The sequence below is a fragment of the Candidatus Borrelia fainii genome (assembly GCF_027925085.1).
Classification (GTDB): domain Bacteria; phylum Spirochaetota; class Spirochaetia; order Borreliales; family Borreliaceae; genus Borrelia; species Borrelia turicatae.
In genome coordinates this window covers 865,068-951,861 of the sequence record NZ_AP027070.1, presented here as the reverse complement: position 1 = coordinate 951,861, position 86,794 = coordinate 865,068, and the positions used below count along the sequence as shown (strand labels likewise).

Sequence of the window (86,794 nt, the reverse complement as noted above, 5' to 3'; positions counted from 1 at the left end):
TATTTAATTGTTAATAGTATAAAATATAATATTATTACATCCTTCCCCATTTCATACAATACAAACAAGTAAAAACCATTTTTTATTCTTTAATAACATGTTACAATTTTTTACACACACAATGAAAAATTTAATACTTATATCACTACACTTGTTTATAATACATGCCCATGCATGGGGTGAAAAATTTAATAATGAAAATATAAAACCACTACAAATAGGTATTATTCAACACAATTATATAAATTTAACTCCTTATAATCAACATTACAAATATTACGCTTTCATTGGAATAACCATGACTTACAATGAATGGATTGATTTCAATATCATCCCCATTAACTTTTATCCCCAAAATTCAACTTCATTCTCAAATGTCTATTTTACTCTATCTATTTCTTTTTATATATTGAAATATCAAATACATATATATTCTTTCATTATCAATATCTTAGTAGGTACTCAATTACCTATATCTCTTAGGACTTCTATTATTACTGGTGGAAATAATATCTCTGCTTTTCTTTTCCCGGCATTGCCTTTTGTCTCTCTTAAACTTAATATTCCAATTACTAATTTATTCTCTATCCTCTCTATATTTTCTTCTTCTCTACGTGAGTATTTTTTAGTCGATATAGCTATTACCTTTCCTATCTAATTATAACAATACTTAGTCATTTTTAATAAACATTTCCTTTATACAAAACTTAAGAATATTTACTCTTCTACATTAAGTTTTTTAAACCCTTCTGGAATAAGCACAATATCAATACCTGAATTTAATGATTTCTTAATCGCATGCTCCAAACTAAAATTATTTACAATTGCCCCCATATCATACGCATCTGTCATGATAATACTAAAGATATTCAGATTATGTCTTATAATATCCACAATATCTTTGGACATACTACTTACATCTGCGGAAATATTAGGAACAAGTACATGTCCAAGCATAATAAATTTTGCTTTCTTTCCAAAAAGAAATGGTATAAAATTATTTACCATTAAAAAATTTTTACTATAAGGTAATAAGGCCAAATCTTTATGGGTATCTACTTTTGTGCCTCCAAGTCCAGGAAAGTGCTTAACTACAGCAAAAACACCTTCCCTTTGTATCCCATCAATAAATGCCTCTACCATAAGACCAATATTATAAGATGAAGAGACCCAAAAGTTCTGCTACCTAAGGGGTTATTTGTAGCAAATTTAGCATCTGCTACAGGTGCCATATTTACATTCTTAACCTTTTGTGGTACTTACTGTTACCTTGTTACAAAGTAACAGCAAGTAAATATATTAAAAACTATACTTATTTTTATTTTAAATTTTATAATCAATACTTCTTAGTAAAAGCAAGTTCAAAAACTAAACCAGAATTTTCGTTGAAATTTATCTCAAATTGAGGCTTAAATCCTCCCAAGGATATACCCAATTTTTCTCGAAGTTTCCTATTATAACTAGACGCATATGTAAAGGGAATTATTATTTCAACAATTCGTGTCACAAACAAAGTAATTCCACCTAAAGACATCAAAGATAATGCAATCGTTGGTGTATTAATACCTTTATATTGAGAAAGAGAATACATACCACCACTAATCAAACCGAAACCCAACATATCAAATCCTAAAATCAGTAATCCACCAGTAAGATCTCCTTGCACGAATGAACCTATACCAAAACCCACAAAAAAATTCAATAGAAAAGGCACTAAAGTATTTTGTTTATGAATTTCATAAAATAACAATTTGCTATCCATATTGCCTTTTGCAGTTACAGCATCAGAAGCCATCTCATCATAACTTTGAGCAAAACTAACAACAATACAAACAAAAAATAACATTAAAATTAATACTTGTTTCATAAAACCCTACCTTCCAAAAAAATGCTCAATATCTTCATCATATCCCTTATTATATAACATATAATAAGTCAATAATTCTCTTACCATGCTACACTCATTTGTCATAAGATATTTACAACAAAACCTCTATTCATTAAATCCTTTATTGCTTACTCCCCTTTTTTTTATTTTTTCTCTCTCTTCTAGTTTTTTCCTCTATCGAATATCTCTTGCAACAAATCACAAATCTCTCTTCCTTTATTTTCAACCTCTATAACTGCAGCATTACTATTTTTACTATTGATCAGTGAATTAAATATATTGTAAAATCTTTCTGCTGTCATTTCTTCTTTCGGCAAGTGATAAGTTGTCAAAACAAGAATCTTGTGCGATGCACAATTTAACATGTCACTATATTCATATATTTTTTGAGTAAGATTTACAAGTTCTTCCATAGTAGAATACTTATTAAAAGTATCGCGATTTCTCCGATCACTAAAATTTCCCCGTAAGGGCATTAAAGTATTAGATGACATTCTGCCTAACATAGTCAATAACTCTTTAATAACAAACCTATATCGTCTTTTATCTTCTAAAGATATACTAACAGACTTGGAAACACTACGAGGAGGATACATTGTATATATTGCAAATGCTAAAGAATAAATAAGCTCAGGATTATAACGCATAGATGTATAAATACTTTCTGTACTGAAACGATAGTACCATTCTCCTATGTCAAATATCTTATCCAAGATCAAGGGAGGGAAACCTGCATTTGTAGGATCATAAAGAAAAGGTTCATCACGCTTAATCATAAATACAGATCCAAAGTTATAAAACGCTCTTCTTGCTTCATAAAATTGTTTCAAAGCTTCCTCTTTTGTTGTTGCTTTTTCTGAAAGTTCAATTAAAGATCCCTTTAAATTTATTGGAGCAATTATGTCTTTTTGTTCACCTAAAGGAGGGATAACATCAGGAGAAGGAGGGATAACATCAGGAGAAGGAGGGATAACATCAGGAGAAGGAGGGATAACATCAGGAGAAGGAGGAATAACATCAGGAGAAGGAGGGATAACATCAGGAGAAGGAGGAATAACATCAGGAGAAGGAGGGGTTGGTTTTTTGATCTCAATTACCATTTTATTTGACCTAGCTTCAAACAATTTTGGAGCTAAACTTTCTTCTTCTCTTATTTTTGCATTGTAATCACAACTTATTACAAACACAATAAAAAACATCATACTTACTCTTACCATTAAATCTCTCCTTCTTTGTAATTTATTACAACTTTTAACTATTATTATTCAGCATATCATCAACATTAAGAACCAATCTTTGTTTCTATCTTATAAGCAAACCCCTACTTATCAAGTCCGATAAATAATTACTTATTCTATATATATATATATATTACCACACAATTAACCAATATTATATAATATTTTATATAATATTTAGGAATTTCTTAGTAGAGACAGTAATTTGTATTTCATTACAATTGTTACAATTGTAAGTATTTCATCACGAGTAGTTAAGGGTATATTAAGATAAGGTATATCAAGCATTTTTTTAGAAAAAATTTCATCGATTACCTCATACATACCAAAACCTCATTTAAAGACAAGGTAAACAACAATTAACATATTATAAAAAGCGCTATTAAATAATGCCTATTGTAATAGAATATGTTACTATAATCATAATACTACAAATAAAGGCAAATATTAAATTAAAAATACTAATGAAGAGGAAAATATGCTAAAAGGGTATATATTAAATATGACAAATCTAAGAAACGCTATTAATGAAATGATATTTTCTCATTCAGGATTTAGAAAGATATTTGCAAAATCAAAAAATGAAAATTCAATAGAATATGAAATAAATGATGACGACAAAATATTAGTTGCTCTTATAACCTTTACAATATCAAATTATTTTAAAGATAAACAAAAAAAATATATCAATGTTGGATTAGATTCAAGAACAACTGGAAATATAATCTCAAAGATAATAATTAAGACCTTAATTTTAAACAACAACAGTGTAAATTTTTTTGGAATACTCCCAATACCAGAAATCTTAGCTTATACAAAAGAAAATCAAAATTCAAAAGGATTTATATACATTTCTGCAAGTCATAATCCTACAGGATATAATGGCATTAAAATTGGATTAAATGATGGAGGCGTGCTAAATTCAAATGAAACAAAGAAAATAATATGTCAGATCAGATCCAACATTGAAAATGAAACTTTAATAAACAATCTAATAACAAACTTACAAAAGTTTAATACCAATGCTCTGCACTTAAAAACATATGAAGAAATTATCACTTCACAAGCTAGACATAAAACACAATCTTATAACTCATATAAGTCATTAATGCAGCAAATAATATATTCAGACACACACAATCAAAAAAATATTGACATACTAAAAAAAACTATCAAAAAAGAACCTATAGGAATCATAGGAGAGATGAATGGGAGTTCTCGCATTAACTCAATTGATAGGGAAATGATTGAATCTTTGGGAATAAAATTAGAACTTCATAACACAGAAATTGGTATCTTTAAGCATGGAATGACTCCCGAAGGGACATCTTTAAACATGTGCAAACAAATATTAGAGCAAAAATTTAAGAATGACAATTCTTTCAAGTTAGGATATGTCCCTGATTGTGATGGAGATAGAGGCAATCTGGTTGCAATTTTAAAAAAAGAACAAGCAAGTATCATTACACCACAAAAAATATTTGCACTCTCAGTACTCTCAGAGCTTAGCTATCTTTACCATATGGGAATTAAAGATAATTTAGCTGTCGTAGTTAATGATGCAACCTCACTAAACATTGAAAAAATAGCATCTCTATTTAACACAAAAGTTTATAGAGTGGAGGTTGGTGAAGCCAACTTAATAGAAATGGCTGACCTTTTACGGAATAAAGGATTAATAGTAAAAATTTTGGGAGAAGGATCAAATGGGGGCAATATTATATACCCTTCAAAAGTAAGAGACCCACTAACAACTCTCTTTAGCATTATAAAATTGCTTACAATCAAAAATCTTTACAAGATATGGTGCTCAATATCTAATAATTCATATAATGAACACTACACTCTTGAGGATATATTAAAGACAATCAATTTTTATAGCAATGTAGAAGTATCATCAGAAAAAGCCATGCTTAAAATAAAAGTAGAAAATCAAGAAATACTAAAAACCAATTACGAAAAATTATTAGAAAAAGAATTTAACAACAATAATACCCTGTTACAAAAATTACCAATACATAATTATGAAATTATAAATTATGAGGGTATCAAACAAAATCTCTCCAGAACAGGTGACTCATCAGGGGGGCTTAAAGTTTTATTTAAAAACAACAAACATGAAATAATTGCTAGTTTATGGTTCCGTGGCTCAAAAACAGAACCAATATTTAGAGTATTAAGTGAGGTCATATCTAAACATAATGATTTACTATATCCCCTTTTAGATTTTCATACAGATTTAATATACTTGGCTAACTCTTTAACCTAATTAACATACATGAATTATGACACAAAATTCAAACAAATTGATTTATTATGGTTAATTATGCAGTATAACCTATGTACTTAGATTATTTTTTAAAATTTTCTCTATATTTCTCCTCACCCCATTCCACGTCTTTGATATACCCATTAAATTTTTAGCATTTTTTATAACTTCTACTGCAACTTTTCTAGTTTTACTTGTACCTTCAAATATTATTTCATCAATATAACCCTTTTTAGCTTTAAAAAATTTTCTTCTCTCTCTAATTGGTATTAAAAATTGATTTAAAACCTCAAAAAGCCTCTCTTTAATTTCAACATCTCCAATTTTACCCTGTCTATATCTAGTTTTAAACTCACAAAGCTCATCAATATTACTATTAAAAAAGTCATGATAAATAAAAACAGGGTTACCATCAACTTCTCCTGGTATATCTGCTCTTACTCTTTTTGGATCTGTAAACATAGACATAACTTTCTTACGCAATGATTTTTCATCATCACTTAAAAATATCGCATTACCAAGACTTTTACTCATCTTAACCTTGCCATAAATTCCCACAAGAGCCTGAGAATCTGTAAAGACAGCTTCAGGGATTGGAAAAAAATCTCCATAAAGATAATTAAATTTCCTAGCAAGTTCTCTTGTAAGTTCAATATGAGCCTCATTATCACGTCCAACTGGAACTAAATTAGCCTTTGTCATCAAAATATCCGCACTCATAAGAACAGGATAACCCAAAAGTCCATAAGGAAGTTCAGATAGCCCAGCAGCAATACTCATATCCTTTATACTAGGAATCCTTTGTAAACGATTAACCATCACAATCATTGACAGTATTAAATTTAACTCTAAAAGCTCAGGTATAGCTGATTGCAAATAGATATTAACTTTTTCAGGATTAATCCCACAAGCCAGATAATCCAAAACCATTTCTCTAACATTAACAGATATTTCATTAATGCTTTTTAAATCTGGTTTTGTAGTAAGAGTATGCAAATCCGCTATAATAATATAAGTTTCATATTTCTCCTGATACTTTAATCTATTAACAATAGACCCGATATAATGCCCTAAATGAAGAGAACCTGTAGGTCTATCTCCTGTAAGCATAACTTTTCTCTGCAAATTTAACTCTCCTTATTATCAACACTTAAGATCTTTGAACCACTTAAAAACACAGAAAAAGGTTTTAAACACTCTATATTATCTACTATTACTTTTATAATCACTGTAAAAGGATAGGCTATTAAAAGTCCCACAATACCCCAAAGCCATCCCCAAAAGAAAAGAAAACAAAGCAGCAAAAAAGGAGAAAGATCAAGCCTATGTCCTTGCATCTTAGGCTCAAGAATATTCCCAATCAACATTTGAACAAATGTATTATACATAAATATATAGAAAACCAAATTTAAATTGGGATAAAACTGTACCAAAGCAGCTATCATAATAAAAAAAACTGCCAAAATTGAACCTATACTTGGAATAAAATTAAAAACAAATGTAAGCACGGCCCATACACGAGGAAAATCTTGTCCAAACAACTTTAAACCTATAAACACTAAAAACCCTGTAAGACAACTAACAAAGAGCTTTATTCCCAGATACTTACTAATCTGATTATTTATTGTATTTAAAGCCTCAATAAATATACTCGAAACAGATTGTTTAAAAGCATTTTTAACCTTTATATCAAAAATGTGTATTTCTGATAGTAAAAAATACAACAATAAAAATAACACAACTAAACTGCTTGCAAATCCAATAATCTCATTAGACATACGAGTTAAAAAAGGATAAATATATTTAGAAAAATCTATATTGCTAATAATAGCACTATCTAACTTATATTTTTCAAGAATATCTACCATAATAAAAATCAACTGCTTCTGATAATAAGGTAATTGATTAATTAATATAGTAACACTATAATAAACAAAACTAAAAACCAAATAAGAAAATGAAAAAAGAACAAAAAAAATTACAAAAACTATTAAAACTCTTGGGATCTTTAGTTTTTTAAGAAAAGTATAAATGGGATATACCAAAAATCCAAGAACCACCGCAATAGCTAAAGGTTTAAATATTGTTTGTGCTATTTTTAAAATAGCAATTAACATTACAATCAAAGCTACAACATAAAACACAGACTGTAATTTAACAAACTTTAACCTATCAGTTGGTTTTAGCTCTAAAGACATCTCACTTCTCCTTCAATATACCTTAATCATTATCATTATGAAAAATACTTAAAAACAGAGTCAATACCCACTCACGAACATTTGTCAAAATTTAAAATCAATTCATATATTTAAATGAATCTTTTCCATTATCCAATTATATAACTTAGTTCCCTTACTATAATTAGCTTCGGCTAAATCCCCTACTCTCTTCTCTTTAACTAGCCTCTTAGCATTTTCATCATTTCCATGATAAACCGTCAACGTATTTTTATAATGATTTAAGCTGTTATTCAAAATTTCAAAGGCTGGAATATCATTAAAACCATCTGCAATATAAAACATATTTTCAAAAGGAATCTCTCTTCTACCTTTAGGAATCCTCCTATTAATTTTATCATAAGATCCCTTGTTTAACTCGAAAATTACCCGGGTTTTTATTGTATGATCTACGAAATAACATACGCTACTTAAAACAACATTTTCTGAAAATTTATTATCTAAACTTTGATAAAAAGGCATAAGGTATGTGTCTATAAATTCACAAGCCCAAACCTTAGTAACATAAGGAGCAATACTACTGCCCAAAATCATCTGCCTAAAACCACTTGAAACAATATAAATATTTATCACAATATCTGATTTCTTTAAACTTAGATTTATTTCATCGATTTCTTTAAACAAAGAAAGAACTCCTTCAAAAAATCTTAATTTTAAGCCCAATTTAAATAATGTTTTATTATTTAAACCTTTAAAAATACCTTCCTTGACATATGTTAAAAAATGTGACAAATATATCATTTCATTAGCAATGATATTACAATGATTTTTGTTATAAGTAATAGATAAATTTTCAACTTCATCCCAAAATAAACTAGCATCAACATTATACTCATCAAAAAGTACCTGTTGCATATTACCATAAATTAAAGTATTATCAAAATCAAATATCAAAGCTATAATTTTTTCTTTTTTACCCATAAACAAAAAATAAATTTAAATTAACACTAAATTATATTACAATATATAAATATATTGAATAAAAATGATTATGATAGATATAAATAGTATAAATCAAATAAAAGATATTTTCTCTAAAGTATTAGATGTAAGTTTAATTAGCATTCTAGTTTATTATATCTATAAAAATGTCATTAATTCTTATTCTGTAAATTTACTTAAAGGAATGATCATCATTACATCCATTGGTATCGTGTCTTATTATTTTAACTTATATACAATAAATTGGCTATTAACTTACATAGCAAACATACTGCCAATTGCAATGCTTATACTATTTCATCAAGAAATAAAAAAAATAATTATGCAAATTGGAAATTTTAATTTATCTTTTAAACTTGCAAACAATAAAGAAGAAACTACCAAAACTATTGTTGAGATAATAAAAGCAGTTAAGCATTTATCAAAAAATAAATCTGGTAGCTTAATCTGCATAGAAAAAAAAATACAATTAGATCAAATAATAAATAAAGGCATAAAATTAGATTCCATTGTATCTAATGAAATACTAATATCAATTTTTGATTATGAAACACCTTTACATGATGGAGCAGTCATAATTAGCAATAACAAAATAGTTTACGCTGGCTCTTTTTTACCATTATCTAATATCGAATCTATCAGCAAAACCTTTGGAACAAGACACAGAGCAGGGCTTGGAATTTCTGAAAATTCAGATGCAATAACAATAATAACATCTGAAGAAACTGGTTCTATTTCACTCACACAAAACGGAAAATTAGAATATAATTTAAGCTTAAATGAAATCAAAAAAAAATTAAATCTTGCATTAATAGAATGAATAATGATTATAACTAAAAAATTTATAAATATAATAAAATTATTATTTGAAGATTGGCAAAATAAAGCTATTTCTATCCTAATAGCCATTATTATGTTCACAACATCTTACTTTAATAGTATAGAATCAATCGCAATAGAAAAAAAATTTAATATTTTATTAGAAGATGAAGTTACATTAGGTAAAATACCTGATTTTAATAAAATATTACTTACAGTCAAAATCAATAAAAAAGACTTAAAATATTTAGACCTTGACCGAATAACCTTATTAGTGGAAGCTAATAACATAAAAAAAGCCGGGGAATATGAACTGCCAATAAAGATCAAAAACTTTAATCCCATACCTATTGTTGAATATAAGCTTTCAAAAAATAAAATTACACTAAGCCTTGATAAAAAAATCTCAAAATTAGTCAAAGTTGAGCCCAAATTTAAATTACTTGAAAAAGAGGGTAAAGGGGAATATTTCATTGCCAAATATAATATAGTACCTGAAAAATTAAAAATACATGGTCCTGAAAAAGTAATCAAGACAATAAACTCAATCAAAACAAAAATAAAAGAATTCGATACAAATACTGTATTTATTTCAGAACATCTGGAAGTAATTTCCCCAACCCCACTAATAACGCTTGACAAAAATCACGTAATACTCAATATTACACTAGGTAAAAAATACATACATACAACAATAAAAAACCCAAATTTAATTTTCAATAACCTAAAAAATGGACTGGAAATAAAAAATAAAGAAAAAATCTTAGATCCAGAAAATGAGATGTTTATTAAGATAAGAAGCGGACTTTCAGAAAACATAATTAAAATGCATATAGCTAACAAAAATATTAGTTTCAATCTCGATTTAAGTCAAATTGAAACTCCTGGAATTTATGATATTAACACAGATATAATACTTAAAAATAACACTCATGGCATAGAAGTATATGAATATGAACCCAAAACAATAAATATTGAAGTAATCTCAACAGAGCAATAAAATGACGAAATCAATAGGATGTGATATAATAAAAGTTACAAGACTTAATAGTTTTTTACAAAATAGAAAAAAATTAGAAAGATTTTTTACACAAAGAGAAATTGAAAATTCAGAAATGAAAGGAAAAGGGGTTTTAGAAAGTCTAGCTGGTAAGTTTTCAGCAAAGGAATCATTAATCAAAGCGTTAAGCCCACTAATAAATATCAAAATAAAATATTCACTTAAAGATATTGAAATTATAAGCTTACCAAAAGGTAACATAATATTCCAATTACACAATGATATTAAAACTTTGATTAACCAAATGAATCTAAAATTATACCTGACAATCTCACATGAAAGGGAGTACGCTATTGCGTTTGTAATAGTAGAGAATTAATTTATGAAAAAAATATCATATTTGACCAAATACGAAATTGAATGTCCTTTATGCAAACACAAATTTAGGAAAGAAGAACTATTAACAGGAAGTAGCAGATTAATAGCTGGGGATTTAAAAGTTGATTTAAAAAGAGAGTATATAAAAAATGAAAAATATGGCAACATTTATCCCAGGATATATTCAATAACAGTATGTCCCAATTGTTATCTGGCCGCATTCCCAAATGAGTTCAAAGCAATATCACTTATTAACAATAATATAAAACAAACTCTAATCATCCATACTGATGAACGTAAAGAAATAAAATCAATTTTCGAAGACAATCTAAATTTTAATGAACCAAGAAGACTTCAAGAAGGAGCTGCTAGCTATATCCTTGCAATAATGTGTTATGAACATCTAGATAAAACTCATAATCCAACTTTTAATCAAGCAAAATGTGCAATAAGATCAGCCTGGATCTTTGAAGATCTAGAAAAAGAATATCCAAATCAAAACTATAACTATTTGCAAAAAATATTTTATCATAAAGCAGCATATCTTTATAAATTAACAATCGAAAAAGAGCAAAATAACTTAGAACCAATTAACGCCGAAATAGTATTTGGTCCTGATACAGATAAAAATTATGGATATGACAGTGTTTTATACCTATCAAGTTTACTAGAATACTTTTATGGTAATAGAGAAGATAAACAATACAGATACAATCAATTAGTTACCATAAAAACTCTACTATCTAAAATAACCGGGATGGGAAAATCATCAAAAGAAAAACCTTCAATACTTTTAGATAAAATAAAAGAAGTTTATTTTAAAATATCAAACGAAATAAAAACTTTTAAATAAATGAAAAAAGTACTTGCAGAAATAACATATGACGGTTCACTATATTATGGATTTCAAATCCAACCAAAAAAACCAACAATTCAAGGAGAAATTGAAAAAGTATTAGAGAAAATAAGTAAAACAAAGATTAAAATTCATTCAGCAGGCAGAACAGATAAAGGAGTTCATGCAAGAGGACAAATAATATCTTTTTATATAAAAATAAATATTAAGCTTAAAAATCTAAAGACAGCAATAAACTCCCTATTAAAGGACGATATTAGAATAATAAAATTAAAATACGTAGAAAATAAATTTCAACCTAGATTTGATGCCAAGGGAAGAAAATATAGCTATTACATACTCAACAATGAAAACCACTATCCTTGGGAAGGATATAAGGCTTATTATGTAAAGAAAAAATTAAATATTAATAGATTAAATGAAATGGCTGAAATGCTAATTGGAATACACGATTTTACTACCTTTTCATGCATACGAGACCAAACAAACTCAAAATTGAAAGAAATTTATTCTGCTAGATTTAAGAAAAAAAATAAATTTATAATCTTTGAAATAATAGGCTCCTCATTTCTATGGAAAATGGTAAGATCAATAGTAGGAGCAATGATCGATATAGAGATAAAAAATGAACCTGTTGATACTTTCAAAAAAATTTTAAACTCAAAAAATAGAAAACTTACAAGAAAAACAGCACCTGCTAAAGCTTTATTTTTAGATAAGGTTTTTTATGAATAAAAGCAAATTGCTTAAAAAATTGATACTTCTTAAAATACTTAAAAACAATATATCGGAAAATATTTATAGCAAACAAGAAGAATTTGAGAAACTCAAAAACCAAATAATCAAAGCTAGAAACATAAAAATTTTAAAACACATAGAACAAAAAGATATAAAAGAAAATAATAGATTAATAAAATCAACAGGATACAAAATAAATAAAAATGACAAAAAAGGTTTATTAATAATATATATAGATAAAAAATATCTAAATCAAAATGCAAAAATAATAGTAAAAAAATGGTGTGAAAGTATTAAAATATTAAATTACAAAATAATAGATAATCCTAACACTCTAACCTTAGAGATTAACAAACAACAACCTAAAGCAATTCTTGCATGTGAAGAAGTAGCATTATTTTTAAACCAACACTTAAGAATTCAAATTGTAAGAGGATTTGAATTAAATTTTAAAGGAATTCCAATAGTATTTACATATCTTCCTACAAATCAAGTAACAAATCCAGAACTCAAGAAAGAAATCTGGCAAGACTTAAAAATCATAAAAGGTATAATAAAATATGGATAAAAGCTCAAAACATAATTTTTACTATGAAATTGCGTTTAATATTCCTGTAAATAAACTTTTTTTTTATAAGTACAACTTAAAATTAGAAACAGGAATAAGAATAATAACAAATTTTAATGGAAAAGACACAATTGGAATAATAATTAAAAGATATGCTAAGGAAGAACTTAAGGAAAATTTCACGTTTGAAATAAAAGATATAATAAAAGTCATTGACGAGAATGCAATAATAATAGAACATAACATCAATCTTGCACACTGGATTAGTCAAAAAACATTTTCTGGATTTGGAGAAACTTTATTTTGTGGGTTACCTAAAATTTCAACTTCAAATAAAGAAATTAAAAATAATGATAATGAAGATTTAAGCTATAAACTACCCATTCAATTAAATGAAGAACAAAATAATATTTATAAAGAAATTATTGAATCAAACATACAAAATACATTTTACTTATTTGGTGTTCCTGGATCTGGAAAAACAGAAATATTTATCAAACTATGCGAACACTACTTAGAACAAAAAAAACAAATAATTTTCTTAATTCCCGAAATTTCTCTAGGTTATCAAATAATTAAAAGGATCAAATCAAATCTAAGCACAAATAAAGTCTATGAATATAACTCAAAAATATCAAATTCAACAAAAATCTTAATATGGAATAAAGTCAAAAATGGAGAAAATTTAATTATAATTGGTGTTAAGAGCGCATTAATGTTGCCATTTAAGAATTTAGGGTTAATAATAATGGACGAAGAACATGAGTGCACATATAAATCTGAAAATACTCCAAGATTTCATTCAAGACACATAGGATTTTTTCTACAAAGCACATTTAATGCCAAATTTGTAATGGGAAGCGCAACACCATCACTTGAAGCATATCTTGCTATGGAAAATAATCAGATAAAAAAAATGATTTTAAAAAATAAATTTTTTGAAAGAACATTCAAAGAACTTAAAATAATAGACATGAAAAAAGAACGCCAAATAATATCTTCAGAATTACTTTACAGCATACAAAAAAGTTTAATTGATAAAAGACAAACATTAATATTTATCAATAAAAGAGGATATTCAAAAACACTTGAATGCAAAATCTGTGGATATATAATTTACTGTCCACATTGTTCCTTCAATTTAATTTACCATAAAAGCGAAAATAAGCTCATCTGTCATTACTGCAATTACAAAACAAACATAATAAACAATTGTCCTAATTGCAACTCACAAGACATCATATACAAAACATACGGGATTCAATTTATTGAAAGAGAATTAAAAAATTTTCTTCCGAATGCAAGAATAGCAAGAACAGACTCCGATCTTAATAAAAAAGAAATTATTCAATCAATAAATGCATTTGAAAATGGACAATTAGATATCTTAATTGGAACACAAATCATTGCAAAAGGTTTTAATTTTAAACAGATCAAAACACTAGGTATCATTAATGCAGATATTGGAATAGGTTTACCTGATTTTAGAAGCAGTGAAAAAATTTTTGCAATAATTTCACAAGTACTAGGCAGAGCTGCAAGATTCCAAAATGATAACACAATTATTATTCAAACAAAAAATCCTAATTATTATCCTATAAAATACGCATATGAAGGTAAATATGAAGAATTTTATAAAGAAGAAATAAAAATTCGAAAAGAATTAAATTATCCTCCTTTTAAAAAAATTATTAGAATAGTAGTTAGAAGCAAAAAACAAGAAGCTGCTAGACATAAATGTTTAGAATTTTTTGAAATATCTAAAGAGTTATTAAATGATAAAATCGAATATCTTGGCCCATCAAAAGCACCAATGGAAAAAATATCCAAATACTATAGGTATAACATAATATATTTATCAAAATCATTCAATTTACTTGAAAAGTTAATACGTTACACAAAAGAAAAAATAAAATTAACAAGAGATACGTACATTGAAATAGATTATTACCCAATTTCATTGCTTTAAAAAAAATCTGAACTCTCTTGCCCAAGAGTCTTTAAGAAAGATGAGAGAACATAAAGAGCTTTATCATTATGTCCTCCTTCAGGAATAATAAGGTCAGCATATTCCTTAGTAGGTTCTATAAACCTATAATATCCTGCCCTAGTAGTATTTAAATACTGTTCAATAACAGATTCCAATGTACGCCCCCTTTTAGACATATCTCGTTCAAGTCTCCTAATAAATCTAATATCATTAGGCGTATCAATATATATCTTTAAATCTATCAAATTACGCACTCTCTCTTCAACAAAAATCATAATACCTTCAACAATAACAACAGGGGTTGGAACTATTTCAACGGTTTCATCTTTCCTTTTATGATTAATAAAATCATAAAGAGGCATATGAATTAACTTATTTTCTTTTAGTTTCTTTAAGTGCTTATAAAATAAATTATTATCAAAAGCATCTGGATGATCAAAATTAACATCTAAAAACTCATATTCATAATCACCGACACTTTTATAATAATTATCTTGCGATATAAGAACAAATTCAGGAATAACTTCACTAATTTTATTAACAACTGTAGTTTTCCCACTCCCAGATCCACCTGTTATTCCGATAATTTTAACCATTAACCTCTTCTTTAGAACTAGGCACTTTAGGCATATTTTTTAAAGTTCCTGCAACAAATATATTATTAAAGCCTAATCCTTTTAAAATTTTCTTAGCCTCAATAGATTTGTTAAAACTTTTACCATAAATTATTATTTGAGTTTCAACATTACCTAACTTATCTTTTTTAGCAAACAAATCCTTAAAAGGAATATTGATTGATTTTGTATAATGAGATTTATTATATTCTTTAGGAGATCTAATATCTAATATTATTGCACCATTTTTAATTTTTTCCAGTAAAACTAAGTTAGTTCTTTTCATCTTTAAAACAATAAAGAACCAAATATAAAAAAAGAGAAAAACTATCAAGCATATAAGCTTTATATAACTAACAATCATATCTTTTATAAAACAATAATATCAAAAAAAAAGAAATAAATACAATAAAATTGAATTGTTTTTTAGTAAAATTAATATAAAATTCAAGTAAAGCAACGATTTTATGCTAAAGAGTAAGTAACAGAAAAATGAAAAAAAAAAGGAATAAATGGACTAGAATAAAACAAAAAATTAAGTTCATTATATTAAAAATACTAAGGAAACAGCTAAAGAATATCCTCAAAGATCCAAAATTAATACTGATTAGCACATTGCAAATAACAACTGGTTCACTCTTAATGGCCATATCCACTAACATTTTATACATACCACACGGACTTTTAAGTGGTGGAATTGCAGGAATTGCACTTATGCTGCATTACCTCTTAAACTTTAATCTAGGGCTTACAATGTTCATATTAAACATTCCTTTATTCATTATTGGAATCAAATTCTTAAATATAACATTTGTAATTCAAAGCTGGATCGCAATGGCTTTATACTCACTCATAGTCAATTATTCACAATTTTTACAATACAAAATGCAAATAAACGATATGATACTTGTATCAATTTTAGCAGGTCTAATATCAGGTCTTGGACTTGGTCTAATATTTAAAGCAAAGGGATCATCAGGTGGTACAGACATTCTCTCCATGATAATTAAAGAAAAATATTCAATTAGCATTGGAACTACAAATTTTCTCTTTAACTTTGCAGTATTACTAATTGCAACAGCCTTTTTCAATATTGAAATTGCCCTTTACACCTTAATTGCTTCATTTGTCACAGCTATAATGACGGATAAGACAAGTACAGGATTTGGTAATCAAAAAGCAATCCTTATTATCTCAGATAAAGGAAAAGAAATATCTTATTTGCTTACCAATAAATTAAAAGTAGCAGCTACACTACTTAAGGGAAAAGGCGCTTGGGCTGGAAACGATAAAACTATAGTTTTCATAGTAGTTCCTACAATGCGTATGTCCAGAATTAAATATATTTCTCAAAAAGTTGACCCTAACTGCTTTATTACAGTACTCAACACAAATGAAATAACTGGCGGAAAAAAAATTATTGAATCCCCAATTACAAATAAATACGATACTACAATTTAAAACTTATCTAAAAACACAATAAAATCATTAACAAGCATACTTAACGTCTCTTTATCATAAAATATCGATAAAAAATCAATGAATCTTTGTGGAAATGCTGAAATAAATTTTTTCAAAAAACCTTCTTTAATATTAATTTCAAGTTTGAAAGCATGAAGCATCAAAGACATTTCTTTAAATTCTTTATCCAATCTAGCATAAATACTATCTCCTAATATTGGATGATTTAAATGCTTCATATGAACTCTTAATTGATGAGTACGTCCTGTTTTAGGCTTTAAAGCTACCAAGGAATAATTACCTATACTAGTCAATACTCTATACTCAGTTAATGCCCTCTTTCCCTTATTATCATGCACGCTAAATCTTTTTCTATCATGTCTATCTCTATCTATAAAAGTCTCAATAATACCAGAATCAATTTTAAAATTACCTTTAACAACTGCAATATAAACTTTCTTAACAAACCTTTCCTTAAACTGTCTAGATAAAAAATTTAAAACTTTCAAATTTTTAGCACAAATCATCACACCAGACGTTTCTTTATCTAAGCGATGTACAATTCCGGGTCTAATTTTATCCTCCTTAAAACTATTTCTTAATCCTGAGATATGGTACAAGAGAAAATTTACAACAGTATTCTCCAAGTTAGATATACCAGGATGACTTAAAATACCTTGGGGTTTATCCACAACAATGACATCTATATCTTCATAAAGAATACTAATAGGCAAATTTAAAGGTTTTAAATATTTCCTTAAATTAATTTCTTCATTAAACTCTATTAATATTCTATCATCCACAAAAACGGGCCTTGATAATTTTATTGCAACAAAAACACCATCATGATATTTAAAAGCTTTTATCTCTCTTTTCTTAATTTGACTTCTAGTAAAAAGACACAAATCTTTAGACAAATAAATATCCAGTCTTTGAGAATCTTTTCTTATAATAAACTCTTTTCGAAATTTTTTCATCTAATAACTAAAACAATCAATCAAGGCAATTATTAAAGATATTGCTAACCCAGCTGAAGCTGAAATCATAAATTTTTTCAAAGTTTCATCTTTTGAAAGCTTAAAATCACTTGAAAAAGGATATGGAAAATTTTTTCCATCCATATTATTAAAATAATAAGATAAATCAAAACAATACAAACCTACAAATAACGCTATAGGAAAAGCGCCAACACTTATTGCTGAGAACCTAAATAATTTCTTACCCCAATTAGAATTAATAGTTTTTTCTATGTTTAAATCTTTATTTTCTTGAACATTTTCATAAAAAAAATCATAATTAGATTCAAGCTTCACAAAAATTTCACTACCAAAATCAATATTATTTTCGCTGGAGGAAATTTTATCTCGCAGCGAAAATTTATAATTTAAATATTTCAACTCAAATCTAGAATGATCCAAAGAATTTGAATAAAGAATAGAAACATTAAAAAGCAAGAGCAAAAATCTAATCATCAATACTTTGATTTTCCAATTCTAACTTTAATGTTAAAGTAACTTCATCAACAAGCTCAGAAACACCAAAATATTGAATAGGTCCTGGGAAAACATATAAATTATTTACTGCCCATTCTTCACGATTCTTCACAAACTCATTAAAAGGTGCTCCTTTCAAATCAACAAGGGCCTTCTTAATAACGGGTTTAGCAACCCCATATCTCTCTTCCATATTCATCATCATTGTTAAAGGTACTCCACCTGCAAGCCATTCAGTAGCATTTTTATTTAAGTTCTTAACACTAGACATATAACCTGTTAAGCCATTTAAAACAAGTATTGCAGCATTATATCCCAAACTATAACAATAATCACTATCAAAATTTGAAGGAGCAACACTTCTACCCTCATAGCCAAAAAAATGATCAATAGGAACAAATTTACCACTATATTCACCAAGCTTTCTCAACTCTTCTAATCTAACACTAACCATTGCCATAAATAGTTTCTCAGTAGGAACTCTTGATACATTAAAGTTACCATGGGGATCTCTCTCTAAAACAGAATTTACAAGTTCAATTTGAATAAACAAAGGCAAAGATACATACACTTCTCTCATATATCCACTAAGCTTAGAAATAAAAATTTTTCGTATATCCTCAACATCTAATCCCTTAAACTCACTTTCATTACTATCAAATATACTGCACAACTCAATCATCAAAGATTTAACTTCGGGAATGAATTCAATAACACCTTCAGGTACTATAACAACACCAAAATCATATCCTTTCAAAGAACGTTTTACTATAACAGAAGTTATATCTCTTACAATCTCCGATAAAGTTTTCTTCTTTGCTAAAATTTCTTCAGATATAATGCAAATATTAGGATGCGTCTTTAATGCACACTCAAGGGCAACATGAGATGCACTTCTTCCCATAAGCTTCACAAAATGCCAATATTTCCTAGTTGACATAGCATCACGACATAAATTGCCTATCATTTCAGAATAAGTCTTAGTAGCAGAATCAAATCCAAATGAAATTTGAATATGTGCATTCCTCAAATCAGCATCAATTGTTTTTGGGACACCAATAACTTGAATATCATGATGTTTTTTCTTAAAAAACTCTGCCAATAAAGCTGCATTGGTATTTGAATCATCTCCACCAATAACAATAAGAGCATTAAGATTATTTTTAAGAACAACTGACAAAACCTGTTCATATTGAGTATCGGTCTCTATTTTAGTTCGACCAGAAGATACAATATCAAATCCTCCTGTATTTCTATAAGAATCTATTAAATCTTGTGTAATCTCAATTTTTTTATCCTCTAATAAACCTGCAGGTCCACCTTTGAACCCAAAAATCTTTGAATTCGAATTAGATTTTTTTATCGCATCAAAAATGCCAGCAACAACATTATGTCCCCCAGGAGCAGGTCCACCAGAGAGAATTACTCCTACATTTAAAACCCTTTTAAAATCCACATTTGAAGAACCTTGGATAAAATTTACAACTGGAAGTCCATAAGTATTTCTAAAAATTTCTCTTAAAGCATCTCTATCTCCAAGGGCTTCTGTTTTTTCACCAAAAACCATACTAATATTTTGAAAATCATTTTCCAAAATTTTCGGCAGTTTTGGAATATATTTATATCTTTCTTTTTGAAAAACTGACATCATATATCTTCTCCTTTCAAGATGTATCTAATTATATGTATCTAATTATTATTAAATAAATAGTAAAATAATTAACCATGAATATCTACATATGATTTAAAAATAAAGTAGCATCACCATAAGAGAAAAATTTATAATTCATTTTTACAGCTTCCCTGTAAGCACTAAATACAAAATCCTTACCACCAAATGAAGAGACTAACATTAAAAGAGTTGATTCTGGTGTATGAAAATTTGTAAAAAGCATATCAACAAACTTGAATTTATACCCCTTCCCTGGATAAATAAAAAGATTAGTTTTTTGTTCACCTCTTACAAAACCTTTTTGCTTATCATAAGCAGATTCTAATGCTCTAAGAGTAGTAGTTCCAATAGCCAAAATCTTCTTACCTAAAACCTTTGCCTCCTCAAGTCTAAGCGCTACAGAATTTTTTATTGAAAAACTTTCAAAATGCATTTTATGCTCCTCTATTGTCTTAGTTCTTACAGGAATAAAAGTACCAAGCCCAACATGAAGTGTAATAAAATCGTATTCAATATTATTTTCATCCAATTTAGAAAAAAGTTCCTCACTAAAATGTAACCCCGCTGTAGCTGATGCTGATGAACCAATATATTTTGAATAAATCGTTCGATAACGCTCCTCATCCTCTCTATCATAGTTTCTCTTAATATAAGGTGGCAAAGGAATAAGTCCATGTTCTTCAAAATAAGATTCATTCACACGCTTATTAAATTTAATTATAAATTCATTACCTGTTCTTGAAATTATTTGAGCCAATAAACCTTGAGGAAATATATAAACTTTGCCAATATTCTGTTTTTTAGCCTTAGAAATTAAAGATGTAAATTTATCCCCTGCCAATCTATCTAGAATCAAAAACTCAATACTACCTCCATGCTCCGTTTTGGCATATATTCTCGATTTTCTAACTCTTGAATCATTAAACACCAAAAAAGTATTGCTATTAATATACTTAAAAATATCATTTATTGAATCATTATGATAAATTTTCTGATTCCCAGAATCTAGAACCATTAATCTTGACAAGCCTCTTTTCTCACTTGGATACTGTGCTATTAACTTACATGGTAGATCAAAATAAAATTCTTTAGTATCCATTTTCTCCACTATTTAAGTCATCATGATTATTTTTATTCAAATTTAGATGAAAATATGCAAAATCAGTAGCCTTGCGTCCTCTGCTAGTCCTCTCAATTAGACCCTTTAAAATAAGATAGGGTTCGTAAAAATCCTCAAGAGAATCTGCTGTCTCACCAACAGAAATTGCTAAAGTTTCAACACCAACAGGTCCACCTTTAAATTTCAGTATTAAACTCCTTAAAATATTTCTATCTTGTTCATCAAGTCCTTTATGATCAATTTTTAACATTTCAAGTCCAGAACTCACAATACTCTCTGTAATCAAACCATAACCACCAACTTGTGCAAAATCTCTCATCCGTCTCAAAAGCCTATTTGCTACACGAGGCGTTCCTCTTGAACTTTTTGCAAGAAGCCAGGCAGCTTTATCCTCCAACTTAACATTTAAAATAATCGAATTTCTCTGTATTATCTTCACAAGTTCATCTTCATTATAAAGATCAAATCTAAATACAATTCCAAACCTCGAATAAAGTGGTGGTGCCACTTTCCCCGGCTTTGTAGTAGCGCCAATTAAAGTGAATTTAGGAATTGGCATTCTTAAAGTCCTTGCAGAAGGACCTTCTCCAATTATCCAATCTATCTTATAATCTTCCATTGCAATATAAAGCATCTCTTCTATTACAGGTTTAAGCCTATGTATCTCATCAATAAATAAAATACTCTTATCATCAAGCGTCGTTAAAATACCAACAATATCTTTTGGTTTATCAAGAGCTGGAGCTGAAGTTATCTTAATTGTAGTATTCATTTCAAAAGCAATAATACTAGCCAGAGTGGTCTTCCCAAGCCCTGGAAGACCACTTAAAAAAACATGATCAAGCGCCTCATTTCTATCTCTAGATGCCTTTATAAAAATATTTAAATTTTCTTTAATATGAGATTGCCTTACAAAATCTTTAAGGGATTTTGGTCTAAGTTCACTCTCATTTTTATCATACAAAAAATTCTTGTCAGAACTTAAAAATTTAGCGCCACTTCCAAAATCCATCTAATCACCCTCTTTTAATAAACACTCACTATAAGCCCCTAAAAATCCAAAATCTAACCTGAAAGCTTTTTTAAAATTTCTCTAAACAAAAATTGTTCTTGATCAACTTCTCTTAACATTGAAAACTCATCAATAAGCATAATTTCCTTAATAGCAGCTGTAACCAATTTTCTATCAAAACCCATATTAACAATTGATTGTTCAAGCTCCTTAAATTTCAATACACATGAACTTGTCTCACTAACTTTAATAAGTTTCCCCCTAAGTTTTAAAAAGATTTTGCCAGCCATTTTAGTCCCAATACCCTTGACATTAGAAATAAGCTTAACATCCTCCCTCTCAACTGCATCTCTAAATTCATCGTATTTTATTCCAGATAATATCCTTAAAGCCGCTTTTGGAGCTATTCCATCAACACTAATAAGTTTTTCAAAAACTTCTCTTTCTGACACATTTAAAAAACCAAAAAGTCTAATTTCACCCTCTCGAAGATAAAGATAAGTTAATATTTCAACATCTTCTAACAACCCCAATTTTGCCTTACAAAAAGAACTAACTAAAATCTCAAACTCAAAGGAAAGTGCTACAATTATAATACTAGACTCTCTTTTTTCTACAATTTTACCACAAATTTTATTGATCATAGACTTAAACTATAATACATAAAAACTCAAGCTTACCTTATTTATATCCAAATTATTTATTATATCTCTCATTTTTTTCATTAAATTTCACAAAATATGATAATTACCATAACAAATTATAAGCGCTAATGCATAACTACTATGATCACTAGTAAAAATAAAATCGGGTTTCATCCCAAGTAAAATACGAATAACATATTTTACTTGTACTTTTTCAATTCTACAAAACCCAGAAATTGAATTCTTGACCTGCATTGGAGTATATTCATAAAAATCTAAATTTTTCAAAGAAAAAGTTAAAATAATAGCTCTTTCTGCTTCAAACACACTTATAGCCGCTTTTTTATTTTTAGCAAAATAAATATTCTCAATACTTGCAATATCAGGTTTAAAATTATCAATAATAAGAATAATTTCATCAGAAATTAATTTTAACCTATCCTTCAAAGACATAAAAGGAGGAGTTATGACAGTTCTATCTTGAACATACATGCACCTACTACCTTTCTTATTTAAACTTCCCCATCCAATATTTGTAAGTCCAGGATCGATACCTAATATTCTCATAATTAACTTTCAGAAAAAATTTAATGATAAACTAATTAATCTCATCAATAATTTCTAAATTATGCACAACTTCTTGAACATCATCAAAATCTTCTAATTTTTCAATAAGAGCAAGGACTCTATCCATCTGTTCTTTATTTAAAGAAAGCTTGTTTCCAGGAATAAGAGCAATTTCTGCTATATCTTCCTCAAACTTAGTTCTCAAAATAGATGAAATAGCTTCAAAATTTTCAGCACTTGTTATTACTTCTATTTGAGTCCCTTCACTATAAATATCTTCTGCACCAGCTTCTAATGCAAGCTCCATTATTTCATTTTCAGAATATTTATCTAAACTATAAGAAATTAATCCTTTTTTGTGAAAAATATAAGATACAGAACCTGGAGCCCCAAGAGAACCACCGCTCTTTGAGAGCACACTCCGTACCTCACTTGCCGTTCTATTTTTATTATCAGTTAAGCACTTAATTATTAAAGCTACACCATGGGGCGCATAAGCCTCATAAGTAAGCTCAAAATATTCAGTGCCTGTATGCTCTCCAATGCCCTTCTTTATTGCCTTTTCAATATTATCCTTAGGCATATTAGAAACTCTGGCTTTACTAACAGCAAGTCGCAATCTAGAATTAGATTCAATATCACCTCCTCCAATCTTGGCTGCAATGCTTATCTCACGAATTAGTTTAGTAAAAATCTTATTTCTCTTAGCATCAAGAGAACCTTTTTTTCTCTTTATAGTTGACCACTTACTATGACCAGACATTCAAACCTCCACCAACTTTTCTAACTTTTCTAAAATATCAAACTTATTATGCCTAATTAGATGTGCCTTAATTGTATTGAACATCAACATAAGAACCGTCACAGGACCGATTCCACCTACTACAGGGGTAATAAACTTAACTTTTTCTTTAACTGATTCAAAATCAACATCTCCTATAAGAACATTATTACCATCAATCTCTACTCTAGAAATACCAATATCAATAACATAAGGATGTCTATCAATCATACTAGCATTTATTAATTTAGGTTTTCCAACAGCAGAAATAATAATATCTGATTGTCTTACATACATATCTAAATTAGTACTTTTACTATGACAAGTAATTACAGTAGCATCATAGGGTTTAGAAGAAAGTAAGATAGAAATAGGCCTTCCAACAAGAGAACTTCTTCCAATCACAACAACAGTCTTACCAGAAAGTTTTATCCCCTTATCAAATAAAACTTTTAAAACAGCAAAAGCTGTACAAGGAATAAATCCTTTCCTATCACCCGTAATTAACTTGCCCAAATTAATAGCAGAAAGTCCATCTACATCCTTAGTACTCATTATACTGTTTAAAACCATATTTACATCTATTTCACTAGTAAGGGGTAACTGAACAATAATTCCATCAGTATATTCATTTATATTTTCAGCCTTGATCAACGTCAAAATATTATCTTGTTCTAAATTACCAGATAACTTAATAACATTAAAATTAATACCAATTTCTCTAGATACTCTTTCCTTAACAGCAACATAAAGTTTACTTGCAGGGTTATCATTTGCCAAAATCACTTTTAAAGAAACTTTATCCACTAAATCATGATGAATTAAAAACTCTTTAAGTAATAAATAATATTGATTTACAAAAAATTTACCATCAAAAACATTGCTCAACTCAAATCCCTCACCAATTTAGATCAAAACATTATATATTATACTATACTTGATTGTAAGTATAAATAAAAACAGATTCTCACAAAAATTAATTGTAATAAAACATATTTTCCAATATAATAACTTTTAAATAAAGAGTTTTTGAAATATGGAGAATAATGAAAAAGAAGTTTTTAGTTGGTCTCATCTTACTGTTTTTACTACATGCAAATGTAAAGAGAATTGAAGCATATTCAATTGATAGAAACGGAAATTCTATTATAGAAGTAGATTTAAGCTTAGGAATTCCCCTTTTCTACCATAGTTTATCAAAAGTCTTTTCTTCAAATCTATATCCAGGAGGAATTGGGGCACTTAAATATAAATATCACATCCTAAGCAACTTAGCTATAGGGTTTGAGCTTAGATACATGTTCAATTTTGATATTAACCATTCATTTAACCTATTAAATCCTGATTCGGGCATAGGTAAAACATTTAGTACAGTGCCTATCACATTCCTAACAGCCTATGTCTTTGACATAGGTGAGATCTTTCAAATACCCATATTTTCAAATATAGGACTTTCTTTAAGCTCTTATGGAGATAAGAGTGATAATATCTCAAATTTAAGAACTTTTGATACAATGCCTGTAATATCTATTGGTTCTGGAATCTTATGGAATTTCAACTACCAATGGGCTTTAGGAATTACAACTTCATGGTGGACAATGTTTGAATTTGGAAATATGGCTAAAACCGGACATTTTTTACTAATATCACTCTCAGTAATAGTGAATATCAATAAATTGTAGGTAAATATGGATAAAAAAGGTTACAAAAAATTCATGATAATAATATTAATAATGTTATTTTTATCATGTTCAAGTGAATCTATCTTTGCTCAGCTTAGTAAGTTACAAAAAATAAATAGTAATAATAATATTTTAGACACCTCAAGTCCAAGTGGCATCTCATTAGTCAATGATACTCTTTATGTTGCAGCCATGCATTTATTTAAAAAATCAAATGGCAATGTTGAAAGAGTAAATTTTAGCAATTTTTATGAATTTGTAATTGACCTTGTAAATATATCAGGCAAAACATATTTATTAGTTCAAAATAAAAATGGACAACTAGAACTCTACTCTCTTGAAAGTAATAATTGGAAACTTCTATTTCAAAAAAATCTAATCCCAATTAAATTCCTAAAGTCCATAGGGACAAGTGGTATTACTTCTGCTTTTATCCTAGCATTAGAAAAAAATGGAAATCAAACTATTCTAGATATAAATGGAAATAATCAAACTCCCAACAACACAACTAACAATGATAAATTTTATCAAATTTCAAATGACCAGCTGTCTATTACAGGAAAATTTGCAAAAATTTGGAAACTAAACAGTGGCGGAACTATAAATGTTAAAACAACAAATGAAATAATGGCAATAATAGAAACAAGCATCCGTGGCTCCAAAGAAACTTTGGTGTTTACCGGAAGAAATCATGATACATCAAATCAAAAATTCAAAATATACTCAAGCACAAATAATTACCAAGATCCAATATTCAATCGAGATGGCATAGGAGAATTTATTGCATACTTTGCAAGAGAAGTTGATGGAATAATACTTATTGGCAGTAATAATGGATTTGTAGAACTTGTAAGAAATAAAAACACATTTGATCTGCAACCACCTTCACAATCTGTATTACCAGGTTCTTATCATAGTTCACAACTAAGTAAAACAAGACTTAATGATATTATACCAACATCAAATAAAACAATTTACATACTAACCCAAGGAAAAGGATTATGGAAAATTGAAAATAAAAAGCTAATTAAAGAATAAACGATGAAAATTCATTACAAAATTTGAATACCGAGCTTTATTAGTTTTTTCATGAAAATATTTTTTAACTTTAATACCTAAATTAATATTTAATTTAGATCTAAAATACAAATAATTTATACTATTCGTATCAAAAATTTGTCCCTCATCATTCATAACTTTAATTTGCAAATTCAATAAGTTTTTAACAAATAATATGTCCCTGGTAACCACCATACTATTTTTATCAATTAATTCTAAAATCAAAGAATCAACATCACTTGCAATTTTAACAGAAGTATTTTTTGACATCTCTAAATTTAAATGCCTGTTTGCAACCAAAATAAGCCTCGCATTTCTATTTGAAACAAAATTTTGTAAAAATTTTATTACTTGTAAATTACAAGAATCAGCATCAACAAAAATTTTATTTAACAAATTTATAATCCACTATCCTTAATACTAAAAAAGACAAAATATGGGATTTCTTAACAGGTCCAAATATTCTAGAATCATTTAAAATTTTCAAATTCTCATTTAAGAGAAAAAATTCATTTTTCTTTAAAGCAAAACACTTAATTACTTCATTAAACTTAAAAAAATCATTTAATCTATAATTACTCATAAAATTACCATTCAAATAATAAGAATTATCATCTATCCTATGAACCAAGATATCAAAACCCTTAACATAAACTAGATCTCCATGAGTAGCAACTATTTTTGCAATTTTATAACTTCTTGTATTAAAAATTTTGTTAAAAAAAAATAAATCCCTGAAAAAATTTAAAACAAAATTTCTCCTTAAATTTGAATCTTCATAAAGCACAATATCATTCACTTTCAAAGGAACAAAAAAAGATCGCATATATTTTGAAATAAAAATTAAACTATCATTCTTTGTAATTGAAGGCAACATTTCATCACCTTGAAAAATAAAAATTTGTAAGACAAATTTTGTAAAAAAATAATTTAATACCAAAAACAACAGAATAATTTTAAGAAAATTTTGTCTTCTCTTTTTTCTTAAAAGTCTTTGTTCAAAAGTTAAATATGCTGCCATATTTAAATCAAACCTATTCTAGAAAAAGGGAAATACATGAAAAAAACTCTACCAAGAATTTTATTTTTATTTATAACACCAAAAAATCTACCATCATAAGACTTATCTCTATTATCCCCAATAGGCAATACATACCCATAAGGCACATATATTCCATAATCCCTCATTATTGCCTTTTCCATATAATAATCAACATATGGCATGAAAGCTACCAAATAACGGTATTCCAATCTTTCAATTTCAAATCTATCAACTTCCCTAATATTAAAAAATGAAAAATCAGATATATTCTCTAAATCAACACTCAATTGATTTAATGCATTAAACATAGCAAGGTTATCATAAACCCTATAGTCCGAATCTTCTATAAGCTTCTTAATAGCAAAATTATATCCTAATGAAGCTTTATAAAAATTTTCTTCTATAAAACTTTCTTCGCCTTCTTTCTTAACAAACACTCTCCCATTTCGAAATCTTACAAGCTTACCATCTGCAAATAACGCTCTTTTAACAAGGAATCTAACACTAGGATTTCCATTTTCATCCCTATCAAGATCAACAAAACTAAAAGACAACATATAAAGTAATCTATGCAAAATATCAAAAAAAAGTCCCTTTGATTCATATTCTACATTTTCAAAAATCACAATATCTGCTTCATTTGGTTCTTTTATTCCATTTATTTTACATACTCCTGGCAAAAGTTCAGGTCCATAAGAAAATTTATCCACAAATAATAAATCTCCAATTTGAAGAGTATCTTCCATTGATCCTGATGGAATCCTATATGCTTGTAAAAAATATTGATTTATTCCCAAAACAAAAATCGAAGCACCTAAAAGTTCAAGTAAAAAATTAAGCATAAAGCCTCGTCTTTTAGCTTTAAGTTTATAAAAATACTTCCTTTTTTTCCTGTAAGTTAAATATTTTTCAATAATTTTCACTAAAAAGTTAGCAAACTTATCTAATTTTTCTAAATACATACACTTATCCTCAAAAACAAATTATACATAAAATCAATAATTATCAATATCTTCATAATCACAAAGTTTTATTAAAAAGAACAAAATCTAAAAAAAACATAAATAACTATATTTGTGTTTTCTTTAACTAATATAGAAAAATACATGTAATAAAATACATGTAATATTGAATTTCTTTTCATACTTTTTTATAATCATTATATATGCTCAAAGAGAATGATGGCCTTGATATTAATGATGAGTTACTTACAGTAAAGTTAAAGCCAATATTAGGAATAAGCCCAAAAATCTATGTTTTATTTACAATAATTATCCTACCTTTAATATTAGTATTTAGTTTAATCATAAATACCAAATTAAACAATCCTGGAGCATACTTAAAGATAAAAACCAATGTCAATAATGCATATGTTTACTTAGACGAAAAATATATTGGAAGAACCCCACTAAAAAAATACATAAATTCTACTAAAGGAACCTTAAAAATTCAAAGGCTTGGATTTGATACCTATGAAAAAAAAATTGATATACAAAATAAATTTTTCACAAGCTATCAATTCAACATTGATTTAAAACTAAAAAATCCTAATAAGATTATTGCACAAAGACAAAAAGAACTCTCAGTTATGACAAAAATTAAAAACAATAACGACAATATACAATTAATCCCCGTATTCTCATTAATTATAAACGACTTACAGAACAGCCCAGAGCATATAAAGAAATTTTTTAAAACATCCATTCCACATATACATTCAAATACAATGTTTAAAGATTTTCTCATAGCATACAAAAATATTTATTCAATAAACAATAATAACAGTAAAGAAATATGGAAATCTCTACAACAAAACTTTAATTTGGAAAATAGGGCAATAATTTGGTTTTTTGAAAATTTAGATAACGAACAACAAAAACAAATATCCAACGAAACATGGTTTAAAACACTAATAGAAAAACTAAAAAATGAAAATAAAGTATTAAACTTTGAAACTAAAAATATAAATTTACATCTAAAGAATTTTAAAAAGATAGCTCCACAAAATATTGAAAGTATCCAAAATTACAAATTATATTCACAAAATCTAACACTCAAGACTACATATAAATTAAAAGAATTTTTAATCCAGAACAGAAATGTAACTAAAACCGAATATCAAAAATTTTTAAATGAAAATCCAAAATGGTCACTAAATAATAAAGATAATTTAATAAAAGAAGAACTTGTAGATGAAAGTTACCTCAAAACCTTTAAACAAATGCCTTCAAATGAAGATATTACTAACATATCTTATCATGCAGCAATAGAATATACTAAATGGTATTCTTCAAATTTACCTAAAGGATTTAAAGCAAGACTTCCTATATCTCAAGAATGGGAAATATATCAAAAAGAAGTACCAAAATCTATAGAAAGTTTAAATACAAATGAAATATCTAAAAAAGTTGGCTTTTGGAATTTAATGCAAAACCAAAAAATCAATGACTCCATATTATTTCAAGACGAAAATGATATATACTATGAAAATTCAAATTTTAATTCACTAATCACTGAAATTAGAACATACAATTATAATAACAACTCAACACTTAAACCTTCAACTCAAGCTTCATTCCTAAAACATTGGTGTTCACCAAACATTGGATTTAGACTAGTTATTGAAAAGGAATAGGTGTGAGTATATTATTGCTCGAAAACAAAAAAGCAAGATTCAATTACTTCATTGAAGATAAAATAAACTGTGGAATCATCTTAAAAGGAACTGAGGTTAAATCCATTAAATTAAAAAAATTTTCATTTAATGATAGCTTTGCCAGCATTAAAAAAGATGAAATATGGCTTGAAAATTTACATATAGCAAAATATAAAGAAGGTAATATCTTTAATCACGAAGAAATAAGACGCAGAAAACTTCTTTTAACAAAAAAAGAAATACAAAAACTAAAAAAATTTAAAGAAAAAGAAGGATATACATTAGTTCCTATCTCAATTTATCTTAAGAATTCATTGATAAAAGTAGAACTTGGGGTATGTAAAGGAAAAAAATTATTTGATAAACGAGAAATATTAAAACAAAAAAGCATAAAAAAAGATTTAAATCGTGAGATCAAACAATATAGATGAATTAAATACAATTTATAAATCATATAACAATCTTAAAGCGCAAATAAAAATCACTTACTTAAAAAGTACACATTAACAAAAAATTAAAAATTAGAAAAACGAAATACATTTTTGATAGGTAATGAAAAACAAATATTACCAAAATTTTCATAAAGTGAGTAATTGTAATATATTAATTATTCATTTTTTATTTTGATTTTTATAATCAATACCTCTTAGTGAAAGAGATTTCAAGCATTAACCTAGCATCTTCACTAAAATTCATATCAACTTCTGGTTGCAATCCTCCCAATGTTATTCCCAAATTCTCTTGAAGTTTTCTATTATAACTAGAAGCATATGTAAAAGGAAGTATAGTTTCAATAATTCGTGTTAAAACTAGAGTAGCTCCCCCCCTATTGCCACTAAAGATAAAGCAAACACTGTTGGTTTTTCATTTTTTTATAATGAGATTCAATTATAGAATATCCACCATAACTCAATAAACCAATACTTACAGCATAAAAGCCTAAACTCAGTAATCCACCAGTAATATCGCCTTGTACTAAAGATCCTATCCCAAAACCTAAAAAAAGATTCAATAAAAAAAGGCACTACAGGATTTTTTTATAAGATTCATAAAGTAACATCTTTTCCACATTGTCACCACTACCCACAATTTCATCATGATTTTGGGCAAAACTAACAAGAGCACAAAAACAAACCAACATTAAAATCAATATTTTTTTCATAAAATACCTCCCAAATATAAACTGCTCAATGTTTGCAGTATATATTGCATCATATACTTCATTACATACTTATTATCTGTTTATCATATACTTATTAATTAAATTGTTCAATCTTTAATTTCGATACGAATCATTTAAACTTAACTTTCTTAATAATACTGTTTGAAATTCTCTTACCCACAGAAATGCGTGATTTAATCATAAAATCATCAATGCCAATCATTTTAACAATATCTTTACTAGTAGAAAATTCTACAAATTCTGGATTTAAAGCAAAATCTATAAATTCATCTCCATCATTTAAAAATTCATAAACCTTGTCTGTGATAAACTTATCTATCTTAAACCTCTTAACATAATAAAAATTATCAACTTTATTTAGATAAATTATAGAAAATACTTGATCTTTAGAATTATTGATATCATACACTAAAATATTCACATTATTCTTATCAATGAATGTTTTATCTTCAATATTTTTTAAAACATAAGAATTTTTCTTAAATATCAATATTTTATCATAATAGCTAGCATTACCAATAAATTCACCATCAATAAGACTAGTCCCAACAAAACCTGACTTTAAGTTCAAATAAACCTTCATATTCTTAGTAGCTATTTCTTTAACATTTTTTGACTTAATAAGGGATATTTCCGTTTTTCTACTATAAACTTTGGAATATTTTGCAAGCAGAGTATCAATAAAATTTATTGAAAAACCTCTAATTGATTTAATATTACTCTCTACACTTTTTAATTCTTTACTTAAAGTTCGAATATGTTTGTTATTTTTATCAATATCAAACATACTGATCTTTCTAATAGGAATTTTAAGTAAATTTTCAATATCATCTAAAACAATCTCTCTATACAAAAAACTATCTTTATATTTTAAAATTTCACTAAGAACAATATTAATAACATCGGATTCTTTAGAAATAGTCTCAAGAATTTTATAAATCTTCTTTTCAATAAACATTTGTTCCAGAGTCTTAGAAAATATTTTTTCAAGTATTTTATTTCTCTCCAATTCAAGTTCCATTTTTAAAACTTTTTGCAAATGCTCAGCATGAAACTTGATAATATCTGTAACAGTATAGATAACAGGATATCTATCACTCAATAAAAGCAAATTAACAGAAATAGAAACTTGACAATTTGTATAATGATACAATTTTTCAATAACTTCACTTGCATAAACTCCTCTTGGCAGGGTTAATTCAATCTCCACATTTTCGGTAGTAAAATCATTAATACTTGAAACTTTAATATAATTTTTCCGAATAGCTCTTTCAATTGAAGCTATCAAACTCTCAGTAGTCTCTCCAAATGGCAATTCTTTTATTAAAATGGCCTTATTATCATCTGTAGGTTCAATCCTTGCACGAACCAAAACTTTTCCATTTCCATCAGCATACTCATTAACATCAACTATTCCACCAGTTGGAAAATCAGGATAAATTTCATAAGACTCTCCAAGCAACTCACTTTTAACAGCACTTAAAATCTCATTAAAATTATGAGGAAGAATTTTAGCAGACATGCCAACAGCTATTCCTTCACTTCCCTGAATAAGTATTACAGGAATCTTAGCAGGAAAAATTAAAGGTTCATCATTGCGACCATCATAAGAAGGTTCATAAGAGGTTATTTCCTTGCTATAAAGCACCTCAAACGCTAAAGGGGTTAATCGACATTCAATATAACGCGATGCAGAAGCAGGATCTCCTGTTAAAAGATTACCAAAATTTCCTTGCTTTTCAATAAATAAATCCTTATTTGCCATATTAACAAGTGCTTCATAAATTGAAGTATCACCATGGGGATGATATTTCATTGTATTTCCAACAACATTCGCAACTTTATGAAAATTGCCATCATTCATCTCAAAAAGAGAATGTATGATTCGTCTCTGCACAGGCTTAAATCCATCAATAACACTAGCAATTGCACGATCTTTAATAACATAAGATGAATACTGTAAAAAATTATCCTTAAGTAATGTTTTAATATCCATTAAATTAAATTCTCCATAATAAAATTTCGCCTCTCTGGAGTATTTGGTCCCATATAAAACCCTAAGTTCTCTTTTATTTCCTTAATATTGACAAGATCTACTTTTGTAAGTCTAATATTAGAAACATCAATAAAACTCCTAAACTCACTTGGAGAAATTTCTCCAAGTCCTTTAAATCTTGTAATTTCAGGATTTTTAAGTTCACGAATAGCTTTTTGCTTCTCTTCTTCAAAATAACAGTAAATAGTAGAACTTTTATTCCTTACTCTAAAGAGTGGTGTCTCTAAAATATACATATGTCCATTCAAAACTAAATCTTCAAAATAAGTTAAGAAAAATGTTAAAAGCAAATTTCTAATATGAAAACCATCAAAATCTGCATCTGTAGCAATGACTATTTTATTATATCTCAAATTTTCAATTGATTCTTCAATACCAAGAGCCACCATCATATTATATAGTTCTTCATTTTTATATATTTCAGACTTATTTTTTTCAAACATGTTTTGTGGCTTCCCACGAAGAGAAAATATAGCCTGTGTATATACATCTCTACAAGACACCATTGACCCTGTTGCAGAATCTCCTTCTGTTAAGAAGATCATAGTCGAATCAGAATGCATACTCTTTTCATTAAAATGAAATTTACAATCTTTAAGTTTAGGAATTTTAAAAGATATTTTCTTTGCTCTCTCTTTTGCCTCTTTGCGTACACTACTTAATTCTTTTCTAAGACGCTCATTATCAATAACTTTATTTTCAATTGCCTTTGCAAGGGTCTTATCCTTATAAAGAATTTCCAAAATTATCCTTTGTACTTCTTTAGCAACACTGCTTCTAGTTTCAATATTACCAAGCTTATTTTTAGTCTGACTTTCAAATATTGGGTCTCTTATCTTAACTGAAAGTGTAGCTATAAGTCCTTCTCTAATATCAGTCGATGAATATGTTTTTTTTAGAAAATCATTAATGGCTCTAGCAAAACCTTCTCTAAATCCTGTTTGATGGGTACCTCCATCACTAGTATATTGTCCATTTACAAACGAAAAATATGTCTCACCATAATTATTTGTATGAGAGAAGGCAAATTCTAAAGTCTTACTGGAATAATAAACAAAATCATAAAGTAAGTCTTCACCTTTAATCTCAGCATTTATAAAATCAAGAAGTCCATTATCAGATTGAAAAATTTGATAATTATAATTAATTTTTAAACCTTTATTTAAACAAGCATAATGAAAGAATCTTCTTCGTAAAAAATCTTCACTATATTTATATTTACCAAAAATCTCTCTATCAGCTAAAAATTCAATATAAGTGCCATTTTGCTCATTCGACTTGCCTTCTGTAGTATTAATTAAATTCCCTTTTGAAAAAATTGCCTCAAAGAAATTTCCATCTCTTATTGACCTTACTAAAAACTTTGAGCTTAAAGCATTAACCGCTTTAGTTCCAACTCCATTAAGTCCTACAGAAAATTGGAAAACATCATCATTATACTTAGCACCAGTATTAATAACAGAAACACTCTCTACAACTTTTCCAAGAGGAATTCCACGACCATAATCTCTTACACTAATGATATCATTTTCTTTTTTTATTAAAATTTCTTTGCCATGACCCATAATAAATTCATCAATTGAATTATCAATAATCTCTTTAACTAAAATATAAATACCATCATCAATATTAGAACCATCTCCCAATCTCCCAATATACATTCCAGATCGTAACCTAATATGCTCAAGGGAAGATAAGGTAACAATCTTACTTTCATCATAACTATTTGTCTTCATTTAAATTCCTATCAACATTATATTGAACTTTCATCTTTCCTAATTTTTTAATTATCTTATCTTTAACAATAATATGAAGTCGCGCCTTATCATCATCTGTCAAATTAGAAACATCTATTAAAGAATGAACATGTACATATACGGATAATCCTGAATTCAATATCAAATTTTTAACAAAAACCTTATGTGTATTAAACAAAGTCACAGGAATAATTGGAGAATTTGTTCTTAAAGCCAGATTAACAGAACCTCTTTTAAAATCTCTTGTCCTACCACCTCGATTTCTAGTTCCTTCAGGAAAAATTCCAATAGCGCCACCTTCTTGAATAACTTTAGCTGCTTTCCTTTGAGTAATAGCAGAAGATTTTATACTATTCCTATTTATAAAAATAGATCCCATAGAAATTAATAGAAAATTAATTAACGGAATTTTTAAAAGGGATTTCTTAGCAACTATCACAAAAGGTTTCATAAAGACATAAATTAAAAAAAGTGGATCCATTGAAGCAATATGATTTGCCATAATGACTACACCATCCTCAGGCAAAGAACAATCATCATCTTTTGTAAGAATAACTTTAATTCCAGCAAACCACAAACTGATCTTAATAACAAATCTAACTAATATAAAACTAAATTTTATAAAATAATTTTCAAACCTAAAAATCTTAAAAATTAAAAATACTGGAAATAAAACAGTAAAAACCAAAACGAAGAAAAAAAAATTAATATAAGTAACAATACTTCTTAATATTTTCATAAAATTTAACCTAATTTTTCTATCCTTTCAAGTTTCAATTTCTGCCCCTTTACCAAACTTAATTCATCTTTTAAAATTTTAATAGGATTAAGGAGAATTGTAGAAAACTTTTGTTTCTGGACTATTCTCTCACTATACTCAATAATAAAGGCTTCACTTATCTTATTTTCATCCATGCTAATTTCATACTCAAGCACCAAATTATTATTTAGACTAAAAACATTAAAAATTCCATAATAAATGTTATCTCCAACAATATAAGTAAGATTAGGATAAGAAAAATCATAAATGATATCCTTACACACATAATTACCACTTGGAATAAACAAAGAATTTTTAGCATCCTCGACTAAAACAGAATCATTAAATCGCTTAAAAACACCTGAGAATCCATATTTATCATAAGCATCTGTTCCAGTATCAATTTTTATCTCAATATTATCAATATCAATAATTTTAATCCAAAAATTATATACTATTAAATCTGAAAAAATAGACTTGGTACTGATATTAAGAATATTATAAGCAGGTCTTGAGATATACTCAATGTGTGCAATTTCTTGAGAATTGTTTTTAAAAATACTAATTTCATTAAGATGCCTATTAAATGATAAAAATAAAGCATCCTCAAAATTTGACTTCCTTAAACGTTGATGTGAATTACTATCATACCAAACACCATATAAAAATTTATAAACTTCTTCTTTGGGTAAATTTTTTAAAGTTTTATATACATCATTATCTATCCACCTGACTTTCTCACTAGCAGATAAAGGATAATATTTACCTTGCAATTGAGAATACTCATACTTTTCTATTTTACTTACTATCATATCCTCACCCTGCTTCTCATACCTTTCCAAAGAAATAGAATAACTCTCCCTTGACTTTTTATCATCATAAGCTGAAGATCTATCATACTTATTTATAATAATACTTCCATTCACCTTATCAAAAAATATAGGTCTATACGAGGCCACATCATTAGCAACTGATCTTTGAAAGATATACAAAACAGAATCTTCATCCAAAAAACCTTGGATTACTATATCAAAATTATAATCACCAGTAATATCTTCAAGATACATATTGTAAGAATTTTTAGAATCAATATTTACTTGGGTTTTAAAAAGAACGACTGCTTCATGACTCTTTGGATCAAAACCAATAATAAATAAATAAGTTTTAAGATCTGCAAAATTTTGTGCTAAAACCACTTGTTCAAAATAAACATCCAAATTTAAATTCTCCTGATGAACTGACAAAATTTTGTAACCCTTAAGGTCAATCAAAGAACCAAAGACATCTTCTCCAGTATCTCCACTTAAATCTGTATCGGAATAACTTATTTCACTATTTTTTTTCATCTCTTTATTAAAGATAATAAAATCTTTACTGCTTTCAACACAAGAGAACAAAGTCACAAAAAGAAATATAATCCATTTTTTTAAACACATATTACATGATTTTTATCTATACCAACAACAACTTAAATGTCTAAACATACTAATTGCTGGTCTTTAAACTAAAATCCTGTAAAGAAAAGAATGCTTCATTAAAATTTTCCTTAAAATTATTTTTATTCAAAATATAATCCAACACTAACTTATTATTTGCCTGATAAAGGATATCAAGCATACGATCTTCTTTAATTAAATTATCAGAATTAACAGAATCATTAACACTTGAACTGAAAGAAAATAAATAAACTCGCTGATCTGCTAAAAAGGGCTTAGACCACTGACCTTCTTTCAAATCAAAGATAACATCATAAAAATTTTTACTATTGCTAAAAACTGACAGTTCCCTTAAAGTACTAGGATAAATATTCATATTATACGCAAGATTAACAACATCTTCTTTCAATACCAAATTATGTTTTTTAAAAACTTGTTGCGGTCCATCCAAATTAACTTCAGTTAGAATATCATTAAGCTTTTTTTCAAGAAAAGTCTCAATAAAACTAGGTTCATAAGTTTCTATATAGTTTCTAACAGAACTAATATCATGCTCTGAATTTTTATCAAAATCACCAATATTGCTCAATGCTTTGTATATATCATATCCATTTCCATTTTTAGATTTAATAGGACTAGTAAATTCATTCACCTTCAAAGAAAAAATTACAGCAAGATCTTCCTTTTTCTCAAGGATAAGATCCAAATCAAAATAATACTTCTTAGAAGATGCAATACCTTTAAAATTAGTAACATCTTCGGAATAAAGTTTAGCAACTTCTTCAAAAGGCATACCTTTAGACAATTTCTCATAAGCAACACCAGCATCGCTTAAATTTTTAAAACGAATAGAAACAATATCTAAACTCTTAAATAATTTTTGATTCTGCTCAGCATAAGAAATCAACTCATCTTTTGGAAAATCCTGGTATGAGAGTGAAACATATGCAATATTGCGTCTAATTTCATTCATACTTTTAATAGCATTAAGAAGAGAACCTGGCAATATGAAGCTGCTGCTTAACAAAACCTGTATGTTTGAAGAGAGTAAATTGTCTACTGTTTCATTATGAATCTTAAACTTCTGATAATCAGAAACCTTATTGTATCTCTTGGGACTAAAATTACCACTAGAGTCTAAGTACACAGAAGAATTCATTAAATTCTTATTCAAAATATTTTTTGAAACATAGAAACTATTAGTCTTTGCTAAATCAATAAAGGCAATATCTTCAACATATTTCATAAAAGCCAAGTTCCAAATAAAATATTCTATATCAAGACTATTGTTTTTTTTCAATTTAGAATAAAAATTTGAGTAAGATTTAACATATTGAGCAAATTTATTGTCTTTTTCATAATAAAGTGGTTGTCCCTTGTAAGATCCAAATTTTAAACTAGATGAATCAGTAGTATCAAATAAACCTGGCATTAAGGGTGCAATAATAAACCCAAATACAATTAAGATAAGTGCTAAAAGCCCCCATATTCCAACTTTTTTATCATTAAAACCAACTTTGGATATAACTTCTTTTGCTTGATTTACTCTCTTACGCATAAAAACAACCTTTGTAATTTAAATAAAATAACATTTTAGATATTAAAATAGCATAATTAACATATTATTTCAATTAAAATATTTATATCAAAAAGCATTTTTGGTATCATAAATGTACGTAAAATGTTTTTGGAAATTGAAGAGGATCCCTACAACTTAATAATGAAAAATATGGTAAAAGACAATGTGTATGAATAATGAATTTAATATCAAAATAAATCAAGAAGAGTTTAATAGGCTTACCAAAATAATTTATAATAATTTCGGTATTAATCTTAACGACAAAAAAAAATTGTTAATTGAAAGTCGATTATCATCAATAATTAGAGCAAAAAATTTGAACAATTTTACAGAATATATTAATTACTTAAAAAAACAAAACAATCAAATATCTTTAATAGAACTAGTGGATAAAATATCAACAAATCACACTTATTTTTTTAGAGAACCTAACCATTTTGAATTTCTTGAGAAGAAATTGTTACCCAAAATGCTTAAACAAATGGCTCAATCAAGAGAAGAAGAAATTAGAATATGGTCAGCTGGATGCTCAAGTGGAGAAGAAGCATACACAATTGCAATGATATTAAATGAATACATAAACAACAACAAAATTCACTGCAAAGCAAAAATATTAGCAACAGATATTTCCATTACTGTTCTTAATGAAGCTAAAATGGGAATTTATTTTGAAGATCGGGTAAAAACACTCCCCAATCATCTAAAAATCAAATATTTAAATAAGCTTACAAATAACAAATTCGAAGTCAAAGATATACTAAAAAAAATGATTCAATTTAAAAAGTTGAATCTAATGAATGAAATTTTCCCATTCAAGAAAAAATTTGATTTAATCTTTTGCAGAAATGTAATGATTTATTTTGATGAAAAAACTAGAAATAAACTTGCTGAAAAATTTACTCAACATTTAAAAGATGACTCTTATTTGCTCATTGGTCATTCAGAAACAATTAGAGAAAATAAAAATTTAAAATACATCATGCCAGCAACATATAAAAAAATTAACTAAGTAAAACAAGTGAAAATTGTTTTATTCATAACTTAAATCATATCTTTTTAAGTCAGATTTACTTTTTCTCCCACTTTAACAAAATAAAGTAACTCACCTATTGTTGCAACATGATCCCCTACTCTTTCTAAAAAACTATTTAAAAATAATATATTTAAAAGATAATCTAAATTCTCCGGATCATTTTTCATCGCATCAATTACAATCGTTTTTTGCTTTGAAAATAATTTATCTATAATGTTATCATACTTTACTATTTTAAGTATTTTAACAAAATCTCCATCAAAATACGCATCAAAAATATTCGCAAGCATATCTTTTGCTGTGTCTGCCATCTCCCTTAAAGGCTTTTGATAAATATCAACCGAAGAAAAATCACCTACATTAGATTCTAAAAGAAGTACGACCTTTACAATTTTAGTAGAATGATCCGCAATACGCTCAAGAGAACTGATTATTTTAATAATTGCCAAAATCTCTCTAAGTTCAGTAGCAACAGGATGTTCAGTAGCAATTATTCGTCCACATAAATCCTCAATATCATATTGATAATCATCTATCATTTTCTCATCCTCATTGATAATCTTTTTAGCCAAATTTTTGTCTCTAGATTCCAAAGCTATTAATGAGTTTTCTATGATTTTAAGAACACACTCCTTCATATCCCAAAGATAATCTTTAATAACTTCAAGTTGTTTAGTAAGTCTACGTCTAATCATACCAAATTCTCCTAAAAAAACCGTTTTAAAAATAAAAATCTCAATTTAGAAAGCTCATAATAACTACTAAAAGGATAACTATCAATAACTCTCTTATAATAACTAATAGACTTTATAAAATCTTTATATTTGCTCTCAGTCTCATATAGTTTGCCCAATAAATAGTTATATCTATCTGGAAACCTTGAATTTAAATACTTTGAATAGTATAGAAAACTTAAATTCAAAAAAAATTCATATTCGCCATTCATTAACAAAAATTCAAGAATATCAAGATAAGTATTCTCATCAAAATCAATATTATTTTCTACTAAAAATCTAACATCTCTTAATACATTTTCCACCTTACTTAATTTAATTCCAAGCTCAATCAGATTTAAAAAAATTTTATTAAAGTATATATCTCTTAAACTCAAGTAATTTAAGTAAGAATTCAGATAATCTCCACTCTTATAATAAAGCTCGGCTTTTAATAAAGTATATTCACTATCATCAAAATCATATTTATTAAGTAATGCAATTGCTCCTTTATAGTCATTAATATAAGATAAATTTAAAGCTCTCTTCATAATGTCTCTCAAGTTTAAATTATTATTACTCTTATCAGTTTTAATAACCTTATCTAAACTTAAATTATATTCGGGATTCATTTCATTCAATTTGGAAGATTCTTCCCTCTTAGCAATTTTTAAAATCACATTTTTAGTAAAATCCCTAGAATCCTTAACATTTTGATATTTAAAAGTCAATATAATAATCCCAACATTCTTTGAAGTTTGAAAAGTAAACATAGCTCCATTTTGATAGGATTCTGCTAAAAGTCTGATGAAAGCATTATTTTTAACATTTTTAATATAAATCCAAGTAGCATCTTTAAAAAAAAAATTAAATTTTGAATTAGTATTTACCAAAAATTCTTGCTTCTCGCTACTAAAATCAAGCTCATAAGTACTATATCGATTTTCAAAAGCTAAAGAAGGTATAATGTTAATAATAAAAAATAAAAAACTACAATAAATAAAACATTCTTTACTCACTTATAATTTTCCAAAATTTTATCAACTAATGATTCATTTTCTTTCTCTAAATCAATATTAAACAAATTATCTGACTTTACCCAAAGACTCTTAAGAAGCTCTTCACTAATTGACTGATGATGCATTACACTATCTCCTAACTTACCATCAGGAAGATTAGGCTTGGGAAAGAAAAAATCATCCATATTTAGACTAGAATTTAAATCAAAATAAAAATCTTCTATATTAAGTAATTTTAATTTTTGATTTAAATGTTCTTCTGTATTACTGCGAGTCTTCTCAATCATTCTATATGAATAAAAATAAGTAAGAAAAGAAACAATAATCGATAAAAATATCAAAATTAAAAAATATTTTTGAAAATGAAATTTTTTCTCTCTCATAATAAATTCCCTAATATACTTAACAAATTATATATTAAATATTACGCTTTCTCCATTATCACTAGTAACACCGATTAAATTTTTACTTCCTTGAGCAACATACATATTATGAGTTATTATAAATAATTGAACTCTTTGACCAAGTTCTTTTAAAAGTACTGATAGTTTATTACTATTTTCAAAATCAAGAAAAGCATCTATTTCATCAAGAATACAAAATGAAGCAGGGGAATAATAATACAAAGCAAATAAAAATGCTATGCTAATTAAAGAATGTTCACCCCCAGAAAGCATTTTATTTCCCTTTGCTAATTTATCTTTAAAGTCTATTTTGATTTCTATCTCACCTGAATCCTTACTATAAAAAAGACTCCCATTGCCCTTAAACATTCGATTAAAAAAATAAACAAAATGATTATTAATCTCATTAAAAGCATCATTAAATCTTTTATCAATTTCCCTTTTTATTTTTTTTCTCAGCTTATTTAAAGATTCCTTAGTTGAATTTAAATCATTTATTTGTAAACTTATTCTCTCAACCTTTTCTTTTATTTCATTATATTCTCTTTCAACATTAAAAAAAATATAATTATTATGTTCAATCATATTAATTTCTTTTTGTAAAGCATCTATTTTGCTCATATCTTCTGTAAATTCAAATTTTTCTAAATTTTTATTAACAAGATTAAAATCTTTTATCTCATCTGCAATATCTAAACTAGAATTAAATAAAATGTCATATTCTGCCTGTTTTTTCATATATTCATAATAAGATGAATTTTTAAAAGCATCTAACAAATTTAAAGAATTAATCTTATTACTAGCAACTAATTCACTACCCTTAGCTTCACTTAAAAATTTATCCAAATTAACATTAATATCACTTCTTTCCAAACTTAATTCATCTAATTTTAAGTTCAAATTATTAAGTCTTTCTCTAAGTTCATCCCTAGTTTCAAATAAAAATTTTAAATTACTATCTATCAATTTAATCTCATCTTCATTCTTAAGCCTAGAAAGCTCTGTATATTCAATTTCTCCTAATATCTCGTTTAATTTTGCCGTTTTATTCGACACAAGCCCCTCAATAGTAGTGATTTCCTTTGCAAGACTAGTCTTAGAATTATTTTTTGCAAGCAAAAATTTCCTTAAATCAATATTCTGCTCAAAAATAGGTTCAATTTTTTCCTTTAATAAATTCAAAAGCTTATCTTCTTTGACTATATACTTAAGTAAATTTTCCCTAATCTCTTTAATATATTTTATACTTAAAGTATCCTCAAAAAATTTTAAAGAATTCAAAATATTTTTCTTTAGCAGTTCAAATTCTTCTATGTTACTCTCCTTAGAAATTGATAAAACTAAATCAACAAGTTCAAAAAAACTTCTAGTATACCTATTTATTTCATCAGTAACAGTGAAAAAATCTTTCTTCTTAGATTGAAGTGAATTATTTAAATCCATTAACTCTTCATTTATGCCCAACTTTACCGATTCAATTTGCATTTTATTGCTCATAAAAATATCTGCCAAGTTCAATTTTCCTTTTCTGTCATGTTCTAATTTTTGAACCTTGATCTCTATTTCAAGCAATTTGGATTTTAAAGTTTCAATTTCTTTCTTAATTACCTCAATGTTCTTAATAACATTTTTTTCTCTAAAAGAATAAAACTCTAATTTTTCCCTAACACTTTCAATAGAAAAGCTATTTAAAGATAAAATCTTATCTATATCCTTAATATCCAATTTGCTCTTAAGTTCATTTAACTCAAAATTAATATTAAAGAGTTTTTTTAATCTTAAATTCTTCTCCAATATCTCTAAATCAGTTTTTAATTTTTGATACTTACCCTTAAGAAAAAAATCATTTTTGATCTTCTCATATTTTTCATTCAATTCATCTCTTAAAGTCCAAAGAGAATTCAAATTTTCTTTGGACTTTTCCAATCTCTTATATGCCTGTTCTTCTTCAACTCTAAGCATATCTATTCCACTCGCCTCTTCTATTAAAGATTTCAAATTAACATTTCCACTTGAAGAAATTTTTTCAATTTTACCTTGATTAATAAACATATAAGGTGAATTCTTTAGCCTTAACTTATTGATAAGACTTTCATAACTTTTAAGATTTAAAGTATCATTATTCAAAAAATATTCACTTGTACCATCTTTATAAAGCCTTCTTCTAATGTAAAATCTATCTCTAAAATCACTCACAGATAAATCTTCATTATTAAAAAAAAGAGTTATTTCAGCAAAGTTAGATTCTCCAGACTTAGCAGCAGAAATCAAATCTGTTATATATTTAACTCTTAAAACACTTAAATTATCTTCCCCTATACAAAAACGAATTGCATCTAACAAATTACTTTTCCCACAACCATTAGGCCCAACAATAAAATTTAAACTACTATTTAATTTTAATTCCTGCATTTTAACAAAAGATTTAAAACCTAAAAGTCCTATTTTTTCTAAAAACAAAGTCACTCCCAATTAAAATATAAATAAAATTAATTTACTAAGAATAATTCCATATTATAATAAATAGTGATGATTTGTGGAATTGATGAAGTTGGACGAGGTTGTATCTTTGGACCTGTTTTAAGTGCAGCTGTTATTTTTAAAGGAAATCCCAAATTTTTAAATGCACTAGATGATTCAAAAAAACTTAACAAAGCAAAAAGAGAATACTTATCATCATTAATACTCGAAAATTCATATTATGCATTTGCAGAAGTACCTAATGACATTATTGATAAAATCAATATTCATCATGCTTCGCTCCTTGCAATGCAGATTGCATATGAAAAATTAAACACAGACTGTGATTTAGTACTTGTGGACGGAAAATTTATGCCAAAAATAAAAGCTAAAAAAATCCAAGCAATAATTAAAGGAGATTCTATAATTAATGAGATAAAAGCAGCATCAATCATTGCAAAAGTACAAAGAGACAAATTGATGGATGAATACGATAAAATTTATCCTCTATATGCACTTAAAAAAAACAAAGGATATCCAACAAAAGAACATAAAGATGCAATAAAAAAATATGGAATTTTAAGACTTCACAGAAGAAGCTTTCAACTCATTTAAATAAAATTTTAATTATTCTCATCTCTAGATTTGTCTGAAAAACGATAATTCCTGCCAAAACTAAGATTACCGTTTTTCCTCCTTTCTCTGTGTCGATCAAAATCATTATGATATTCCCCTTTTGTAACCGAATTCTTAGAAATTTTTTTCTTAACCACAGAAATAGCTCTTAATAAATTTGACTCAAATTCTTCAATATTTTCTTCATAAACAAAAACTGAATGTCTCTCAAAATCTCCATTAACATTTCTCTTACTCTCTACAATATTCAAAAAATAATCGCCCTTTCTATTTTCTTTGACATTAAAAAAATAAGTTCTATCAGAATTTGTAAATAACTTATCAGAATATACTTCCCCTCTCTCGCCCATTAAGTCCTCCACACAAAAAGTCTTTATATTATATCAACCCACACAAAAGTTAACATAATTGTACTTACTAAATAAAAAAAATACTAGCCAAAATTAATAATAAAATTAATTGACATAAAGTATACTTTTTTTATAAAATCAACTCTGTTCTTTATGCGTCCTTCGTATAATGGTTAATTACCTTAGCCTTCCAAGCTAATGATGTCGGTTCGATTCCGATAGGACGCTTTTTAAATAATACTTTAAACAAATGTGTATTCTAATGCATAACATCTAACGCATAACAATATTGGAGATGGCGGGAATTGAACCCGCGTCCTAAAAATAATATCATAAATATCTACAAGCTTAGCTAGTGTTTTTTTAAAAAGTAACAAGGTTTGGAAAAACTAGCAAACCGCCAAATTACTCTCAAGTTTAAAAGTCCCTAAAAATCAACTTGAAATATTTTTAAGCAAGCTTTGATGTCTTGAAAGAGTATAAGCTGAACCTCAAAGCAAAATTCAACAAAACTCTCTGCTAATTTAAGCAGCCATTACAAAATTTGAACTTGTAAAGTTATTATTTTTTGCATTTATTAAAAAAGTTTTAAGAGATTCCCTCTGCTTGCAATTTACGCTACTAAAGTTTTTAGTCAAATCCAAAACATCCCCTGATCATACTTTAAAGAAAAAGTATAACATAAATGCACCTAAAAGGCAAAACAATCCTATTTGCAAAACAACATCTAAAAGCTTATAATGGTCCTAATATATTCAACATATATTAATAAAAATAAAATAATAAATGATGCAAGGAGTCCTTTTGAATAACGAAATTTTATGGTTCATTATGTTAATCTGTACTTATTCAATTTTAATTATTATATACAAATTTTTTGGAAAAAAAGGATTGTTTGCATGGGTAACATCATCTGTCATTATCGCAAATATTCAAGTTTTAAAGCAAATCACAATATTTGGATTTAATGCAACACTTGGTAATATCATTTATGCTTCATCATATGTTGCAACAGATATTTTATCAGAATTTTATGGTCGAAAAATTTCAAAAAAAGCAGTTTATATTGGATTTATAAGTTTCATAATTTTTGCATTCATCACAAATATTCAACTTTATTTCTCAACAAGTAGTTCTGATATATATTTAAAAAACCTAGAAAGCATTTTTTCTTCAATTCCAATTCTATTAATTGCATCAATTATCGCATACATCATATCTCAATTAAATGACATATACCTATACCAATTTATTAAAAATAAATTCCCAAAATTCTTATTTATAAGAAGCAACGGCTCAACATTAGTAAGCGAGCTAATAGATACAATAATCTTTGTAAGTATTGCAACATATTTTAATATATTCCCAAAAGAAGCTTATTTAGATATAGTAATTTCCACATATTTCATTAAAGGATTTGCAGGCATACTAGGAACTCCTTTCATTTACATTGCAAAATGTGTATATCAAAACAAAAAAAATTCAATATAACAGCAATATTCCTTTAACTATTGCCTATCAATCTATGTTATAATTAATGATATGATGGATATGATTTTATGGACTACCTTACTAGTATTTGTATACCTACAATTAACATTATTATACTATCTATTTGGAAAATCGGGTCTTTTTTGTTTTAACATCATTATGACAATACTTTCAAATCTCATTATATTGAAAAAAGTATTTATATTCGAACAGCAAATAAGCCTAGTAGGAATAATATTTCTATCAATTCTTTGCTCATTAAACCTAATTACAGAAAAATACAATGATAAATTAGCAATAGAGTCAACAACATTAAACATGTTTATACATATAACTTTTGTAATAATGATTCATTTTACATTATATTTTCAACAAAATGAATTTGATACTTCTAATATACATTTAAAAGTATTGTTTAACAATGCTTCCTATACTGCAATAATTTTCACTGGAACATACATTATATTTTTATGTAATTATGTTAACATAAAAATATATTCTACATTACAAAAGAACAACATAACCAATAAATTGATAAATCATAATTTGTCAAGATTATGTTCCTCATGTATAGCTTATATATTAGCTAACATCTCAATGCATGTAATAATACAATTATATCCTGGCAATAATATCAACATGGTAGAAAGCTCATGGATTTTTACTATCACAATCATGATAATTGATACTTTTATCTATTATTTTTTAAATGCTTTGAAAGTCAGAAAAACTTAAATTTTTCAATAGCTTGATACAATTTTTCTATAATAATCAAGTTTTAAAACCAATTTTTCATCTTCATTCAACAAATATTTAATAAAACTTTTCCTTAAACAACTAATCAATGAATAAAAGAATATTAAAATGACTACAAAAAGATTATAACTTTGAGTAAACCCATACATTGGAATTTTTAAATACAAATCAGCATTTTATAAGACTGTATTACTAAATCCTGTTAATTCTGTTCCAAAAAATATTGCCATTTTAATATCAATTGGAAAATCCTCAAAAAATACAGCCTTATTATCTAACGATGTAGTTACTATTTCATATCCATTACCCTTAAGATTATCAAATGCAGACCTAACATATTTATATTTAATTATATCTATCCATTTTGAAGCTCCAAAAACAATCCCTGAATTTAAAGTATATTTATTATTGATCTCAACAATATGAATATTACTAAGTCCCAAAATTTCAATCGTACGCATCGTTATACTTGCATTTTGAGGCTGAAAAATACCTTCAAGTGCAAGTGTCAAATAATTTGTGCGATTACTTAACACTTAATCTATTCTCTCTAGCCTTTTTTACGTGATAAACTCAAATAAAACTCCTATTCTCTTCAAGAGACCATTACTCACAAAATACAATTTTATATAAAAAATAATAAAATCCAATTCAAATGTTAAAAAACAATTTATTTTTTATATAATATAAAAATGGAAGTAAAGATAGAAGAATCTTGGAAAAAAATGTTAAAAAGCGAATTTTGCAAAAGCTATTTCAAAAGACTTGTAAATTTCATAAAAAACGAATATAAAACTAAAAAGGGCAAAATATTTCCACCCCCAAAATTAATATTTAATGCATTTGATTCTTTACCATTTAAAGATATAAAAATAGTAATACTTGGACAAGATCCGTATCATGGCAAAGGACAAGCCAATGGTTTAGCCTTTTCTGTTAATTTAAATATTAAAATACCTCCATCACTACAAAATATTTTTAAAGAAATAGAGAGAAGTTTAAAAATTAAAACTATTCCAAATGGAGATCTAACACGATGGGCAACACAAGGCGTATTTTTACTAAATTCAATATTAACAGTAGAAGAAGGACGTCCATCATCTCACAAGGACATTGGCTGGGAAATTTTTACAAATGAAGTAATAAAAATTATTTCAAAAAATCTAAATAATGTTGTGTTTATGTTATGGGGTAATTTTGCAAGAGGAAAAAAAGAATTAATAGATGCATCAAAACATTTAATTCTTGAAACAAGCCACCCCTCCCCTTATTCTGCACATAACGGTTTTTTAGGTTCAAATCATTTTAGTCAAACTTTAAAATATCTAAAAGAACACAATAAAATTTCAATAGACTTTCAATAGAATAATTTGCCCAATATTTGATTTTCAATAGCCTATCAGACAAGTTATTCTAACTTAAATATTATTTTTATTATTTTTCTTTCTTTAAAAGATCTTCATTGACAACATCTTCATTTTGATTTGTATCATCATTCCAAAAAGTTGAACTTTTTTCATTTGTCTTAACGTCCTTTAACAAACTGTTATCAACTCTTTTGGTATTAATAAAAGACAATGCTATCACAAAAATAAAGAAAAGCATAATAAAAAATGTTGTAATCCTTATCGCAATATTTGAAGATTTTGCTCCAAAAATAGAAGAACTACCACCTCCAAATACGCCTCCAATACTATCACCTTGTTCATCTTGAAATAAGACTAACAAAACAATCATAAATGAAGTAATAATAAAAAAGACAAAGATTAAAAATCTAAATAATTCCAAAATAAACCCCTCTATTTAGCCACTTTATTAACTATATTCAAAAATGAATCGGCCTTTAAAGATGCACCACCAATCAATGCTCCATCAATGTCACTCTCACCCATAAGGCCTTCCACATTATTAATGTTAACAGAACCACCATACTGAATAATAATGTTATTTGCCGCTGTAGCTGAATACAATGATTCAATCTCATGCCTAATTGCTCTGTGAACTTCTTGAGCCTCTTCTTTTGTTGCTGTCTTCCCAGTTCCAATTGCCCATACAGGTTCATAAGCTAAAATTATTCGTTTAAGATCAAATTCAGACACAGAAATTAATCCTTTTCTAATCTGATTTAAAACAACATCCAAAGTTTTATTATTTTCTCTCTCCTCAAGAGTTTCCCCAATACAAAAAATCAAATATTTAAATGGATGTTTAAGTCCTGCAAGAATTTTTTTATTTACTACTTCATCAGTATCCCCAAGATAAGTTCTACATTCAGAATGCCCAAGTATTACGTAATCGACCCCAAATTCCAAAAGCATAGAAGGCGAAATTTCACTTGTTCTTGCTCCACTATCCTCATAAGACATATTTTGAGCACCAAGAAGAACATTACTTCCTCTAGTAACTTCACAAACTTTACAAAGAGATGTAAATGTGGGTGTTATCATAACCACAATATCATCCTTAATATTTTTAACTCCGTCTACAATTTGTTTAGCAACACCTGCAGCTTCCACACTTGTATAGTGCATTTTCCAGTTTCCCGCTAAAAATATCTTTCTCATTTTACTTCTCCAACACTTTTATACCTGGTAAAATTTTTCCCTCAAGATATTCAAGAGAAGCGCCACCCCCTGTTGAAACATGAGTTATCTTTTCAGATAAATTAAATTTATTCACAGCAGCCACTGAATCTCCTCCACCAACAACCGTAATTCCAGAACAACTTGCAACATATTCTGCAACCTTTGCTGTACCTTTAGAAAAAGCATTAAATTCAAAGACCCCAAGAGGCCCATTCCAAATCACAGTTTTCGCACTAACAAGAACTTCTTCAATTTTTCTTAAAGTTTTTTCACCAATATCCATACCAATCTTATCATTAGGGATATTAACAGAATCAACATACTCGGGAATAGAATATTCCATAAATTCACTTGCAACAACATGATCAAGTGGTAAAATAACTTTTACATCTAATTCTTTTGCCTTTTTCAAAAAAGATGAAGCCACATCAATATATTCATTCTCTAAAAGAGACTTTCCAATAGAATACCCTTCTACCTTTAAAAAGGTATATGCCATTCCACCACCAATTACCATTACATTTGATTTTGGCAAAAGAGATTCCAGTACTGCAATTTTTGAAGAAACTTTTGAACCGCCAATTATTGCAACAAATGGACTTTCAGGATTTCTTAAAATTTTGCCCAAAAATTCATCTTCTTTTTCCATTAAAAACCCACCAACAGCTGGTAAATAAGTTGCAAGTCCTGCTGTAGAAGCATGTGCCCTATGAGCAGTTCCAAAAGCATCATTTACAAAAATATCACCATTTTGAGATAATTTTTTTACAAAAGCATCACAATTGTCTTCTTCTTCCTTATAAAATCTTAAATTCTCAAGTAAAACAATATCTCCATTTTTCATACAAGAAACAGTGGTTGCTACTTCATCACCGATGCAATCAGGTAGCATCTTAACATCTTGTCCTAATAGTTCTGACAACCTTTTAGCAACAGGCATAAGAGAATATTTAAGATTTTTCTCTCCCTTTGGCCTACCCAAATGACTCATAAGAATAACTTTGGCTCCTTGAGACTTAAGATACTCTATTGTAGGTAATGCAGCCCTAATTCTGGTATCATCAGTAATGTTTTCTTCTTTTAAGGGAACATTAAAATCACATCTTACTAAAGCACGCTTACCTGAAAAGTCACAATCCTTTATCGTTTTTATTGACATTTATAACTACCTCAAGATCATTTTTTTCTTATTCCACTAACTTTTGTGCAAGGTCAACTACTCTTGTAGAATACCCAAATTCATTGTCATACCATGAGAGTACCTTTACAAAACCATTTAATAACACCATTGTTTCAAGACCATCAACTATTGAAGAATGAGAATTTCCTTTAATATCTGAAGATACTATTGGATCTTCTGTATATCCTAAAATACCACTAAGTTCTCTAGACGCTGATGCTTTCTTAAACACAGAATTGATCTCTTCTTTTGTAACATCTTTTTTCTTAAGTTGCACTGTAAAATCAACAATAGAACCTGTTGGAACAGGAACTCTCATAGAAGTGCCATTAAGTTTACCCTTAAGTTCAGGTAAAACAAGTCCAACAGCCTTAGCAGCACCTGTTGAAGTAGGAATAATTGAAAGAGCTCCAGCTCGTGCTCGTCTAAGATCAGCATGTGGCAAATCAAGGATTTTTTGATCATTTGTATAAGCATGAACAGTAGTCATAAGACCTTGTTCAATCCCAAAAGTTTCATGCAAAACCTTTGCAAGAGGTGCAAGACAGTTTGTTGTGCATGAAGCATTAGAAACAGCTTTCAAATCAGAAGTAATTTCATGATCATTTACACCAAGTACAATTGTCTTAATCTCATCCTTAGCAGGTACTGTCAAAATTACTTTTTTAGCACCGGCATGCTCAACATGATCAAGATACCCACCTCTATCAGTTGTTGCTGATGAAAACACACCTGTTGATTCAATTACAACATCAACTCCAAGTTTGCCCCAAGGAAGGTTTTTTGGATCGCGTTCAGCAATAATCTTGATTTCTTTTCCATCTACTATAATTGCTCCATCTCTTGCCTCTACTTTTTTATTATATATTCCAAAAGTTGAATCATATTTTAAAAGATGAGCAAGTGTTTTAGGATCTGTTAAGTCATTTATTGCAATAACTTCAATTCCTCTCTCAAAAGCAATTTTAAAAACATTTCTACCTATACGCCCAAAGCCATTAATAGCTAACTTCATACAACTCCTCCATCTATTTTGTATTATCTACTAGAATTATTAAATCATAAATTAATTAACCACAAGTGTCAAACTATTTTTTTATAAAAACTGTATATCCTTCCTGAATATAATCTCTTAAAAGAGTAGGTGCTTTTAAAATCCCTCTGGAAATGTAATCACCAATTTCTTCAATAAAAATTTCACCTAAAATATCTGACTTACTATAACTAATAAAACTAGAACTATCACTAGTATACTTTAAAGCCCCTTCTTTAAGAACTAAAAAAACATCACCTTTTTTCACATCATTCACATGTCCAAGATTAACAAGAACATCATCTCTCTTAATCTGAAGAATCTCTCCCTTTTTAGGTAAATAATCATTAAAATCTCTAGAAAAAGAACTTAAAATATCACTTAAATAAAGAACTCCTCCCGAATTATAGTTAAAAGTCTTAACTTTAACACCCGTCTTACCTGAAAAAATATCTACTCTTAAATTAGCCGAATTTTTAAAAACATCTACATCAAGATCGAACATCAAAAATAAATCAAGATTATTATTCCTTGCATAAGAAAATTCTTCAGAAAAACTACTTACCAAATAATCTTTTGCTTTATTATAATCGAATCTATAATTAACTACTTCTATATTTAAATTACGATCAAGTATTCTCTCAGCATATTTTAAAATTAAATCATTTGCACCAAAAATCTTGTTCTCATTTTGAGTAAAAATACCTACTCTATAAACTGTTTGATTATTATAAAGCCTATTTAAATCACCAATAGTCTTATAACCATATTTAAAAAATAAAGAACTTTTAATATCAAATGCAACCACATCATAAAAATCTGAAATTTTAGTATCTATAACCTTCTTATGCTCTATTAAATAATATAGTTCCTCATAAGCCATTACATCTAATTTCATAAATTTATAAATTTTAGCAAGTAAAAACCTAGCACTATCATTATCAGGGTAAATATCAATAGCATTCTTTACATTAAATACTGCTCTATCTAAGTTTAAATTTTTAAAAGCCTTAAATCCCTCATTTTCATATTTTTTAGAAATTCCTATATTAGTACCATTATTTTTTTGAAACGAGCTCCTAAAATTAGATACAAAAAAACTTTCTTCAAGAGCTATATCATAAAATTCTAAGTCCTTTTTAATACTCTTAGCTTTCTCAAAGTTTAAAACGGCTTTATCAACTATTTCAAGCTTCAAATAAGAATAACCAAGTAAATAATAAAGTTCATCAGAATTTTGATCAACAAGTATTGCCTTTTGAAGAAAATCGGTTGCATCTTCATATTTAGACTGATATAAATAAACAAGGGCAAGTAAACGGTAAGCATCAACAAGTCCAAAATCTCTATAAGTAGTTCTTACTAACATTAAGTAATTTTGAGCATATTTCTCAGCAACTCCTAAACTATTAGTCTTAATAGAAAATTCTGCCACCCTTTTATGAAAATCTGGCAAAGAAGTAAAATTACCCCTTACTTTGTTTATTAAATGCTGCGCCTTATCATTCATATTCAATTTTTCATAAATGCTCATAAGACGTTCAAATGCATTATAATTTGTCTGATTATACTCAAGAATAGATAGATAATAATTAGCAGCTGCAATAAGCAACCCTTCTTCCTCAAAAATTGAAGCAAGTCCCACTAAAGCATCAATATTATTTTTTTGCTTTGATAAAACTTCCGAATAAAATTTTTTAGCCTGTGCTGTTCCATTATTTTTAAGCAATATATTTGCATAAAGAATCTTATATTCAGTATCACCATTTGACATTTTATAGGCTTTCTCTATAAAAAACTGAGCCTGATTATATATCTTCAATAGATAATAAATTTCTGCAATAAACTTATATGCCTCATAATAATTAGGATTAATCTTTACAGCCTCAAGAAGTTCGTCAATAGCATCATAATACTTTTTCATAAGATAATATGTTTGCGCATTTTGATAATATTTGATTGCGGTTGTAGTCTCACCTATTAAACTCCCAAAATTTAAATTAAAAATTAAAAGCATTGTCAAAAATCTCTTCAAATTCATAAACCTTCCTTCTGGGAAATTTTTATTACTTTAATATTTCTTTGATGCATATTTTTAATGGTAAATGTTAAATTATTATATTCTATTTTCTCATTTTTCAAAGGAATCCTTCCAAATAGATCATAAACAAATCCCCCAAGCGTATCAAAATCTCCATCTGGAAGACTTAATCCAAGTTTTTCATTTAAATCTTCAATCAAAACTCTAGCAGTACAAAGATAACTCCCATCATCAAGAGGTACTATTTCATCAAGCTCATTATCAAACTCATCTTGAATATCTCCTACAATCTCTTCAAGAATATCTTCAAGAGTTACAAGACCTGCAACTCCCCCATATTCATCAACTACAATAGCAATATGAATATGATTTTCCTGGAACTCTTTTAAAAGTGAATCAATCTTCTTACTCTCAGGAACAAACATAACCTTTCGCATAATATCTCTTAGATCTATTTCATAAAAATCTCTCTTCCACATATGCAAAAGTATATCTTTTGTATGAATTATCCCAATAATATCATCTATTGTTTCTCTATAAACGGGAAATCTTGAATGATTACTAGATGTTACAACTTTTAAAAGTTCATCTTTACTCCCAGAATAATCAATAAAAATCACACTTATTCTTGGAATCATAATTTCTTTAACAATTGTTTCCTTTAGAGAATTAAAATTTTTAAGCAAAGATGTTTCAAATTTTGACTTTTCCTCAATATTCTTACAATCAGCATCTCTTATTTTTTTATTTTTAAAACTCAAAAATTTGAACATCAAAATACCCTTCTGGTTTCTCTTAAAAGTTTCTCCTGAATAACTAACATCTCTTCATTTTGGAAATCATTTGTTTTGTGAGTATATCCTATTAAATGTAAAATACCATGTATAGTATTCCTTTGAAGCTCATCGTACAACTCAACATTAAACTCCAAAGAACTAAACTCTAAATATTCAAGAGATATTATAAGATCACCTTGTATTTTATGCTCTATTTGTCCACTCTCTTTAAGATAATTAAAAGAGAGAACATCAGTAGGCTCGGATTTTTGTCTAAATTGACTATTTAACTTTTGAATGTACTCATTATTACACAAGATAATAGAAAGTTCATATTCTTTAATACAAAGAAAATCTAGAACAGATAAAATAAAATCATAATAAGCATCCCAATGTTTAAACTCAACACCTTCTGCCCATAAGTTTAACTCTTCTTTTATCAATTCCCTATATCCTAGAATAATTATAACTTAAAAAATATTATATAAACAGACAAGATTTTAATTTTTTATTAAAATTCTCTACACATGCTAAACCTTAAATAAATCTTTAATTGCATCTTCAAAAGAATCTTTTTGAATAAAACCAACAGAAACTCTTGGCTTTTCTCCAACAGGAACAAAAATAATAGTAGGAAGACTTTGAACACCAAGCGCCATAGAAATTTCCTGTTCTTTATCAGTATTGATTTTATAAAAATCAATCCTATCTCCATATTCTTTTGAAAGTTCATCATAAATCGGAGTAAGCATTTTACATGGACCACACCAATCAGCATAAAAATCAATTATTGCAGGTTTTTTCCCTTTAAAACCCCACTCTTTATTATTTTTATAATCAAAAACCTTATCAATAAATTCTTGCTTAGTTAAACTAATTGCCATATTTTCTCCTAAATCAATCGATTTTTCATTATAACATAAATACAATATAATTAATAAAGGATTACATATAGAAATGAACTTAATATTAATAAATTCAGATGAACTTAAAAACGGATTAATACTCAATGATTCAAGAGTAAAACACATTAATGAGATATTAAAACTTAAAAATAATGAAACATTTAAATTTGGTATTATTGGAGAAGAACACATTTACTCATGCGTATATCAAAAAGATGTAAAACTTTTTTTTAAAGAAAATCATAAAATAGCAAAGTCAAACAAACTAAAAAAGTTAAAAGTAATAATTGGTTTAGTGCGACCAATTGCAGCAAAAAGAATAATCACACATCTTGGAAGCATCGGAATATCTAAACTGATTTTTTTTAATGCTTTCCTTAGCGAAAAATCTTATTCATGTTCCAAACTCTTTAAAGAAAGGGAATATGAAAAATATCTAATAGAAGGTGCCATGCAAGGTGGAATCACCTACATACCAAAAGTCAAAATTTTTAATAATCTAAGAGAAGTTTTAAAGAATACAGAATATGAGGAATCTAATACCACAAAAATACTACTTGAAAGAAAAAGCAAAAATAAATTAGTTGACTTAAATATAAAAACAAAAAATACGGTTGTTATTATTGGACCAGAGAGAGGATTTATAACAAAAGAAATAAACTTAATTAAAGAATATAATTTTAATGCCTATAACATTTCATCAAATATTTTAAGAACAGAAACGGCTACAATCGTAGCATCCGCTATTATTACATCAAAAATGAATGATAAATAATATTTTTAATACCTTCAATATGAATCAAATAAATAAGCATACTATCAATTTTTTCACTTTTAAATTCACTTTAAAAGTGAAAAAAAAATACAAATAGAGCAAATAAACTCAGTTTACTACTGTTTGATTCACAAGCCTATCATAAATATAAAGTTCAATTATCGAACCTTTTAATGCCTCATAAGGCAATTTAATAAGTCCCCCCTTAGATCTAAAAGAATAAAGCAAAGAACTGCTTCCACTAGGATCCTTGATCTTAACCATCATATCCACACTAGATGGGTATATATCCAATTTATAAGTCAAAAACCCAAAAACACCTGTATCATTACTCCTTGGTTCATTAATAGTAATTGTTAATTTATCTAAATTTTCAATTTTACTACCGGGAGATAAAGATTGAAAAATAACGCTTCCAAAATCACTGCCGCTTGACAAATTCACATCAAAATCAATTTCATCATTTAAAAGAGAAATAATAACATCTTTATAATAAAGACCAATATAATTTTTTACATATTTAATAGGGGGTTTTTCTTGCCCCTTGCTTACTAAAAATTGAAGATCAATTAAGCTTGAAATCTTAGTACCTGGAGATGGTTCTTGACGGATTATTGTCCCCTTTGGAAGAGTACTCTCAATTTCAATAGGTTTTAACAAATGATAAAACATCCTGTTATTATTAATTGAATTGGCTTTTAAATTAATAAGCACATCATCAATATTTTTTCCAATAAAACTATCAACTTTATTGATCACAGCCCCTTTACTAATAAAGATCTTAACCTTACTATCAAGTCTTAAGACAGTACCTGCCTTAGGATTTTGATCTATTACCTTTCCCTTATCAAGAGAAGTTGATGAAAATTTAAGTTCAACATAAGGAATAAGTTCTTTATTTTGAAGCTCATTAATTGCATCTTCAAGATAAAATTCAATAAGATTTGGAACAACAACAATGTCATTACTTTTTAAAAAAATAAAAAATATTGCACACGAAATAATTAAGGAACTAAAAATAGTAAGTATCAAACCCTTAGCTACATGTTTGGGCAAAGTGAGAACTTTGCTATCAAAATTTTCATTATATTCACACAAATTATTATTACTATTTAAATTTTCATCATATAAAAAATTTTTATTATGCGGTGGTATATTATCACTCAATACTATATCATCTCCTTATAGTTTAAGATTTAAGAAAAAATTTTACCTATTAAATCCCTATTTCCATTATAAAAAGACTTATAATCTACAACCTTTCTCCCAGTCATTTGAACCTCTAATAACAATAAAATTCCATCTTTTGTCTTCACCAAAATACCTTTACTAGGATCAAATGAAACAATTTTTCCTATTACCTGATCACTATAATCAGTAGTCTTTATAAAGTCAGCTCTATGAAAAATAATTTCACCTTTATCAAGCTTAGCTCTTGCAAGTGGCCAAGGATTGCAAGCATTAATCTTATTCTTAATTTCAAAAGCACTCAAATCAAAATTAAGCATTCTATGTTGCTTATTAAAAAAAGAACAATATGTTGCCTGGCTTGAATCTTGAACAATGCCAATATGTCCTTTGTTCAGTTTACTTAAAGCTTCCAAAACAAGATTAAAGCTGTTTAAAGAAACATATTTAAAAATATCAGCACTTGTATTAAAGCTCTTTATTTCAAATTGACTTTGTGCTAAAATATTGCCACTATCCATCTCCAAAGCCATTTTTTGAACAGTAATCCCTCCAATAGAATCACCATTTAAAATAGCAGTTTGAATGGGGGAAGGTCCTCTATATTTTGGTAAAAGAGAAGGATGAACATTAATACAACCCATTGGGAAAATATCTAAAAATTCTTGTCTAAATATTTTTCCATAAGAGAAAACTAACATAAGATCAGGTTTTAATTTCTTAACCATTTCTATTACATCAAAATTAAGTACAACGGGATCTAAAACAACAATATTTCTATTAATAGCCTCAACTTTAATGTCATTAACTTTTAAAAAGAGACCACGACCACTAGGCTTATCAGGAGCAGTTAGAACACCAACTACATTATAATGGTCTGAGACTTTCTTTAAAACCTCTAAAGCAATATTGTCAGAACTTGCAAAAAAAATCCTCAAGTTTTAATAAATCTCCTTTTTTTCATATAAGACTTCAACAATTTATTCCTAAGTTTATCCTCATAATAATCAATAAAAAGTACACCTTTTAAATGATCCATTTCGTGCTGAACAATTCTGGCTAACAAACCTGAACTTTCAATTTTAAAAAATTCACCATTTTCATCATAAGCCTCAACTATAATAGATTTGGGCCTCAAGAGATCATAATAAACTCCAGGAATACTCAAACAACCTTCTTTATAAAGAACAAGTTCAAAAGAAGTTTCCGTTATCAAAGGATTAATAAAAATTAAAGGTTTTGACATTGCATTTTTTCTGACCACAAAAATAGATAAATCAAGACCTACTTGAGGTGCCGCTAGCCCAATACCATTTTTAGCATCCATCAAATTTACCATTTTAAAAGCAATATTTCTAAGCTCATTATCAATATTTAAAACCGATTTTGCCTTTACTCGCAATAGATCATTGGGATAAAAAAATATTTTCATAAAACCCTCAAAAAAAATTCAAACTATAACTTTATTTGTCCAAAAAGTTTCCATTCCTCATTTTCTGCTTCTGAAAAATAAATACTACCTTTCTTAGACTTAGGAAAAGCGTAAAGCTTACCTTCACTTTCATCCTTAAATACTAAAAATTCCTTAAGCTCTATTTTTGAAGAAAGAAGTTTTTTGTCTTGCCCATTCATTTTTAATCTCCAATGACCGTCCAATGTTTTATAAAAAAAAACTTTGTCATCAAGAGTATTAATTTCATAGTTATTCTTTTTATGAAAAATATCATCTAATTTAGAAACCCCCAAAGCATAATTTAAAAACTCCTGATTACACTGAACAGTATCCCTAATAGAACCAATATACGCGGTCTTAATTTGCTCACTTTGTGAATCAACAAAAAATAAGGTGGGACTTTTTTTTAAATTAATCTCACCAAAAATTTCATTATTCATATCAATAATTAAAAAAACATTATTTTTAGCAATAGCCTTAAGAAGCCTATCATCTTCAAACGACTTTAAAAAATCTCTTACCAAATTGCCTTTAATATCTTTTCCAACCAATATTAAAACATTTTTATGTAAATTTCGGGCCTCATCCATAGCATCTTTATAAGAATCGTGAAAAATAATATCCGATGACAGCGAAAATAAATGTACAAAACAAAAAGCAATAAATATTACAAATAAACTTACAAATCTCATATCTTACTAGTTAATATCTCTAAAAATTTCAGCTCATCACCACTAAGATATTCTTTCAAACTAGAATATATAAATTCATGATAACTATTAATATAGTCTAATTCATCTTTTGAAAGCATTTCAGTAACTATTAATTCTTTTTCAAAAGGTACAAGAGTTAAATTTTCAAACTCCAAAAAAGTTCCAAATTCATTTGAATAACTTTGCTTCACAAAAACTAAATTTTCAGTTCTAATTCCATATTCAGAATCTCGATATAGCCCAGGCTCAATTGAAGCAATTTCAGAACCTTTAAAAGAATAAGTAGACAAAGGACTAATAGAAACAGGAAGTTCGTGAACATTAAGAAAAAAGCCTACCCCATGACCTGTTCCATGAGCAAAATTCAATCCTTGTTTTAGCAAAGGAAATCGAGCAATACCATCAAGAGAAGAACCTAAAGTCCCAAATGGAAATTTTAAAGACGCAAGAGCAATAAAAGACTTAAGGACTAAAGTATAATCTTCTCTCTCTTTACAAGATGCTTCTCCAATTAAAATAGTTCTTGTAACGTCTGTTGTACCAAGTTCAAGGTAAGAACCTCCAGAATCTATTAAAAGCAATCCATTTCCATCAAGATTTTTAGCTCCTTTTTTAGGTCGATAATGAGGCAAAGCCGCATTTTCTTTAAATCCAACTATCGAATCAAAACTAGAACTAAAAAATTCATCTCTTGATGTCCTAAAATTTAACAACATATTTGCAACATCAACCTCATCTAACCTAGAAAGCTCATCTTTACTTAAACTTTTAAATTTATACAAAAATTTAATCAAACTCACAGCATCAATAATATGAGCCTCTTTCATCTTACTAATCTCATAATCTGATTTTATCGCCTTAAGTTCATTCACAATACTCTCTCCAAGTAGTGCATTTGGTTTACCAATAGATTCCAATATTTTAACATTACTTTCAACTGGTATAAAAAATTTCCCTTCATGATTAATCTCTGCTAAAAACGAATAAAAATTACTATAATCTTCAATCTCAAAACCTTCGACCTCAAACTTTTCTCTTAACTCAAAATCAAGTTTATCAATATTAACAAAAAGAACATTCTTATATCTCTCACTTCTAGCAATAAACAAAAAAGCATAAAATAAAGCCGATGATTCAATATCCAAACCTCTTAAATTTAAAAGCCAAGCTATTTCATCCAAAGAACTTATAACACAAAAATCAATTGCCTTTTCTTCTAATTTTACATTAACTTTATCAAGCTTATCCGCTCTTTTATCGATTTTTTGAGTTTCACTCAACTCAAATATCTTATTGCTTTCTAAAACGGGTCTATCCTGCCAAATTTTAGAAACTAAATCTTCATGTAAGATCTCAATATCTGTATGTCTACAATTTTGAACCAAATCATTATAAAATTTTATATTAACATCTTCAGAATAAATCCCAAGCCTTAAGCCTTTAAGATTTGCATTTATGTAACCAAAAATATCCGGACACCCTTTAACTCCAAGCTTTATCAATTTAAACTCGGTTCCTTCAAGCTCACTCGATGCTTGTAAAAAATACCTACCATCTGTAAAAAGCACTGCCTCTGTTTCTGTAACAATTACTATCCCAGCACTTCCTGTAAATCCTGTAATAAATTCACGAACATTAAATCTAACATGAGAATATTCACTCATATGTGGATCATAACTTGCTATTAAATACGCATCGATTTCACTCTTCATCATCAAATTTCTCAAAGAAAATATTTTTGTATTAATTTCCATAAAAGCAAGCTCCTTAGACTTTTACAAAGTAACTTTTATTTTATTATAACAAATAAAGAAATTTTTTAAAATTGAATTATTTGTTATAATAAAATCCAACGGTAAAATCAAAGGACAAAAATATGAAAGATGTTAAGGTTGTTATTTCTGATCTTGATGGCACACTTCTACTCTCAAATAGCCAAATAGGGGCTTTTAGTGAAATTATAATAAAAAAACTAACAAAAGAAAACAAAAAGTTTATTATTGCAACAGGAAGAAGTAAAAATGAAATAATTTCTCTTACAGAACACTTAAACTCACATGTTTCATTTTTTATAACATTAAATGGAGCAAGAGTCTACAATAATCAATGGCAATTAATAAGTAGTTATGATTTGTCCTCTGAAATTGTAAATGAGATTTTAAACCTCAGAGAGAACAAATACAAAGATATACCCCATTTTTTACAAAAATCTGAAGATATAGATGAAAGGCTTTACGCTGATAACATAACTAAAAATGCTATCAATAATATATTTAAAAAACATAAATTGTTAAGGAAACATAAATATATAGAACATGAACTAAAAGATATAAGTATAAAATATCATGAGATCAACAGTTTTACAGAAATTAAAAATTTTAACAATATAGCAAAAATATTATTACTGCATGATGAAGAAACACAATTAATAAAATACGAAGCAACAATTTTAGAAAAATACAGAAGAGAAATAAATGCTTATTTATCAACACCACACTCACTTGAAATTGTTAATAACAAAGTTTCAAAGGGAAGTGCATTAAAAGACATTCTTAAAAGCATTCATATTAATTTAAATGAAGCAATTGCATTCGGAGATGGGTTTAATGATGTTGACATGTTGGAAAATGTAAACAAAGGATTATTAATGGGTAATGCAAATTATAGACTAAAGAAAATGTTATCGTATTTAGAAATAATAGGTACCAATGATAATGAAGCTGTTGCACATTACATTAATGACAACATTTTAGAAGAACCTGTACAGCATAGGACATAATATGAAAACAGACTTAATAAAATATGCAGAGCTCATTATCTTAAAAGGGATTAACTTACAAAAGAATCAATGTGTACTTATTACAGGTTCAATTGAAAATTATGAATTTTTAAAAATTCTAGCACAAAAAGCTTATGAGTATGGAGCAAAATATGTAGAATTAAATATTGAAGACAATGACATTTTAAAAACCAGATTAAAATCATCACCAGAAGATTTCTTAGAGTTTATTCCGGATTTCAAGCATAAATTTTTTGAAGAAATGATAAATGAAAAATGGGCAAAGATACGAATTGATAACACAGAAAATTTAGACACATTAAAAGATAATGACAGTAAAAAAATATTAAAATATTTTAAAGCACTAAATATAGCTTCAAAAAAAGTTTCAAGTGCAATAATGAATAACGAATTAGCATGGTGCGTAATTTGTGCTCCAAGTCCAAAATGGGCTGCAAAAGTTTTAAATAAACCTGAGAGTCAAGAAACATTAGAAGAATTTTTTAAAATTCAAAAAAAAATCATGTTACTCGACTCAAAAGATCCAATAAAGGCCTGGGAAGACCATGGAAAAAAACTACATCAAAGATGTAAAATCCTAAATAAACTTAAATTAGAAAAAATAATTTTTAAAAGCAAGAAAACAAATCTAGAAATATACCTTCTAGAAAGTTCTATTTGGACAGGAGGAAGTGAAAAAATAAGAGGAATGGATATTGAATTTAATGCAAACATGCCTACTGAAGAGGTCTTTACAACCCCCAATTACAAAAAAACAAATGGCATCATGTATGTAACCCGTCCAATAACGGTACTTGGGAACTTAATAACTGGAATATGGCTAGAATTTAGAGATGGAAAAGTAATTAACTTTGGATGTGACAATGAACAATCAAGAAACATATTAAAAAGACATATGGAAACTGACATTCAAGCACAATATATAGGAGAAGTCGCATTAGTAGACTGTAACTCTCCAATATATCAAAGTGGTTTAACGTTTTACAATATACTATACGATGAAAATGCAAGTTGCCATATTGCACTAGGCAATGCATATCCCTCTTGTTTAAGCAACGGACAAGAACTAAAGACTGATGCTGAAAAATTAGATTATGGCTGTAATGTCTCTTTAATCCATACAGACTTTATGATTGGTAGTAATGACATAAACGTTATTGGCATTGACAAATCAAGCAAAGAACATACAATAATACAAAATGGACAATTCGTAATATAAAACGGAGTAATCAAATAATGATAAAAGAGTTATTCACAAATGACCTTTTCTTGTCTTGTTTCGTTTCAGGCATTGTTGCACAAATGATTAAATATATTATTCAAGCAATGAAGACAAAAAAATTTAAAATAAATCCAAAATACCTTTTAAAAAGCATTTTCTTGGAAACAGGAGGAATGCCCAGCAGTCACTCTTCAACAGTAACAGCTCTTGCAACATCAATATTAATAACAGAAGGAATAAATACTAACTTTATCATCGCTCTGGCTTTTGCTTTAATAACAATAAGAGATTCATTCGGAGTTAGATATATGGCAGGGGTTCAAGCAGAATATCTAAACGCTTTGTCAGAACAATTAAAAATGAAAATCAAAATTGAACCTTTAAAAATCAAAGTGGTTAAAGGACACAAAAAAAAGGAAGTATTTACAGGAATACTTATTGGCATAATTTCCGCATGGGTAATATGTTGCCGAATAATATAAATAACAGATTATAAAGGAAAAAATGAAACTGCCAAAATTTTTACATATACTGTTAATACTATTACTAATCTCTTGCAACATGTCAAAATTTGGAGATTATAAACCAATATATTTCAAAGGAGAAGAAGATTTAAAAACTGCAAATGACTACATAACCTCATTAGGATATAAAACAATATCTGAATATACAACAAAAGTAAATATATTAGACTTCCCCAATTTCAAAGAGATAACAATAGATAAATTAATTCACCTTAATGACTATGATCTTCGAAAAGATCTATTTTTAAAAAAATTATCTAATCTCTTTAATATAGAAAAGAAAAAAATACTCTATGTAGAATCAGCATTCACCAGTAGCGATCTTAAAAAATTAAAGCAAGATCAAAAGATTGAAGCAGAAATACACTCACTTAACTACAAAACTAAAATTAAATATTTCTCAATCATAACATTCATAACAATTATAATACTTTTATTACTATTAAACATCAAATATGCACCCTTTATAATCCTTTTTCTAATAAGTTCATGTACTATATTCATATTTAGCGATGAAATACTATATTTTTATCCTTTAACTATACTCTCTTACCTATTATTTACATTAATTGATAATTTTAATAAAAATTACAATAAAATATATCTAAGGGATATTAGCTTTACAGTATTAATTAAGAAAATTAAAATTCCAATATTTTTATTTTTATTTATAGTATTTTATTTTATTGTTATCATTAATTTTTTCACAACCAATCTCGAAGCACTTCTGATTATTTTTGTATCAATATCAACACTTTGTATTTTTTTAATATTCACTTGGATAAAAACTGAAAGCAATCTCAAACACACATTTTTATCCTTAATTGAAATAAAAGAACAAAAACGAGAAACAAAAATACTAAAATTCAAGATCCTCATACATATAATGTTATTCATAGCGTCATTAATGCCATTTTTTTATGCACAAAATATACTTAATGCTTATAATAATTTAAATTACCTTTACAGTAAAAAATTGAACTATTTTGACTATTTAAACCCCGACAACATTTACTTAATGGTGGGACATAATGAAGAAATTCCAAATATTGTGGGTTATATGTATCACATATTTTACCAAAATGAGCTTAAATATAAAATCACATCTCAATATGGCAAAGTAAACACACATGTAAAAGAGGACTATTTTGAAATAGAAAACAACAAAATAACCATTAACCCAAAAACTGTATACAAAGTAGACAAAGAATTTATATCCAAAAACCTTAATAAAGAACTCCCAAAATTATTCTTAGATAATGGAAATCCAATCTTAATATATAAAGAAACACCTGCTAATATTGCAATCAATAAGGATAATTTTACAACTTTGTTCACTCTCTCATTGCCATTTTTCTTATTGCTATTTCTATTTAAAGCAATAAGATTTACAATTCTTTTAAATATGAGTGAAAAAAGCTATAGAAAATATGTTAAAGGAAATATTTGATGTCTAACTCAAAAACGCTAAAAATAAAAAAACAGTATAAAGTAAATATAGATGAAATTCAAATGCCTGAATGTGTTTTAATTCCACTAGAAACAGAAAATGCAAACTCCACAATATATATCATTGAAAATCAAAGAATCACAGAAGGACAAATATTATCAAAAAATAAAAATGCGGAACTATACACATATTCCCCAATATCTGGAACAATAGAAAAAATATATACAGCTAATCTTCCAGGTAAACACCAATTAAAATCAGCATTAATCAGATTTCACGGAAGAATCAAAAACGAACAAGAACTCTCAGTTGAGGAAGAATCAAGAGAAAAAACACTAGAAAAGTTAATTCGACTAGGAATTCCCTGGTTTAATGAACATTCACTATTTAAATATGTAAGTAAATGCAAAAAAATAGATAAAATGCTTTTCTTAATCAATGGTAAAGATCCATTCACAAATATCTCAGAAATATTAATAAAAGAAAAATTAGACGAAATTATTTATGGTTTTGAAACAATCGACAAAATATTTAAATTCAAAGAAATATTAATAGTACTTAGCAATTATCACTTAAAAAAAGAACTTGAAAAGTTAAATATCTTTCAAGACAAAAGATTAACGATCAAATTAATTCCCAATATTTCATATCCATATTCAAATCATGAAGTAATCATGCACTTTTTATACAATGAAGAGAGTACAAAAAACAATATAAATCCAAATAAAAACATACTCTTAACTAACGTCGAAGATCTTTATAATGTATATAATACGCTCAAAACAAACTCCCCATATAAAGAAAAGTTTATAACCATAAACGGCAATAAAAAAATACAAAGTAAAATAATCAAAGTAAAAATTGGAACGTCTATTCAACAAATAATAAATGAAGATATTGATACAAAAAAATATGACATATTTATAAACAACCCCGCAAATAAGATAAAAATAAATAATCTAAATATACCTATAACAAGAGATATATATAGCATTACAATATTAAAAAAAGAATCAATATTGAGTAAAATAAAACTCTTAAAAACACCTAGTTTTTCACCACGATATATGGAAGAGATTATTTTATCAAAGATTAAGGGCAAAAATAAAATTTCTAATAAACAATTACAATATCTGCAATATACTGAAACTGAAACAGAAGATGAAATAAACAAAGTAAAAAAAGAAATAAAGGAAAATATTTTAAATTCGAACCTCAACAATGAACCAATATACACTGAGAACAACTTAAAAGATATCTATTTAACTATTATCTTAGCCTTAATACCTAGTTTAATATTCTCTTTTACAAACAACATAAAATTTTTAATTGATACTTTAATATTAACAATGATAAGCTTGTGCTTACATATTCCAATAATGCTAAAATCCAAACATAAATATCTCTCGTTCTTTATATATACCTCATTAATTATCAATATAATCTTACCTTTAAATTTCTCTATCATATTAAAAATAATGACATTACTTTTTACATTTTTAGTATTTTTTTATTTCTCAAAGCTTTCCAAATTTCTTGTAAACCCCATATTAATATCGTTTATATTTTTATTACTAAACTTTCCATCAAGTTTTAAGCATACATATTCTAAAAAACTCTCAGAACAAGAAGATATAATTCCTACCTGGAATAAAATAATGAAGCAAAGTTCAAACATTCAAAATTTAGCAAACCTAAAAAAATTTAAAAGATATGAAAACAAGCACATTGATATGATTGAAAAATTCATAAATGACAATATATTGTCTAATCTAAATATAATGATACCAAGATTTCACATTGAAAACTTGTTAGGATTACAAAACGAAAAATATTTATCACCCATTCTGATTTATATTGGTTTCTCATTTATTCTTGGAAAATTTATCATAAATAAATTAATACCACTATCTTTTTATATAAGTCTGCTACTAATTGCTTATATTTTCAAAAGTCTTGATCTTTACACTTATATAAGTTTTGATATGCTGACTCTAATAATGTCACCAATTCCAATGATTTTAATATTTACAATGGGCACAGAATTGCAAATAGCCCCCCCCTTTAAATTTGAACAAATACTCTATGGGACTACATTATCTTTAGCATATTTTATAACATTAAGCTATATTCCACTTGAAACTTTAGCAGTTGTAATATCCATTTTTATCCTACAGATAAGTTCAATATTAATAAAAAGATATAGCTTAACATTTCAAATTAAAAAAATATTGCATCATTTAAACATGAATCAAGTCAAAACAATAAAATATAAAAATGAAAATGGAGAAGAAATTATATAAATTATGAAAAATAGTTTAATAACGTATTTATTAGTAAATAATCTATTACTAATACACTTTATCGGAATTGAAGACATAAAAATCAAAGATAATCAGACATTATCAAAAAAGTATTTGGTCGTTATAATAACTTCTTTATTAATTTATTCAAGTCTTTTTTATGTTTATAAATTATTCTTAGAACATAACTTATTATATATAATACCAATTATATATATAACATTGATCTATATACTAACGATAATATTCAAAATATTAAATAATATCTTAATTGTTTACAACAACAAATCAAAATATTCAAACGACTTTCTGCTATCCAATACTAGTTTAATTGCAATAACATTCTTTTCCTTAGATAAAAGTCATAACTTTTTAGAAGGCATTAAAATACTCATTTTGTCTTCACTCAGCATCTTAATAGCTCTTATATTAATAACCTTAACAAAGAAAAGTTTTGAAAAAAAATTAACATCAAAAATATTAACCAATGAAACAATGTATTTTTTTATAATGTTCATTTTATCTTTAATTCCAAATATAATTATGTTAATAAATAATATCGAGGGTTTATAATGAGAGAAAAAATAAATGAACTTTTGGAACAAATTGAAAATGTATGGAGGAAACTTTGACAGCAATAAGATCAAGGTAAAAATTAAAGAATATGAAGAACAAATAAATGATGAAAATTTCTGGAATGATAATAAAAAAGCACAAGAGATCCTTAAAAATCAAAATATTTTAAAAGCCAAAATTGAACCTTGGGAAGACTTGATATGTAAACTTAAAAACGTAAGAGAACTCTGCGAAATTGTAGAAAGCGAAGAAGACACAGTGCTACTCGAACAAGATATTAATAAACTAAAAGAACAGTATAAGCATCTCCTAACATTATCTTATTTTAAAGAAGATATTGACATCAATAATGCGTTCTTGACAATACACTCAGGAGCAGGTGGAACAGAAGCTTGTGATTGGGTTAGCATGCTATATAGAATATACCTAAGATATTCTGAAAGACATGGATATAAAACAGAACTCATAGACTTACTTGAAGCTGAGGGGGGCATTAAATCTGTTACAATTGAAATAAAAGGAGAATATGCTTACGGATTTTTAAAAAGTGAAGTAGGAATACATCGTCTTGTAAGAATTTCTCCTTTTGATGCTGCAAAAAAAAGACACACATCTTTTGCATCTGTTTTCATTGATCCTGTAATTGATGATAAAATTGAAATAACAATTAAACCAGAAGATATTAGAGTTGATACATATAGAGCCTCAGGAGCAGGAGGGCAACATGTCAATAAAACATCATCTGCTGTTAGAATTACGCACCTTCAAACGGGCATAGTAACTCAATCTCAAACTGATAGAAGTCAACATAGAAATAAAGATCTAGCAATGAGAGTATTAAAATCTAAACTTTATGAACACTACAAAATACTAGAGCAACAAAAAAATAAATCTAAACAAAAGGAGAAAAAAGATATATCTTGGGGCAATCAAATAAGGTCTTATATCTTTCAACCCTATACTTTAGTAAAAGATCACAGAACAAAATTTGAAAATCCAAATATCATCTCTGTTATGGATGGAAACATTGATAACTTTATAGAAGAATATCTTAAATGGAAAAATCTAAGTTAATCATAATATTATTTTTAATCTTAACATTAAAACTAGCATATCCTCAAAGTAACATTGAGTATGGTTTTTCTTATATCATCAACACACAAGATGAAAATAAAAATCTTCAAGAAGGCATTGAGCAAACACTAGATAAAATTTATAAGACAATCAATGAACATATTGTCAATAACAATGATAAAGATTTCATCAAACGCATTTACATAAATCAAAATATAGTGAATAAAGAACGAGAGATCAGTAAACTAAAAGAAGATATGGACAAAAAAAAGCTACAAAATGCAATAAGTTCCAGAGAAGAAAATAAAATAGAAATCAAGATAAATGAACTTAAAAAAGACATTGAAAATATTAAAATTAAACAAAAAGAATTTGAAGAGTACCTTATAAATTTAAAAAAAATGAAAACAAAATACATAAAACATAAAGAAAAAATACATCCATCAAATTTAAACACAGAATTTTTAATAAGCCAAGAGCTATTTTTTGTCAATTACATACATCTTAAAAAAATAGAAAAATATTATCTAGTTGAAATTAGCAATATCACTCCTCAAGGAATCAAGGTTAAAAAAGAAATTTTTCACCTATCATCATCCGTTGATGATATTGCAAACAAAATAGCAGAGCTTAGTTTTGAAGAAATATTAGGAAGAGAATTTATTAAGATTAAGATCAATGTCATCAATAATTTAGATGCCAAAATATATATAAACGAACAATTTGTATCAAAAGGAATATATAACAATGATATATGGGATATTTCTAAACTTCCAAACAAAGAAATTATCATTAACATCATAAGTACAACTTACAAACCCCATACAGTAAAGCAAAAAGTAAAAAGTGGAGATACAATTATCTTAAATATTAACTTACAAAAAGCAAATTCTAGAAAAATACCAATTACAAGTAATGTAACATCCAAAGTATTTAAAAAAGGAATATTCATAGGAGAAACTCCAATTGAAATTGAAGAACCTGAGGGTATAGAATCTATTTTACTGCAAGCTAAAGGATACAAAAACATGTTCAAAATGATAAGCAAAGAAGATAAAGAAATTAATATTGAAATGCTAAAAGACAATAAAAATGAGCTTATTATAAAAAGAGATCAATTCTATATAAACCTCGGGATCTTCACATTAAACTTAATAGGTACTGCCTTTGCCATAACAAAATACAATGAATCATCAGAACTTTATAATATCGCTTTAAAGAATATTATTAGACGTAAAATAACACTTCAGGATCTATACAACGTAAAATCAGAACAAATGATTACAACATTTTTACTTGGTACAGGAATTACACTTTCTGTTGGCAGTTTTATACCATTAATAATTCATCTGGTACAATATATTCAAGAAGCAAGCAAAGGTGAATAAATTATTGTAAAATTATTTAGTAAACAATAAAAAAATAGGAGAATGAGAATTTTGGGTATTTTCGACAAGATAAAAAATTTATTTAAAAACAAAGAAAAAACACAAATATTTGAAAATATAGAAGATATTCTCTTGGAAGCAGATATTAAAAATGATATAGTAATTGAAATAATAGAAAATATAAAAAAACTTAAGATCAAAGATGAAGAAGAAACACTCTTAAAACTAAAAGACTTTCTTAAAAGTTACATAAACCAACAATCTCTCAACTTGGAGAGTAAAAGATTAAACATCTTATTGATAATTGGGGTAAACGGAGTTGGCAAAACCTCAAGCATCATAAAGCTTGCAAATAAATTTAAAAATGAAGGTAAAAACGTATTAATAGCTGCAGCAGACACATTTAGAGCAGCAGCAATTGAACAAATTAAAATACAAAGCGAAAAAATTGGAATTACAGTCATATCTCAAAATCAAGGAAGCGACGCAGCAGCAGTAATATTTGACAGTATTTCAAGTGCAAAGACCAAAAATTATGATATATTAATAATTGACACAGCAGGAAGACTTCAAAACAAAGAAAATCTAATCAAAGAACTCCAAAAAATGGATAATGTAATTAAAAAGCAAATGATCAAAATAGATGTTAACTATAAAAAGATACTAGTAATAGACTCTATCTCTGGAAAGAATATAAACAATCAAACAGAAATATTTAACAAAGCAATAGAAATTGATGGAATAATAGCCACAAAATTTGACTCATCATCTAGAGCAGGTGGAATAATAAATATCTCAAAATTATTTAAGAAACCAATATACTTTTTCACATTTGGAGAACAAGTAGAACATATTAAAGAATTTAACACTGATGACTACTTAAATAAAGTATTATGACAAAAAATATAGTAATATTATTCTTAATATTTATAATACCAAGTGCATATGGGCAAAATTATTTTATATCCGATGTATTTTTTAATAAATATCAAGAAATATATGAAATTCCACAAACAGGATTCTACATTGAATACATAAAGATTAATGAAATTGAAAAATTTAGTCTCTTTAAAGACCTACAATTGATAAAGTACAAAACACAGGAAACAATAAAAGATGATAAAAAAAAACTAACATTCTATAATGAAAAAGATATCAAAACAAAAGAAGAAATTTATGACAATTTGAATAATAAAATAAAAGAAATAAAATATAGTCCTAAAGGAATAATTCTTGAATCTGTAGATTATTTTTATAAAAACAATGATTTAATTTATAAAAAAATCAAAATTTTAAATCAAAAGCCAAAAACACTACACTACATGAAAGATTCTAATGGTAAGCTTTTAAAAATAACGGGGTCAGATTCTCAAGTTTGGAATTACGGAATCAATGGAGAGATAAAATCCACATACTTTGACATAAAAAAATCCAAAACAAAAGTAATTCAATATGACAATCAAAAAAGACATTTAGAAAGCATAATATTAGACAATAACAAAATCAAATCTAGAGAAAAAAATCAATATTTAGACGATAATGAAGTAATCAATACCGAAGAAAAAGAAGAAGGCAACATAAAAATTATATCAAAATATAAAGGTCCCAACTTAATCAAAAAAGAAATATACAAAAACAATGAAATAACAAAGATCAGTGATTTTGAATATAATGAATCTGGAAACGTTATAGTTGAAAATATAACTGTAAAAGAAAACAAAAAAGAACATAACACTAAAACAAAATATGAATATAATTCTGATAATAGATTAACGTCAAAAACAATTTACGAGAATAACTTAATATTATTAAAAACTGACTATTTTAATGATCATGAATACGAACAAGAAATATACTACAATGGAAATCCTATCTTTAAAGTAAGATATAAAAATGACGAAATTATTGAAGAAATAAATAAAAATATTAATAGAGATAAAAATGAGATTAAATAAATTCTTATTGAAAAGATTGATTTTAGATGAACAAAACAGTTTATCACTCACAATTGTAATAATTTTAAGCATAGTACTTGGACAAATCATTATCATTATTACAATATCAATAATGAATGGTTTTCAAAATGACTTTTTCACAAGCATATCTACTTTAGAGAGTGGCAATTTAAAAATTGAAAGCCAATTAAATGATCAAGAACTTAATGCTCTTAAAAGGATTAAAGAAATAATTCAAATAAATAAAATCTATGAAACACAAGGCATTGGAATTGAAAACTATTACTATCCAAGTATCTTGAATATCATTGCACTTGACACAAAAGACATCATAGAAGATAAAAATTTTATCCTACTAACAGGGCTTACACAATCTGAACTTCAACTTAACGATGATGAAATCATAATAGGAGATGTGCTCTCATATAACTTAGGCCTACTTGAAGGCGACATAATAGGATTAATATTAAGTGATGAAATAAAAAATTTACAAACACTAAAAAACGAAGTAAAATACTTTAAAATAAAAGCCATTTTTAAGAGTAATTATGCCAAAATAAATGAATCCACAATATTTATGAATATTAATTATTTTTACAAAAAACAAATTATAAAAGATTCAGATATTAAATATCAAATAAAAACACAAAATTTATATCCTAGCAAAAACTTAATAAACAAAATAAAAAATATTAATCCCAACATCCAATTTAAACCATGGAACGAATATAATAAAGAATTTTATAAAGCACTAAAAATAGAAAGGAATACAATGTTAATCATTTTAACAAGCATATTTCTTGTCATTGCCGTTAACACATATTATTTACAAAAAAGAATTATAATCAATAAAAGCAAATCAATTTCAATAATCTTATCCTTAGGGCTTAAATCACAAAAAATCAGGGATATTTTCTTAATTCATTCAGTAATAATCTGCATACTCGGTGGAATTATTGGATTAATTGCGGGCATTATAATATCTTCAAATATCAATGAAATTTTAAATGTAATTGATATTTTAATAAACAGCCTAATTAATACTATAAATTATATATTAAAATTAAAACTAAAAAATATAGAAATCAAAATAGTTAAAAATATAATTACACCTAAAATATTTTTAAGTGATTTAATGTTCACACTATTTTTTGCTTGCTTGTTTACCATATGCACAAGTCTAAAGGTAACAAAAAAGATCAAATATGTTGATAAAATAAACGGAGCCTCATAAATGAAAAATATTATATGTATAACAGAAATACATAAAACATACACTAAAAACAAAATAAAAATAAAAGTATTAGAAAATTTAAATTTAAATGTAAAAGATGGGGACTTTATTTCAATTCAAGGCAAAAGCGGATGTGGAAAATCTACACTTTTTAACATCATATCAGGAATTGATAAAATGGATTCAGGCGATATAATTTCATGTGGAATATCTTTAAAGGATGCAAATGAAAAAACACTAAGTTTATATAAAAACAAAAAAATAGGTCTTGTATTTCAAAATCACAATTTAATTGATGAGTTTAGTGTACTTGAAAATATTATTTTACCTAAAATAATTGAGGGAAAAGATAACTTAGAAACAATAAATAGAAAAGCTTTAAACTTAATGAAAATATTAGAAATAGATACAAGAGGAGATCACTACCCTTCAGAGCTCTCAGGAGGAGAAGCACAAAGAGCTGCAATTGCACGAGCTTTAATAAATGAACCAAACATAATTTTATGCGATGAACCTACTGGTAACTTGGATATTAACACCGCAAAAACAGTAGAATCTTTATTAATAAACACAGCTAAAACATTTCACAAAACACTAATTTTAGTCAGTCACAATCCAGAATTTTCAAATAAAGCAGATATAAAATATGAACTTAAAGAAAAAACATTAAAGAGAATATGATGCGTCCAAATATCAAAGAACTCACAAAAATAGCATACATAATATTTATAAATTCAAAAAATAAAAAAGCCTTGATTGGTTCTGGAATATCTTTAAGTTTAGTCATGATCCCTTTAATTATTGTCTACTACATGTCAAACAATATAATGAATTCTACAATAGAAAAATACATTGAAAATGAAGGATTTTCCGTACAAATTGAATATAATGAAATTGAAAAAGATACATACCTTAGATCTAAACTAGAAAAATTAAAAAAAGAATACCAACATGATGAACTAAGATATTTTTTTGAAAAAAGAACCTACGGAATAATCGGAAATAATAAAAAACAAGGTATATTAATAAGAGCGGTAGAAAACCAATTTATTGATGAAAATAAGCATATAAAATTAATAGACGGTAAAAAGAATTTCAATAAAAATGAAATATTGATATCAAAACAAATTAAAGACAGACTTAATTTAAAAATCAACGAATCTATTTACATAGTAGTACCAAATAATAAGCATCAAAAGATATTTCCCAAAGCAAAAAAGTTTAATATATCCGGAATCATTGAAACGGGTTTAAGGGAAATTGATGAAAATTTAGTTTTCGTTTCACTACAAGATTCAAATATCATGTCGGAAAAATTTTCTAAAAGAATAATTGGAATTTCTATCAAACCCAATACCAAAGAAAAAACTGATAATTTAAAGAAAAATATTCAAAAAGAATTCCAAGAATACAAAATAAAAACATTTTATGAGCTTTATTTAAACAAATATACAAACTTAGATACCAGTAAAAAACTCTTAATATTTATTATGGCATTTATTGTAATATTTGCAAGTATTAATATATCCTCATCCCTTTGTATGCTAATACTTGAAAATAAAAAGAAAATTGCAATATTTAAATCAATTGGAATGAGTAATTTAAGTCTCAAATTAATATTTATATTAATAGCACTTGTTATAAGCTCAATATCTTGCATAATAGGAATAATCATTGGAAATTACATAACCATTAATATCGAACATCCAATTAATATAATAGATATTATTATTAATACAATTTTAAAAATATTTGGCACTGATAATACAGAAATTTTAAACTCTGATTATTATATCTCTGAATTTAATATCAAAATAAGCCATAAATTTAACTTAATTATTCTTTTATCTTACACACTAATTAGTATTGCAACAACGCTTATTCCTCTAAATATTATTTCAAAGTTTAAAGAAAAAGAAATTTTATAGATAAATCAATATTTTTATACATAAAAATACTATCTTATAAATACATTCATAATCTTAATAAAGGACAACTCTTCTTTAATATTTGGATAAATCTCTTTTGGGAAAATAGTCTTTAACGAAAAACTTTGCCTAGAGTAAGGCTTAAGAAAAGAATTAGCTTCAGAAATTAACTTCCGTTGCAGCGACCTAATAATCTGACTATCCTTAGAAACATAAGCCACTTCAATTTCCAAATCCTTAATATTATCTTTTGAATCATTGTAAACCTCTATTAAAGAATTAGCCTCATAAATTCCAAAAGATTCATTAAAATAACTTCCAAGATATTTAAAATTTAATATTGAAGAACTTGTTTCTAAATTAACACTGGACAAATTATCAACTTCACTAAAAAATTCAACTAAACGTATATCAAGAACCATTTTTTTAGGATGTCCATTAATCTCTTTGGGAATATTGTATATAAAATCAATTGGAGCATATACACCTTTACTCCATCTATTAGGAAAATCACTTGTCTTTTCAAAAACCTTACTTAAAATAGATCTTCCTAAATCATCATAAACAGTAACACCATAATAAATCCTTTTAATAGGCTCTTTAGCTGAAACAACTCCTGCTTTCAGCTGATAAACATGTGCATCTTCAAAAACTAACACCTTAGCATCTTCAACCTCAACACGATATAAAACATAAGGATCTGCATCAAGATTAACAGATTCAACCACTAAATCAGACGCCCTTGTAATTGAAGGTAATCCTTGAAAAGTGGTCCTATGAACATCTTTTACTTCATCAAGCTCTTCATAGCCACTAATAACGGGATGCATTATTGCATATGTAATAAATGCAATAATAGCTATTAATACAAAACTTAATAATAATATTAATACTCGATGTTTTAACCTTTCAGCTTCATCATAATCTTTTAAGTTAATCCCACTAACTATTCCAAATTCTCGAGCCTGTAAACTTATATGCATCAATTTTTTATTTATATTTTTACTATCTATTCTTTTTACAAGTCTCTTATAAAAATTAAAAAATGAAGCAAAAATAGATTTACTATGAAGAGAATACAAATATATAGTCTCAAGTTCTCTTAAAGAATCAATCAGTTCTCCCATTTCCTCTAATCGCAAAGCTCTATCATATATCTTAGAAAAATGCATTTCAATATTTTCAATATCAGCATCAGAGATATCTGCTCGTTCAATAATATCCTTTATATTGTTTTCTTTTAAAATCTTATTTTTATACTTAGACAGTTTAGATAAATAAATCTTAATTCTTTCCTCAGAAGTTTTACTCATTATCTTCTAATTCATCAACTTTTTTTAAGAGCCAATAAGCAATATTTTTAGCAGTATCTTTTGTAATAGAAATCCCAACAAAAGAATTTATTAAAATTATCTTCTCTTTAGAACCCTTAAACTCTCCCGAAATCTCTTCCAAGACACCCTCTTTAGTCTTAGTATAAACAATTTCTTCAGGAATTTCTGTAGATTCAAAGACAAGATCACAAAAAATCTCTCCAGTATTAGTTACACTACCATAAATATTATTAATAGGTACTAATTTATAATCCTCTGCTTTTTCAAATCTATAAATTATTTCTTTCATAAAACGAATTATAACATAAACATATCTTTAAAATATAAAAGCTTAAAATTAAACATAATGATAAAATACAGACATCAAAGCACAAATTAACTTAACAAAAAAATATAAGAAATTTTATATGTCAAAATAAAATAAAAAATAATGGTATAATTTTTAAAATAAAAATTCTTATATAAAAATAAAGAGTACTAAACAAATGGATCTTAATCTTATACAAGATACAAATGAAAAAGTCAAAATCCTAAGGAAAGACTTCCCTATTTTAAACAAAACTATTAATGACAAAAAAATCATTTATTTTGACAATGCCGCAACTTCTCAAAAACCACAAAGTGTGATTTCATCTATAGTTGAATACTACACAAATTATAATGCAAATGTGTACAGAAGCGGACATGAACTTGCAATACAATGCAGCTTAAAAGTAGAAAAAATAAGAAAAATTGTTAAAAAATTTATCAATGCAGAGTCTTATAAAAACATAATATTTAATTCCGGCACTACAGATGGAATAAACACAGTAGTAAATTCATTAATCTTTTCAAAACTTTTAAAAAAAAATGACGAAATCATTACAACAACGCTTGAACACAATAGTAATCTGCTTCCTTGGATAAATATTGCCAAATTTTTAAAATTAAAAATTAAACTTGCAAAATTTAATGAAATGGGAATAATTCAACCAGCACAAATAAAAAACTTAATTACAGATAAAACAAGAATTATTGCTATATCTAGCATAAACAATATATTAGGAACTATACAAGATTTAGAAACAATTGGAAAGCTTGCCAGAGATAATAAAATTATTTTATTCATAGACGCAGCTCAAATGGCGCCACATATGAATATAGATGTAAAAAAAATAGATTGTGATTTTTTAGTATTCTCAGGACACAAAATGCTTGCTCCAACAGGCATTGGGGTCTTATATATATCAGATAAAATTATAGATAAACTCAACAGTTCCAAATTAGGAGGTAATACCATAGAAGATATTTTCATAGAAAATGGAAAGCTTAACTTTAAAAATCTTGAACCTCCAAATAAATTTGAATCGGGTACACCAAATATTGCAGGAATTATTGGTCTTGGTAAAGCAATAGAATATATTAATAACATCTCAATGGAATTTATTCAAAAACATGATAGAGCACTGATTGAATATTGTGTTACAAAATTAAAAGAAATTGATGAGGTTGAATTCATTCTCAATAAAGATATCAAACGGAAATCAATAATATCATTTACAGTAAAAGATATTCACTCACACGACATCGAGACATATCTTGATACAATGGGAATTGCAATTAGATCTGGGAAAACCTGCGCTTATCTTGCATTTTTTTCAGAAAATATCAAAAAAGACCATTTACTAAGAATAAGCTTTTACTTATACAATACAAAAGAAGAAATTGATACTTTCATATCTTGCTTAAAGAGAACAATAAAAGCATTTTATTAAATTTATCTTTAAAAAAGCTCACAAAAGCTATTAATCATCTTACATAAAGATTACAACACTCAATAACATAAAAAACAATATGTACAAAATTTACTCATTACATAAAACTTAAATTAAATCAATATAAAATTATTATTGATTTAATCAAGCAAACCTCTTAAAATTGAAACATGTTTTCAGAAGAAACAAAAAAAGAACTAATAAGATTTAGCAAAATAAAAAAGTATTATTTTAAAACAGATAAAAACCAAAGTTCAGTATATCATCAATCTAAGTGCGGTGACCAAATAACTTTTAAAATCAATGAAAACAATGAAAAAATTAGATTAAAATACAACGCATATGGATGCATAATTTTTCTCTCAAGCGCTTATATCTTAACTAAATTATGTGATAACAAACCTAGAAAAGAAATACTAAAGATTATAACAAAAACAATCAATAAAAATTTTGAAAATTTAGAAGAAATTGATAAAAGCCTTAAAAATTTTGAAAATTTCTTATATACAAATAGAAAAGATTGCTTCATGCTACCATACAAAGCTCTAAAAGAGATCTTGAATACCATTAAATAACTTTTAATTTAAGGAGAATTATATGAAAATATACTCTCACTCATCAATAGGATATGAAGGAGAACTTATTGAAATTGAAGTAGATATTAAAAAAGGAATATCAGGAATTGATATTGTTGGACTAGCTGGAAGTGAAATTAAAGAATCAAGAGAAAGGGTAAAATCAGCTATCAAAAATTCAGAATTTACATTTCCAAAAGACAGGATATTAATCAATCTAGCACCAGCCGGTATCAAAAAAATCGGTACAGCAATTGATCTTTCAATCGCAATAAGCATTATAACTATAAAAGAAAATCAAAACAATAACTTAGAAGTTTTAATATTAGGTGAATTACAATTAGACGGACAAATAAGAGCAATTAAAGGAGTATTGCCTGCCATTTCACTTGCAAAAAAAAGAGGCATCAAATGTATAATCATACCTTTTGACAATTTAGAAGAATCTCTTTTAATAGAAAATCTAAACATTTGGGGAGTAAAAACTTTAAAAGAAGCTCTAGAAATAATAAATAATCTTAACAATAATATATTTCCAGCAAAACCCACAATTAACTTTAAAACAGAATACAATGAAGAAAAATTTGAATACGATTTTAAAAATATCAAAGGACAACATAGAACCAAAAGAGCACTCGAAATCGCAGTCGCTGGAGGTCATAACATCATGATATTTGGCCCTCCTGGAAGTGGAAAAACTCTCAGCATCAAATGTGTACAGTCAATCTTACCTCCACTTACAAATAAAGAAATCATTGAAACAAACAGAATCTGGTCAGTTGCAGGTAAATTAATAGATACAAAAATAATAAGACAAAGACCATTTAGACAACCCCATCAAACTGCAAGTAAAGAAGGAATAATTGGTGGAGGTTCTAATGCACTTCCTGGTGAAGTATCACTTGCTCATAATGGAATTTTATTCTTAGATGAAGCTTTGGAATTCCAAAAATCAATACTACAATCACTTCGAGAACCAATAGAAGATAAAATGATATCAATAGTAAGAGCAAGTTCAAAATCATTCAAATATCCTGCAAATTTTCAGTTAATGATTGCCACAAACCCCTGTCCTTGTGGCAACCTTGGAAAAAATGATACAGAATGTTTTTGCTCACAACAAGAAGTTTCAAACTACTGGAAAAAACTTGGAGCAGCAATGCTTGATAGAATTGATATTAGGGTACCAGTTAAACCGGTAGACAATGCAAAATTATTCCAAGAAGATAATGAAAGCTCGAGTGAAATAAAACAGAGGATAATAAAGGCAAGGAACATACAAAGTAAAAGATACGCAAATATTGAAAATATTCACAAGAATTCTGATCTTAAACCAGAGCATATTGCTATATTTTGTGAATTAGATAAAATACTAAGAGAAGAAATGATTTATATATTAAATAAACTCAATATATCATCAAGAGCAACTCATTCAATCTTAAAAATAGCAAGAACAATTGCAGATTTAAAAGAAGAAAACCATATCTTAAGGGAATCATTACTAGAAGCAATTGAACATAGAAAACATGGAGAAAGATTACTAGAAGAGTAAAAAAGCCCCAATTGGGGCAAAATTAAAACTCTATTTTATCAATATAACTTTTTAGTTGAGTAGCAGAAATTTTAAATTTTTCAAGTTCTCTATCACTTATTTTAAAATCAAGAACCTCTTTTACACCATCTTTACAAACGATAGAAGGTGCTCCAATATAAATATCCTTAACAAAATTACCATATTGCCCATTAATATATGAAGATATCGGCAAAATAAGGTTTTGGTCACTAATTATTGCATTGACAATTTTTTTAATACCAAGCCCAATAGCATAATAAGTTGCACCTTTAAGTTTAATCACCTCATAAGCAGCATTAACAACGTTTTTGTGAATCTCATCAAGTTCTGCATCACTTATTTTTCCCTCAGCAAGATATTCTGATAAAGACTTCATAGCTATTTTAGACTCATCCCAAGTAGCAAAAGAACTATCTCCATGCTCACCCATAATATATGAATGTATATTTTGAGTATTAACATTAAAACGCTCAGCTAAAAAATATCTAAGTCTTGAAGTATCAAGCGTTGTCCCTGTACCAATAACCTTATGAGTTGGAAAATTGGAATATTTCATTGTCACATAAGTCATAATATCAACAGGATTACTTGCAATTACAAAAATACCTTTAAATCCATTTGAAACAACACTTGTTACAATTTCTTTAAAGATTTTAGTATTTTTGCCAACCAAGTCAAGTCTTGTCTCACCTGGTTTTTGATTAAGACCTGCTGTAATTACAACAATATCAGCATCAGAACAATCATCATAATTGCCAAATTTTATTTTAATATTTTTTTCTAAGAACATCTGACCATGGTTTAAATCCATGACTTCACCCTTAGCCTTGTCATGAGCTAAATCAATAATTACAAGCTCATGAACAAGTGAGTTATCTATTGTCAAAGCATAAGCAAAGCTTGAGCCAACACCACCAGCTCCAACAAGAACAACCTTATTACGTTTAAGCATAAACTATCTCCATTAAAATTATTTAATAACAGTTTATAACACTTTAAAACAATTTAATAACATTTTATAAAATGAAATATCTTATAACTTGATTATTAAATCATACCAAATATAAACAATTAATATCTCTGCACTAAAAATTTAACTGTTTAAGCATAAGATTAATTATCATCTGACTTAAGAATAGCAAGAAATGCACCTTGTGGTATCTCAATATTTCCTATCATCTTAAGTCGCTTCTTCCCCTCCTTTTGCTTTTCTAAAAGCTTTCTTTTTCGAGTAATATCACCTCCATAACATTTAGCAGTAACATCTTTCCTAACAGGTGAAATTGTTTCACGCGCAATAATGTTTGAACCAATAGCTCCTTGAATTGCTATTTTAAATTGTTGTCTTGCAATCTCATCTTTTAATTTTTTACAAATACTTAAAGCCTTTGTTCTAGCACCATCCTTAAAGATTAACTGAGACAATGCATCAACTCTATCCCCATTAACTAAAATATCCAACTTAACTAAATCTGTTTCCTCATATCCTAATAGTACATAGTCAAAAGAAGCATATCCACGACTTACAGATTTAATCTTATCGTAGAAATCAAAAAGTATCTCAGCAAGTGGCATCTTATAAATAACTTCAACACGTTTTGTATCAAGATAAATCAAATTTTCTTGCACACCTCTTTTAAGTAAACAAACACTCATAACATTTCCCAAAAATTCAGTAGGAACAATAATATTTGCTCTAATATAAGGCTCAAGGGCAACTTCAATGTTTTCATTTCCAGGAAATTGTTCAGGACTCTCAATGAAATAGGAATTCCCTTTTTTGGGAATAATTTTATAACGCACCGATGGCGATGTTAATATCACATTAAGATCAAATTCACGTTCAATTCTTTCCTGAATTACCTCTAAATGTAAAAGTCCCAAAAATCCACATTTAAATCCATGCCCAAGAGCAACTGAGGCATCTTTTTCAAAAGTAAGTGACGCATCATTTAATTTAAGTCTATCCATTGCCTTTAAAAGATCATCATACTGATTAGCATCAACTGGATAAATAGAAGAAAACACAACAGGTTTAACTTCTTTAAACCCTTCAAGAGGTGCACTTGCTGGATTATCAACAAGAGTGATAGTGTCTCCTATCTTAACATCTGATATATTTTTTATTCCCGCAATAAAATAACCAACATCACCCGCTTCCAAAATATCTTTTCTTTCAAGAATTATTCTAAAAATTCCAATCTCTTCTACCAAATATTCCCTATCTGCATACATCAGTTTAATCTTGTCACCAGTTTTAATTTGTCCTTCAAAAATTCTAAAATGCACAATAACACCACGATAAGAATCATAATGTGAATCAAAAATTAAAGCCTTTAATGGAGTCTTAACACTCCCTTTGGGAGAGGGAACATATTTACAAATAGCCTCAAGCAACTCATCAATTCCTATTCCATTCTTAGCCGATATGGGAACAGCAATATTTGAATCTAATCCTAAATCATGCTCTATTTGCTCTTTTACAAAATCAATATTAGCACTTGGTAGATCTATTTTGTTAATAACAGGAATAATTTCAAGATTATGTTCAAATGCCATATAAAAGTTTGAAACAGTTTGAGCCTCTATTCCCTGACTCGCATCAACAAGCAAAAGGGCTCCCTCACAAGATGAAATTGCTCTTGAAACTTCATAAGAAAAATCAACATGCCCTGGAGTATCTACAAAATTAAGTTCATAAGTATTGCCATCACTACACTTATAATCAATAGTAACTGCTTGACTCTTAATTGTAATACCCCGTTCTCTTTCAATATCCATACTATCAAGAATTTGACTTTTAAATTCACGATCTGAGACTATCTTGGCTTTTTGTATAAATCTATCTGCTAAAGTTGATTTACCATGATCAATATGTGCAATAATACAAAAATTTTTTTTATAAGAACTAATTTTAAAACCTCCCCTAAATTAAAATAAAATATTTAGGAATATTATACTAATATACATTTTTATTAAGCAAAAAATTCCTGATATGAATTTTTGATTTTAAAACATAAGGCGAAAATTTAGGAGCAAGATCAACAATCAACTTCCAAGTATCTATAGATCTTAACGTGTGTTTATGATCATCATAACCATAAGTAGCATAAGCAATGGTATACACTATTTCCCAAAAATCTGTAGACTCAAAACTAGTCTTAACATCAGTATATTCATTTATTTTTTGAACAAAAGACCTTAAATTTTTAAACTCATAAAGCGGTTCATAATAACTAACGCAGTCATACATTTTAGTCAAAATACCAATCGCAGCTACAAGTCCATGGGTAATTGCAAGTTCATAAGCACCAATCTTTAAATATACTTTTGATAATGCCTGATGGGTATCGATAATACTATATCTATTAAATCTATAAAGATTAAAAGTAAAATCTAAACCAGAAGTCCCCCTTACCTGTTTTAAATAAGAATGTAAATAAAACGACATATCAAATTTATTACCTGTAGTATTTTCATATTTTTGAACGAGATAGTGATAATTATAATAATCATCACTACTTGAGAATTTACTTAAAATTTCATTCAAGTAATCAATCATATCAACATAATTACCTTCAACCTCAGCAATCTTTGCCAAAGAAAAAAGTATATTTTTTTCAAAAGATTTATCTAATAAATAATCTTTATCTTCCAAAGCCTTTTGAAGATGTAATTTTTCAAACACAACATTACCAATCATGCTATAAGCAATGGATAAATAATAATTAGCTTCTGGATATACTCCTTTTCTAAGCAAAGCTTCCTGCAAATAATTAATTGCACTAGTAAGATTAGATTTAACAAATCCTTCCTTAGAATAAATAAATTGTCGTCCCTTTTCAAGTAAAATCCAATACGGAAATTCTTTCACACCTGATGAATTTAAATTGAAGATAAAACTGAAAACAAAAAGGAGCAAAAAAGGTTTTAGCATATCTATAAATATATTAAATTTTCTCACAAATTGCGAGAAAATTTAATGCCTAATTCTTCAAATTTAAACAAATTTAAATATCATCAAGAATACCATCACAAAAAGAGCAACAGATTCTATGAGACCTAAAACCAAAAGATTTGTCGCAAATCCCTTGCC

Annotated in this window: 89 protein-coding genes, 1 tRNA gene, 1 other RNA gene and 2 pseudogenes (1 of these 93 running past the window's edge); 37 read left to right on the top strand and 56 right to left on the bottom strand. The window is 27.1% G+C overall.

Annotated features, from left to right (window positions below; translation table 11 throughout):
- The first annotated feature begins 121 nt into the window (after positions 1-121).
- Complete coding sequence (locus QMG63_RS04460; protein ID WP_281860611.1) at positions 122-658, top strand: hypothetical protein; 537 nt, start codon at positions 122-124, stop codon at positions 656-658.
- A gap of 59 nt (positions 659-717) precedes the next feature.
- On the opposite strand, the pseudogene QMG63_RS04455 reads toward QMG63_RS04460, so the two are convergent.
- From QMG63_RS04455 to QMG63_RS04440, 4 genes and pseudogenes are all read right to left on the bottom strand, one after another.
- Positions 718-1,241, bottom strand: a pseudogene (locus tag QMG63_RS04455) (glycoside hydrolase family 3 N-terminal domain-containing protein); the annotation flags it as partial.
- Positions 1,242-1,336: 95 nt separating this feature from the next.
- Positions 1,337-1,867, bottom strand: a complete 531-nt coding sequence (locus tag QMG63_RS04450; protein WP_281860613.1) for a P13 family porin — start codon at positions 1,865-1,867, stop codon at positions 1,337-1,339.
- 182 nt (positions 1,868-2,049) lie between these two features.
- Positions 2,050-3,105 carry a hypothetical protein gene (locus tag QMG63_RS04445; protein WP_281860615.1) on the bottom strand — a complete coding sequence of 352 codons (1,056 nt, stop codon included), beginning with the start codon at positions 3,103-3,105 and terminating at the stop codon, positions 2,050-2,052.
- Between the two features lie 198 nt (positions 3,106-3,303).
- Complete coding sequence (locus QMG63_RS04440) at positions 3,304-3,450, bottom strand: hypothetical protein (protein WP_281860617.1); 147 nt, start codon at positions 3,448-3,450, stop codon at positions 3,304-3,306.
- A 154-nt stretch (positions 3,451-3,604) separates the two neighbouring features.
- Here QMG63_RS04440 and QMG63_RS04435 point away from each other — a divergent pair, with 154 nt between their 5' ends.
- Positions 3,605-5,395, top strand: a complete 1,791-nt coding sequence (locus tag QMG63_RS04435) for a phosphoglucomutase (protein WP_281860618.1) — start codon at positions 3,605-3,607, stop codon at positions 5,393-5,395.
- 69 nt (positions 5,396-5,464) lie between these two features.
- Here the strand turns inward: QMG63_RS04435 and trpS are convergent, their stop codons facing one another.
- The 3 genes from trpS to QMG63_RS04420 form a co-directional block, all read right to left on the bottom strand.
- Complete coding sequence (gene trpS / locus QMG63_RS04430; RefSeq protein WP_281860619.1) at positions 5,465-6,520, bottom strand: tryptophan--tRNA ligase; 1,056 nt, start codon at positions 6,518-6,520, stop codon at positions 5,465-5,467.
- A 2-nt stretch (positions 6,521-6,522) separates the two neighbouring features.
- The gene (locus QMG63_RS04425; protein WP_281860621.1) at positions 6,523-7,593 is read right to left on the bottom strand and encodes an AI-2E family transporter; all 1,071 of its coding nucleotides are present in this window, start codon (positions 7,591-7,593) and stop codon (positions 6,523-6,525) included.
- 102 nt (positions 7,594-7,695) lie between these two features.
- A complete protein-coding gene (locus tag QMG63_RS04420) occupies positions 7,696-8,553 on the bottom strand; it encodes a hypothetical protein (RefSeq protein ID WP_281860623.1) in 858 nt (285 codons plus the stop codon).
- Between the two features lie 70 nt (positions 8,554-8,623).
- On the opposite strand from QMG63_RS04420, the gene cdaA reads away from it, so the two are divergent.
- The 7 genes from cdaA to priA are packed head-to-tail and all read left to right on the top strand — an operon-like array spanning position 8,624 to position 14,902.
- Positions 8,624-9,394: a diadenylate cyclase CdaA gene (gene cdaA, locus QMG63_RS04415; protein WP_281862027.1), complete on the top strand. Its 771-nt coding sequence runs from the start codon at positions 8,624-8,626 to the stop codon at positions 9,392-9,394.
- Between the two features lie 3 nt (positions 9,395-9,397).
- A complete protein-coding gene (locus tag QMG63_RS04410; protein ID WP_281862026.1) occupies positions 9,398-10,393 on the top strand; it encodes a YbbR-like domain-containing protein in 996 nt (331 codons plus the stop codon).
- A 1-nt stretch (position 10,394) separates the two neighbouring features.
- The gene (acpS, locus tag QMG63_RS04405; protein ID WP_281862024.1) at positions 10,395-10,772 is read left to right on the top strand and encodes a holo-ACP synthase; all 378 of its coding nucleotides are present in this window, start codon (positions 10,395-10,397) and stop codon (positions 10,770-10,772) included.
- Between the two features lie 3 nt (positions 10,773-10,775).
- Positions 10,776-11,624 (top strand): DUF2225 domain-containing protein, encoded by an 849-nt coding sequence (locus QMG63_RS04400; RefSeq protein WP_281862022.1) that lies wholly within the window; start codon positions 10,776-10,778, stop codon positions 11,622-11,624.
- Positions 11,625-12,362, top strand: coding sequence for a tRNA pseudouridine(38-40) synthase TruA (gene truA, locus QMG63_RS04395; protein ID WP_281862021.1), 738 nt, complete (start codon positions 11,625-11,627; stop codon positions 12,360-12,362).
- Positions 12,355-12,933 (top strand): uracil-DNA glycosylase family protein, encoded by a 579-nt coding sequence (locus tag QMG63_RS04390; protein WP_281862019.1) that lies wholly within the window; start codon positions 12,355-12,357, stop codon positions 12,931-12,933. Before truA ends, QMG63_RS04390 begins: the two co-directional genes overlap by 8 nt.
- On the top strand, positions 12,926-14,902 hold the full coding sequence (gene priA, locus QMG63_RS04385; protein WP_281862017.1) for a replication restart helicase PriA: 1,977 nt from the start codon (positions 12,926-12,928) through the stop codon (positions 14,900-14,902). The genes QMG63_RS04390 and priA overlap by 8 nt, the downstream gene beginning before the upstream one ends.
- On the opposite strand, the gene udk is transcribed toward priA, so the two are convergent.
- Together udk and QMG63_RS04375 are read right to left on the bottom strand one after the other, a co-directional pair.
- Entirely contained in the window at positions 14,899-15,519 is a 621-nt protein-coding gene (gene udk / locus QMG63_RS04380; RefSeq protein WP_281862015.1) for a uridine kinase, read from the bottom strand. The genes priA and udk overlap by 4 nt on opposite strands.
- On the bottom strand, positions 15,512-15,901 hold the full coding sequence (locus QMG63_RS04375) for a rhodanese-like domain-containing protein (RefSeq protein ID WP_425592807.1): 390 nt from the start codon (positions 15,899-15,901) through the stop codon (positions 15,512-15,514). The genes udk and QMG63_RS04375 overlap by 8 nt, the downstream gene beginning before the upstream one ends.
- A 128-nt stretch (positions 15,902-16,029) precedes the next feature.
- Between QMG63_RS04375 and QMG63_RS04370 the strand changes: the two genes are divergently transcribed.
- Positions 16,030-16,998: a YitT family protein gene (locus tag QMG63_RS04370; protein ID WP_281862012.1), complete on the top strand. Its 969-nt coding sequence runs from the start codon at positions 16,030-16,032 to the stop codon at positions 16,996-16,998.
- On the opposite strand, the gene QMG63_RS04365 is transcribed toward QMG63_RS04370, so the two are convergent.
- The 9 genes from QMG63_RS04365 to QMG63_RS04325 all read right to left on the bottom strand — a co-directional run bounded on the left by QMG63_RS04365 (position 16,995) and on the right by QMG63_RS04325 (position 25,175).
- Complete coding sequence (locus QMG63_RS04365; RefSeq protein WP_281862010.1) at positions 16,995-17,975, bottom strand: RluA family pseudouridine synthase; 981 nt, start codon at positions 17,973-17,975, stop codon at positions 16,995-16,997. The genes QMG63_RS04370 and QMG63_RS04365 overlap by 4 nt on opposite strands.
- Positions 17,976-18,458: a hypothetical protein gene (locus tag QMG63_RS04360; protein WP_281862008.1), complete on the bottom strand. Its 483-nt coding sequence runs from the start codon at positions 18,456-18,458 to the stop codon at positions 17,976-17,978.
- Positions 18,459-18,462: 4 nt separating this feature from the next.
- Positions 18,463-20,142, bottom strand: coding sequence for a diphosphate--fructose-6-phosphate 1-phosphotransferase (locus tag QMG63_RS04355; RefSeq protein ID WP_281862006.1), 1,680 nt, complete (start codon positions 20,140-20,142; stop codon positions 18,463-18,465).
- 82 nt (positions 20,143-20,224) lie between these two features.
- Positions 20,225-21,262: a tRNA preQ1(34) S-adenosylmethionine ribosyltransferase-isomerase QueA gene (gene queA, locus QMG63_RS04350; RefSeq protein WP_281862004.1), complete on the bottom strand. Its 1,038-nt coding sequence runs from the start codon at positions 21,260-21,262 to the stop codon at positions 20,225-20,227.
- Positions 21,252-22,295, bottom strand: coding sequence for a Holliday junction branch migration DNA helicase RuvB (gene ruvB, locus QMG63_RS04345; protein WP_281862002.1), 1,044 nt, complete (start codon positions 22,293-22,295; stop codon positions 21,252-21,254). The genes queA and ruvB overlap by 11 nt, the downstream gene beginning before the upstream one ends.
- Positions 22,296-22,348: 53 nt before the next feature.
- Complete coding sequence (gene ruvA, locus QMG63_RS04340; protein WP_281862001.1) at positions 22,349-22,939, bottom strand: Holliday junction branch migration protein RuvA; 591 nt, start codon at positions 22,937-22,939, stop codon at positions 22,349-22,351.
- Between the two features lie 87 nt (positions 22,940-23,026).
- Entirely contained in the window at positions 23,027-23,506 is a 480-nt protein-coding gene (locus QMG63_RS04335; protein WP_281862000.1) for a crossover junction endodeoxyribonuclease RuvC, read from the bottom strand.
- 31 nt (positions 23,507-23,537) lie between these two features.
- Positions 23,538-24,269 carry a YebC/PmpR family DNA-binding transcriptional regulator gene (locus QMG63_RS04330; RefSeq protein ID WP_281861998.1) on the bottom strand — a complete coding sequence of 244 codons (732 nt, stop codon included), beginning with the start codon at positions 24,267-24,269 and terminating at the stop codon, positions 23,538-23,540.
- Positions 24,270-25,175 (bottom strand): bifunctional 5,10-methylenetetrahydrofolate dehydrogenase/5,10-methenyltetrahydrofolate cyclohydrolase, encoded by a 906-nt coding sequence (locus QMG63_RS04325; protein WP_281861996.1) that lies wholly within the window; start codon positions 25,173-25,175, stop codon positions 24,270-24,272.
- A gap of 158 nt (positions 25,176-25,333) precedes the next feature.
- Here QMG63_RS04325 and QMG63_RS04320 point away from each other — a divergent pair, with 158 nt between their 5' ends.
- On the top strand, positions 25,334-25,969 hold the full coding sequence (locus tag QMG63_RS04320) for a BB0027 family outer member beta-barrel protein (protein ID WP_281861995.1): 636 nt from the start codon (positions 25,334-25,336) through the stop codon (positions 25,967-25,969).
- A 6-nt stretch (positions 25,970-25,975) separates the two neighbouring features.
- Entirely contained in the window at positions 25,976-27,007 is a 1,032-nt protein-coding gene (gene bamB / locus QMG63_RS04315) for an outer membrane protein assembly factor BamB (RefSeq protein ID WP_281861992.1), read from the top strand.
- On the opposite strand, the gene QMG63_RS04310 is transcribed toward bamB, so the two are convergent.
- The 3 genes from QMG63_RS04310 to lepB (QMG63_RS04300) are packed head-to-tail and all read right to left on the bottom strand — an operon-like array spanning position 26,993 to position 29,032.
- The gene (locus tag QMG63_RS04310) at positions 26,993-27,424 is read right to left on the bottom strand and encodes a DUF188 domain-containing protein (protein ID WP_281861991.1); all 432 of its coding nucleotides are present in this window, start codon (positions 27,422-27,424) and stop codon (positions 26,993-26,995) included. The two genes, bamB and QMG63_RS04310, sit on opposite strands and share 15 nt — an antisense overlap.
- The gene (gene lepB, locus QMG63_RS04305) at positions 27,414-28,049 is read right to left on the bottom strand and encodes a signal peptidase I (protein ID WP_281861989.1); all 636 of its coding nucleotides are present in this window, start codon (positions 28,047-28,049) and stop codon (positions 27,414-27,416) included. Before lepB (QMG63_RS04305) ends, QMG63_RS04310 begins: the two co-directional genes overlap by 11 nt.
- Positions 28,050-28,051: 2 nt before the next feature.
- Positions 28,052-29,032, bottom strand: coding sequence for a signal peptidase I (gene lepB, locus QMG63_RS04300; RefSeq protein WP_281861988.1), 981 nt, complete (start codon positions 29,030-29,032; stop codon positions 28,052-28,054).
- A 203-nt stretch (positions 29,033-29,235) separates the two neighbouring features.
- Here lepB (QMG63_RS04300) and QMG63_RS04295 point away from each other — a divergent pair, with 203 nt between their 5' ends.
- Both QMG63_RS04295 and smpB read left to right on the top strand, forming a co-directional pair.
- On the top strand, positions 29,236-30,705 hold the full coding sequence (locus QMG63_RS04295; protein WP_281861985.1) for a PEGA domain-containing protein: 1,470 nt from the start codon (positions 29,236-29,238) through the stop codon (positions 30,703-30,705).
- A gap of 2 nt (positions 30,706-30,707) precedes the next feature.
- Entirely contained in the window at positions 30,708-31,157 is a 450-nt protein-coding gene (gene smpB, locus QMG63_RS04290; protein ID WP_425592806.1) for an SsrA-binding protein SmpB, read from the top strand.
- A 205-nt stretch (positions 31,158-31,362) separates the two neighbouring features.
- On the opposite strand, the gene QMG63_RS04285 is transcribed toward smpB, so the two are convergent.
- The 8 genes from QMG63_RS04285 to QMG63_RS04250 all read right to left on the bottom strand — a co-directional run bounded on the left by QMG63_RS04285 (position 31,363) and on the right by QMG63_RS04250 (position 39,476).
- Entirely contained in the window at positions 31,363-31,512 is a 150-nt protein-coding gene (locus tag QMG63_RS04285) for a P13 family porin (RefSeq protein WP_281862128.1), read from the bottom strand.
- Between the two features lie 49 nt (positions 31,513-31,561).
- Positions 31,562-31,738 carry a P13 family porin gene (locus QMG63_RS04280; protein WP_281861983.1) on the bottom strand — a complete coding sequence of 59 codons (177 nt, stop codon included), beginning with the start codon at positions 31,736-31,738 and terminating at the stop codon, positions 31,562-31,564.
- 12 nt (positions 31,739-31,750) lie between these two features.
- Positions 31,751-31,888 (bottom strand): hypothetical protein, encoded by a 138-nt coding sequence (locus QMG63_RS04275; protein ID WP_281861982.1) that lies wholly within the window; start codon positions 31,886-31,888, stop codon positions 31,751-31,753.
- Positions 31,889-32,018: 130 nt separating this feature from the next.
- Entirely contained in the window at positions 32,019-33,905 is a 1,887-nt protein-coding gene (locus QMG63_RS04270; RefSeq protein ID WP_281861981.1) for a DNA topoisomerase IV subunit A, read from the bottom strand.
- Complete coding sequence (locus QMG63_RS04265) at positions 33,905-35,701, bottom strand: DNA topoisomerase IV subunit B (protein WP_281861980.1); 1,797 nt, start codon at positions 35,699-35,701, stop codon at positions 33,905-33,907. The genes QMG63_RS04270 and QMG63_RS04265 overlap by 1 nt, the downstream gene beginning before the upstream one ends.
- A complete protein-coding gene (locus QMG63_RS04260; protein ID WP_281861979.1) occupies positions 35,688-36,461 on the bottom strand; it encodes a lysophospholipid acyltransferase family protein in 774 nt (257 codons plus the stop codon). Before QMG63_RS04260 ends, QMG63_RS04265 begins: the two co-directional genes overlap by 14 nt.
- Before the next feature lie 5 nt (positions 36,462-36,466).
- Complete coding sequence (locus tag QMG63_RS04255; RefSeq protein ID WP_281861978.1) at positions 36,467-37,918, bottom strand: pallilysin-related adhesin; 1,452 nt, start codon at positions 37,916-37,918, stop codon at positions 36,467-36,469.
- Positions 37,919-37,967: 49 nt separating this feature from the next.
- Positions 37,968-39,476, bottom strand: coding sequence for a peptidylprolyl isomerase (locus QMG63_RS04250; protein WP_281861976.1), 1,509 nt, complete (start codon positions 39,474-39,476; stop codon positions 37,968-37,970).
- 184 nt (positions 39,477-39,660) lie between these two features.
- Between QMG63_RS04250 and QMG63_RS04245 the strand changes: the two genes are divergently transcribed.
- Positions 39,661-40,506, top strand: coding sequence for a CheR family methyltransferase (locus tag QMG63_RS04245; RefSeq protein WP_425592805.1), 846 nt, complete (start codon positions 39,661-39,663; stop codon positions 40,504-40,506).
- A 47-nt stretch (positions 40,507-40,553) separates the two neighbouring features.
- Here the strand turns inward: QMG63_RS04245 and phoU are convergent, their stop codons facing one another.
- Genes phoU through QMG63_RS04225 form a run of 4 tightly spaced genes read right to left on the bottom strand, consistent with a single transcriptional unit; the run spans position 40,554 to position 45,126 of the window.
- The gene (gene phoU, locus QMG63_RS04240; RefSeq protein WP_281861973.1) at positions 40,554-41,225 is read right to left on the bottom strand and encodes a phosphate signaling complex protein PhoU; all 672 of its coding nucleotides are present in this window, start codon (positions 41,223-41,225) and stop codon (positions 40,554-40,556) included.
- An 11-nt stretch (positions 41,226-41,236) separates the two neighbouring features.
- The gene (locus tag QMG63_RS04235; protein ID WP_281861971.1) at positions 41,237-42,262 is read right to left on the bottom strand and encodes a tetratricopeptide repeat protein; all 1,026 of its coding nucleotides are present in this window, start codon (positions 42,260-42,262) and stop codon (positions 41,237-41,239) included.
- The gene (locus tag QMG63_RS04230) at positions 42,259-42,645 is read right to left on the bottom strand and encodes a hypothetical protein (RefSeq protein ID WP_281861970.1); all 387 of its coding nucleotides are present in this window, start codon (positions 42,643-42,645) and stop codon (positions 42,259-42,261) included. Before QMG63_RS04230 ends, QMG63_RS04235 begins: the two co-directional genes overlap by 4 nt.
- A 27-nt stretch (positions 42,646-42,672) precedes the next feature.
- Positions 42,673-45,126: an AAA family ATPase gene (locus QMG63_RS04225; protein WP_281861969.1), complete on the bottom strand. Its 2,454-nt coding sequence runs from the start codon at positions 45,124-45,126 to the stop codon at positions 42,673-42,675.
- Positions 45,127-45,195: 69 nt separating this feature from the next.
- Here QMG63_RS04225 and QMG63_RS04220 point away from each other — a divergent pair, with 69 nt between their 5' ends.
- Positions 45,196-45,741, top strand: coding sequence for a ribonuclease HII (locus QMG63_RS04220; protein ID WP_281861967.1), 546 nt, complete (start codon positions 45,196-45,198; stop codon positions 45,739-45,741).
- A gap of 8 nt (positions 45,742-45,749) precedes the next feature.
- Here QMG63_RS04220 and QMG63_RS04215 read toward each other — a convergent pair whose 3' ends face one another.
- Positions 45,750-46,112: a DUF3276 family protein gene (locus QMG63_RS04215; RefSeq protein ID WP_281861964.1), complete on the bottom strand. Its 363-nt coding sequence runs from the start codon at positions 46,110-46,112 to the stop codon at positions 45,750-45,752.
- Positions 46,113-46,267: 155 nt separating this feature from the next.
- Between QMG63_RS04215 and QMG63_RS04210 the strand changes: the two genes are divergently transcribed.
- Positions 46,268-46,340, top strand: a tRNA-Gly gene (locus QMG63_RS04210).
- Positions 46,341-46,399: 59 nt separating this feature from the next.
- Here the strand turns inward: QMG63_RS04210 and ssrA are convergent.
- Positions 46,400-46,765: a transfer-messenger RNA gene (ssrA, locus tag QMG63_RS04205) on the bottom strand.
- A gap of 151 nt (positions 46,766-46,916) precedes the next feature.
- Between ssrA and QMG63_RS04200 the strand changes: the two genes are divergently transcribed.
- Positions 46,917-47,603 (top strand): queuosine precursor transporter, encoded by a 687-nt coding sequence (locus tag QMG63_RS04200; protein ID WP_281861962.1) that lies wholly within the window; start codon positions 46,917-46,919, stop codon positions 47,601-47,603.
- A 116-nt stretch (positions 47,604-47,719) separates the two neighbouring features.
- Here QMG63_RS04200 and QMG63_RS04195 read toward each other — a convergent pair whose 3' ends face one another.
- A complete protein-coding gene (locus QMG63_RS04195) occupies positions 47,720-47,923 on the bottom strand; it encodes a hypothetical protein (RefSeq protein WP_281862131.1) in 204 nt (67 codons plus the stop codon).
- Here QMG63_RS04195 and QMG63_RS04190 point away from each other — a divergent pair.
- Complete coding sequence (locus QMG63_RS04190) at positions 47,835-48,338, top strand: VUT family protein (RefSeq protein WP_281862126.1); 504 nt, start codon at positions 47,835-47,837, stop codon at positions 48,336-48,338. The two genes, QMG63_RS04195 and QMG63_RS04190, sit on opposite strands and share 89 nt — an antisense overlap.
- A gap of 5 nt (positions 48,339-48,343) precedes the next feature.
- Here QMG63_RS04190 and QMG63_RS04185 read toward each other — a convergent pair.
- Positions 48,344-48,973: pseudogene (locus tag QMG63_RS04185) on the bottom strand (TrmH family RNA methyltransferase).
- 78 nt (positions 48,974-49,051) lie between these two features.
- On the opposite strand from QMG63_RS04185, the gene ung reads away from it, so the two are divergent.
- Positions 49,052-49,723, top strand: coding sequence for a uracil-DNA glycosylase (gene ung / locus QMG63_RS04180; protein ID WP_281861960.1), 672 nt, complete (start codon positions 49,052-49,054; stop codon positions 49,721-49,723).
- Positions 49,724-49,793: 70 nt separating this feature from the next.
- Here ung and secG read toward each other — a convergent pair whose 3' ends face one another.
- The 8 genes from secG to trxA all read right to left on the bottom strand — a co-directional run bounded on the left by secG (position 49,794) and on the right by trxA (position 56,858).
- Positions 49,794-50,147 (bottom strand): preprotein translocase subunit SecG, encoded by a 354-nt coding sequence (gene secG, locus QMG63_RS04175; RefSeq protein WP_281861959.1) that lies wholly within the window; start codon positions 50,145-50,147, stop codon positions 49,794-49,796.
- Between the two features lie 11 nt (positions 50,148-50,158).
- Positions 50,159-50,923, bottom strand: coding sequence for a triose-phosphate isomerase (tpiA, locus tag QMG63_RS04170; RefSeq protein WP_281861958.1), 765 nt, complete (start codon positions 50,921-50,923; stop codon positions 50,159-50,161).
- Position 50,924: 1 nt separating this feature from the next.
- Positions 50,925-52,103, bottom strand: a complete 1,179-nt coding sequence (locus tag QMG63_RS04165; protein ID WP_281861957.1) for a phosphoglycerate kinase — start codon at positions 52,101-52,103, stop codon at positions 50,925-50,927.
- Positions 52,104-52,131: 28 nt separating this feature from the next.
- The gene (gene gap, locus QMG63_RS04160; protein ID WP_281861955.1) at positions 52,132-53,139 is read right to left on the bottom strand and encodes a type I glyceraldehyde-3-phosphate dehydrogenase; all 1,008 of its coding nucleotides are present in this window, start codon (positions 53,137-53,139) and stop codon (positions 52,132-52,134) included.
- 73 nt (positions 53,140-53,212) lie between these two features.
- A complete protein-coding gene (locus QMG63_RS04155) occupies positions 53,213-55,198 on the bottom strand; it encodes a tetratricopeptide repeat protein (protein ID WP_281861954.1) in 1,986 nt (661 codons plus the stop codon).
- Complete coding sequence (locus tag QMG63_RS04150; protein WP_281861952.1) at positions 55,195-55,971, bottom strand: hemolysin family protein; 777 nt, start codon at positions 55,969-55,971, stop codon at positions 55,195-55,197. The genes QMG63_RS04155 and QMG63_RS04150 overlap by 4 nt, the downstream gene beginning before the upstream one ends.
- Positions 55,971-56,417 carry an rRNA maturation RNase YbeY gene (gene ybeY, locus QMG63_RS04145; RefSeq protein ID WP_281861950.1) on the bottom strand — a complete coding sequence of 149 codons (447 nt, stop codon included), beginning with the start codon at positions 56,415-56,417 and terminating at the stop codon, positions 55,971-55,973. Before ybeY ends, QMG63_RS04150 begins: the two co-directional genes overlap by 1 nt.
- An 87-nt stretch (positions 56,418-56,504) precedes the next feature.
- On the bottom strand, positions 56,505-56,858 hold the full coding sequence (gene trxA / locus QMG63_RS04140) for a thioredoxin (protein WP_281861948.1): 354 nt from the start codon (positions 56,856-56,858) through the stop codon (positions 56,505-56,507).
- A gap of 73 nt (positions 56,859-56,931) precedes the next feature.
- Between trxA and QMG63_RS04135 the strand changes: the two genes are divergently transcribed.
- A complete protein-coding gene (locus QMG63_RS04135; protein WP_281861946.1) occupies positions 56,932-57,654 on the top strand; it encodes a 16S rRNA (uracil(1498)-N(3))-methyltransferase in 723 nt (240 codons plus the stop codon).
- Between the two features lie 108 nt (positions 57,655-57,762).
- Here the strand turns inward: QMG63_RS04135 and QMG63_RS04130 are convergent, their stop codons facing one another.
- The 5 genes from QMG63_RS04130 to QMG63_RS04110 are packed head-to-tail and all read right to left on the bottom strand — an operon-like array spanning position 57,763 to position 62,762.
- Complete coding sequence (locus QMG63_RS04130) at positions 57,763-58,821, bottom strand: PASTA domain-containing protein (RefSeq protein ID WP_281861944.1); 1,059 nt, start codon at positions 58,819-58,821, stop codon at positions 57,763-57,765.
- 29 nt (positions 58,822-58,850) lie between these two features.
- Positions 58,851-59,780 (bottom strand): methionyl-tRNA formyltransferase, encoded by a 930-nt coding sequence (fmt, locus tag QMG63_RS04125; RefSeq protein ID WP_281861942.1) that lies wholly within the window; start codon positions 59,778-59,780, stop codon positions 58,851-58,853.
- Positions 59,777-60,274: a peptide deformylase gene (gene def, locus QMG63_RS04120; RefSeq protein ID WP_281861941.1), complete on the bottom strand. Its 498-nt coding sequence runs from the start codon at positions 60,272-60,274 to the stop codon at positions 59,777-59,779. Before def ends, fmt begins: the two co-directional genes overlap by 4 nt.
- Before the next feature lie 23 nt (positions 60,275-60,297).
- On the bottom strand, positions 60,298-60,987 hold the full coding sequence (locus tag QMG63_RS04115) for a hypothetical protein (protein WP_281861939.1): 690 nt from the start codon (positions 60,985-60,987) through the stop codon (positions 60,298-60,300).
- Complete coding sequence (locus tag QMG63_RS04110) at positions 60,984-62,762, bottom strand: aminopeptidase P family protein (protein ID WP_281861938.1); 1,779 nt, start codon at positions 62,760-62,762, stop codon at positions 60,984-60,986. Before QMG63_RS04110 ends, QMG63_RS04115 begins: the two co-directional genes overlap by 4 nt.
- A 122-nt stretch (positions 62,763-62,884) precedes the next feature.
- Here QMG63_RS04110 and QMG63_RS04105 point away from each other — a divergent pair, with 122 nt between their 5' ends.
- The 13 genes from QMG63_RS04105 (at position 62,885) to QMG63_RS04045 (ending at position 77,462) form a co-directional block, all read left to right on the top strand.
- The gene (locus QMG63_RS04105; RefSeq protein WP_281861937.1) at positions 62,885-63,787 is read left to right on the top strand and encodes an HAD family hydrolase; all 903 of its coding nucleotides are present in this window, start codon (positions 62,885-62,887) and stop codon (positions 63,785-63,787) included.
- A gap of 1 nt (position 63,788) precedes the next feature.
- Positions 63,789-65,027: an aminopeptidase gene (locus QMG63_RS04100; protein WP_281861936.1), complete on the top strand. Its 1,239-nt coding sequence runs from the start codon at positions 63,789-63,791 to the stop codon at positions 65,025-65,027.
- Between the two features lie 17 nt (positions 65,028-65,044).
- Positions 65,045-65,512 (top strand): divergent PAP2 family protein, encoded by a 468-nt coding sequence (locus QMG63_RS04095; RefSeq protein WP_281861935.1) that lies wholly within the window; start codon positions 65,045-65,047, stop codon positions 65,510-65,512.
- A gap of 22 nt (positions 65,513-65,534) precedes the next feature.
- Positions 65,535-67,004 carry a hypothetical protein gene (locus QMG63_RS04090; RefSeq protein ID WP_281861934.1) on the top strand — a complete coding sequence of 490 codons (1,470 nt, stop codon included), beginning with the start codon at positions 65,535-65,537 and terminating at the stop codon, positions 67,002-67,004.
- Positions 67,004-69,307, top strand: a complete 2,304-nt coding sequence (locus QMG63_RS04085) for an energy-coupling factor transporter transmembrane component T family protein (RefSeq protein WP_281861931.1) — start codon at positions 67,004-67,006, stop codon at positions 69,305-69,307. The genes QMG63_RS04090 and QMG63_RS04085 overlap by 1 nt, the downstream gene beginning before the upstream one ends.
- Positions 69,308-69,310: 3 nt before the next feature.
- A complete protein-coding gene (locus QMG63_RS04080; protein WP_281861929.1) occupies positions 69,311-69,880 on the top strand; it encodes a hypothetical protein in 570 nt (189 codons plus the stop codon).
- Positions 69,880-70,957, top strand: a protein-coding gene (gene prfB, locus QMG63_RS04075) for a peptide chain release factor 2 (RefSeq protein ID WP_281861927.1) whose coding sequence is annotated in 2 segments (ribosomal slippage) — positions 69,880-69,935 and positions 69,934-70,957 — 1,080 coding nt in all. Because the reading frame shifts where the segments join, the coding sequence is not laid out codon by codon here. The genes QMG63_RS04080 and prfB overlap by 1 nt, the downstream gene beginning before the upstream one ends.
- The gene (locus QMG63_RS04070) at positions 70,939-72,345 is read left to right on the top strand and encodes a hypothetical protein (protein ID WP_281861925.1); all 1,407 of its coding nucleotides are present in this window, start codon (positions 70,939-70,941) and stop codon (positions 72,343-72,345) included. The genes prfB and QMG63_RS04070 overlap by 19 nt, the downstream gene beginning before the upstream one ends.
- A gap of 51 nt (positions 72,346-72,396) precedes the next feature.
- The gene (gene ftsY, locus QMG63_RS04065; protein WP_281862124.1) at positions 72,397-73,242 is read left to right on the top strand and encodes a signal recognition particle-docking protein FtsY; all 846 of its coding nucleotides are present in this window, start codon (positions 72,397-72,399) and stop codon (positions 73,240-73,242) included.
- Positions 73,239-74,300, top strand: a complete 1,062-nt coding sequence (locus QMG63_RS04060) for a hypothetical protein (RefSeq protein WP_281861923.1) — start codon at positions 73,239-73,241, stop codon at positions 74,298-74,300. The genes ftsY and QMG63_RS04060 overlap by 4 nt, the downstream gene beginning before the upstream one ends.
- A complete protein-coding gene (locus QMG63_RS04055; RefSeq protein ID WP_281861922.1) occupies positions 74,287-75,534 on the top strand; it encodes an ABC transporter permease in 1,248 nt (415 codons plus the stop codon). Before QMG63_RS04060 ends, QMG63_RS04055 begins: the two co-directional genes overlap by 14 nt.
- Positions 75,535-76,215 carry an ABC transporter ATP-binding protein gene (locus tag QMG63_RS04050; protein ID WP_281861921.1) on the top strand — a complete coding sequence of 227 codons (681 nt, stop codon included), beginning with the start codon at positions 75,535-75,537 and terminating at the stop codon, positions 76,213-76,215.
- A complete protein-coding gene (locus QMG63_RS04045; protein WP_425592804.1) occupies positions 76,212-77,462 on the top strand; it encodes an ABC transporter permease in 1,251 nt (416 codons plus the stop codon). The genes QMG63_RS04050 and QMG63_RS04045 overlap by 4 nt, the downstream gene beginning before the upstream one ends.
- Positions 77,463-77,491: 29 nt before the next feature.
- Here QMG63_RS04045 and QMG63_RS04040 read toward each other — a convergent pair whose 3' ends face one another.
- Together QMG63_RS04040 and QMG63_RS04035 are read right to left on the bottom strand one after the other, a co-directional pair.
- The gene (locus QMG63_RS04040; protein ID WP_281861919.1) at positions 77,492-78,775 is read right to left on the bottom strand and encodes a hypothetical protein; all 1,284 of its coding nucleotides are present in this window, start codon (positions 78,773-78,775) and stop codon (positions 77,492-77,494) included.
- Positions 78,768-79,085 carry a hypothetical protein gene (locus tag QMG63_RS04035; RefSeq protein WP_011772043.1) on the bottom strand — a complete coding sequence of 106 codons (318 nt, stop codon included), beginning with the start codon at positions 79,083-79,085 and terminating at the stop codon, positions 78,768-78,770. Before QMG63_RS04035 ends, QMG63_RS04040 begins: the two co-directional genes overlap by 8 nt.
- A gap of 196 nt (positions 79,086-79,281) precedes the next feature.
- Between QMG63_RS04035 and QMG63_RS04030 the strand changes: the two genes are divergently transcribed.
- The 3 genes from QMG63_RS04030 to QMG63_RS04020 all read left to right on the top strand — a co-directional run bounded on the left by QMG63_RS04030 (position 79,282) and on the right by QMG63_RS04020 (position 82,677).
- The gene (locus QMG63_RS04030) at positions 79,282-80,550 is read left to right on the top strand and encodes a cysteine desulfurase (protein ID WP_281861917.1); all 1,269 of its coding nucleotides are present in this window, start codon (positions 79,282-79,284) and stop codon (positions 80,548-80,550) included.
- Positions 80,551-80,720: 170 nt separating this feature from the next.
- Entirely contained in the window at positions 80,721-81,125 is a 405-nt protein-coding gene (locus tag QMG63_RS04025; RefSeq protein WP_281861916.1) for an iron-sulfur cluster assembly scaffold protein, read from the top strand.
- A gap of 22 nt (positions 81,126-81,147) precedes the next feature.
- Positions 81,148-82,677: a YifB family Mg chelatase-like AAA ATPase gene (locus tag QMG63_RS04020; protein WP_281861915.1), complete on the top strand. Its 1,530-nt coding sequence runs from the start codon at positions 81,148-81,150 to the stop codon at positions 82,675-82,677.
- Between the two features lie 22 nt (positions 82,678-82,699).
- Here QMG63_RS04020 and QMG63_RS04015 read toward each other — a convergent pair whose 3' ends face one another.
- The 4 genes from QMG63_RS04015 to QMG63_RS04000 all read right to left on the bottom strand — a co-directional run.
- Positions 82,700-83,650, bottom strand: a complete 951-nt coding sequence (locus tag QMG63_RS04015; RefSeq protein ID WP_281861912.1) for an L-lactate dehydrogenase — start codon at positions 83,648-83,650, stop codon at positions 82,700-82,702.
- Positions 83,651-83,811: 161 nt separating this feature from the next.
- Entirely contained in the window at positions 83,812-85,611 is a 1,800-nt protein-coding gene (gene lepA / locus QMG63_RS04010) for a translation elongation factor 4 (RefSeq protein ID WP_281862120.1), read from the bottom strand.
- 46 nt (positions 85,612-85,657) lie between these two features.
- Positions 85,658-86,635, bottom strand: coding sequence for a tetratricopeptide repeat protein (locus QMG63_RS04005; protein WP_281862118.1), 978 nt, complete (start codon positions 86,633-86,635; stop codon positions 85,658-85,660).
- Between the two features lie 63 nt (positions 86,636-86,698).
- Positions 86,699-86,794 carry the 3' portion of a V-type ATP synthase subunit K gene (locus QMG63_RS04000; RefSeq protein ID WP_281861911.1) on the bottom strand. Its footprint extends 339 nt past the window's final position, so the window shows 96 of its 435 coding nt (coding positions 340-435); the start codon falls outside the window, past its right edge — the gene reads right to left on this strand; it ends in the stop codon at positions 86,699-86,701.

Coding starts and splice junctions, on each gene's coding strand:
- QMG63_RS04460 (WP_281860611.1), top strand. CDS start 122: ATGAAAAATTTAATACTTATATCACTACACTTGTTTATAATACATGCC.
- QMG63_RS04450 (WP_281860613.1), bottom strand. CDS start 1,867: ATGAAACAAGTATTAATTTTAATGTTATTTTTTGTTTGTATTGTTGTT.
- QMG63_RS04445 (WP_281860615.1), bottom strand. CDS start 3,105: ATGGTAAGAGTAAGTATGATGTTTTTTATTGTGTTTGTAATAAGTTGT.
- QMG63_RS04440 (WP_281860617.1), bottom strand. CDS start 3,450: ATGTATGAGGTAATCGATGAAATTTTTTCTAAAAAAATGCTTGATATA.
- QMG63_RS04435 (WP_281860618.1), top strand. CDS start 3,605: ATGCTAAAAGGGTATATATTAAATATGACAAATCTAAGAAACGCTATT.
- QMG63_RS04425 (WP_281860621.1), bottom strand. CDS start 7,593: ATGTCTTTAGAGCTAAAACCAACTGATAGGTTAAAGTTTGTTAAATTA.
- QMG63_RS04420 (WP_281860623.1), bottom strand. CDS start 8,553: ATGGGTAAAAAAGAAAAAATTATAGCTTTGATATTTGATTTTGATAAT.
- cdaA (WP_281862027.1), top strand. CDS start 8,624: ATGATAGATATAAATAGTATAAATCAAATAAAAGATATTTTCTCTAAA.
- QMG63_RS04410 (WP_281862026.1), top strand. CDS start 9,398: ATGATTATAACTAAAAAATTTATAAATATAATAAAATTATTATTTGAA.
- acpS (WP_281862024.1), top strand. CDS start 10,395: ATGACGAAATCAATAGGATGTGATATAATAAAAGTTACAAGACTTAAT.
- QMG63_RS04400 (WP_281862022.1), top strand. CDS start 10,776: ATGAAAAAAATATCATATTTGACCAAATACGAAATTGAATGTCCTTTA.
- truA (WP_281862021.1), top strand. CDS start 11,625: ATGAAAAAAGTACTTGCAGAAATAACATATGACGGTTCACTATATTAT.
- QMG63_RS04390 (WP_281862019.1), top strand. CDS start 12,355: ATGAATAAAAGCAAATTGCTTAAAAAATTGATACTTCTTAAAATACTT.
- priA (WP_281862017.1), top strand. CDS start 12,926: ATGGATAAAAGCTCAAAACATAATTTTTACTATGAAATTGCGTTTAAT.
- udk (WP_281862015.1), bottom strand. CDS start 15,519: ATGGTTAAAATTATCGGAATAACAGGTGGATCTGGGAGTGGGAAAACT.
- QMG63_RS04375 (WP_425592807.1), bottom strand. CDS start 15,901: ATGATTGTTAGTTATATAAAGCTTATATGCTTGATAGTTTTTCTCTTT.
- QMG63_RS04370 (WP_281862012.1), top strand. CDS start 16,030: ATGAAAAAAAAAAGGAATAAATGGACTAGAATAAAACAAAAAATTAAG.
- QMG63_RS04365 (WP_281862010.1), bottom strand. CDS start 17,975: ATGAAAAAATTTCGAAAAGAGTTTATTATAAGAAAAGATTCTCAAAGA.
- QMG63_RS04355 (WP_281862006.1), bottom strand. CDS start 20,142: ATGATGTCAGTTTTTCAAAAAGAAAGATATAAATATATTCCAAAACTG.
- queA (WP_281862004.1), bottom strand. CDS start 21,262: ATGGATACTAAAGAATTTTATTTTGATCTACCATGTAAGTTAATAGCA.
- ruvB (WP_281862002.1), bottom strand. CDS start 22,295: ATGGATTTTGGAAGTGGCGCTAAATTTTTAAGTTCTGACAAGAATTTT.
- ruvA (WP_281862001.1), bottom strand. CDS start 22,939: ATGATCAATAAAATTTGTGGTAAAATTGTAGAAAAAAGAGAGTCTAGT.
- QMG63_RS04335 (WP_281862000.1), bottom strand. CDS start 23,506: ATGAGAATATTAGGTATCGATCCTGGACTTACAAATATTGGATGGGGA.
- QMG63_RS04330 (WP_281861998.1), bottom strand. CDS start 24,269: ATGTCTGGTCATAGTAAGTGGTCAACTATAAAGAGAAAAAAAGGTTCT.
- QMG63_RS04320 (WP_281861995.1), top strand. CDS start 25,334: ATGAAAAAGAAGTTTTTAGTTGGTCTCATCTTACTGTTTTTACTACAT.
- bamB (WP_281861992.1), top strand. CDS start 25,976: ATGGATAAAAAAGGTTACAAAAAATTCATGATAATAATATTAATAATG.
- lepB (WP_281861989.1), bottom strand. CDS start 28,049: ATGGCAGCATATTTAACTTTTGAACAAAGACTTTTAAGAAAAAAGAGA.
- lepB (WP_281861988.1), bottom strand. CDS start 29,032: ATGTATTTAGAAAAATTAGATAAGTTTGCTAACTTTTTAGTGAAAATT.
- QMG63_RS04295 (WP_281861985.1), top strand. CDS start 29,236: ATGCTCAAAGAGAATGATGGCCTTGATATTAATGATGAGTTACTTACA.
- QMG63_RS04275 (WP_281861982.1), bottom strand. CDS start 31,888: ATGAAAAAAATATTGATTTTAATGTTGGTTTGTTTTTGTGCTCTTGTT.
- QMG63_RS04270 (WP_281861981.1), bottom strand. CDS start 33,905: ATGGATATTAAAACATTACTTAAGGATAATTTTTTACAGTATTCATCT.
- QMG63_RS04265 (WP_281861980.1), bottom strand. CDS start 35,701: ATGAAGACAAATAGTTATGATGAAAGTAAGATTGTTACCTTATCTTCC.
- QMG63_RS04260 (WP_281861979.1), bottom strand. CDS start 36,461: ATGAAAATATTAAGAAGTATTGTTACTTATATTAATTTTTTTTTCTTC.
- QMG63_RS04255 (WP_281861978.1), bottom strand. CDS start 37,918: ATGTGTTTAAAAAAATGGATTATATTTCTTTTTGTGACTTTGTTCTCT.
- QMG63_RS04250 (WP_281861976.1), bottom strand. CDS start 39,476: ATGCGTAAGAGAGTAAATCAAGCAAAAGAAGTTATATCCAAAGTTGGT.
- QMG63_RS04245 (WP_425592805.1), top strand. CDS start 39,661: ATGTGTATGAATAATGAATTTAATATCAAAATAAATCAAGAAGAGTTT.
- phoU (WP_281861973.1), bottom strand. CDS start 41,225: ATGATTAGACGTAGACTTACTAAACAACTTGAAGTTATTAAAGATTAT.
- QMG63_RS04230 (WP_281861970.1), bottom strand. CDS start 42,645: ATGAGAGAGAAAAAATTTCATTTTCAAAAATATTTTTTAATTTTGATA.
- QMG63_RS04220 (WP_281861967.1), top strand. CDS start 45,196: ATGATTTGTGGAATTGATGAAGTTGGACGAGGTTGTATCTTTGGACCT.
- QMG63_RS04215 (WP_281861964.1), bottom strand. CDS start 46,112: ATGGGCGAGAGAGGGGAAGTATATTCTGATAAGTTATTTACAAATTCT.
- QMG63_RS04195 (WP_281862131.1), bottom strand. CDS start 47,923: ATGTTTAATGTTGTTGACTCTATTGCTAATTTATCATTGTATTTTTCT.
- ung (WP_281861960.1), top strand. CDS start 49,052: ATGGAAGTAAAGATAGAAGAATCTTGGAAAAAAATGTTAAAAAGCGAA.
- tpiA (WP_281861958.1), bottom strand. CDS start 50,923: ATGAGAAAGATATTTTTAGCGGGAAACTGGAAAATGCACTATACAAGT.
- QMG63_RS04165 (WP_281861957.1), bottom strand. CDS start 52,103: ATGTCAATAAAAACGATAAAGGATTGTGACTTTTCAGGTAAGCGTGCT.
- gap (WP_281861955.1), bottom strand. CDS start 53,139: ATGAAGTTAGCTATTAATGGCTTTGGGCGTATAGGTAGAAATGTTTTT.
- QMG63_RS04155 (WP_281861954.1), bottom strand. CDS start 55,198: ATGAATTTGAAGAGATTTTTGACAATGCTTTTAATTTTTAATTTAAAT.
- QMG63_RS04150 (WP_281861952.1), bottom strand. CDS start 55,971: ATGTTCAAATTTTTGAGTTTTAAAAATAAAAAAATAAGAGATGCTGAT.
- trxA (WP_281861948.1), bottom strand. CDS start 56,858: ATGGCAATTAGTTTAACTAAGCAAGAATTTATTGATAAGGTTTTTGAT.
- QMG63_RS04135 (WP_281861946.1), top strand. CDS start 56,932: ATGAACTTAATATTAATAAATTCAGATGAACTTAAAAACGGATTAATA.
- def (WP_281861941.1), bottom strand. CDS start 60,274: ATGAAAATATTTTTTTATCCCAATGATCTATTGCGAGTAAAGGCAAAA.
- QMG63_RS04115 (WP_281861939.1), bottom strand. CDS start 60,987: ATGAGATTTGTAAGTTTATTTGTAATATTTATTGCTTTTTGTTTTGTA.
- QMG63_RS04110 (WP_281861938.1), bottom strand. CDS start 62,762: ATGGAAATTAATACAAAAATATTTTCTTTGAGAAATTTGATGATGAAG.
- QMG63_RS04105 (WP_281861937.1), top strand. CDS start 62,885: ATGAAAGATGTTAAGGTTGTTATTTCTGATCTTGATGGCACACTTCTA.
- QMG63_RS04100 (WP_281861936.1), top strand. CDS start 63,789: ATGAAAACAGACTTAATAAAATATGCAGAGCTCATTATCTTAAAAGGG.
- QMG63_RS04095 (WP_281861935.1), top strand. CDS start 65,045: ATGATAAAAGAGTTATTCACAAATGACCTTTTCTTGTCTTGTTTCGTT.
- QMG63_RS04090 (WP_281861934.1), top strand. CDS start 65,535: ATGAAACTGCCAAAATTTTTACATATACTGTTAATACTATTACTAATC.
- QMG63_RS04085 (WP_281861931.1), top strand. CDS start 67,004: ATGTCTAACTCAAAAACGCTAAAAATAAAAAAACAGTATAAAGTAAAT.
- QMG63_RS04080 (WP_281861929.1), top strand. CDS start 69,311: ATGAAAAATAGTTTAATAACGTATTTATTAGTAAATAATCTATTACTA.
- QMG63_RS04070 (WP_281861925.1), top strand. CDS start 70,939: ATGGAAAAATCTAAGTTAATCATAATATTATTTTTAATCTTAACATTA.
- QMG63_RS04060 (WP_281861923.1), top strand. CDS start 73,239: ATGACAAAAAATATAGTAATATTATTCTTAATATTTATAATACCAAGT.
- QMG63_RS04055 (WP_281861922.1), top strand. CDS start 74,287: ATGAGATTAAATAAATTCTTATTGAAAAGATTGATTTTAGATGAACAA.
- QMG63_RS04050 (WP_281861921.1), top strand. CDS start 75,535: ATGAAAAATATTATATGTATAACAGAAATACATAAAACATACACTAAA.
- QMG63_RS04045 (WP_425592804.1), top strand. CDS start 76,212: ATGATGCGTCCAAATATCAAAGAACTCACAAAAATAGCATACATAATA.
- QMG63_RS04040 (WP_281861919.1), bottom strand. CDS start 78,775: ATGAGTAAAACTTCTGAGGAAAGAATTAAGATTTATTTATCTAAACTG.
- QMG63_RS04035 (WP_011772043.1), bottom strand. CDS start 79,085: ATGAAAGAAATAATTTATAGATTTGAAAAAGCAGAGGATTATAAATTA.
- QMG63_RS04030 (WP_281861917.1), top strand. CDS start 79,282: ATGGATCTTAATCTTATACAAGATACAAATGAAAAAGTCAAAATCCTA.
- QMG63_RS04025 (WP_281861916.1), top strand. CDS start 80,721: ATGTTTTCAGAAGAAACAAAAAAAGAACTAATAAGATTTAGCAAAATA.
- QMG63_RS04020 (WP_281861915.1), top strand. CDS start 81,148: ATGAAAATATACTCTCACTCATCAATAGGATATGAAGGAGAACTTATT.
- QMG63_RS04015 (WP_281861912.1), bottom strand. CDS start 83,650: ATGCTTAAACGTAATAAGGTTGTTCTTGTTGGAGCTGGTGGTGTTGGC.
- QMG63_RS04005 (WP_281862118.1), bottom strand. CDS start 86,635: ATGCTAAAACCTTTTTTGCTCCTTTTTGTTTTCAGTTTTATCTTCAAT.